This is a genomic window from Tahibacter aquaticus (assembly GCF_004363655.1).
In the GTDB taxonomy this organism is placed as follows: Bacteria; Pseudomonadota; Gammaproteobacteria; order Xanthomonadales; family Rhodanobacteraceae; genus Tahibacter; species Tahibacter aquaticus.
Genome location: NZ_SNZH01000019.1, coordinates 57,672 through 153,117, shown reverse-complemented (window position 1 = coordinate 153,117; position 95,446 = coordinate 57,672). Strand labels below are relative to the sequence as shown.

The 95,446-nt window shown below is 66.4% G+C and carries 64 protein-coding genes and 2 pseudogenes (1 of these 66 running past the window's edge); 28 read left to right on the top strand and 38 right to left on the bottom strand.

Going from position 1 to position 95,446, the window contains the following annotated elements:
* On the top strand, nt 1-348 hold a 348-nt coding region (locus DFR29_RS29775; RefSeq protein ID WP_208113708.1), incomplete at its 5' end, for a hypothetical protein.
* A gap of 38 nt (nt 349-386) precedes the next feature.
* On the opposite strand, the gene DFR29_RS24690 is transcribed toward DFR29_RS29775, so the two are convergent.
* The 7 genes and pseudogenes from DFR29_RS24690 to DFR29_RS24660 form a co-directional block, all read right to left on the bottom strand.
* Complete coding sequence (locus DFR29_RS24690) at nt 387-809, bottom strand: hypothetical protein (RefSeq protein WP_133821313.1); 423 nt, start codon at nt 807-809, stop codon at nt 387-389.
* Nucleotides 810-927: 118 nt separating this feature from the next.
* Nucleotides 928-1,080 carry a hypothetical protein gene (locus DFR29_RS30580; RefSeq protein ID WP_425598890.1) on the bottom strand — a complete coding sequence of 51 codons (153 nt, stop codon included), beginning with the start codon at nt 1,078-1,080 and terminating at the stop codon, nt 928-930.
* Between the two features lie 85 nt (nt 1,081-1,165).
* A pseudogene (locus tag DFR29_RS24680) lies at nt 1,166-1,564 on the bottom strand (transposase); the annotation flags it as partial.
* Between the two features lie 95 nt (nt 1,565-1,659).
* The gene (locus DFR29_RS24675) at nt 1,660-2,268 is read right to left on the bottom strand and encodes a DUF7919 family protein (protein WP_166654317.1); all 609 of its coding nucleotides are present in this window, start codon (nt 2,266-2,268) and stop codon (nt 1,660-1,662) included.
* Nucleotides 2,261-12,988 (bottom strand): RHS repeat-associated core domain-containing protein, encoded by a 10,728-nt coding sequence (locus DFR29_RS24670; RefSeq protein ID WP_133821311.1) that lies wholly within the window; start codon nt 12,986-12,988, stop codon nt 2,261-2,263. The genes DFR29_RS24675 and DFR29_RS24670 overlap by 8 nt, the downstream gene beginning before the upstream one ends.
* Nucleotides 12,985-30,495, bottom strand: coding sequence for a CARDB domain-containing protein (locus DFR29_RS24665; protein WP_133821310.1), 17,511 nt, complete (start codon nt 30,493-30,495; stop codon nt 12,985-12,987). The genes DFR29_RS24670 and DFR29_RS24665 overlap by 4 nt, the downstream gene beginning before the upstream one ends.
* A gap of 31 nt (nt 30,496-30,526) precedes the next feature.
* On the bottom strand, nt 30,527-31,075 hold the full coding sequence (locus DFR29_RS24660; protein WP_133821309.1) for a hypothetical protein: 549 nt from the start codon (nt 31,073-31,075) through the stop codon (nt 30,527-30,529).
* A gap of 544 nt (nt 31,076-31,619) precedes the next feature.
* Here DFR29_RS24660 and DFR29_RS24655 point away from each other — a divergent pair.
* Entirely contained in the window at nt 31,620-31,985 is a 366-nt protein-coding gene (locus tag DFR29_RS24655; protein WP_133821308.1) for a DUF6164 family protein, read from the top strand.
* 397 nt (nt 31,986-32,382) lie between these two features.
* Here the strand turns inward: DFR29_RS24655 and DFR29_RS24650 are convergent, their stop codons facing one another.
* The 4 genes from DFR29_RS24650 to DFR29_RS24635 all read right to left on the bottom strand — a co-directional run bounded on the left by DFR29_RS24650 (nt 32,383) and on the right by DFR29_RS24635 (nt 35,050).
* Nucleotides 32,383-32,781 (bottom strand): HU family DNA-binding protein, encoded by a 399-nt coding sequence (locus tag DFR29_RS24650; RefSeq protein ID WP_133821307.1) that lies wholly within the window; start codon nt 32,779-32,781, stop codon nt 32,383-32,385.
* Between the two features lie 149 nt (nt 32,782-32,930).
* The gene (locus DFR29_RS24645; protein ID WP_133821306.1) at nt 32,931-33,341 is read right to left on the bottom strand and encodes a hypothetical protein; all 411 of its coding nucleotides are present in this window, start codon (nt 33,339-33,341) and stop codon (nt 32,931-32,933) included.
* The gene (locus DFR29_RS24640) at nt 33,329-33,541 is read right to left on the bottom strand and encodes a hypothetical protein (RefSeq protein WP_133821305.1); all 213 of its coding nucleotides are present in this window, start codon (nt 33,539-33,541) and stop codon (nt 33,329-33,331) included. Before DFR29_RS24640 ends, DFR29_RS24645 begins: the two co-directional genes overlap by 13 nt.
* Before the next feature lie 159 nt (nt 33,542-33,700).
* A complete protein-coding gene (locus DFR29_RS24635; protein WP_133821304.1) occupies nt 33,701-35,050 on the bottom strand; it encodes an amidohydrolase family protein in 1,350 nt (449 codons plus the stop codon).
* A 120-nt stretch (nt 35,051-35,170) separates the two neighbouring features.
* Between DFR29_RS24635 and DFR29_RS24630 the strand changes: the two genes are divergently transcribed.
* The gene (locus DFR29_RS24630; protein WP_133821303.1) at nt 35,171-36,196 is read left to right on the top strand and encodes a lysozyme inhibitor LprI family protein; all 1,026 of its coding nucleotides are present in this window, start codon (nt 35,171-35,173) and stop codon (nt 36,194-36,196) included.
* A 345-nt stretch (nt 36,197-36,541) separates the two neighbouring features.
* Here the strand turns inward: DFR29_RS24630 and DFR29_RS24625 are convergent, their stop codons facing one another.
* From DFR29_RS24625 to DFR29_RS24600, 6 genes are all read right to left on the bottom strand, one after another.
* A complete protein-coding gene (locus DFR29_RS24625) occupies nt 36,542-37,786 on the bottom strand; it encodes a dicarboxylate/amino acid:cation symporter (RefSeq protein WP_133821302.1) in 1,245 nt (414 codons plus the stop codon).
* A gap of 162 nt (nt 37,787-37,948) precedes the next feature.
* Nucleotides 37,949-38,755, bottom strand: a complete 807-nt coding sequence (locus DFR29_RS24620; protein ID WP_243746170.1) for a L,D-transpeptidase family protein — start codon at nt 38,753-38,755, stop codon at nt 37,949-37,951.
* A gap of 13 nt (nt 38,756-38,768) precedes the next feature.
* Nucleotides 38,769-39,617 (bottom strand): MurR/RpiR family transcriptional regulator, encoded by an 849-nt coding sequence (locus DFR29_RS24615; protein WP_133821319.1) that lies wholly within the window; start codon nt 39,615-39,617, stop codon nt 38,769-38,771.
* A gap of 5 nt (nt 39,618-39,622) precedes the next feature.
* The gene (locus tag DFR29_RS24610) at nt 39,623-40,720 is read right to left on the bottom strand and encodes a dipeptide epimerase (RefSeq protein WP_133821301.1); all 1,098 of its coding nucleotides are present in this window, start codon (nt 40,718-40,720) and stop codon (nt 39,623-39,625) included.
* Nucleotides 40,721-41,031: 311 nt separating this feature from the next.
* Nucleotides 41,032-42,423, bottom strand: coding sequence for a C40 family peptidase (locus DFR29_RS24605; protein WP_133821300.1), 1,392 nt, complete (start codon nt 42,421-42,423; stop codon nt 41,032-41,034).
* A gap of 3 nt (nt 42,424-42,426) precedes the next feature.
* Complete coding sequence (locus tag DFR29_RS24600) at nt 42,427-43,584, bottom strand: DUF819 family protein (protein ID WP_133821299.1); 1,158 nt, start codon at nt 43,582-43,584, stop codon at nt 42,427-42,429.
* 156 nt (nt 43,585-43,740) lie between these two features.
* On the opposite strand from DFR29_RS24600, the gene DFR29_RS24595 reads away from it, so the two are divergent.
* From DFR29_RS24595 to DFR29_RS24585, 3 genes are all read left to right on the top strand, one after another.
* Entirely contained in the window at nt 43,741-45,273 is a 1,533-nt protein-coding gene (locus tag DFR29_RS24595) for a transglutaminase-like domain-containing protein (RefSeq protein WP_133821298.1), read from the top strand.
* 39 nt (nt 45,274-45,312) lie between these two features.
* Nucleotides 45,313-48,306, top strand: a complete 2,994-nt coding sequence (locus DFR29_RS24590; protein ID WP_133821297.1) for a TonB-dependent receptor — start codon at nt 45,313-45,315, stop codon at nt 48,304-48,306.
* Between the two features lie 209 nt (nt 48,307-48,515).
* Nucleotides 48,516-50,126 (top strand): serine hydrolase, encoded by a 1,611-nt coding sequence (locus tag DFR29_RS24585; protein ID WP_341829866.1) that lies wholly within the window; start codon nt 48,516-48,518, stop codon nt 50,124-50,126.
* Between the two features lie 196 nt (nt 50,127-50,322).
* On the opposite strand, the gene DFR29_RS24580 is transcribed toward DFR29_RS24585, so the two are convergent.
* From DFR29_RS24580 to DFR29_RS24565, 4 genes are all read right to left on the bottom strand, one after another.
* A complete protein-coding gene (locus DFR29_RS24580; RefSeq protein WP_133821296.1) occupies nt 50,323-51,759 on the bottom strand; it encodes an FAD/NAD(P)-binding protein in 1,437 nt (478 codons plus the stop codon).
* Nucleotides 51,760-52,377: 618 nt separating this feature from the next.
* A complete protein-coding gene (locus DFR29_RS24575; RefSeq protein WP_133821295.1) occupies nt 52,378-52,824 on the bottom strand; it encodes a hypothetical protein in 447 nt (148 codons plus the stop codon).
* 82 nt (nt 52,825-52,906) lie between these two features.
* Nucleotides 52,907-53,209, bottom strand: coding sequence for an EF-hand domain-containing protein (locus DFR29_RS24570; RefSeq protein WP_133821294.1), 303 nt, complete (start codon nt 53,207-53,209; stop codon nt 52,907-52,909).
* 195 nt (nt 53,210-53,404) lie between these two features.
* On the bottom strand, nt 53,405-55,555 hold the full coding sequence (locus DFR29_RS24565) for a DEAD/DEAH box helicase (RefSeq protein WP_133821293.1): 2,151 nt from the start codon (nt 55,553-55,555) through the stop codon (nt 53,405-53,407).
* Nucleotides 55,556-55,769: 214 nt separating this feature from the next.
* Between DFR29_RS24565 and DFR29_RS24560 the strand changes: the two genes are divergently transcribed.
* Entirely contained in the window at nt 55,770-56,693 is a 924-nt protein-coding gene (locus DFR29_RS24560) for a lipase family protein (RefSeq protein WP_166654316.1), read from the top strand.
* 264 nt (nt 56,694-56,957) lie between these two features.
* Here the strand turns inward: DFR29_RS24560 and DFR29_RS24555 are convergent, their stop codons facing one another.
* Both DFR29_RS24555 and DFR29_RS24550 read right to left on the bottom strand, forming a co-directional pair.
* Nucleotides 56,958-57,329: a DUF4345 domain-containing protein gene (locus tag DFR29_RS24555; RefSeq protein WP_133821291.1), complete on the bottom strand. Its 372-nt coding sequence runs from the start codon at nt 57,327-57,329 to the stop codon at nt 56,958-56,960.
* Nucleotides 57,330-57,559: 230 nt separating this feature from the next.
* Complete coding sequence (locus DFR29_RS24550) at nt 57,560-58,279, bottom strand: acid phosphatase (protein WP_166654315.1); 720 nt, start codon at nt 58,277-58,279, stop codon at nt 57,560-57,562.
* A 130-nt stretch (nt 58,280-58,409) separates the two neighbouring features.
* On the opposite strand from DFR29_RS24550, the gene DFR29_RS24545 reads away from it, so the two are divergent.
* Complete coding sequence (locus DFR29_RS24545) at nt 58,410-59,663, top strand: winged helix-turn-helix domain-containing protein (RefSeq protein ID WP_133821289.1); 1,254 nt, start codon at nt 58,410-58,412, stop codon at nt 59,661-59,663.
* 57 nt (nt 59,664-59,720) lie between these two features.
* On the opposite strand, the gene DFR29_RS24540 is transcribed toward DFR29_RS24545, so the two are convergent.
* Nucleotides 59,721-60,173 (bottom strand): hypothetical protein, encoded by a 453-nt coding sequence (locus tag DFR29_RS24540; RefSeq protein WP_133821288.1) that lies wholly within the window; start codon nt 60,171-60,173, stop codon nt 59,721-59,723.
* 187 nt (nt 60,174-60,360) lie between these two features.
* Between DFR29_RS24540 and DFR29_RS24535 the strand changes: the two genes are divergently transcribed.
* Complete coding sequence (locus DFR29_RS24535) at nt 60,361-60,927, top strand: hypothetical protein (RefSeq protein WP_133821287.1); 567 nt, start codon at nt 60,361-60,363, stop codon at nt 60,925-60,927.
* 5 nt (nt 60,928-60,932) lie between these two features.
* Here DFR29_RS24535 and DFR29_RS24530 read toward each other — a convergent pair whose 3' ends face one another.
* Entirely contained in the window at nt 60,933-61,373 is a 441-nt protein-coding gene (locus DFR29_RS24530) for a DUF6265 family protein (RefSeq protein WP_133821286.1), read from the bottom strand.
* Between the two features lie 114 nt (nt 61,374-61,487).
* On the opposite strand from DFR29_RS24530, the gene DFR29_RS24525 reads away from it, so the two are divergent.
* Both DFR29_RS24525 and DFR29_RS24520 read left to right on the top strand, forming a co-directional pair.
* Nucleotides 61,488-62,048, top strand: a complete 561-nt coding sequence (locus DFR29_RS24525) for a DUF1232 domain-containing protein (protein WP_133821285.1) — start codon at nt 61,488-61,490, stop codon at nt 62,046-62,048.
* 91 nt (nt 62,049-62,139) lie between these two features.
* Entirely contained in the window at nt 62,140-62,631 is a 492-nt protein-coding gene (locus DFR29_RS24520) for an FKBP-type peptidyl-prolyl cis-trans isomerase (protein ID WP_133821284.1), read from the top strand.
* A 188-nt stretch (nt 62,632-62,819) separates the two neighbouring features.
* On the opposite strand, the gene DFR29_RS24515 is transcribed toward DFR29_RS24520, so the two are convergent.
* Both DFR29_RS24515 and DFR29_RS24510 read right to left on the bottom strand, forming a co-directional pair.
* Nucleotides 62,820-63,299 (bottom strand): C40 family peptidase, encoded by a 480-nt coding sequence (locus DFR29_RS24515; protein ID WP_133821283.1) that lies wholly within the window; start codon nt 63,297-63,299, stop codon nt 62,820-62,822.
* On the bottom strand, nt 63,296-63,868 hold the full coding sequence (locus tag DFR29_RS24510) for an N-acetylmuramoyl-L-alanine amidase (RefSeq protein WP_208113707.1): 573 nt from the start codon (nt 63,866-63,868) through the stop codon (nt 63,296-63,298). Before DFR29_RS24510 ends, DFR29_RS24515 begins: the two co-directional genes overlap by 4 nt.
* Before the next feature lie 92 nt (nt 63,869-63,960).
* On the opposite strand from DFR29_RS24510, the gene DFR29_RS24505 reads away from it, so the two are divergent.
* From DFR29_RS24505 to DFR29_RS24475, 7 genes are all read left to right on the top strand, one after another.
* Nucleotides 63,961-64,512 carry an alpha/beta family hydrolase gene (locus DFR29_RS24505; protein WP_133821282.1) on the top strand — a complete coding sequence of 184 codons (552 nt, stop codon included), beginning with the start codon at nt 63,961-63,963 and terminating at the stop codon, nt 64,510-64,512.
* Nucleotides 64,509-66,647, top strand: a complete 2,139-nt coding sequence (rlmKL, locus tag DFR29_RS24500) for a bifunctional 23S rRNA (guanine(2069)-N(7))-methyltransferase RlmK/23S rRNA (guanine(2445)-N(2))-methyltransferase RlmL (RefSeq protein WP_133821281.1) — start codon at nt 64,509-64,511, stop codon at nt 66,645-66,647. Before DFR29_RS24505 ends, rlmKL begins: the two co-directional genes overlap by 4 nt.
* A gap of 276 nt (nt 66,648-66,923) precedes the next feature.
* On the top strand, nt 66,924-67,370 hold the full coding sequence (locus DFR29_RS24495; RefSeq protein ID WP_133821280.1) for a hypothetical protein: 447 nt from the start codon (nt 66,924-66,926) through the stop codon (nt 67,368-67,370).
* Between the two features lie 200 nt (nt 67,371-67,570).
* Nucleotides 67,571-68,242: a class I SAM-dependent methyltransferase gene (locus DFR29_RS24490; RefSeq protein WP_133821279.1), complete on the top strand. Its 672-nt coding sequence runs from the start codon at nt 67,571-67,573 to the stop codon at nt 68,240-68,242.
* Nucleotides 68,243-68,332: 90 nt separating this feature from the next.
* Nucleotides 68,333-69,736 (top strand): glutamate--tRNA ligase, encoded by a 1,404-nt coding sequence (gltX, locus tag DFR29_RS24485; RefSeq protein ID WP_133821278.1) that lies wholly within the window; start codon nt 68,333-68,335, stop codon nt 69,734-69,736.
* Between the two features lie 51 nt (nt 69,737-69,787).
* Nucleotides 69,788-70,114, top strand: coding sequence for a zinc-ribbon domain-containing protein (locus tag DFR29_RS24480; protein WP_133821277.1), 327 nt, complete (start codon nt 69,788-69,790; stop codon nt 70,112-70,114).
* A gap of 95 nt (nt 70,115-70,209) precedes the next feature.
* Nucleotides 70,210-70,689 carry a DUF4870 domain-containing protein gene (locus tag DFR29_RS24475; RefSeq protein ID WP_425598888.1) on the top strand — a complete coding sequence of 160 codons (480 nt, stop codon included), beginning with the start codon at nt 70,210-70,212 and terminating at the stop codon, nt 70,687-70,689.
* 94 nt (nt 70,690-70,783) lie between these two features.
* On the opposite strand, the gene DFR29_RS24470 is transcribed toward DFR29_RS24475, so the two are convergent.
* On the bottom strand, nt 70,784-71,659 hold the full coding sequence (locus DFR29_RS24470) for a LytTR family DNA-binding domain-containing protein (RefSeq protein WP_133821276.1): 876 nt from the start codon (nt 71,657-71,659) through the stop codon (nt 70,784-70,786).
* 148 nt (nt 71,660-71,807) lie between these two features.
* On the opposite strand from DFR29_RS24470, the gene DFR29_RS24465 reads away from it, so the two are divergent.
* Complete coding sequence (locus DFR29_RS24465) at nt 71,808-73,037, top strand: acyltransferase family protein (protein ID WP_133821275.1); 1,230 nt, start codon at nt 71,808-71,810, stop codon at nt 73,035-73,037.
* Nucleotides 73,038-73,102: 65 nt separating this feature from the next.
* Here the strand turns inward: DFR29_RS24465 and DFR29_RS24460 are convergent, their stop codons facing one another.
* Complete coding sequence (locus DFR29_RS24460) at nt 73,103-73,477, bottom strand: YajD family HNH nuclease (protein ID WP_133821274.1); 375 nt, start codon at nt 73,475-73,477, stop codon at nt 73,103-73,105.
* Between the two features lie 130 nt (nt 73,478-73,607).
* On the opposite strand from DFR29_RS24460, the gene DFR29_RS24455 reads away from it, so the two are divergent.
* On the top strand, nt 73,608-74,132 hold the full coding sequence (locus DFR29_RS24455; protein WP_133821273.1) for a hypothetical protein: 525 nt from the start codon (nt 73,608-73,610) through the stop codon (nt 74,130-74,132).
* A 168-nt stretch (nt 74,133-74,300) separates the two neighbouring features.
* Here the strand turns inward: DFR29_RS24455 and DFR29_RS24450 are convergent, their stop codons facing one another.
* The gene (locus DFR29_RS24450; protein WP_133821272.1) at nt 74,301-75,143 is read right to left on the bottom strand and encodes a hypothetical protein; all 843 of its coding nucleotides are present in this window, start codon (nt 75,141-75,143) and stop codon (nt 74,301-74,303) included.
* Nucleotides 75,144-75,263: 120 nt separating this feature from the next.
* Between DFR29_RS24450 and ligA the strand changes: the two genes are divergently transcribed.
* From ligA to epmA, 3 genes and pseudogenes are all read left to right on the top strand, one after another.
* Nucleotides 75,264-77,429 (top strand): NAD-dependent DNA ligase LigA, encoded by a 2,166-nt coding sequence (ligA, locus tag DFR29_RS24445; RefSeq protein WP_133821271.1) that lies wholly within the window; start codon nt 75,264-75,266, stop codon nt 77,427-77,429.
* 46 nt (nt 77,430-77,475) lie between these two features.
* A pseudogene (locus DFR29_RS29420) lies at nt 77,476-77,847 on the top strand (endonuclease domain-containing protein); the annotation flags it as partial.
* 273 nt (nt 77,848-78,120) lie between these two features.
* On the top strand, nt 78,121-79,119 hold the full coding sequence (gene epmA, locus DFR29_RS24440; RefSeq protein ID WP_425598889.1) for an EF-P lysine aminoacylase EpmA: 999 nt from the start codon (nt 78,121-78,123) through the stop codon (nt 79,117-79,119).
* Here epmA and DFR29_RS24435 read toward each other — a convergent pair.
* The 4 genes from DFR29_RS24435 to DFR29_RS24420 form a co-directional block, all read right to left on the bottom strand.
* Nucleotides 79,110-80,276, bottom strand: coding sequence for an MFS transporter (locus DFR29_RS24435; protein WP_133821269.1), 1,167 nt, complete (start codon nt 80,274-80,276; stop codon nt 79,110-79,112). The two genes, epmA and DFR29_RS24435, sit on opposite strands and share 10 nt — an antisense overlap.
* Before the next feature lie 252 nt (nt 80,277-80,528).
* Nucleotides 80,529-81,389 (bottom strand): XdhC family protein, encoded by an 861-nt coding sequence (locus tag DFR29_RS24430; RefSeq protein WP_133821268.1) that lies wholly within the window; start codon nt 81,387-81,389, stop codon nt 80,529-80,531.
* Nucleotides 81,390-81,391: 2 nt separating this feature from the next.
* Entirely contained in the window at nt 81,392-83,722 is a 2,331-nt protein-coding gene (gene xdhB, locus DFR29_RS24425; protein ID WP_133821267.1) for a xanthine dehydrogenase molybdopterin binding subunit, read from the bottom strand.
* Entirely contained in the window at nt 83,719-85,119 is a 1,401-nt protein-coding gene (locus tag DFR29_RS24420; protein WP_133821266.1) for a xanthine dehydrogenase small subunit, read from the bottom strand. The genes xdhB and DFR29_RS24420 overlap by 4 nt, the downstream gene beginning before the upstream one ends.
* Nucleotides 85,120-85,278: 159 nt before the next feature.
* Between DFR29_RS24420 and DFR29_RS24415 the strand changes: the two genes are divergently transcribed.
* The 3 genes from DFR29_RS24415 (at nt 85,279) to DFR29_RS24405 (ending at nt 87,995) form a co-directional block, all read left to right on the top strand.
* The gene (locus DFR29_RS24415; RefSeq protein WP_243746169.1) at nt 85,279-86,325 is read left to right on the top strand and encodes an adenosine deaminase; all 1,047 of its coding nucleotides are present in this window, start codon (nt 85,279-85,281) and stop codon (nt 86,323-86,325) included.
* Between the two features lie 95 nt (nt 86,326-86,420).
* Entirely contained in the window at nt 86,421-86,774 is a 354-nt protein-coding gene (gene uraH / locus DFR29_RS24410; protein ID WP_133821264.1) for a hydroxyisourate hydrolase, read from the top strand.
* Nucleotides 86,775-86,783: 9 nt separating this feature from the next.
* The gene (locus DFR29_RS24405) at nt 86,784-87,995 is read left to right on the top strand and encodes a urate hydroxylase PuuD (protein WP_133821263.1); all 1,212 of its coding nucleotides are present in this window, start codon (nt 86,784-86,786) and stop codon (nt 87,993-87,995) included.
* A gap of 671 nt (nt 87,996-88,666) precedes the next feature.
* Here the strand turns inward: DFR29_RS24405 and DFR29_RS24395 are convergent.
* From DFR29_RS24395 to puuE, 4 genes are all read right to left on the bottom strand, one after another.
* Nucleotides 88,667-89,167 carry an ureidoglycolate lyase gene (locus DFR29_RS24395; protein ID WP_133821261.1) on the bottom strand — a complete coding sequence of 167 codons (501 nt, stop codon included), beginning with the start codon at nt 89,165-89,167 and terminating at the stop codon, nt 88,667-88,669.
* Nucleotides 89,164-90,174, bottom strand: a complete 1,011-nt coding sequence (gene alc, locus DFR29_RS24390; RefSeq protein ID WP_133821260.1) for an allantoicase — start codon at nt 90,172-90,174, stop codon at nt 89,164-89,166. The genes DFR29_RS24395 and alc overlap by 4 nt, the downstream gene beginning before the upstream one ends.
* 201 nt (nt 90,175-90,375) lie before the next feature.
* Nucleotides 90,376-90,879, bottom strand: a complete 504-nt coding sequence (gene uraD, locus DFR29_RS24385) for a 2-oxo-4-hydroxy-4-carboxy-5-ureidoimidazoline decarboxylase (protein WP_133821259.1) — start codon at nt 90,877-90,879, stop codon at nt 90,376-90,378.
* Nucleotides 90,876-91,808, bottom strand: coding sequence for an allantoinase PuuE (puuE, locus tag DFR29_RS24380; protein ID WP_133821258.1), 933 nt, complete (start codon nt 91,806-91,808; stop codon nt 90,876-90,878). The genes uraD and puuE overlap by 4 nt, the downstream gene beginning before the upstream one ends.
* Before the next feature lie 123 nt (nt 91,809-91,931).
* On the opposite strand from puuE, the gene DFR29_RS24375 reads away from it, so the two are divergent.
* Nucleotides 91,932-93,767 (top strand): LTA synthase family protein, encoded by a 1,836-nt coding sequence (locus DFR29_RS24375; protein WP_166654314.1) that lies wholly within the window; start codon nt 91,932-91,934, stop codon nt 93,765-93,767.
* Nucleotides 93,768-94,038: 271 nt separating this feature from the next.
* Nucleotides 94,039-95,446, top strand: the 5' portion of a protein-coding gene (pgm, locus tag DFR29_RS24370; protein ID WP_133821256.1) for a phosphoglucomutase (alpha-D-glucose-1,6-bisphosphate-dependent). Its footprint extends 245 nt past the window's final position; 1,408 of the gene's 1,653 nt are visible here — the first part of the coding sequence; the start codon lies at nt 94,039-94,041; its stop codon lies beyond the right edge, outside the window.

Here is a 95,446-nt window from a genome sequence, read left to right as displayed (position 1 = left end):
GTCGAGGGTGTAGGTGGTGGTGCGGCCGGGTTCGGCGACGGCCTCAAGACGGTCGGCGTTGTCGTAGCTGTAGGTGGTGAGCTGGGTCGCGTTGCTGCTGGCGGCGCCGTTGGTCTCGTGCTGCTGTTTGCGGTTGCCGTTGAGGTCGTAGGTGTAGCGGTAGCTGGCGACGGTGCTGCCGGCTTTTTCGTGGACGATGGTTTCCAGGCGTCCGCTGTCGTTGTAGGTCTGGCGGGTGAGGGAACCGTCGGGCCGGGTGATCAGGCGCGGGCGGCCGGGGTGTGTTCCTGCTGGGTGGTGCCCAGGCCGGGGGTGAAGACGCGGATGTTCTGGTTCAGGTCGTTGTAGGTCCAGACGGTGGTCTGGCAGTCGGGATCGATGGGAGGCTAGTCGGATTGAAGTTCGATAGTTGGTTTCTCGCCTACGCGACCAAGATGCTGCGCTAACCAGGTCGCTTCAACGTTTGTCAGTGGCAAAATAATGTCTGGGAAGTTCTCGATTATTCGCCTCAATTTTTCCATATTTAGGTCAAATAGTTCGCGAATAATTTTCAGTGTTACAGGAGAGATTTTTTTTGATGTAAGCCGTATTTTCCATTTTCCGTATTCAACATAAAGAATTTTGCGGATATTTTCGGGCGGAAATCCGGTTCCGTCAACCTCGATCTGTGTGCCACATATCAGGCAGTTTGTACTCTCACTCCAAAATAATTTTCCCGACCTGATAGTCTGCCTAATTTTGGATGCCTTCGCCGCCCCGCAATTTGGACAAGCTAAACTGGCGGTTTCAACCTGGTCATTGGTCGGCATCAGCCCGCCCCCTTATGCGAAAGTATCTATATATGGTGCTATAGAATTTATTTTATTTGTATGAGGTGATGGGATGGTGATCAAGAATGTCTATCTTCCACCATCTATGGTGGAGCTCTTAATGGACAATGGTATTTCGAAGTGCGTTCCTTGAGGAGAACATATTTTTGCCAACCTGAGTTTCTGTGCTTCGCATTGCAACGCCCTGTGATATGAACGGACTGTATGCAGGTGTGTAGTTTAGTTTTAAATTTGGTAAATCTTCGCGAATAATTGAGTGGATGACGCGATTTCTATTTGTGGCTACTTTGCCAGTAACGTGGCTTAAGTCTGAGACGTACTCTTGTCGGCCGCCAGCGTTCCGGCCAGGCCGTGACCTCGGTCATCACCGCGTCGGTCACACTGCTGATGAACTCCGGACTGACCTCGGTGCCGTACTGCTCGGCCTGAAATCCCTGGATATCCCGCACCGTCATGCCGCGCGCGTGCATGGCTATGATCTTGTCGTCAAAACCGGTGAAACGGCGCTCGTGCTTGGATCGGGATCGGCTCGAACGAAAACCGGCACGGTCGCGCGGCACCGCGATGCGCAGCGGACCGTCCTCGGTCAGCACCGTCTTGCCGAACTTGCCGTTGCGCTGGTTGCTCGTCGCTTCAGGCTTGGCCGTACCGGGCGCATAGCCCAGGTGGTGCGACAACTCCGCCCCCAGCGCCCGCTCAATCAGCGCCTTCTCATGCCGGCCGACGCCGGCTTCTTCTTGCGTGGCATAGCTGCTCCTGGTCCTCATGCTATACCTCGCACACAAAAATCCTGACAGGCTTATTTCCGCGGCTTCGAGTGCCTGACATTTTACTTGATAGGCCAAAATCCGCGAGATTCAAGCCATCGACGGTAGCGTGTGTTCTCGGGTTTATCTTGAGCGCGTGCAAGATGCTTAGCGCGAATTTCATAGAGTTTTCTCATCGCCGCAGTAGAGAGACAAGCCTCGTCAAAAGCCACCACCGCATCGAATGGTTGGTCCAGTCTCAGAGCCATGACGGACCGAACAAATTGGTCCGGCGGACTGTATTCGTGCTCCTGAATTAGATGGTCGATCATTGCAGGGCAACCGAAATAGCTCTCGCTGTTCTCGAAATCTTGAACTAGTAGTTCAGTGTTGAATGCGGCGCGGTTTCCCTTTGGGCATAGCTGACATGATATTGGGCCGCGAACTAGATTGAAGTGAAAAATACTTGGCCATATAGACGCTTTTATCGCGCCAATTTTTTTTACCAATTCGGAGTTTTCTGTTTCTTTTTTTGCAAAAGCACCATCCCCAAGCCAACCAATGCGGAGTACGCGTGGGCAATGCTGATTGTCTCCGTACTGATACGGTGTTAGATCTGGAAAGTAGGAGGTCTGCATACCTAGTGCTTCATTCAGTTCATCGCCGAAATTCATAGCTTTGCCCTCAGTCATTGATGCGCGTACAGGCGGCCCAGATTACGCAACCTTGTCCTGGTTTGAGAATTTCGGACAAATGAGTGGGTTCCTTTACGGTGATGCTATTTTCCATGATTGTAAGTGGAGCTAGAACTTCTCTTCGACGAGTATGTTGCCCGGGGTGCATAAGTACGTAGTCCGGTACTTCTGAGCCAGGCAGAAGAGTTCTCATGCCGCTGACCTGCGCTTCGATCATTTTGTCGGCTTGAGCAAGTTCGCGCAGCCCATCCCAGTCGCCAGCCTCCATCATTTGCGCCGCATCGTCTCGGAGAGCTACGCCGGGTCGAGCTATAGTTAGCGCTGATTTTTCTGGGACGGTCCCAGGTCGGATCGGGTAGTTCAATTCGCCATGTCCTGCAACAGCTCTACCGCTCCCTCCAGGCAGTATTTCTAACGCTTCTGGATGACCGGCTTTAGGGTTTCCAAAGAAGTTCGCCAGCGGTTTTTGTCCCTCGTGGGGGAATGTTGGCTTTGGCAAACCTTTTGGCAAGTCTGCGAATCTTAGTCCCTGCACCACCCCGGAACGAACGGCTGCGACAGCACCGATGACTTGGCTTGCGTCAGCTGCCAACCCTGTTCCCGCCTGACCTTGCCCTACATAGTCGTTATTGGCGATAGCTTCACGCATTTGAGTCGCATGCTCGCCGATTGAGGTTCCAATATCGATAGCGAATTTCTTCAGAATACCAACTGGGCCACCCGTGAAGGCGGGAACCCACTCGCGATTTGCTGCTTGCAGAGCGTCCATTCGGCTAGACATGCGAGCAACCGCTTCCGGCTCATTCGAGATCAGGTCGTAGTTGATCTCGGCGAAGTTCTCGATGGTCTGATAGACCGGCTGTGCCGCACCATATATACGGCCAACGGTTGGTTCTGTGTTGAGTATTGTTCGAGTTGCGGCAGTCCGCTGCTCGGGCGTCTTCGAGTACGCGTACACGTAGTTCAGTAGGCAGATGTTGTTTGCGCAGCGTCCGGTTGGATCGACATAAGCCGTCGGATTCGCATAGGCATACAAATACCGATGCAAACTCGGCGGCTCCATATCCTTGCCCGCCTCGGGATCCTCCGTATTGAACCGCCCCGTCGCGGGGTCGTAGTACCGCGCCTTGGCGTAGTACAGCCCCGACTCCGTGTCCTTCACATAGCCCGTAAACCCGAAGCTCTGCTCATCGCCACTGACCAGCTCGGCATTGGCTTGGTCGCGCTGAGGCGTGACCAACGCGCCACCTACGCCCACCTGCGCCCGTATCTCCCCAAACGCGTCATAGCTCGTGCGCGCGCTGACGGCGCCTTGCTGGGTGAGCAGCGCAATCGGTGACCGCAGCGCGTCGAGCAGGTACTGGCGATGGACCGGTGTGGTGCCAGCTTTGGTCTCCGCAATCAACTGCTCGGCGCTGTAGTGGTACTGGCGCACGGTGTTGCCGATGGCGTTGGTTTCGGCGAGCAGGCTCTGGTCGTCGTAGTGGTAGCGGGTGGTGCCGCTGGTGCTGGTCTTTTCGCGGCGCAGGCCGTCGGGGTGGTAGGCGAAGCTCAATGCCGTGCCGGGGCCGGCGTTGAGGCCGATCATGCGGTCGCGGGCGTCGTAGGTGTAGACGCGCGGTGTACCGCCGTTGACGGTCTGGGTTTTCAGGTTGCCGTTGTCGTCCCAGGTCTGTACGAGGTTAACGTTGGCGAGCGTGTCGTTGCGACTGGTGAGCTGGTCGCGGTCGTTGTAGACCAGGGTGGAATCGCTGATGGCGATGTTGCCGGCGTTGACGACGCGCTCGTTGGTGCGGTTGCCGACGGTGTCGAGGGTGTAGGTGGTGGTGCGGCCGGGTTCGGCGACGGCCTCAAGACGGTCGGCGTTGTCGTAGCTGTAGGTGGTGAGCTGGGTCGCGTTGCTGCTGGCGGCGCCGTTGGTCTCGTGCTGCTGCTTGCGGTTGCCGTTGAGGTCGTAGGTGTAGCGGTAGCTGGCGACGGTGCTGCCGGCTTTTTCGTGGACGATGGTTTCCAGGCGCCCGCTGTCGTTGTACGTCTGGCGGGTGAGGGAACCGTCGGGCCGGGTGATCAGGCGCAGGCGGCCGGCCGGGGTGTGTTCCTGCTGGGTGGTGCCCAGGCCGGGGGTGAAGACGCGGATGTTCTGGTTCAGGTCGTTGTAGGTCCAGACGGTGGTCTGGCGGTCCGGGTCGGTGCGCTCGGTGCGGTTGCCGACGTCGTCGTAGCGGTAGGCGAGGCTGCGGCCGTTGCTGTCGGTTACGCCGTCGGCGCGGTCGAAGGCGTCGTAGCTGCGGGTTTCGCTGCGTGTGCCGCTGCTGCTGGTTTCCTCGATGCGCACGACGTTGTTGTTGCCGTCGTAGTGCAATTGGGTACTTTGTACTTCGCCGGCCGGTGCGGCAACGAAGGTGGTCAGCTCGGCGCGATTGAGTCCGTCGTAGGTGGTGGTGCTGACGCGGCCGATGGGCGATTCGCTGCGGGTGCGGTTGCTGTTGGCGTCGTAGCGCCATTGCCAGTTCGCGCCGCCGGGGTAGGTCTTGCCGCTGAGGCGGTTGCGTTCGTCGTAGTGGAACTGGGTGTAGTGGTCGTTGGCATCGGTGATGCGCGTGCGATTGTCGGCGTCGTCGTAGCCGAAGACGGTGCTGTGCTGCAGCGGGTCGGTGACGGTGGCCAGGCGGCCGGCGGCGTCGTAGTCGAAGGCCCAGGTCCAGGCTTCGCCCAGCGGGCGCTGGCGGCCGGTGAGCTTGCCGCTGTCGTCGTAGGTGTAGCTGGTGGTTTCGCCGGCGCGGGTTTCGCTGTCGAGCAGGCGGCGCAGGGTGTAGCGGTAGGTGGTCGGGTAGCCGTCGGCATCGACGTGGGTGTCGACGTCGTTGAGCGGGGTATAGGTCCAGCTTTCCTCGGCCAGGCCGGCGCGCTGCGCGGCGGTTTTGCGGTTGGCCTGGTCGTAGTCGAAGGTGGTCAGGCGGTTTTCCGCGTCCCACTGCTTGGCCAGGTTGCCCTGGTCGTCGTAGTCGAGGGTCTGCACGATCAGGCCGTCGCGGGACTGGCCCTTGAGGCGGTTTTCCCGGTCGTAGGCGCCGATGCTGACGATGCCGCGGCGGTCGGTATGCGACAGCACGTTGCCCAGGGCGTCGTAGAGCCAGTGCTGGTGGCAGTCGCTGCCGGCGGGCTGGCCGGAATGCGCTTCGGCACAGGCCTGCGGATCGGTCTGCGCGATGCGCTGGTTGAGGGCGTTGTAGAAGAACTGCGTGGATTGATTCAGTGCATCGGTCTGTTCCAGCACGTTGCCGACGTCGTCGTAGCGCGTGGTGGCGGTGGCCGTGATGTTCTCGACGGTAGGCGCGGTGCTTGAGGTCTTGCGGCCCAGGCTGTCATAGGCGTGAATCGTGGTGTGGTCGAGCGGATCGGTTTCGCTGACCACCTCGCCGTGGATGCTGTGGCCGAAGCGGCGCGGACGCGGCGACGTGCCGGGCAGTTCTTCGCGGTAGAGCCGGTGCAGGCCGTCGTGGAACTGGCGCGTGAGGCGGCCTTCGGCATCGGTGACGCTGCGCAGCAGGCCGTCGGGCCAGTAGCTGCGGGTTTCGATGACGCCTTGCTGGTCGCTGCTGACCCACAGGCGGTCGCGCGCGTCGTAGCTGCGGCTCAGCACGCGGCCGTTGGACCAGGTTTCGCCGATGCGGTTGTTGTTGGCGTCGTAGTCGTAGCTGGTCAGCTGGCCGGCTTCCGGGCCGCTTTCCTCGACCAGGTTGTTGCGGTCGTCGTAGCGGTAGCTGGTGCGATAGCCGCGGGCATCGATGCGCGCGGTGATATTGCGCGCGTTGTCGTATTCCACGCGGCGCAGCTTGCCTTCGGCATCGATGCTGTCGGTCTGGCGGCCGTCGTTGTCGTAGCGCCATTCGCGCACCTGCGTGCCGGAACCGCCCGGGTTCAGGCGCGTTTCGAAACGCTTGTTGCCGCGGTTGTCATAGTCGTAGCGGGTGACGCGGCCCAGCGGCGCGGTTTCCACTTTCAGGCGATCGAGGTTGTCGAATTCGCGCGTGGTCGTGCGCAGCAGCGCGTCGGTGGTGGAGAGCGGGTTGCCGTTGGCATCGTAGGCCGTGATTTCTTCCAGCCAGCGTGAGCCTTGTTCGGTGACGAGTTCGGCGCGCACGTGGGTGCGTGCGTAGGTGGGATGTTCGTAGCGGTATTCGCGCCGGCGCGTGTCGACGCTGGCATCGGGGCCTTCGCCGACGGTTTCGGCGGTGACGTGTCCCAGCGCGTCGTAGGCGTAGATGGTCGTGCGCTGCAGGGATTCGTCGGCCCATTCGTGCTTGCGCTCCAGGCGATTCACCGCGTCGTAGGCGAAGCTGGTCTTGTGGCCGGCGAAGTCGGTCTGGCTCAGGATATTGCCGTTGTCGTCGTAGCTGAGCTCGCGCATGCCGTCGGCCACGCTCTCGGTGAGCAGGCGGCCCATCGCGTCGAAGTTCTGTACGGTGGGGATATTGCGCGGGTTGGTGATGGTGAGACGGCGCAGCGTGTCTTCGTAGAGCCGCGTTTCCTTGTCGTCGCCGGGATAAGTCGTCAACACTACGCGGTTGCGTGCGTCGTATTCCCAGCTGGTCTTGTGGCCGTTCGGATCGGTTTCGCTGCGTTTGCGGCCCAGGGCGTCGAATTCGGTCCGGCTGATTTTGCGCAGCGGCGTGGAGGCGACCTGCGGATAGCCGTAGGCGTCGTAGCGGAATTCCCACAGGTTGCTGTCGCCGTCGGTATGCCGGATGTGGTCGCCGCCGCCGCCGAAAACGTCGATGGTCGTGATGCCGCCGCGCTCGGTGGTTGCCGGGTTGCCGTTCGGGTCGTAGGTGTAGCTGGTGACGATCCGGCGCGCGTCGGTCGCGGTCTTGACGCGGTCGGTCAGGTAGGGCGCGAAGAAGTCGCCCGGCGCATACCAGGTCCAGTTGCGCGTCAGCGTCTGGCCGTTGCGCGTGACGGTTTCGCTGGTCTTGTTGCCGTAGTCGTCGTAGCCGAATTCGCTGACGGTATTCAGGGCGTCGGTGATCGTCGCAGGCTGGCGATGCACCAGGTTCCAGACGGTGCGGGTTTCGCCGGCCTCGTCGCGTACGAGTTCGGCACCGCCCTGGGGGTTCATGGCGTAGTGGATAGATTTCTGGCGCGGGTCGGTGATGTCGGTGGTGACCGCACCCAGGCCGCGCAGGCCGCTGTAGTTGAAGGCGGTCACGCTGTTGTCGGCCTCGGTGACCTGGCGCACGCGCTGCTCGGGCAGGTACAGCACGTCCAGGGCGTTGTCGCCGACGCGCACGCCAGACCAGCCCAACTGGTACTCGTAGCGGCGTATGCCGCCGCCGACCTCGTCGCGCGCAGTCTTCAGGCGATGGCCGAAGTGGAAATAGCTCGGGCTGCCGTCGGGTGCAGCGTGGAAGATGCCGCCGAAGTCCTGGTAGGTGTAGCCGCTGACGCGGCGGCCCTTGGTGCTGGCGTCGGTACGGGTAACCCGGCTCAGGTTGGCTTTGCTGTCGTAGTCGTAGGCAATGCGCAGGCCCAGCGGTCCGCGGATTTCCTTCAGCAATGTATACACTTCCTCAATGTCGATGCCGTAGGACTGGCGCTGGTTGCGCACCACCTCGTAGACCAGGCTGACTTCGCGCCCGCTGGCATCGGTAATGCTGCTCACGCGCGGCGTGCCCTGGTTCATTTCCCAGCGGTAGCTGACCCGATTGCCGTTGCTGTCTTGCACATAGCTGATGCGCGGACCGCCGAGGTCGGCCTGGCTGTAGTGGTAGTGCAGGCCGTCGCGGCCGTGGAAATCGTAGGTATCGCCGCGCTGCAGCAGGGTGCCGTGGTAGCCGTGCAGGGCGGTGAAGGTCTGGCTGCCGTCGGGCAGCACGCCGCTGGGGCGAAAGCGCTGGCCCTGGCCGCCGATACCTACGACGATGCGCTCGTCGCAGTCGGTGCGCAGCACTTGGCCGTCCAGCGCCGTGTTCCAGCCGCGGCCGAGGAAGCCGATCTGTTCGCCGCCGTGGCTGGAATAGGTGCGTTCCAGCTTGATGCCGGGGCCGCGGCCGCCGATGGCGATGTCTTCCTCGCCAATCACCGCGCCGCCAGAGTACAGGTCTACACCTTTCACAAAAGGATGCGACAGGGTGAGCGAATCGCGCCGCTGCACGTGGTTGCTGGCGGTGCCTTCGTGCAGTTCTTCTTCGCCGGCGCTGTTGACCGCGCGCAGCTCGAACTTGTATTCGCCCAGCGCCAGTTCGCGCGGATCGATCTGCAGGTCGTGCAGGCCGGCCGGCAGGGCAACGCCGTCCAGCGGTTTCCAGGCGGCAATCGGGCTGGTATTGCCCTGGCCGTCCCGGCGGAAGAAGGCCAGCGACACGGTGGCGTCCTGGCTCAGCAGATAGCCGAAGCGGCGGCCCTGCAGGCAGGCGTAGCCGGCGGACACTTCGACGTCCTGGTTCATCGCGATGTTTTTCGGGAAGCGGCTCTGCAACAGGCCGACCAGATCGAGCGGGCTGTCTTTTGCCTGTTTCGCCGCGGTTGCCGCGGGTGCGTTCAGCGGCGCCGCCACGGCCGGCGGCAGCACGCCGTAGCCGGCGACGATGCCCTGCTCGAACGGCAGCGGACGGGTGGCTTCCAGGCGATACGGCGTGCCTTCGTTGATGACGATGGCGGCTTCGTAGCTGCGCGTGCGGTCGATCTGCAGGCCGTGGTCGAAGCTGCAGGAAGTGCCGGTGTTGAGGCGGGCGTAATAGCAGGCGGCTATGGGCTCGCCATCGACGCGGATCTGCAGTTGCGACGTGCCGGCGGTGTAGTCGTTGCGGTCGAAGCTGGCCTTGAGGTTGGTCGGTGCGGCGGTGGTCGAGAACGGCGTCAGCGGAAGCGGGTTGGGCGTGACCACAGGCGCGTGCAGCGAAATCGCCGAGCCGAAGTGGATGTATTTCGGCGTAACCGAATCGGGCGAACCCAGCCAGATCTCCACCGGGCCGGGCTCGCTGCCGGCGCGGATCTCGAAGCGGGTAATACCGACGGCACCGCTGTTGTAGCGCAGGTTTTCGACCGTGCCGAAAAGCGCGTCCTTGACTACCAGGGGATAGGTTCCGTCACGGGTCCATTGGATCGTGTTGGTCTGCACGTTGATCGCGTAGCGGTACGACTCGATGCCGAAGCTGCGCGGAAACAGCTGGTTCAGCGGCGCCGCGGCGACGATGAATTCGTAGTCTGAATCGGGCGATAGCCGGTGCCCGTCATACCAGACGAAATGCCAGAAAATGCTGCCCGGGCCGGCGTTGCAGACCGGCGCTTCATTGCTGAACACGATCTGCTTGGACAGGCCGGGCGACGTGGCGCGTACGGTGTAGCGCGCGGTGGTGTTGGCATTGCCGGGCGTCACGCCCAGGGTGATGCCGTCTGGCCGCGAATGCAGGGAACCGATCTGCTGGCGAGTGCAGGCATGTCCGGTGAGGATGCTCTGGTTGGTCGGACAGTCGCCGTGGATGAACAAGGCGCCGTCGATGCGCTGGGACGACAGCGGGCATTGCGGCGCAACGGTGTAGTCGCTCTCGATGCTGATGTTGAGCGGCACGTTGGAAACGAGGTTGCTGTTGGCATCGAACGCATCGAGATAAAGACGGCCGAACAGAACGCCGGTGGACAGCTCGGTGTTCGGCGTCGTCAGCTCCAGTCGCGTTGCTGCGCCGGCCGTGGCGTCGGCAAAAAAGGAATTGCCCGCGACGATGGGCCCCATCGCCGATTGGGCCGAGACGTGAATCCAGTGGCGTCCGACCAACTCGGGTTCCGGCTGGTTCGGCCGATGAATGTAGTCCGCTGCGCCGTCAAGGATCTTTGCACCGGTGACGAAGCCGATGCTGGCCACGCCGCGGGCGTCGGTCAGCACCAGCGCGGATTCGCCGTCGGCGACGCCGGGGAAATGGCCGTTCGGGGTCAGCGGTGCGAAGGTGACGGCGGCGCCCTTGACCGGCCGTCCTCCTGCATCCAGCACGATGGCGCGCAGGGGCCGCGGCAGGGCCTGGCCGGCGGGCGTCATCTGGTACTGGCTGTCGGCGTCGAGCGTAAGGATGGCGCCTGCCATGGGGTCTTCGTTGAGCGGTAGGGCGTAGGGATCGCCCAGCCATTGCACCAGGTCTTGCAGGTACCACAGCTCCGGCGGCATGGCGGTGGAGCCGCCGGCCAGATTGCCGGCGATGAAATAGCCGGCTTCGCCGGTGGGCAGGTTGCGCACGCGCCAGACCGCGCCGGTCCAGGCCTGCAGGGTCAGTGGATTTTTTGCAATGTCAACAACGTAGCCGCGCGCCAGCCAGGCGTTTACGGCGGCGATGACGGCGGGCGGCTGGTTCACGCCGCCGCTACCGCTGGCGGCGTTGAGGGTAAGGATGGGAATGTTCTGGGCGCGAGCCAGCGCCAGCCCCTTGTCGGCGGACAGGCTGTCGACATGCCATTGCTGCTCGAATACGCGATGTTCGAGGCTGGAGCCCTGCAGTGCCGACAGCGCAGTCCAGTCGCTTTCGGCGCCGGCGGCGTCGACATGGGCAAAGGCTTCGGCCGGCCGCAGCGCGGCATCCAGCGCGACGCCGCGCCACTGCATCGCCTGGGCCAGCCCACCGCTGCGCTCGATGCGGTATTGGTTGATGACCAGCACGGCGCTGGGGAAGGGACGCACGAGGCCGACGCCGAGCAGGCGTGCCAGTTCGTCGTCGTCGCGGTTCCAGTTGCTGAGGTAGCGCGCGCCCAGGTTGGCCAGTACGCGCGCGGCGCGCTGTTCGTTGTCGCCGGGCAGGGGCGCATCGGGTTGCGGCAGTTCCGCGTCGGCCTGGGTATCCAGCGCGATGGCGGCATAGCCGCCGGCAGTGAGCAGCTGGCTGGCGCCGGTGCTGCCGGCGGGCCCGCTCAGGGTGATGTCGAGGCGATGCGCGGCAGCGGCGTCGAGTATGCCGCTGCCTATGCGCGCCGCCAGGCCGTCGATCTGCAATACCGGGCGAACCTGGAACAGATAAGGCGGCGTCGCACTCATGCCGCCATGGGCATCGACGACGGCGCCGTCGCCGATGGAGGCCGGCTGGTAGGACAGCGTGATGCGGCGGCCGGCGAGCTGGCTCGCCGGCAGCTGCACATCGAGAATGACCGCGCCCGATTCGTCGCTGCCGCTGCGCGCGAGCAGCCGCACCTGCTGGCGCAGGTCGTCCGGCAGTGCGGCGAATTCGCCGGTGACGGCGACGCTGGCCGCCGGCAGGCTGGCCGGCAGCAGTTGCAGCGGCGCGGCGGCGACGGCATGCACCGCCAGCTGGCTTTCGTAGCTCAGCGGCGTAGCCAGTGCGGCGAGGCGGCTGTCGATCTGGCTGCGCAGGCGATCCAGCGGCGAGTCGTCGCGCAGCTGGGCCAGGTGTTCGTCGATGAAGGCCGCGGCATCGATGCCGCTGCGGGCCAGCGCACCGCCGGCCGGGGTCAGCCGGTGCGGCTTCAGCGCGGGTGCCAGGGGTATCCAGGCCTTGCCAGCCAGGTCTGCCGCGCTGCCGCGATAATTGGAAAAAGGCAAATAGGCAGAAACATAAACGTGTTCGATGGCATAGGCCGCGACGCGGCCGCCACGGATCACCGGCTTGTGGGCGACGCCGGCGGCGGCCAGGGCCAGGCCGACCTTGTCCTCGCGCACGCCCAGCGACTGCACCAGCTGCGCGGTGTCGACTTCCAGCACGCCGCGCACGTAGCGCGCCGGTGCCTGGCTGGCGCGCAGCAGGGCGATCAGCAGGCTGGCCTGGTCGACGTCGTTGCCGCTCAGGGTGCGCAGGGTGGTGTCGGCATCCTGCTGCGCGCCGGCGTACCAGCGCGTCTTCACGCTGCTGCGCACGAAGTCGACGATGCGCGTGTAGTCGTTGTCCAGGCTGCGTGCCTTGGCCAGCACGGCCGGCGACAGCGGGGCATCCGGCGTGGCGGCGTAGTCGGCCGGCTGGGGCTCGATGTCGTGTTCGGCATCGGCATAGCTGGGTATCACGGCCGGCGCGGTCGCCGGTTCCCGCGCCGGCAGCCGCGGCCGGTGTACCGGCAGCACGGCGGCGCCGTAGACCGGCGCCTGCTCGGCCTGGGCATCGGCGGCCAGCAGTTGGTCGAGTTCGGCGAAAACGGCTATGCCGGGCGCGCGCCCTTCGGGCAGGCTTTGCAGCGTCGTGCGCAGGCTGTCGCTGGCGGCGCCGATCTGGTTCAGCCAGGCGGCCAGCGCCTGGCGGCGTTCGCGCGCGAACGGGCTGGGCGTGGCGCTTTTTCCGTTAGGTAATTTGTCGCTTTTTTCCAGGCTGCCCTGCAGCAGCAGGCCCTGGGCCTGCAGGGCATCGACCTGCTGCAGCAATGCGTTGCGCCGGGCTGGGTCGAAGGCTTTGCGCGTCGGCGTAGCCGCGCTGGCCAGGCTGGCGCGCAGCTGCTGTGCCTGGCGCGAGAAGCCGGCGATGGCGCTGTTTTCCAGGCGCTGTCGCGTAGCCTGGTACTGCTGCTGCCGGGTGGCCGGCGAGTCGGCATCGCGGGCCAGTGCCTCGGCCAGTGCGGCGCGCGCATCGATGCCGCGCAGCAGGGCATCAGCGACGGCCTCGCGCGGCGACAGCGCCGCTGCCGGGCGGTCGCCGGCCTGGGCGGCGGCCAGCGCCAGCAAGGCGGTGGCGGCGAAGGTCCAGGCCGCAGTGGCCAGGCGGAAGGAGCGGGGAGAGGCATTCCGTTGCAGTGTCATGGTGCGGCTCCGCCGGCTTGCGCAGCAGGGTCTGGCTTGAGTGGGGAAGCGGATGCGGGCAGCAGTCGCGCCGCCAGTTGCGACAGCGGCGCGGGCAGCAGCGACAGCGCGTGCTGCAGCAGGGGCGCCGCGGCGGCGGATTCGAAGTCGCCGCAGAACACGCTGTCCTCGGGCGGGCCGCCTTCGCGGAAGATCTGGTCGCGGTTGGCGTTGCTGTGGCAGGGCGGCAGCAGGGTCAGCGGCGTGGAGGCGAGGCTGCTCCAGCCGGTCACGCCCTGGGCATTGCGCAGCTGCGCGGACACCGCCAGGCGGTAGCTGCCTGCGGCCAGGACCGTGCTGGCGAACTGCGCGGTCAGCGTGGACTGTCCGGCCAGCGGCAGGGACAGGCTCTGGCTGTCGAAGGCCAGCACGCTGCTGTCGTCCTGCGCGCGCAATTCCAGCCGCACAGGAACGTTGCTCAGGGCGATGCTGCTGTCGTTGCGCAGCAGCCAGCTGGCCGGTATCGGCCGGCCGGCGCGGCGATGCTGCGGACCGAGCGTGTCCTGCGCCGCCAGCAGCTGGGCCGGCGGCGGCTGGTAGCTGACCTGCACCTGCACTTCGGCACCCAGGTTGCCGGCCGTATCGGTGGCGCGCAGGCGCAGCGTGTTGCTGCCGGCCAGCAAGGTCGCCGCGGCGGTGCGGAAGCGGCCGTCGGCCGCGGCCTGTACGGTCGTGTCCAGGCCCGGTGCGACGACGTGCACCTGGGCCAGGGCTTCGGTGGTGCCGGCGATTTCCTGCAGCGGCGTGGTCACCGTCGATCCAGGTACCGGTTCGCTCACGACGATGCCGGGCGCCTCGAGATCGAGGGTGAATACCCGTTCGCGCAGGGCTTCGTTGCCGGCCTGGTCCAGCGCCTGTACGCGCAGCCGGTAGCTGCCGCTGGCGGCGATCGGCGTGGCGCTGGCATAGGGCTGCCCGTTCAGCGTGATGCTGCTGCTGGCGGGATGGGCGTCGGCAACACTGATGGCCGGCGTGACGGCGTGGTTGAGCAGGTCGCCGTCGGCCACGCCGGTGATGCTGATCGACGGCGGCGTGCTGTCCACCGTGAACGCGACGGCTGCCAGCTCGGCCAGGTTGCCGGCGCTGTCGCGGGCTCGCAGCCGGTAGCTGTGCGCACCGTCGGCCAGCGCCAGTTCGGCGCTCTGGTAGGTATCGGGCAGGCCCGCCTCGGCCGGCAGGGTGGCCCAGGCGGCGGCATCGACACTGGCCTCGACCGTGACCGGCGGGCTGAGTGCATCGCTGGCCGTCGCCCGCAGGCGCAGGGGGGCGGCGACGATGCCGGACGCCGTGGGAGCCAGCGCCGCCAGGCTGGGCGCCGTGCGGTCGACCAGGTTCACCGTCTGGCTGTCCAGCATTTCCCAAGTGCCATTGCGCAGAATTTCCAGATGTAGCGAAAGGCTGCCCAGTGCCCAGGCCGTGCTGGCGAAAGACGGCGTGTCGCTGAAGGCCTCGCCGGCGGCGAAGGCGCGGGCATAGTCCTGCCGCGCGAGCAGGCCTGCAGCCGCGTCGTAGACGCTCAGGCGCGCGCTCTGTAGCGGCAGGGCGACGGTGCCCGGGTTGCGCAGGCGGACGAGTACCTGCAGGGCCTGGCCGTGGGGCAGGTCGGCCAGGGCCGGCTGCAGGGTTCCGACCAGCGGCAGGGTCTGCGGCGCTTCGTAGTGCACCACGACGGTTTGGGCCGTGCCGGCATTGCCGGCGGCGTCGTGTGCCTGCAGCGTCAGCGTGTTGCTGCCTTCGCCCAGCGGCACGTTGGCGAACACGGCGAGGCCGTCGGCATCGGCACTGGCCTGGGCGGAGAACGCCCCGGCCTGCAGCGTGACCTGGGCCAGCGCTTCGGTCTGCGCGCGGGCTTCGATCGCGCTCTGGGCCACGCTGCTGCCGTCGGCCGGCGCCAGGATGGCCAGCGGCGGCGGCGTGGTGTCGATGCGGAAATGCACCGCAGCCAGGCGTTCGTTGCCGGCCAGGTCGACGGCGCGCACGCTGAGGGTGTGGGCACCTTCGGCGCTGATGGCGCTGCCGGGGATATAGCTTTCGCCATCGAGCAGGATGCTGGTCTGTGCCGGATCGGGATTGCTGTCGGTGATCTCGACACTGGCATGGACGACGCGGTTGGTGAGCTCGTTCTCGGCCACGCCGCCGATCAGGATCGACGGCGCCTGGCCGTCGACGCGGAAATGGCGTTCCGCGGTCGTGCTTTCGTTGCCCCAGCTGTCGCGGGCACGCACGCTCAGGCGATGTGCCCCGTCGGCGAGGCCGGCGACATAGCCCGTATGGCGGCCGCTGCCGTCGAGGTTCAGCGGCTGCCAGATGCCGTCGTCGATGCGCACCTGGGCCTGCACGATGGGCGAATGCGCATCGCCGATGACGGCATGCACGCCGACGACGGCTGCGCCCAGTGCGTCGGCGGCAGGCTGCTGCAGGTCGATCTGCGGCGGCAGTCCGTCGACGACGGCAAAGCCGCGGTGGGCGAGGGGACGCCATTGCCCGGCGGCATCGGCCGGCAGGCGCGCGTCGAGCGTGGCGGCGTAGGCGCTCAGCGACAGCGGCGGCAGGGTCAGGGCCAGGCTGCCCTGGTACTGGCCGGCGGCGGGCAGGGTCAGCGTTTCGAAGCGCTCGACCGCCATGGCCTGGTCTGGCGACTGCAGCAGGCGCAGGCGCAGTTCCACGCCCGCCAGGCTGCTGCTGCCGGCGTTGCGCAGGCGATAGTGCAGCACGGCCGGCGTGCCGGCGACGACGCTGGCGGTCGGTGCCAGTTCCAGCTCGCCGCTGAGCGGTTCTGCCGCCGCCGCGTCGAGCAGCACCAGGCTGGATTCCGCGTCGTAGGCATAGCCCTGGCCCTGCAGGCGCAGGTGCAGGCGGTACTGGCCGGCGCTTTGTGCAGAATTCCAGGTATAGCTTTTTTGCATGCGATAGCCGGGCTGCAGGGTGCCGAGGTTTTCGCTGGCGCTCCAGATCTCCACGCCGGCGGGGTTGTACAGGGTCGTGCTCAGGCTGGCCTGGGCCAGTACGCCGTTGCCGCTGGCGAAGTGCAGCAGGCTGTCGATCTCGACCGGCTGGCCTGCGGTCTGCGGCAGTGGCCGCGCCGCCACGCTGAGTTCCACCTGGCGCAGCTGCGCGATGGCAAACACGGCGTCGCGTTCGGCCAGCAGCGATCCGTCGCTGCGCAGCAGGCGTGCGTGCAGGCGGTAGTCGCCGGCCAGCGTTGCCGCCGGGCGCCATTGCACGGCCTGGCTCCACTGCTGGGCATAGCCCAGGTTGGCGATGCCGGCACTGTCCAGGTTCGCCACGCTGGTGCTGCCGGCGTCGACGATGCTGAGGCGGACGCTGCCGCTCCAGGCCGGCCCCGGGTTGGTGACGCGGACTGTGCCGCGTACCTCCTGGCCCGGCGCGAACACGGCGCCGTCGGTGCTGAGGTCGAGCAGCGGCTCGCTGGTCGCGGTGACGCTGAGCAGGCTTTCCGCGCGATTGTTGTTCTCGTCGGATTCGTTCACCCGCTGCAGCGGGTCGGCTTCGAGGCGCAGGCGATAGATGCCGCTCTGGACCAGCACGCCCAGGCCCAGGCTGAGCGAGCGGGCAGCACCGGGGCCTAGCTCGGTCAGGGGGCTGGCCAGCTGCAGTGGCCGGCTGCTGCCGTCGGGCGCGGTCAGGCTGGCCTGGATCTCGGGTGCGGCCACTGCCACCGAACCGAGGTTGCGCAGGGTGAACAAGGCGGTTGCCTGCTGGCCCGGTGCCGGCACGGACGGCACGAAGAACACGTCGCTGGCCGAGACGGCCAGATCGGGCAGGGCGACATTGCCCAGTTCGACTGTTATCGCGGCAGCGGGCAGGCTGCGGTTGCCGCTCGCATCGGTGCTGCTGCCGACCAGGCGGTTGCTGCCGGGCCGCAGGTCGATCGCAGCGGTGCAGAACCAGCCCGGCGGCTGCAGCAGGAAGGCGCTGCCGGACTGCGTGCCGAGCAGGCGTCCGCTGGCGGTCCAGCGGATGCTGGCCGCGGAGAGTTCGCCGGGTGCGGTGAGGTCGCGCAGTTCGCCGCTGCTGCGCTCGAACAGCTTTACGCCGTTGAGGAAGGCCAGGGCGATTTCGCTGCCTTGCGGCGCTGCATCCAGGCCCGCGGGCGCGAACGGCAGCGTGGCGCGGGCGGCGGTGTCGCCGGTGTCGGGCGAATAGGTCCACAAGGCGGTTATTCCACTATTGCCGTCGCTGCGCACGAAGGCGAGTTCGCCCGGGGCTGTCCACGTTGCGCCGGCGCTGGTATCGGCCGGCAGGGTCTGGCTCAGCTGGGCCTGGTCGAGGTCGATGACGAGCCAGGCATCGGCACTGGCCACGGCGGCGCGGCGGCCATCGGTGGAGAACAGCAGCGGCCGGTCGAGCAGGCTTGCGGCGTCGATGCCGGCAATGGCACGGACGGCAGAGCCGTCGCGGGCGACGCGCCACAGCGTGTCGCTGCCGTCGCCGGCATCGCGCCGGCCCAGCAGCAACAGGCGTGATTCGTCCGGGGCAATGCCGAAGGCGCGCAGGCTTGCCGCGGCCGGCGGCAGCAGATGGGCGGCACGGCCGGGCCAGCGCACCTGCAGGCGGCCGTCCTGGACGTAATACAGGCGCAGGCCCAGCGCCGACCACTGCGGCAGGCTTGCGCCGGCATCCAGCGGCTCGGCGCGGAAATCGCGCCGGTCGACCAACTGCCACACGCCGTCGCGCAGGGCGGCGAAGTGATAGCCGTCGGCGGCGAATTCCATCGGCCCGCGCCAGGCCGCCAGCGGCAGCAGTGGATTGGCCTGTGGCGGACTGGTCGCGGCGAAACTCAGTTCGACGCCGTCGCGCTCGATGCGCGTGATGCTGCCGGTTTCGGCGCGGCCGCAGACCTGGCTGCGGTCGTCTTCGGCCTGCAGGCGATAGGCCGCCGTCGTCGGATAGGTGAGCAGCGGCGCGGGCGGCGCTACGCGATCGCGCGGCACGCCGCTGAGCGCCGTGCTGGGCGCGCTGGCCAGGCCGTTGGCGTCGGTGGCGACGATGCGATACCAGTAGCGCGTGCCGTTGACCAGCCCGCTGTCGCGCCATTGCGTCGCGGTAGTTGTGGCAATGACGGCATAGCTGCCTTGTTCGCCGCTGGCGCGCTGTACCTGGTAGCCGCTCAGCGCTGTTGCGTCGCCGGCCTGCCAGCGCAGATCGAGCGCGGCGCCTTCGGCGATAGCGTCCACCGCGACCAGCGTCGGCGCAGCCAGGCCGCTGGCCACGTCGATGCTGACGCGGTTGGAAGCCGCACTGGCGTTGTCGAACGCGTCGTAGGCGATGACGTGATAGGCGTAGCGGCCGGGCGGGCGCAGGCTGTCGAGATGATGGCGCTCGGCCGCGGCAGGCCGGTTGGCGATGACCTGGTCGTCGCGTAGCAGTTCGTAGCGGACCACATCGGCGGATGCACTCGCGCTCCAGTCCAGGCTGACGTCGCGCTGGACCAGGCTGGCTGTCAGCGTGACCGCTTCCGGCGGCGTGACATCGCCGATGGCAATTTCTGCCGCCGGTGTCAGTGCGCTTTCCAGTGCGTGAATGTCGACGGCGCTGACGCGGTAGCGGTGCATGCCGTCGATGACGGTTTCGGCGAAGGCCGGTGTGCTGGCCAGGCTGCGCACGCTGACGCCGATTTCCGCCAGCGCCAGATCGGTCCAGCTGCCCTGGGCAACCGGCGAGCGCAGCACCAGCCGCAGCGCATCGCTGCGGTAGGGCTGCGGCAGGGCGATTTCGGCATGTGCCGCCGCCGCGCCGCGCTTGCGCGCCACCGGCACCCAGGCCGCGTCGGCGTTGCGTGCGTAAATGTCCACATTGCCGCTGGCCAGGGCCGGAGTGGTCCAGTCCAGGCTCAGTGCGGTGACGATCTGGGCGGAACCCAGCTCGATCAGCAGGGCCGGGTCGTCGGCCGATTCGTCGTCGACGGGCTGGAAATACGTCTGCAGCTGCCAGGCGCTGGCGCTGTTGCCGTCGGCGGCGGCTTCCGGCGTGCAGCAGGTGGCCGAACTCAGGCTCAGCGGCGTGGCCAGTGGCCCGTCCGGCAGCAGGTAGTGGCCGTTGTGCTGGATGCGGTAGCCCAGCAGATCGGTTTCGCTGTTGGCGTTCCAGCTCAGGCTGACGGCGTGGCCGCTGGCGCTGGCCGACAGGCCCGTCGGCACGGCCGGTGCGGCATCGCGCAATACCTTCACGCTGGCGGGATGGCTGCGGTTGCCGTCGGCGTCGAGCACGCGGGCGATGAATTCGGTCTGGCCGCTGGCCAAGGGCAGTCCGGCGAAGGCGAAGCGGCCCGATTCGTCGACCGGCTGGGCCGGCAGATCGACGGTGCCGCTGCTGTCGACGCGGCGCAGCTGCACGTTGCCCGGCGGGCTGCGGCCGTTCAGGCCGAGCTGGCTGGCATCGGTCGGCGTCAGCGGCTGGTCCAGCCGGATGCGGAAGACCAGGGCGTAGTCGTCGGCGGGCTCGGAACGGTTGCCACCGGCATCGACCGCGCTGACACGATAGACCCACTGGCCGTCGGCGCGGCCGTTGTCGCTGTAGTGCGTGGCGGCCAGATTGCCGGCCAGTTCTTCCCAGCTGGAGCCGTTGCCGCGCTCGATCGCGTAGCCGGTGACATCGGTACTGCTGCTGGCGGTCCAGCTCAGCTCGACGGTATCGCCGTCGGCGCTGGCCTGGAACCCGCTGACGGCGGCGGGCGCGGTCAGGTCGGCGCGGCGCACGCGCACCTGCGGCGGCGGCAGGTCGGTCTGGCCGGCCTGGTCGAAGGCGACGGCGCGGATCTCGTATTCGCCCAGCGGCAGCGCCTGGGTATTCCATTCCACACGATACGGCGGGCGGCTCAGCAGCGGACCGGTGTCGTTCCATGCGCTGCTGCCGACGGCGCGCCAGCTGAAGCGCACGGTTGCAATATCCAGATGTGGACTGGAGGCGGCCAGGCTCAGGCCCGCCTCGAAAGTCTCGCCGTCGACCGGCGTGTCGATACGCAGTTGCGGCGGGTATCGGTCGATATCCAGCGGCACCTGCGCCGACGGCGGGCTGATATTGCCGGCCTGGTCGATGGCGAACAGCACGTAGCGGTGATTGCCGTCGGCGAGCAGTGCATCGGTATACGCCGTGGCGCTGAGCGCATACGGACGCAGATCAGCCGGCGTCTGGGCCGGAGCATTGAGCAGGCGGCCATTGCGGTACAGCAGATAGCCGCGCAGGTCGGTCTCGCTGTTCGGGTTCCAGGCCAGCTGCGCGTCGTCGCCGGCGAGCGTGACGGTCAGGCCCTGCGGTGCGGCCGGCGCGGCATTGTCGATCACGATGGCGCGTTCGGCCGCGGCGCTGTTGCCGCTGCGGTCCTGCGCTTCCAGGCGCAGGGTGACGGCGGTTTCGTCGGCATAGACGCGGCTGAGCCAGCTGGCCAGTTCGCCGCCGGGCTGGGGCAGGCTGCCCTGGGCGATGGTCTGGGCCGTGTCGCTGCCGTCGCTGCGCCGCACGCTGAGCTGCCAGCTGGCGAAGTCGTCGGCGGCATAGGCGCTGCCGCGGATGCTGACCAGGCCGCCGATGCGCTCCAGCGCCAGCGGTGCGTCGATCGCGACCCGCGGCGGCGTGCGGTCGAGCAGCAGCTCGACCGTCGTGCTTGGCGCGCTTTCGTTGCCGGCGCGGTCGATGGCGGTGACGCGATAGCGCCAGGTGCCGTCGGCAAGGCCGCTGTCGAGGTAGTGCGGCGCCGCCTGCGGCAGGCTGTTAAGGCGAATGCCGTCGCGGTAGATGGCATAGCCGGCGAGGTCGCCGTCGGCCGGCGGATTCCAGTCCAGCACGGCATCGCCGCCCTGCAGGCGCGCGCGCAATTGCAGCGGTGCCGAGGGCGCTACCTGGTCGATGCGGAAATCGACCTGGGCGGTGGCGGTCAGTCCGGCAAGGTCGGTCACCAGCAGGCGCAGCAGGTAGTCGCCATCGGCAAGCTGCGGCGCCAGTTCGGCCAGTACGCCGGCTTCCACGGCGGCGGTGCCGCGGTACAGCGGAGTCCATTGTCCGGCCAGTGCGGCGGTCGGCGTGGCGACGCTGATGAGGTAGTCACGCAGGTGCGCATCGCTGGCGGTGCCGCTGACGCGCAGGCTGGCGCCGACGAGCGAACCGGCCAGCGGTGCGCTCAGCTGTGCCAGCGGCGGCGTGCCGTCGATGCTGATGTCGCGCAGGGCGCTGGCCGTATTGCCGGCGCTGTCCTGGGCGCTCAGGCGCAGGCGGTAGTCGCCGTCGGCTTGCTGCACCGTCCAGTGGCCGAGCGCGCCGTTCACCACGCTGCTGCTGCCGCTGGCGAGGGGCGACCAGTTCTCGCTGCCGCGCGTGGCGATGGCGATCTCGTAACTGGCGAGGTTGGCATCGCTGGCCGTGCCGATCAGGGCGAGCGGTGCGGCGGCACGCGCCAGCACGGCTGCGGCGGCTGGCTGCTGCCATTCGACGGTGGGCAGGTGTTTGTCGACGCTGAATTCGCGCACCAGGCTGGTCTGGTTGCCGGCGCGGTCCTGCGCGGCGATTTCCAGGCGATAGGCGCCTTCTTCCAGCTCGGCCAGGGTGGCGAGTACCTGCAGGCCGCTGGCTGCGCCGCTGCGCTGTGCCAGCGGGGTCGCTGCGCCCGCGCGGAACAGGCGCGCATCGAAACGATCCAGGCCGGCATCGTCGATGCGGAAACCGACCACGCCCTGGCCGGTGGCAATGCTGCCGGCCGGGCTGACGTCGAGCAGCTGCGGCGGCGTGGTGTCGATGCCCAGGCTGAGGACGGCGCTTTCGCTGATCGCCGCATCGGCGGCGTCGCGCGCGCTGATTTCCAGGCGGTAGCTGCCGTCCGGCAGCGGCGTGGCGCTGCTGCCATCCCAGGAAAAGCTGCTGCGGCCCGCGGCCAGCGCGGCATTGCCGACTACCGCGGCGACCGTGACGCCCTGGCTGTCGCGCACGTTCACGTCAACGACGGCGGCGCGCAGCAGGTTCAGCGAAATGTCGATGCGATCCAGGCGTCCGTCGGCGTTGGGCGAGAACACGCCGGGCGACAGGCCGGCGGCGGCGATCAGCCGCGCGGCGCTGGGGGCGGAGAAATCCAGCGCGATTTCGCTGCTGTTGCCCAGATCGTCGCTGGCCTGCAGCACGAAGCGTCCGTCGCCGCTGTATTCGCCGCGGTTCCAGCGGCCCAGCAGGGCGGCGGGCGATACGGCAAAGTCCTGTTCGGCCAGCAGCTGTTCTGGCGCATTGTCCAGTTGTACACGCAGCTGCCAGTACGCGCGTGCGGCATCGAAGCGAGAGAAATTCGCGTCGCTGACGCTGCCGCGGACTTCCACCACCGGTGCGCCCAGCACGCTGCCCGCGTCGGGTTCGGTCAGCGCGAGCTGTGGCGCGCTGGCGTCGCGCAGCACCAGATAGTCGTAGACCTGGCTGTTGCCGCAGTGATCGGTGGCGGCGACGCGCAGCAGGTACACGCCGTCGGCGGCGGCACTGCCGCCGATCTCGCCGTTCCAGCCGATGGCGATGCCGCCTTCGATATCGTCGGCCTGGCCCAGCACGGCCAGTTCCGCGGCTGGCACGTAGGCGTTGCCCTGCGGCGTGGTCGCGTGCAGGGTCGCGCGATAGCTCAGGCTTTCGGTCGCGGCGAAGGTGAGGGCGACCGTGCGCAGGCGCGGCAGCCCCTGCGGCGCCAGGCCCAGCAACGGTCGCTGCCGCAGCGGTGCCAGCGCGTCTGCGCTGGCGAGCAGGCCGAAGCCGAGCTGGCCGGGCGAGTCTGTTTCCTGCAGTTCCGCGCGGCTGTCGAGGAAAAAGCGCGTGTCGTTGCAGGCCAGCGCGCCGGAGCCGTCGTGGGCGACCAGTTTTGCATCGACCAGGCCGTTGAGGCGGGCCAGCAGTTCGCCGCCGGTCTGGGCCAGGGTGCCGTCTTCGGCATGTACCGGCTGCCAGCCGGTGCAACTGCCGGGCTGCAGCTGTTCGGCCACGCAATAGCGTTCCTGCGGCCGTTCTGCCGGGGCGAGTTCGAGCTTGAAGAAGGCATCGCTGCCGCCGGAAATGCTGCCGCCGAAACGCAGCCGCAGCGCACCGGCGTCGTTGGCGCAGATGCGGCTGCCGGCGGCGGGGAAGTCGAGCACGGCGATGGGCGGTTCGTGATCGACCAGCACGCGCTTGACCGCGGTGCGCAGATCCGACAGGGCGCGCAGGTAGGATTCACCTTGTGGATGTGTGGAAACATCCCATTCGAAGCTGCGTGCCCAGGTCGGCCTGCCGCTGGCGTTGGCGAACGGTCCTTCGTTGGCGACCGGCTGTTCGGCGAATACCGTCTGGGCTTCGTCGTCGACGAAGGTGTCGACGTGCAGGTAATTCATCGGCGCGGCCGAGCTGACGCGCACGGCCAGCCGCCCGCTGGCCGGGGCGTTGCAGGTGGTCGCAATGACCGGATTTACGTCGATGTCGAAATCCGGATCCTGCGGTTCGCCGCCGCCACTGCCGTTGCCGCCGCAGCGCAGGGTCTTGTCGGGCCCCTTGAGCCAGCGCTCGCTGGCCAGCGGCGCCGTGCCGCGGGCGTAGGCCAGCTGGCTGGCGGGAACGATGAACAGCGCGCCGTCGGCGTTCGCCGCCGTGGCGGCGAGCCGGCTGTGGTGGAACGGGAAAGGCACGACCAGGTCGAGCTGGGCCAGCGCGGCGAACTGCGCGTTGTAGGCCGGCACGATGACCTGGCTTTCGTGCGGTTCCACGTTGCGCAGCAGGCTGCGCAGCTCCGGCGGCAGGCCTTCGGTCGGCGCGCCGGCGCAGATCTGTATCGGCTCGCCGAAAGGCTGCGTGACCAGGCGGATGACGTTGCCGACGATGCGCGCACCGGTCGCTGTGACACCGCTGATGCGCAGCAGGCGGTCGGCGCCGCGGGGCAGGGTCACTACGGGAAATTCGATATCGAAGCGCTGCTGGTACGGATCGTCGAAGGGGAACAGCTCGCCGGTCGAAGGCAGGCTCAGGGCGACTTCCCAGCGTTCGGCACCGTCGGCGTGGCCGATTTCGATTTCGATGGCACTGAGCCCTGGCGTGCCGTCCTGTACCGACAGCATCAGCGGCAGCGAGGGATCTTCGACGATGACCTGCGGCGAGGCGGGCCGCCCGTCCGGCGTGGCGGCGGGTGTGAGATCCAGCCACCAGAATTTCTGCCGGGCGCAATGGCCGCCACGGCCGGTGCAGCGGCTCAGCTGCAGGCTGTCCACCGCTGCTCCCAGCGCCAGCACCGTGCGGTTGCCGGCGCGATCGGTCGCCAGCGCACGCAGCTCGTGGCCGGCCAGCAGCGCAGCGCCCTCTGCCGCGACCGGCGAGCTTTGCGCCGGTTCGGTGACGCGGCGCCAGCTGTTGCTGCCGACGGGGCTGCGTTCCAGCCAAAGTCCCTGGAAATTCGCATCCGATGCTTCGGCGCGCACGGCCATGGCGCTGCCGCTGCGGCTGCTGCCGTCGATGCCGACGAAGCTGAGGCCGGGCTGTTCGAATTCGCCGCGCAGCTGTGGCGGCGTGGTGTCGAGCACGACCGGCAGCACGGTTCCCTGCACGTCGATGCTGTAGTTGCCGTCAGGCTGCGCCAGTCCGGCCTGGTCGCGGCCGTCCCAGGCGAAGCTGTTTTCGCCCGGTTCGCGCAGTTGTACCTGCTCCAGCACGATCTGCTGGTCGGCATTGCGTACGCGCACGACGATGCTTTGCGCGGCGGCGAGGCGGAAGCTGGCTACCGCGGTGTCTTTGTTGCCGTCGCCGTTGGGCGAGAAATAACGGCTTTGTATAGAAGTATCGGTAATCGCCGTGCCGGCCAGCGCCAGTGCCGAGGCGTAGGCGCGCGTGCTGTTGCCGGCCTGGTCGACCACCGTGAGGCGGATCTGGTAATGCCCCGGCGCCGGTGCGACCCAGCTGCCGAAACTGTCGCCGAGCAGCGGGTCGGCGCTGGGCAGGGCTAGCGCATGCCACTGCTCGGGCTGGGCCTGGCTGGCCCAGTCCAGGCGGTAGTGGTCGAAGTTGTGGTCTGCGGCGATGCCGTCCAGGTCGATGGCGCCGTTGCGCGAGCTGGTGCGCAACTGCGCGACCAGGTTGCCCAGGCTGGACAGGTGGCGCTGGCTGGCGGTGCCGCTGCCCAGCCACAGGCCGCGGTCGTCGCTGCTGAATGCCGCGGCCGCGGTGGCGCTGGCGTAGTTCCAGGGCAGGGCGGCGGCAACGCCGGCCGGGTTGCGCAGGCGTCCGTCCAGGCCCAGCGCCGCGCCGTCGCGCAGCCGCAGCAGGGGTGGTGCGTCCCATTGCAGTGCCGAATACCCGCTGGCGCTGGCAACGCGTTCGAAACTGCCGTCGTCGAGATCGATGGCAAAGGCCTCGACCGCACCGTTGAAGCGGCCGATCACGTAGGGCGGGCCGCCTTCGGTGTCGTAGGCGCCGACCAGGTCGCTGGCCAGTACCAGGGTGAGCCGGTGCTGTGCCGGGTCGTACCACTGCAGGCGCGGATCGGTTTCCTGCCAATGCGTGACCGTGCAGTGCCACAGCGGATTGCGGCATTCCTCGGCGCTGCCCAGGCCGCCGATGCGGCGGAACTCGTTGCCGATGAAGCGGCCTTGCGGCGGCTCGCTGTCCAGCGTGGTATCGGCCGGCGGCAATTGCGCCGCGACCAGCAGGGCGCCGTTGCTGGCGAATACCTGCACCAGCCGGGCGGCGGTATCGATCAGCAGCAGGCGGTCCTGCGCTTCGCCCAGCCAGTTCGTATACAAATGCTGCGGGCGGTAGTGGCCGTTGGCGTGGACCGAGAAATAGTCTTCGCGGGGACGCTGGTACAGCAGTCGCTCGCTGCCGTCGCGGCTGTCGAGCAGCGCGGCCGATTCGCTGTCGGCCGTCGTGCGCACTACTGCCAGATGGCTGCCCGCGCCGTTGAGACGGCCGCTGGGCGGAAGGTCCAGCGGACTGGCGGCCGGATCGGCCGGGTAGTAGCGCGCCGGCGATTCCTGGCCGGATGCGGCGTCGGCGCTCCACAGGTAGGCGCCGTGTACGTAGGCGCTGGCGCGCGTCACCGGCGTGGCCGGCAGCGCCAGTTCGCGCTTGCTGCCGTCGGCCAGGGTGTAGATGGCAACGCCGGCGTCGCTGCCGGCAATCAGCTGGCCGGAGCCGATAAAGCGCGGGCGCACGGTCTGGCTGCCCAGGGGCAGGGTGTCGAGTACCTGCAACTGGTCGGGCACGTCGCTGCGGGCGACGACGAGTTCCTGCTGCCCGGCCGAACGGCGCAGGAAGGCGAGGTGGCGGGCGTCGGCGGAAAAACTCTGCGCATCCAGTCCTTCGATCGACTGGCCAGGCGCCAGCGCGGCGGAAGAGACGATGGGCTCAAGGGCGGGCCAGTAGATGCTGCTGCGATAGATGCCGTATTCGCTTTGTGGATTCTGCGGCGGTATCTGGCTGCGCTCGATCAGTGCGTAGACATAGCCCTGCGCCGGCGGCAGTGGCGGCGGCTGCAGCCACTGCGGCCACTGCGCGATGCGCCGGTCGTACAGCAGCGGCGTGCCGGCAGCGCTGAACAGGCTGGACCGGTTCAGGTCCAGCGTCAGGGTGAGGTCGGCCAGCAGCCTGCCGCCGCCGATCAGGCTGGCGCGGTAGTCGCCGTCGAGTTCGAGCCGGCCTGCATCGTCGCGGCCGTCCCAGGTCACCTGGCCGCGCTCGGCCACTGCATCCAGCGCATCGGCGAAGCGGCGTACGACGCGGCCGGCGCCGTTGCGGATCTCGACCTGTGCCGGCCCCGGCGCCAGGCGCGCGAAGGCAAGCGTGGCGCTGTCGCGGATACCGTCGCCGTTGGGCGACAGATAGCGTTCGCTGGTATAGAAATCGCTGTCCTGGGTCTGCAGCGGCAGTAGTGCCGTGTTGTTGGCCCGGTCGTTCTCGCGCTGCTGCTGCAGCGGGTCGGCCAGTACGCTGAGGGCGCGTGCATCGGGCTGCAGGCCAAAGGTCCAGTTCCATTCCAGCTCTGCCGTCGCGCCAGCGGCCAGCTCGGCGATGACCTGGTCGGCGCCGACGGCCACGCCGTCGCCCGGGTTGCCTTCCAGCAGGCGCACGCGCAGCTGGCTGGCCGGCTGGCCACCGAGGTTGCGCACGCTGACGCGGGCGCGCAGCGCTTCCCCCGGCACCGGCTGCATCGGCGTCAGGGCAATGCTGGCGGCCGAAACCGCGGCATCGGCATACGCCAGCACGCTCAGCGGCCGCGAGGCGGAATTGTTGCCTTCGTCGCTTTCTGCAATCTGCTGCAAGGCGTCGGCGGTGACGAACACGTCGCCGTTGCGCGAAAGCCCCAGCTCGGCCACCGGCAGCACGATGTCGCGGGCGGATTGCGCCGCCAGGCCGTCGGCGATGTCGATGCGGGCCAGCGCCGCGCCGCCCTGGCGTGGATCGGCTGCGTACAGCATGACCGCAAAGGGCGGTGCTGCCAGGTTGCCCAGGTTGCGCAGGCGCAGGCTTGCCTGCAGCGGCTGGCCCTGCAGTGCGGTGGCCGGGCTGAACACGAGCGAGTCTGCCTCGATGGCCAGGTCGACGCTGTCGGGCGCTGCCTGCACCTCGAAGGAGAGCTGGGCCTGGTTGTTTGCCTCGTTGGCCTCGGCGACGACATCGGCTCCGTCCACGCTCACGCTGATGCTGGCCGCACCGGTCGACGGCGGCCGCCAGTACAGACGGCGCTCTATGCTCGCGCCGCCGTTGATCTGCACCGGTGTGTCCAGCAGCACCTGGCTGACTGCACCTTGCTGTACCTGCACCAGCAGCTGTGCCGGCGGCGAATCGATCGTGCCGCGGTTATGCACCACCACACGAATGCCGGTGTCGCGTCCCTGCAGCGGCGTTGCGCCGTCGAGCAGGCCGAGGTCGGCATTGCGCACTTCCAGGTCGAGACTCTGGCCGAAGGGCAGCAGCAGGCTGGCCTCGTTGTTGTTTTCGCGTGCTTCGGCAATCGCGTTGTCCGGATCGGCGCGCAGGCGCAGCGGCACGGTGCCGGCGACGCTGACCTCGAAACTCAGGCTGAGTGCCGCGCTGCTGCGGCCGGCGATGTCGAGCGTGGTCTCGGCCAGCAGCTGCTGCGGCACGCCATCGCGGTAGAGCCTGATGACGACACCAGTGGCGCCGGTCTGGCCCAGGTTGGCGACGCTGCCGCTCACGGTGACGGTGGCGGGCAGGCTGGCGACGGAGGCGGGGTCCAGGCTCAGCCGGGTCGGCTCGAGGGCGATGTCCGCCTGCACGGGTGCCGTGGCGACGCTCAGTGCGACCATGCCGCGGTTGTCGTCTTCGTCGAGCTCGTCCAGCGCTGCCGTTGCATCGAGTTGCAGCCACAGTTCGCGCGCGCCGGCCCGGCCGCTGCTGTCCCATAGCGTTGCCAGGTTTGCGCTGCGGCCGGGAATCAAGGCCGGCACGGCGATGTCGCTGCCGATGGGCGTGCCGCCTTGCTGCGGATTGCCGTCGTACCAGCGCGCACTGCTGGCGGCGGCGGCAACGACGCCGTTGTTGACCGCTGTGGCCTGTACGCGCACCAGGTCGCCGTCCTGCGGTTGCGCCGGCTGGGCCACCGGCGTGCCGCTCAGGGCCAGGTTGGGTTTTGTGTCGCGCAGCTGCGCACGCGCGGCGAGCGCCGTGAGGTAGATGCTGCCCTGCCAGTCGCCCTGGCGCTGTTGCGCGGCGAATACGTAGTTGCGCGCGCCGTTGCCGATGGCTGGCGGCAGCGACAACAGGCCGTTGGCGTCGACGAGTTCGATCGAATCGGCCAGGGACACCGCGCCGTCGCCGAAACCGCCGCCGGGCTGTTGCCGGCCGAGCAGCCATTGCGTGGCATGGCTGGCAATCGTGGCGTGCTCCGGCAGGCTGGACGCACTGAACGCGCGGGCGGCACGCAGGGTGGGCAGCAGGCGTCCACGGCCTTGCTCCGGTATGCCGAAGCTGCCGTCGGCATTGCGCTGCGCAGCGAGGCCTTGCAGCGCACGCTGCAGCGCCGCGCCGGAGGGATCGCGCTGGGCCAGTGCTGCGGCAATGCCCGCCGTGTCCAGGCTGCTGTCGGCGAAACCGTCCGCCAGTCCCCAGCCGCCGGCGGCGGACTGGCTTTGTTGCAGCAGGCTGGCCGCCGCCGCCGATTCGCCCGCGACCAGTTTCCAGGCCGCCTCGTCGCTGCTGGCCGGAGCGCGGCCGGCGAGCCAGTTTTCCGCCTGCGCAATGCCGGCGAAACCCGGTTCGGCGTCGCGTAGCAGTTGCAGCACCGCGGCCGTGTCGCGCGATGCGGTAGCAGCGCGGTCTTCCCAATGGCCGTCGGGTTTCTGCCGCTGCTTGATCCAGTTCACGGCTTCCACGACGCCGGGCGGCACCGGCGCCGTGCCGCTGCCTTGCAGCACGGCCGGCAGCTGCGCCGAATCGGCGCTGCGGCGCTGGTTGAAGATGCGCAGCGTGCCGCGGCCGTCGGTGATCTGGCTGAAATGCTGCTGCACGCGTACGCGCAGGCCTTCCAGTCCGGCCAGCGTTTCCGCCGGCAACGTATCGCCGGGCCGCTTGAGCACGATCATCGCGGCACGGAATTCTTTCGGCGCGTTGGCGCTGTCGGGTATGCGCGGGCCTTCGGCGGCGACGATCTGCCCTATGGTGATGGTTTCCAGGCTGCCGCCGCTGACCGCACCCAGGCGTGGCACGGCGGCAGGGTCGCCGTCGCCGTTGCGGATCAGGTGCAGCGGCGGTACTTCGCCGGCGGCGGCAAAGCCGGCGGCGTAGAGATCCAGCGGTCCGTAGCGATAGCTGATCGCGCTGCTCTCGAACTGGCCGTCGCCGCGCTGCTGCCAGTCGGCGCCATACATGAGCGACGCATCGGTATCGAGGAAGTAGCTCCAGTGCGCGTCGGATTCGCCGAGCAGATCGCGGCTGACGGCGCCTTCGGGCGTGCGGTAGGTGAGCTTGGCCGCCCAGCGATGCATCAGCTCGTGGGCCAGGGTATTGCGCGTGATGGCGAAACCCGGCTGCTGCGGCCCCAGCGCATAGCGCGAGGTACGCGTCATGTCGATATAGCCCTGCAGCCGCGTGCTGCCGTAGCTGGCGCTGTCGTCGAGCAGCGGCCAGCCGATGCCGCTCACGTCATTGCGCACGGCGCGGTAGAACGCCAGCAGATTGCCCCATTCGAAATCGAAGGTGGTGAAGACGACGAGGAAGTCGTACTTGTCCGGGTGGTCCTGAAAAAAGCGCTGGCTGACCAGCCTGCGTGGTGCATCGAAGTCGCGGTCGTAGTCGCCGTCGAAATCCATCACCGTGAGATTGCCGATATCGCTGCTGGCCTGGATGCTGCCTGGCTGTGCGGCGGCCTTGGCGCTGGCGCCGGAGAGGATGACGCAATCGTCCGCCGGGGCAACCGCGGCCGGACTGGCGATGGCGGCCGGCAACAGCAGCAACAGGGTGGCCAGGCGGTGCAATTGACGCCGGGCGCCGGGGAACATCGAGGCGATTGACATTACGGGCTTCCTGCCAACTCGTGCGTCAGCATTATCGGGACGGTTTCGTCGTGGCTTTTTCCAGCAGCGGCACCGGCTGTGGTGCCGACTGGGCAGCGCGCGCGCTATCCATTTGTGTTTCCAGCGCGCCGAGGTCGACCACGTCGCCGGGCGCAGCCTCGACGTTCAGCGGCTGTGCGCTCTTGCCGGGCAGCTGGGCGAAGACGGCGCGGGAACCGACGACGCGGCTCAGCTGCCAGCGCGAATCGGCCGCCAGGCGTTCGCCGGCAGCCAGATGCCTGAGGCTGCCGCCGTCGTCGCGGATCACGACGGCCTGGGTATCGCTGGCGGTGGCCACGACACGCAGCACCTGTGCAGGCGCGGCGCCGGACGCGGCCAGCAGCAGCAAGACGGCTGCGCGGCAGTAGCGTTTGCCCTGACGGGCGGCGTGCAGCCACACGGCGATGCGGTCGGCGCGGCGTCGCAGGCCTACCGGCACCAGGCCATTGCCTGCAACCGCACGCACGCGCAGCGATGCCGCCTGCGCACCGGCGCAGCCGGTCGCAAAAAGCGAAAAAAGCGCCTTTGTTGCAAATTTCATGATTGCACCGACAAAGCCGTAGCAGTGGCTGCAGAGCCCGTCGCTTGCGAGTGCGACTTGCGGGCTGGCAGCGGCTGTAGCGGCCGGACGCGCCGGTAGGCCATTTCAGGGCGAGATGGCGGCACGGATTCCGGATTCCCCGCCTCAAGAATACCCGGCATAGGCAAATTGGCCAAATGATCGCGTTTTGCCGCCGCGCGCAATGTCCATGGCCGGCTGCGATGGCACGACTGGCCAGTTGGAAGCGTCGTCATCTGAATCCCCCTGGTTGCTGATATGCAAAGCGCCCATGGCGTCGGGGGCATTGCCGCGTGGCTTGCAACTGTTGCAAGCGAAGCGGAACTCCCAGCACCGCGGCAGAGCGCAATACCCTGTCGCATGGACGCTATCGGCATAAGGCGGCGGAGATGATCACGGTGCTGTCCGCCCGGTGCGGGCAGTGCAGGGGGCTGTGGGGGCTTAGCCGTTTTTCGCCGGCCCGACAGGGCCTGCGGCATCGTGTCCGCTACGGCCAGGGCGGTGAACGCAGGTATGCTCGCGCCCCATGCCGACCTTGCTCATGAACCTGCGCCAAGTACCTGACGACGAAGCGGACGAAGTCCGCGAGCTGCTCACGCAGAATGCCGTCGCCTTTTTCGAGACACCGCCCAGCCGTTTCGGTATTTCCGCCGGTGGCATCTGGCTGGGCGACGACGCCCAGCGCGAGCAGGCCGTGCAGTTGCTGGCGCAGTATCAGCAGCAGCGCCGTGAAAGCGCCCGCGCCGTGCTGGACGAAGCGCGGCGCGAGGGGCGTCCGACGACGTTCTGGGCGCTGTTACGCAGCGAACCCTTGCGCGTTGTCTCGGCGCTGATTGTGATCGCGACGCTGATCGGCCTGTGCCTGCTGCCGTACTTCCTGCTGCGCGATTGAAACGGGCCGGCAGGTTGGGGTAAGCCGCAGGCGCACCCCAACATCGAGGTATTTCCGCAACAAAAAAGCCCGTGCCGAAGGAAGATCTTCGCCGGCGAAAGTCTGGACCGAGGCAGTGCCGTCGTTCGCGCAAACCCGATCCCAAGCAACGTATCCAGGTGCGAAAGCTGCGCACTGGCCCCGCAGTTGCCGGCATTCCGCTGCAGCGAGCGTGTCGCCGGCAGGGGGGCTTCGACGGTGCAACGCCACGATGCCGGGTGCGCTTGCAGCTTGCCCCAGCCTGCGTTTCCGCACTCGATGGGGCGTGGCTTGTTTTTTCGAGTCTGAAACGACAACCGGGCGCAGAGCGCCCGGTTGTGTAGGTCTGCCAGCTCGGAGGCATTGCGCCTCCGCAGACTCAGAGTGCGGCGTCTTTCAGCTTCTTCAGGGCGCGGGCCTTGATGCGCACGGTTGCCGGCTTGGCCGGGAACCAGCGCTCCACGCCGCTGAACGGGTCTTTGCCGAAGCGCTTCTTCTTTGCTGCCACGGTCTGCGCCGTGACCTTGAGCAGACCCGGCAGGGTGAAGCTGCCGGCGCCCTTCTTGTGGATGGAGCCCAGCATGGTGGCTTCCAGGGCGCCGAGGATGGCTTTCACCGACTTCGGTTCCACGCCGGTCTGTTCGGCAAGGTACTTGGCGAGCTCGGACTTGGTGAAGGTGTCCTTGATCGGCTTCGGTGCGGCGGGCGCGGCGGACTTGGCGGCGCTCTTGGTCTTGCCAGCGGGTGCTGCTTTCGCGGTTGCTGCTTTCTTGGCCATGGGCTTTGGTTCTCGGTGACGGATTATTCGCCCGCGCGGTCATCGGCGAGCGGCCTGTTCTCGGCGGCGACACTTTACTGCATCAGGAGCCTGCGAAATAAGGGGTTTTTACGCATTCGACCGCATATGACCGCGTATTGATGCAGTGTTCACGCGGCGTGTTGCGCTGCAACCGCAGGAAAACGCCGTTTCGAGTATCTTCGGCGGTCCGTCGCCGCGGCGGCCGGCACGGGTTGTGCAATGGTCTGTCTTCCCGGAAAGCGGCAGAAATTGTAGAAAATTAACAATTGCCGCACTCGGTCCGGGCGTATCGGCTGGCGGTTTTCGTCTGCCAGGCCGACCAGCATCAGGTCGCCGCCGCGCAAGCGGTGGAATTCGCCGAAACGCGCCTTGCTCCAGTGCTGTGCCTTGCCGGGGCGGATGCGCCGGCTTTCGTTCACCAAGATATGCCGCTGGCCTCCGCGTGTCAGCGGCAGCAGGGTTTCGCCGTCAGCCAGCCATTCGGTCAGGCTGAAGTAGCGCAAGGGTTGTGCAATGTTGTCGTCGTTCAGCTGCACCACCAGAGCCCTGCTCGGTGGCAGGCCGCTAGTGCGTTGGATGCTGCCGAGAAGATCGAGCGGCAGCTGATCTGCTGCGCCGGCAAGGGCGACAGTTGCGCCTGCAGCGGCACGAACAGGGGCTGGCCGGTGCGGATCAGGTATTCGTTGTGCAGCACCATGGCATTGACCGCGAGCAGCACGGCGGCGATAGCGCCGGCCAAGAGCCAGGCGCGACAGCGGGGCAGCGCGGTCGCGCTCGCTGCGCCTTGCGTCCAACTGGCCGATGGCGCGCCGTTGCGGTGCAGCGCAAGTCAGCTCAGTGCCGCCAGCGCACAGGCAGCACGATCAGCAGCAGCGCCTTGAAAGCGAGCGTATACGGCCTATTCCAGGCGCGACGGCGCTTTTTCCACGCGGCCGTCCTTGATCACCCAGTCCACCTGCTTGAGCCGGCGCACGTCCTGCAGCGGGTCGCCTTGCACGGCGATGAGATCGGCGCGCTTGCCCGGCTCAAGACTGCCGATTTCGGCGGACAGGCCGAGCAGGTCGGCGGCGTTGACCGTCGCGGCGCGAATCGCCTGCACGGGCGTGAGGCCGTATTCCACCAGTAGCTCGAACTCGTCGGCATTGCGTCCGTGCAGGCTGACGCCGGCATCGGTGCCGAAGGCGATGGGAATGCCGGCGGGCACGGCCTGGCGCAGCGACTTGCCGGTGATGCCGATGCGCCATTCGATCTTGGCGCGTACGTCGCCGCGATAGGCATCGGGGTTGGCGGCGAGGCGTTCCTTGTAGCCGTTGACGGTGGACAGGGTCGGCACGTAGTAGGCCTTGCTGTTTTTCCAGGCAGCCAGGGTGGTGGTGTCGAGCAAGGTGCCATGTTCGATGGAGTCGGCGCCGGCGCGCAGGGCCAGCACGATGCCATCGGCGCCGTGTGCGTGCACGGCGACTTTCTTTCCGTAGAGATGCGCGGTATCGACGATGGCGCGTGCCTCGTCCTCGAACATCTGCTGGCCCAGGCCGGCACCGATGCGGCTGTTGACGCCGCCTGTGGTGGCCATCTTGATCACATCGGCGCCGCGCGCCACCTGATCGCGCACGGCGCGGCGGCAGTCGTCCGCACCGTTGCAGGTATTGCCGTCGCGGCGGATGACTTCGTGCAGTTCCTCGCGATAGCCCAGGGTGCCGTCCATGTGTCCGGCGCTGGTGGAAATGGCGCGGCCCGCATCGACGATGCGCGGGCCGGGCAGCTTGCCCGCGGCAACGGCATCGCGCAGGGCCAGGGTGACACCTTCGCGGTCGCCGAGATTGCGCACCGTGGTGAAGCCGGCGGCGAGGGTCTTGCGGGCATTCACCGCCGCCTCGTAGGCCGCGGCGGCGGTGCTGCGCGTCACCGCGTCGAGCTGGGCTTCGATGCCGGCCTTGTCCGAGGTCAGGTGGACATGGCTGTCGATCAGCCCGGGCAGCACGAAGCGGTTGCGCAGATCGATCACCCGCGTAGCCGGTGGTGCTTCGCTGAAGGCGCTGGCATCGAGCAGGCCGTCGCGCACGGCACTGATACGGCCCTGGCGAATCAGCAGCGTGGCGTTGTTGCGCGGCGCCTGGCCCGGCCGGTCGAGCAGCTGTCCGGCCTGTACGATCAGCCAGTCTGCGGCATTGTCCCGTGCCGGGGACTGGGCCAGTGCGGCGGGAGCCAGGACGAGCAGACAGGACAGCGCGACGACAGGGATACGCATGGCAGGCCACGGCAGGTGAGTAGCGCCCAGCATAGCCGAGCGCGGCGGCGGTTTTCCTGACCGTTCGACCGGGCGGTGTTCTGGCTAAACTCGGCTGCCCTGACAACGGACCTCAATCTCATGCTGCGAGCACTGCCGCTGCTGGCCCTGGCCACGGCCCTGATGGCTGTCACTGCAACTGCACCGGCGCAGGATGCGTTCGACAATCCTGCCTGCGAAGCCTTGTCCACGGCGGCGATTCCGCCGGGCGACGAACCCGATGCGGCCACGCGCACGCGCCTGTCCGCCTGCGATTCGGAAAACCTCTACTACGCCGACGGCGACAAGCCCGACTACAAAGAAGCGCGCCTGTGCGCCTATATCGAGCGCGGCAAGGGCAACGAGGTCATGTTTGGCGGCTCGGCCGTGCTGATGATGATCTACGCCAACGGCTACGGCGTGAAGCGCAATGTGGAATTGGCAAAGAAGTTCGCCTGCGAAGTGCAGGGCGCACCGGCCGAGCTGGACGGACGGCTGCAGCACCTGGACGCGATGGCCAAGGAAGCCAGTCCGCAGCCGCTGGATCTGTGCGACGACATCACCAGCGGCTACATGATGGGCTTCTGCGCCGACCGCGGCGCGCAGTCGGCCAAGGTCGACCGCGACCAGCGCGTGGCGGCCTTGAGCAAGGGCTGGAGCGATGCCGACCGCGCCGCCTTCGCCCGGCTGCGCGCCGCGGCCGACAGCTATTTCGATGCTGTGGTCGACGGCGAAGTGGACATGAGCGGCACGGCCCGCGGCGCCCTGGCCGTAGGTGCGCGGGAAGAACTGGAAAGCAAGCTGGTGGAAAGCCTGCAGGCCTTCGAGCAGGGCAAGCTGCCGCGGGGCGGCGCGCAGGAGCTGGCCTCGGCGGACAAGTCGCTGAATGCCAGCTACGCCAAGGCGATGAAGGCGGCCAAGCCGATCGAGGGCGAAAGTTTCAGCAATCTCGGCACGGTCACGCCCGACGGTATCCGCGCGGCCGAACGCGCCTGGATCAAATACCGCGATGCGTGGGTGGCGTTCGGTGCGCACAAATACCCCGCCGTGCCGGCGGATGCCTGGCGCACCAGTTTCACGCGGGAGCGGGATGAGGCGTTGAAGCTGTTGGCGGGGGAGGGCGAGTAGGGCGGATTGTCGGTCACGTTGCCGGATTGCCGGGTGGACGATCTGTTCGCGAAAACGGCGTGATATGCCAGCCTGCAAGGCCTGCTCCCTCACCCCAGCCCTCTCCCCCGACAGCTGTCGGGGGAGAGGGAGCTACCTTGCAATTTTTTAAATATTTCGCTTTTGTAATTTGTGCCAGGGAGCCGGTGACGCGAAGTCCGCTGCGCATTGGCCCTCACCCTCAAGCTTTTCATGGGGTGAGGAGGCGACGCTCAGAGCCGACAGGCTCTGTCGCCTCCGAATGCCCGACGGGCCGGGGGCTGGGTGGGGATGGTTTTTGCCGAATCCGACCAGCTGCCCCGTGGCTCACGCCGACGGTTCCGCTGCAGGATCCTCCCCGCGCGCCACCACACTCGTCGCCGCCAGGTCTGCCGTGACGTTACCGACTGTGGCGAAAATATCCGGCACCAGTTCCACCGCGAGCAGCAAACCCATGGGCTCGATCGGCAGCCCCAGCGACTGCACTACCGGCAGGTTGGTGCCCATGAAGGTGGCCTGGCCGGGCAGGCCGGCGGAACCGACGCTGATCGCCACCGCCAGCAGTACGGCGAAGCCCCATTGCAGGGTGGGGATGTCAATGCCGTAGGCCCAGGCGATGAATGCACTGACACCGATGTATTGCACCGGGCTGGCGATGCGGAACAGCGACACTGCCAGCGGCAATACCAGCGCACTGACCGGTGCGGAATAGCCCAGCCGCTGCGCGCTTTGCAGCATGGCAGGCAGCGAGGCCAGCGACGACTGCGTGCTCGCTGCCACGGCCTGCGCCGGCGCGACGGCCGTGGCGAAGCGGCCCAGCGATTCGCGCCCGAACAGCACGGCGACGGCGTACATCAGCAGCGCAATCGATGCATACAGCGTGCATTGCAGCGCGATGTACCAGCCCAGCACCTGCAGCATGCCGCTGCCGGCCTTGGCGCTGACCGGCAGGATCAGCGCGAACACGCCCAGCGGTGCAGCCCACAGCACCCAGCCGACGATGACGGTCATGGTGTCGGCGATGGCCTGGAAGCATTCGATCAGGCGCTGGCGCCGCAGGTTCTCGATGCGCGTCAGCGCGAAGGCGAACAGCAGGGTGAACACGACCAGCGGCACGATGGCGCCCTGCGCCGCGGCGGCAATCGCATTGGTCGGAACGATGCCGGCGAACCAGTCGGCCAGGCTGGCCGGGGCCGCTGCGGCGACCGGCGTGCCCGTGGCTGCGCGCAGCGTTTCGACCAGCGCGGCGTCGCGCGGCAGCAGGGCGAGGAATGCCGGCGCAAACACTGCGGCGAAAATAGCGCCGAAGAACAGCAAGGCGACGATGCACAGTACGGCGCGCCGTGCCACGCGGCCCGAGGCTGCTGCGTCGCGGGTGAGGTTCACCCCCACGATCAGCAGCGACACCACCAGCGGCACTATGGTCATCTGCAAGGCATTCAGCCAGAGCCGTCCCAGCGGCTGCAGCACGTTCGACAGCGTTGCTGCCGCTGGCGGCGCGTAGTGGGCGAGGATCAGTCCCAGTGCGGTTCCGAGCAGCAGGGCAAGCAGCACGCGCATTGCGCTAGTCATTGAAGCGTTCCTTGAGCCGCGTTTCGCAGGATGCAATGAGCGCAGCGAATTGCACCGTCGAGGTGTCATATCCTGGCGAAACCTGGCGGTGTGGCGGAAGGGCTTTGCGGTGCAATTCGCTGCGTTCATCGCACCGTACGTGAAGCATGCCGGTGCAAGCGCTCATTGCTGCCTGTCCCATGCAGGCAGCGCCCAGTCTGTTTTCAGGTGCTGGTATTCGGCCCGCGGCAACAGCACGAACAGCGGCTTGCGCGCCGGATCGAGCCAGGCCAGCACGGCCTGCATCTGCGCCTCGTCCATCGCGGTACAGCCCGAGGTCGGCTCGCCTGGACTGCGCCACAGGTGCGCGAAGATGCAACTGCCGCCGCCGGCAACGTGCTGTGCATTGTGCAGAATGACAAAGCCGGCTTTGTAGCGAACGTCGCCGTCCACATGGATGTCGCGGCGCATAGGCTCGGTGCTGCCGGCAATGGCGGCTTCGCCGACGACGCGGGTATCGACGATCTGGTTGTACAGCGGCGATGCCGCCACGTCGATGCAATAGTGGCTGGCCTGCATGGGCGTATACGGCATCGCGGTGCGCAGGCTGTCGGCATAGCCGAAGGCTTCGCCCAGATGAAACGCGCCGGCCGGACTGCGGCCATCGCCTTCCTGTTTCTGCGGCCCTGCGTGGGTGCCATGCAGGCCCAGGCCCCAGGCGGAGCCGGCGCGGCCTATGGTCACCGGCACGCTGTCGCCGGTTCTCTTCCAGGTGCTTTTGCCGTTGTCGCGGACGAAGCGGCGCAGTTCGCCCCGGTCGGCATTCCAGTCGGGCGTCACGACCAGCACCAGCTGGCGCGCATCGCGCCAGGCGTCGGCCTCGGTCGTTGTGTTCGCGCCAACGCAGGTACTCGTCAAGGCAATTGTGGCGACAACGCCGGCCAGGCGGGCAATTGCAGTGCCGCAACGGCGTGGCAGCAGGGCGGGCATGGGCAGTCCTCGGTCAGGGGTCGAGCAGCTGGCGCAGGCGTTCCACATTGGCCTGCAGGTGCACCAGGCGTTCGCCGTGGCGTTCGCACAAGGCAAGAAACAGAACATCGAGCAGGTGCTGCAGCGCCGCGCGGTACAGCAGCGGTTCGATTTCGGCGCGTTCGTCGTGGGCCGATACCAGCAGGCTCTGGTCGGCATGCGCGCGCAGCACGTTGGCGGTATGCCGTGTGATCGATACGACCTTGCCGCCGCGCGCGCGCAAATCGCGGCTGACCTGGGCCAGCGCGGGCTGCTTGCCGTGTTCGGAAAACACCAGCATCACGTCGTTATGGCAGGCGCCGGCCAGCGCCGTCGACAGCAGTACCGGATCGCCGTGATGCACGCAGTGCAGGCCCAGCAGCGACAGGCGCAGGGCGAACGACTGGGCCTGGATACCGTCTTCGCCCAGGCCGCTGACAACCAGTTTCGGCGCGGCGGCGATCATGGCGGCAATGGCTTCGAGCTGCGCCGGTGCGTTGATCAGCCGCGTTTCCTTTTCCGCATCCATCTTGCGCCGCCACAGGCTGTCGGCCAGCGCGGCATAGGGATGGGCGAGCAGGCCTTCGGCCTGGCCGGCGTTTTCGATCGCGCGGTGATGGGCGACCGATTCGCCGATCGAGAACTTCAGGTCGGGATAGCCCTTGAACCCCAGCTTCTGGCTGAATTTCACCACGCTGGACTGGCTGATCTTCAAGGCATTGGCCAGCTGCTGCGAGGAGTAGTCGCGCAGCAGGTGAGCATTGTCGAGCAGGAAGTCGGCGATGCGGCGCTCGATCGCCGACATCTGGTCGCGTTCGGCGCGGATGCGGACCAGCGGCGACAGGGCGTTCAATCGGCCAGCGGCTCCAGCCCGCGGATTTCGCGAATGCCCAGGCCGGGCGCATCGGTGACGGAGATTTCCGAGTCGTTGAAGATCACGCCGCCGTCGACCGGATTGAACAGGCACAGCGACGGGCCATCGAGATCGACCTTGGTGATGACATTCGACTTGGCCACGGCGACATGGACGGCGGCCGAGACGCTGATGCTGGTTTCTATCATGCAGCCGATCATGCACTCGACGCCGTACAGCGCGGCAATGTCGGCGATGCGGATGGCATTGGAAATGCCGCCGGTCTTCATCAGCTTGATATTGATGATGTCGGCCGCGCGCATCTTGATCAGTTCGATCACTTCGATCGGGCCGAACACGCTTTCATCGGCCATGATCGGCGTGTGTACGCGGTCGGTCACGTATTTGAGGCCTTCCAGGTCCTGCGCCTTGACCGGCTGCTCGACCAGTTCCAGGTGTACGCCGGCGTCTTCCAGCGCCTGTATCGCGTACACCGCCTGCTTGGCGCTCCAGCCCTGGTTGGCGTCCAGGCGCAGCAGGGCGCGGCCTTCGACCGCGGCGTAGATCGCCTTGGTGCGCTCGATGTCGACGCCGATGTCCTTGCCTACCTTGATTTTCAGCGATTCGAAACCGCGTTCTACCGCGGCCAGGGAATCGGCCACCATCTTGTCGATATAGTCCACGCTGATGGTGATGTCGGTGGCGATGACCGGGTCACCGCCGCCGAGCATCTTGTACAACGGGGCGTTGTACAGTTGTCCGAACAGATCGTAGACGGCGATTTCCACCGCGGCCTTGGCGCTGAAGTTCTTCTCCAGCGCGCCCTGGATCAGCTGGGTGATGCGGTTGAGGTTGGCCACTTCGGCGCCGATCAGGCGCGGGAAGATGAACTTGCGGATCGCCTCGACGATGGAACCGTGTGTATCGCCAGTGATCACCGCGGTGGCCGGTGCCTCGCCATAGCCGACATGGCCGGTGTCGGTATGGATGGCGACGACAATGTCTTCCACTGTCTCCACGGTGCGCAGCGCCGTCTTGAACGGCGTCTTCAGCGGCACGCGCAGCATGGACAGGCGGATGTCGGTAATTCTCATGGGCGTCCTTGGAAAAATCTGACCAGTGTCGAGTGTTCGGCGTGTCCGGGCATTTCTCAGGGCGTCCGACAAAATGCAGTGCGATCCGCTGACAGTAGCTTGAAGCCCTCCCCTTCAAGGGGCAGGTTTGGGTGGGGATGGTGTAGTTCGTCGCCGTCCGGTTTTTGCGCAGAATAACGACAATGCCTATTCCACCGTTTTGCCCCGATAGACAAGGCAAACGCTTCAACACGATCCCCACCCAACCCTGTCCTTGAAGGGGAGGGCTTAGTAGCTGTCAAGTCCGCCATTTTGTTGGACGCCCCTGATTCCTAATTCCTGATGCGCTGGATGCTGTAGATGCGATCGACATAACTCGCGCTGCCGCCCAGCAGCGGCGTCAGCGGCGATACCGACACCGCGTTCAGCGTGACGCGCGCGAGCTGGCCATCGGCGGCGCGGTAGCTGAAGCCTGTGGTGTCGTGTATCACGTAGGGTTCGTCGCCGATATGGCCGATGATCATCATCACGTGGCCGGGAATGAACACCAGGTCGCCGGGCTTGAGCTGGCGCAATACCGCCAGGCGCGTGGCATGATCGTCGCCTTCGCCCAGGGCGATGCGGTTCAGTGCTGGACTGGTGCCCATGTCGCCGGTATTGCGCGGAAGGATGACGCCGAAGCTGCGATACACCTCGGCAACGAAGCCGCTGCAGTCGCGGGCATTGTAGGAATGCCCCCAGCCATAGCGTTCGCCGAGGAATTTGAAGCTTTGCCGCAGCAGGTTGGCGCTGTTCAGCGGCAGATAGCGGTCGGCCGTGTCGGCGCTGCGCGGCAGCAGGGCGGGTACGAACTGCAGACGGCCCGCCGCGTTGCGCAGCGGCAGCTCGATCACCTGCGACGCATACGGATGCTGTCCGTTGACCAACTGGTGCGCCGGCCAGCCGGCCAGCAGCGGCACGCGCACGCCCATGTCCAGCTGCAGCGCGGAAACCCCCGGTTGTTCCGGTGTATACACAGTCTGCACGCTGCTGCCGGTCACGACGAGGTACGGCGTCTTGTCGGCATAGCTGAAAATTGCCGATGCATCGCCTTCGGCGACGTGGGCCTTTTCGATCCAGGCGGCGTAGAGCGCACTGAGCACGAACCACCAGCGGCCGTCGCGGCTTTCCTGCAGTATCGCCACGGGTGTGGCGGGAAACAGCGCCGATTCCTGGAAGCGGTCGATGTCGCGTTCCTGCGGCGTGGAGAACACGCGCTGCCGCGTGGGAAAGGCGCGCAGGTCGGCACGCCGCACCACCATGCCGTAGCGCAGCGGAGTGTATGCCGGCAGCGCGGCGCGATTGGTCGCGGCGACCAGGGCATCCAGTTCGTTGCTGCCGATCTCGACACCGTGTTCGTCGTACAGCGGTTTTGGCGGGCGGCGGGAAACGGCATCCATCCACTGTTCGATGCGGGCGCGCTCGATCTGCGCCGGCAATGTCTGCAGGTCGTGCACCGATTTGTCCTGGGCGAACAGCCTGGCGTTCTGCGCGGCGATCGCGTCGCTGTCGAGTGTCAGGCGTGCGGATTGCGCTTGCCGGCGTATCCAGAACGCGGCATCGAGCTGGGCGGCTTCCACGCCGATCACGCCGTGGCCGGGCGGCACCAGCGGCTCGCGCCGCGCCGTGCTGCTGGCACAGGCGGCAAGGACAAGACAGAGCAGGGCGGTGAAATAGGCGCGCATGATTCAACTCGTGACGGGGGCCAGCGCCGACAGCACGCCAGCCATGAACAGGCCTACGCCGGTGCCCAGTACCAGCCCGAGCATGGCCATGAGGACGGCGACCGGCACCAGCGTGGCCGAATACGTGGCTGCCAGCAGCGGTGCGGACGCTACGCCGCCGATCTGCGCCAGCGACGCGATGCCGCACAGCTGCATATCGAAGCGGAACAGGCGCGCCGCCGCAGCCAGCAGGGCGACGTGCACGGCAAGCACGCACAGCCCGCAGAGCACGAACAGCGGTGTCTCGGCGATGCCGGCAAAACTCGATTGCGAGCCAAGCACCGCGACCAGGCAGGCGAGCAGGGCGCCGCCCAGGGCATTCGCACCGGGCAGGCGCGACAGCGGCGTCTGCGCCAGGGCAAGGCCGGCGGCGGTTGCGACCAGCACGGCCCAGGACGTCGTCGTGAGCAGGCCGCCCGCAGGCAGCCAGGCAGCCAGTGCCTGTGCTGCGACACCGACCAGCAGGGCGATGCCCAGCCAGCTCAGAATGTCGCCGGCGTCGGCCGGCTCGTTCGCCCGCGCTGCGGCAGTGACCTGGGCCGGCCGTTCCGCGGCGCGGCTCCAGCGGTTGAAGGCTGCTGCCAGCGGGGCGGAGGAAAAAAGCACAATGACCCAAAGTGAATAACACAGCGCGTCGGCCAGCAGCACCGGCGACAGCGAGCTGTCGCTCAGGCCGGTGGCCTGTTTCACGGCGAGCAGGTTGGCCGAACCGCCGGTCCAGGTGGCCGACAGCGCCGCCAGCATCTGCCAGCCGTCGGCAGGCAGCACGCTGCGGAACAGCAGGAAGCACAGCACGATCGCGGCGAGGATGCTGGCCATGGCGCAGGCGAATACGCCGAGCAGACGCGGGCCCAGGGCCAGGATTGCGCGCAGATCGCACTGGCTCATGAGCAGGAACAGCAGGGCCGGCAGCAGTTGCGCCGTGGCCAGGCCCTGCGCCGCCTTGATCTCGGCCGTGGCCTGCCACAGGCCGGCCACGGCCAGGCTCATGACCAGCAGATAGGTCAGTACGATCGGCGGCAGCAGGCCGAACAGGCGCCAGCGAAAGCGCCGCTCCAGCGCCGGGAAAACGCCGGCGGCGAGCAGCATCATCGCCAGGTAAGGCCAGACCGTCTGGATCATGCGTCCCCACAGCCCACTGCAGGGCCCCTGTATCGTGTTGCGAATATCTGCTTCGCTGTCAAAAAGTGTCAAGAATAATTTATTGACCACCTGTTTCGCCCATGTTACACAGCCGTCTGGGGTCACGAACGCGGGGGCGGCAGCGGCGTGAAGGCAATGGCGAAACGATCGATCCTCGCGCCGCTGGGGGCTGCGCTCTGCGCCGCGGCGCTGGCCGTGCAGCTGCCTGCGGCGACGTCGGCCGGCAGCGATCTGGCGGATGTCGTTGCCCTCGTCGATGCAGGTAATTTCCGCGCTGCCGAAAGCGCCATCGCCACGGCGCTGCAGCGGCGTTCCGCGGACGCTGCCGAGCGCCAAGCCTGGCACTTCGAACGCGAACGCATGCGCCGCATCCGCCTGGATTTCCCGCTGAGCCGCAGCGAGATGGAAGCGCAGCTACGCAAGGCCGTGCCGGATCTGCGCGCCGACGAACTCGCTGCCTGGGACCAGCCGCGATTGCTGGAACAACTGCGCATCGACGGCGAGCGGCGCTATTTCAAGTCGGCGGTGAACAACCTGTTCCGCATCGATGCGGCCGCGGCGGCGCGCCGCGCCACGCCGCTGAAGCCGTCCGACGGGCCGCTGTATCGCCTGTCGCCGTATCACGCCGAAGTGCGCCGGCTGGCCCTGGCGAGCGAACGCCGCAGCGTGGCGCCGCGGCGCGTCCGCGTCAGCTATTCCCTCAGTGTCGATGCCGATGCGGTGCCGGCCGGCGAAACCGTGCGCGCCTGGCTGCCGTTTCCCCGCGTGCTCGCCGGCCAGCAGGAAAACCTGCGCCTGCTGGCCAGCGAACCGGCCCAGGCGCGCATAGCTCCGGAAGCAGCGCTGCAGCGCACGGTATACCTGGAAAAGCCGGCAGTAGCGGGCAAGCCGACGCAGTTTTCCATCGACTACGAACTGGTCACTTATGCCACCTACGTCGCCATCGACGCGCAACAGGTGCAGCCGGCGCGCATTACGCCGGAGCTGGCGCCATTCGTGGCCGAGCGTGCGCCGCATATCGTGTTCAGCCCGGCCTTGCGGCGCTATTCGCGCGAGATCGTCGGTGGCGAGAAGAACCCGTACCGCATTGCGCAAAAACTGTTCGCCGCGGTCGACCGCACGCCCTGGGCGGTGGCGCGGGAATATTCCACACTTTCCAATATCAGCGACTACGCGCTGCACGCCGGCCATGCGGATTGCGGCCAGCAGACCTTGCTGCTGATGGCCTTGTTGCGCCTGAACGGCATTCCGGCGCGCTGGCAGTCGGGCTGGGAGTTCGGCGACGGCGGCTTTGACAGCATGCACGACTGGGGCTGGCTTTACCTGCAGCCCTACGGCTGGGTGCCGATGGACGTGACCCACGGCCAGCTTGCCGCGGCCGATCCGGCGCTGCAGTGGTTCTACCTCGGCGGCCTGGATGGCGACCGCATCGCCTTCAATGACGACTACAGCCGCGAGTTCGTGCCGCCCAAGCAGCACTTCCGTTCCGAGACGGTCGACCTGCAGCGCGGCGAGGTAGAGTGGAAAGGGGGAAATCTGTACTTCGACCAGTGGGACTATCGCTTCAGCTGGCAGGCCTTGCCGCTGCAGGCCGAGGCGCCGCCTCAGGCTGCACTGCCGCCGCCGGCGCTACGCCATTTCCATGCCGGCCTGGAACCGGCCTTCTGAAACCAGCCGTAACGCAAGCAACATGACGGGGAAGGGGTTATGAACAGCAGGACATTGCGTAAAACCGCTTTGTGCATGGCCATGGGCGTCTGCCTGTCATCGATGCTGCCGCTGGCGCAGGCGGCGTCCAATGACGGCGCACTGGTCGGCCGGCTGGTCGCCGGCGGCGGCCAGTCCGTCGCCGGTGCGCAGATCACGGTGCGCAACAGCGAAACCGGCCTGACCCGCAGCGTGCGCGCCGACGCCGACGGCGGCTACCGCTTTCCGTTCCTGCCCATCGGCAACTACACGGTCGAAGTGAGCAAGGACGGCTACCAGCCGGCCAGGGCCGACGACGTGCGCGTCAGCCTGGGCAATGCCACCAGCGTGAACATCACGCTGGCAGCGACGGCGACACTGGAAGCGGTGGAAGTGGTCGGCACGACCAGTGGCATGGTCGTCGACGTGACCTCGACCGAGTCGGCCATGAACGTGACCAAGGCCGAGCTCGACCGCCTGCCGGTGGAGCGCAGCGCGCAGGCCGTCGCCCTGCTGGCGCCCGGCGTGACCACCGGCGCATTCGGCGGCATTTCCTTCGGCGGTTCGTCGGTGGCCGAGAACACGGTCTACATCAATGGCCTGAATGTCACCGATTTCTACCGGCGCATCGGGTTTTCCTCGGTGCCGTTTTCGTTCTTCAAGGAATTCCAGGTCAAGACCGGCGGTTATTCGGTCGAATTCGGCCGTACCACCGGCGGCGTTATCAACGCCGTGACCAATTCCGGCAGCAACGAATTCAAATTCGGCACCGAGCTGACCTGGGAGCCGCGCTTCCTGCAGACCGAAGGCAGCGACAAGTACAACCCCGATGGCAGCAAGGTCAGCTACCAGTACGACGAATACGACCGCACCAATCTGAATGCGTATGCCTCGGGCCCGCTGATTCCGGACAAGCTGTTCTTCTACGTCATGTACGAGGCGCGCGACTACAAGGACGTGACTGTCACCAATGACGAAGGCCAGCAGTTCCGCTCGTCCAGCCCCGACGATTTCTGGGGCGCCAAGCTGGACTGGCAGATCAGCGACGGCCATCTGCTGGAGCTGTTCGCGTTCTCGGACAAGAACAGCACTGTGCGCAACGACTATCTGTTCGACGGCCAGAGCGGCCAGCGTGGTGCGTTCACCAATCGCCGCTACACCGACAGCGGCGGCAACAACTACGCGCTGACGTATACGGGCTATCTCAGCGATTCGTTCTCGATGAAGTTCCTTGCCGGCGGCAACGAACGCGACCGCGTGCAGAAAAGCCTCAACGACATCGACTGCAGCCGCATCCGCGACCGACGTTCCGGCGGCGGCGACGTGGGCTGTACCACCAGCGGCCTGATCGAAGAGGGCAAGGACGAGCGCAAGGCCTACCGGCTGGATTTCGAATGGTCGCTGGACGACCACCTGCTGCGCTTCGGCCTTGACCGGGAAGAAAACACCTCCGATAACGTGAGTTTCTATCCCGGCCCCGAGCGGCTGCTGTACGAGATCTTCACCACCTCGCCCGGCGCGACCCTGGCCAATGGCGGCGTCGTGCCCGCCGGCGTGACCGCGTATGTGCGCGGCCGCCAGCAGGAAGTCAGCGGCACTTTCGAAACCCTCAACACGGCTTATTACCTGGAAGACAACTGGTCGATCACGCCGCGCCTGACGCTCAACCTGGGCCTGCGCCTGGAAGGTTTCGACAACAAGAACGGCGAGGGCGACACCTACATCAAGATGGACGACATGCTCGCGCCGCGCCTGGGCCTGTCCTGGGACGTAGGCGGCGACGGCCGCAGCAAGCTGTTCGCCAATGCCGGACGCTATTTCCTGCCGGTGTCGAATATTATCAATGTGAAACAGGCCGGCGCCTTCCTCGACCGGCGCACGTTCTGGGCGTTCAACGGCTTCCAGCCGTTCCAGTACAACGGCCAGACCTACCAGAACCTCGTGCTCGGACCGCAGATCGGGCCGGTCGACGATTCCCAGGGCGACGGCAGCGTCGGCGACCTGCGCGGCGAAGTGGACAAGGACATGGACGCGGTCTACCAAGACGAGTTCATCCTGGGCTTCCAGTCCATGCTCGACGACAAATGGGGCTGGGGCGTGCGCGGCATTCACCGCAAACTGCACAATGCCATCGACGACATGGAGCTGACCTCCAACGGCATACTCTGCGACGGCGAGCCGACCAGCATCGGCTACGTGATGGCCAATCCCGGCCGCGACGTGACCGTGTATACCGATACCAACTGCGACGGCGTCAACGACGGCTATGTCACCATCGATACCTCGCGTCGCGGCTGGGCGCTGTACGACGACGACGGCAACTACATCGGCGAGCGCGGCTATACCGAACCCAAGCGCACCTACAAGGCGCTGGAACTGCAGCTCGACCGCGCATGGGACGGGCTGTGGTCGTTGAACGCCTCGTATACCTTGTCGTACAGCCGCGGCAATGCGGAAGGCCCGGTGAATACCGATACGGGCTTCTCCGATACCGGCCGCACCGAGCATTTCGACGATCCGTATGTCGACCTCAATGCCGAGGGGTCGCTGCCGAACGATCACCGTCACCAGATCAAGCTGCGTGGCGCCTATGCGCTGAGCGACTCCTGGCGCCTGGGCGGTACCTTGACCGCGCTGTCGGGCGCGCCGATCAGTGGCCTGGGCGTAGGCAATCCATTCGACGGCACCAACTACCACAGCTTTTATATCTGCGTGCAGAACTGCACCGCGGACAATCCGTCCGAGCGCGTCTACCGGCTCTCGCCACGCGGTTCCTACGGCCGCATGCCCTGGCGTTACGACGTCGGCGCCAGCATCAGCTATGCGCATTCCTTCGGCGAGGTCGATCTCGGCGTGACGCTGGCGGTATACAACCTGTTCAACGGCACGCGCGTGACCGCGGTCGACCAGGATCTGCAGACCGATATCGGCGACGAACTCAACCCGACCTTCCGCTACGGCACGGACTATCAGTCGCCGCGTTATGCGCAGCTGAAGGTAAAACTGGATTTCTAGCCTGGATGGCCCGGTACGCAGTGCCGGGCCTTCGGTTTACCCTCGGTCGGGAGCCTGTGCCTCCCCCCGAATCCCTCCCGCAGGTATTCTCGACCGAATTTTTTCCATGACGAAGCGAGCCGATGCCATTCGACAAGGCCTTACGCGATCGTGCAGCGGACATTGCGGCAGATGACGGTAGGCGCGCCGCTGCCGCCGGAGCGGGACGGGTGCCTCGGTGGCTGGCCCTGGCGATGCTGGGTACTGCTGTCACGGCGGTCCAGGCACAAGCGGCACCGCCCCCCCCGATAGTGGCGCAGGCGATACCGGCGCAGTCGGCGCTGGATGCCTTGTTCGACCAAACCCTGCAGCGCTATCAGCTGCCCGGTCTTGCAGTTGGCGTGGTGGTGGACGGCAAGGTCGTGTTCCGCCGCACCGCGGGCGAAACGCGGGCCGGCAGCAGGCAGGCGATTACGCCCGATACGCTGTTCAAGATCGCCTCGAACAGCAAGGCCATGACGACGGCACTGCTGGCGCGCCTGGCCGATGCGGGCAAGCTGTCCTGGACCGATCCGGTGTTGCGCCATCTGCCGGGTTTCCGCATGTACGATCCCTGGGTCACGGGGGAAATCCAGCTGCGCGACCTGCTTATCCACAACAGCGGCCTGCGTGCCGGTGCCGGCGACCTGATGCTCTGGCCCGAGCCGAACGCGTTCAGCCGCGCCGACGTGATGGCGGCGCTGGCGCATCTGAAACCGGCCTACAGTTTCCGTTCGCGCTACGACTACGACAACCTGCTGTATATCGTCGCCGGCGAAGTCGCCGCCGCGGCGGGCGGCGCCAGCTACGAGGAACTGCTGCGGCGCGAGGTATTCCAGCCACTGGGCTTGCGCCGCTGCCAGGTCGGCGAGTGGCGGCGCGACGCGGTCGGCAATGTCGCCCAGCCGCATATGCGCAAAGACGGCCGCAACGTGGTGATCCGCGCCGACGGCAAGACCATTCCGGCCGTCGCCTCGGCCGCGGCCGGCGGCATCCGCTGCAGCCTGGACGATATGCTGACCTGGACACGGGCCTGGCTTGACGTCGATACGAAGGCGGCCGACGGTACGACGCCGTGGTTGTCGCGCACGCAGCGCGAGGCGGTGTGGACAGCGCAGATTCCGCTGGGCCTGGGCGCGCGCCAGCGCAGCTGGGACGACGCGCATTTCAGCGCCTACGGCTACGGCTGGCGCCTGTCCGACGTGGACGGCACGCTGAAGGTTTCGCATACCGGCACGCTGGCCGGTATGTATTCGGTGCTGACCTTGCTGCCGCAGAAGAAAGTCGGTTTCGTCGTGCTGATCAACGGCGATGGCGGCGAGGCGCGCACGGTTCTGAACCAAGCCCTGGTCAAGCACTACAGCGCGCCACAGCAGGCGGTCGGCATTGCTTCCCTGGCCGAACAGCTGGCGCAGGAGCGGGGCACCGACACATCCGCCGCCGCTGAAGCCAAACCGCAGCGGACGGCAGTCGGGCCGGACGAGGTGGCGCAATGGAGCGGGATCTACCGCGATGCCTGGTTCGGCGATGTCCGTCTCTGTGCAGCCAAGGGCAAGGTGTATTTCGAGGCCGCCAAGTCGCCGCGGCTGAGCGGACCCGTGCTGCGCCAGGACGGGCGCCTGCTGGTGGACTGGGACGACGATAGCGTCGATGCGGAACCGTGGCTGGATTTCCACGCAGGTGCGGCGGGCGAACCAGATCGACTCACTTTGGAACATGTGGATAAGAACGCAGATTTCAGCTACGACTATCCGGATCTGGCGTTTGTGCGGGTAGGGGATTGTGCCAAGTCGCGGCGGTAGGTTTTGCTTCCGGTCCCTCTCCCCAGGCTCGCTTGCGAGCCTGGGGAGAGGTTAGGTAAGGGGCGGGGCGAAAATCAGATCGGGACGGCTCGGCCATTTCGACGCCTGCTCCGCATATTCACTTTTCACCTTGCAGAAGTTTCCAACGTGGTGTGAGTTGAATGACGTGCGAAGCCGGCGACTGACCGAGCCAAGCCTACCAATGAATATCCGCCACCTCCGCCGTGCGTCGCGGCGGCTTTTCGCGAGCGGTATCGCTGGCCAGCTCGCGGAACAGCTGCACGGCGATGCGGCGGGCCTGCTGGCGGATTTCCGGGATGGCGGTGGATTCCCAGTCGCGGCCGCGGCACAGCGCGCCCAGGGTCCATAGACGCTGGTCTGGTGCAAGGCGCCCGTCTTTGTCGGCGTGCAGGCCCAGGCCCAGCCGGTCGGGCGTGGCCAAGCCCCGCTGCAGCAGCGAGCGCACCAGTCCATGGGTAGTGCTGCGCGCTTCGGTGTCCATGCCTACGCATTGCAGTACCAGGTCATAGCTGGCCACTTGCACGCTGTCGTGGCGCGGCGCCTGGGTCCAGGCCAGGATAGGGCGGTTCTGCTTGCCTGCACGGAAGGACTGGATGCGCCCGGCCTGGGTTTCGATACGCCGGTCGGCCTGCAGTTCGAGCATGCGCCGTGCCACTTGCGGTGGCATGCGGTGACGGCCGATTTCCCAGATGCCGCGCAGATGGCGCAGGAAACGGCGGCGATCGACCTCGCCCAGCGACTGCCACAGCTGTGGCGTGGCATGGCGCAGGCTGTCGACCACGCTGCGCCAGTCATCGGCTTCGTCGCAGGCACTGCGCACCAGCCGGGTCCAGCTGCGCAGATCCGGATGTTCGCGCAGGTCTTCCAGCAATTCGTTGAGACCTTCAGCCGGCAGTTGTGCGTCGCGCACGTGCGCGGCAGGCAGACGGCCGCGGCGTGACAGCAGGGTTACCCGCACCTGCGGCCAGCGCTCGGTCACGCTCAGAGCCAGGTCGACCGCGGACAGACCGGAGCCGACAATGAGTACTTTGCGCAATTTATCGAATGGCAAGGTGTTGGCCGACAGCCACTGCCACGGATCGAGCACGTAGCGGCCGGCTTCGATCAAGGCGTCGCAGGCTTGAGGCAGCGCGCGCGCTGGCAGGGCACCGGTGGCGACGACGACGATGTCGGCGTGATTGGGATAGCCGGTGGAGTCGGTCAGCACATAGCCGCCGCCGGCGGCGGGGGCGATGCTGTCGATCTCGGTGCGCAGGCGCGAGGCGCGGATACCGCGGAAGGAAGCTCCTTCGAAGGCGCGCGAGACGCGGGCTTCCAGATAGTCGCCGTAGAGCCGGCGCGGCAGGAAGTCGCCGCCGCGGGCATTCGGCAGGTGCTGGCGGGCGAAATCGAGGAACTCGGTCGGCTCGGCCGAGTTGAGCCCCATCGCGGTGGCACGCACGTTGAGCAGGTGCTCGTCCACCGGCGTCGCATAGGCCACCCCGCGGCTGCCGCCGCGGCGGCCCGAATACCAGTGCAGTTCGGCGGGCATGCCGACGCCGTGTTCCAGCAGTTCCGTGATGACAAACGCGGCAGCAGCGCCGCCGCCGACAATGGCAACCTTCGTACCCATGGCTGAGTTTCCTTGAAGCGATATGAGCGAATCGGCTGGCGTGCAGCGGTCCGTCGCCGTATGGGAGGTATCTCGCCATTTCGCTGGTTAAACGGTTGCTAAATGATTGTCGATTTGTGGGCGGTGGGTCATCGCGGGTGTTTGTTTCGATATGAGGTTTTGGGGAGGACGAGGCGGTCGTTGTTTGGGTGCCTGGCGGCGCGTTTCGCGCGCCGTGGGCGCGCGACCAAGGAGGAGATGCTTGTCCATCCCCTCCTTGGATTCTCCCAGGACACCCCGGATGCCGCGGTTGAAGGCCATCCATGGCGTGCCACTGCGTGAGGGCCGTTACGGCGGTCGACGCACGGGACATCCTGTCCCCTGCGAGGGCCACAGCAGAATCACAGGCAACGGCAACGGCAAAGTTATTGCGCGGCAATAACCAGAAAGAGACGTGGCTTGGCCGTGAACCGCAGGCGAACCCCAATATCGAGGTCTTTCGCCAACGAAAACCTAATGCCGAAAGGATGTCGAACGGGACATCGATAGGCCGTATCTTTGGGCCCCGCGTCTTCTGCCCAAAAGAAAGGCGCCGCACTAAGGCGGCGCCTGGGTTCTCGGTCGCGCGGCGGGCTGCCGCTATGCCTGCACGCGTGCCGGATAGATCAGGCGTTCGATGGCCATGGGCAGGTAGCGCCGTGCGAATTCGGGGCGTAGGGGTTCCAGCACGGCCATGGCGCGGCGGCAGTCCTCATCGCCGGGGGCATACACGAACAGGAAGCCGCCGCCGCGGCGGGCAAGCTTGAGATCGTCGTCGATGTAGCCGGCTTCGGTGCCTACGGCCTTGGAGATCTGGATTTTCAATTTGTCCAGAAAGCTGGCGTCGTCGAGGGATTCGAGCTGGTCGACGACGAAGCTGCCGGTGGCGGATTTGACTTCGTCTTCGGCGAACCCCTGCAACAGCAGTTCACGTTCCGCGACGAGTGCGTTTTCGATGCTGTCGAAACCCGCCACGATGTAGTGACGCGGGTAGAACATGCCGAAGGAGTGGTCGCCTTCCTTGAAGAATTCCCAGTGCGATTTCATGGTTGCCTCCTGTCGCCGGACGGTCAGGGCGCGGCGAAGTGGTTGCGGCCCGTTCATGCGCGGATTGCGCGTGGCGCGGGGCTCAGCGGTTTTCTTCCTGGTAGCGCGCGAACTCTTCGGCATCGAGTTTGCCGTCGCTGTTCTGGTCCAGACGGGCGAATTTGCCGGCCAGTTCGTTGCCGGCGGGTACTTCGGATTTGTCGATGAAGCCGTCGTGGTTGAGGTCGAGCTGGGCCAGCGAAGCCATGCCGGTATTGGGCGGATCCAGCCGCTGCGTGGCGGGGGGCGTCGCCGGAGCCGGTGTCTGCGCGACGGCGCTGCCCAGGCCGGCGGCCAGCAGCACGGCGGTAGCCAGGCGGAACGAGGGCGAGTAGGGCGTGGGCATGACAGCTACCTCTGGCGCAATGTGGGTAGGCACTGCGTCGCAGGTGTCGTGCCAGTCTGAGCGGCAGGAGTGGGTGATGGCGTGGCGCCAAGCGCCATGCGGGCTGGCGCGGCGAAACCGCTTGCGCCGCAAGCGAGGTTTACTGCGCAGAATGCAAGCCAACGCGCCCGTGTCGGGCGCGTTGCATCAACGAGCTCAGCGGCGTTTCGGCGGCGGCTTGCGCGGTCCGGAACGCTGTACATCGCCGCCGCGGAAACCCTCGGGCGCGTCGTCGGCCTTGGTGATGCGCAGTTGCTGGCCGGATACCCAGACTTTTTTCAGGTGCTTGAACACATCGCCGGGCATGCCTTCGGGCAGGTCGATCAGGCTGTGGTCGTCGCGGATGTCGATGCGGCCGATGTTGGCGCTGTCCAGTCCGGCTTCGTTGGCGATGGCGCCGACGATGTTGGCGGGCTTGACGCCATGGGAATGACCGACCTCGATGCGGAAGGTTTCCATGCCCTGTTCCTGCCGGCGCGCCTTGTCCTTGCGCGGCGAGCGTTCGCTGGCGGAGGCGGCGGAATCGCGCGGGGCAGGCTGGTCGAGGCGTTCGATGCGGTGGGCGGGTTCGCTGCCGGGTTCGCCGCGTGGCGTGTCATGCCGCGGTGCGTCGTGCCGTGCTGCGGCGTGTTCGGTAGGGGGAACCGCTGGTGGTGCGGCCTGTTCGGTGCGCGGCGCCGGCGTGGCAGTGTGTTCGCTGCGCGGGGTTTCGTGCCGGGGCGTGGCGTGTTCGTGGCGCGGTGTAGCGTGTTCGTTGCGTGGATACGCGGGCCGCGGCGTGGCATGTTCGTTGCGCACCGCCGAGCTGCGTGGTGCGGTGTCGGCGTTGGGATAGCGCGGACGAGGGCCGCTGGCGTTGGAGCCGTCGCGGTCGCGCCGGTCGGTGCGCTGGCCGTAGCGCGAATCGCTGCCGGCTTCGCGGGCGGGACGCTCGTTCCACTTCTCGCGTTCGTTGCGCTCGAATTTCTTTTCCGGTTCCAGCAGTAGCGGCGAGTCGCCCTGGGCCAGGCGTGCCAGTGCGGCGGCGATTTCCACGGCCGGCACGTCGTGCTCGGTTTCGTATTGCTCGATCAGCTGCTGGAACAGTTCCAGTCCGCCGGCGGCGCGGGTATCGGTGATGCGCTGCTTGAAGCGCGAGATGCGCTGGTCATTCACTGCCTCGACCGTGGGCAGCTGCATCTGTTCGATAGGCTGGCGCGTGGCGCGCTCGATCGCGCGCAGCATGCCGCGCTCGCGCGGGGCCACGAACAGGATCGCGTCGCCGCTGCGGCCGGCGCGGCCGGTGCGGCCGATGCGGTGCACGTAGGCTTCGGTGTCGTAGGGAATGTCGAAATTCAGCACGTGGCTGATGCGCTCTACGTCGAGGCCGCGCGCGGCTACGTCGGTGGCAACCAGGATGTCGATCTGGCCGTCCTTGAGGCGCTGGATGGTGCGTTCGCGCTGCTGCTGCTGAATGTCGCCGTTGATCGCTGCGGCGGCCAGCCCCCTTGCCGCGAGTTTCTCGGCCAGTTCTTCGGTGGCCGCCTTGGTGCGGGCGAAGATGATCATGGCGTCGAACGGCTCGGCTTCGAGGATGCGGGTCAGTGCTTCGAGCTTGTGCAGGCCGCTGACCGCCCAGTAGCGCTGGCGGATATTCGTCGCGGTGGTGGTCTTGGCCTTGATCGTGACTTCGACCGGGTCTTTCAGATGGGTTTGCGCGATGCGCCGGATCGGTGCCGGCATGGTGGCCGAGAACAGTGCGATCTGTCGCGTCGGCGGGGTTTTCAGCAGCACGGCCTCGACGTCGTCGACGAAGCCCATGCGCAGCATTTCGTCGGCTTCGTCCAGTACCAGACAGGCCAGCTTGGAAATATCCAGGGTGCCGCGATTGAGATGGTCGATCACGCGGCCCGGCGTACCGACCACGACTTGTACACCGCGGCGCAGCGCCTGCAGCTGCGGGCCGTAGCCCTGGCCGCCGTAGATCGGCAGGATCTGGAAGCCGGGCAGGTGCGCGGCGTATTTCTGGAAGGCTTCGGCGACCTGTATGGCCAGCTCGCGCGTGGGACACAGCACCAGCGCCTGGGGGTAGTGCTTGGCCGGATCGATCTTGGCCAGGATGGGCAAGGCGAAGGCAGCGGTCTTGCCAGTACCGGTCTGGGCCTGGCCCAGCACGTCACGGCCTTCCAGCAGCGGCGGAATCGTCGCCGCCTGGATAGGCGATGGCGATTCGTAGCCGACCTCGTCCAGGGCCTTGAGCACGGCCGCGGGCAGGTTCAGCTCGCGGAAGGTCAGGGAGGGCGGAGAGGTGTCGGAAGGCTCGGTCATAGGGGGGCTGGCGATAGGTGGGGCGGCCTATTGTCGCTTAAGAAGCTAGGAATTGCTCGAAACACTTGCATTTTGCCGCCGGCGCAGGCTGGGTTTCTGCGAAAAATGCGATAAAAGATAAAATGTTCAAGAGTCGCGCGGTATGGCGCGTTTGCCGCCGCGGAGGTTTGCCGGCGCGACACGTTTCCGCTGTTTTGCCCACTCAGGAGCACTCATGACCGCAGTATTCAGCACGACCGGCGGTACTGTCGTCGGCCAGATCGGCATGACCATGGCATCCATCGCCTATGCCCCGGACCAGGCCACTATCGTCAGCCTGCTGGCCGATACCGGCCTGGCGACCCAGGGCAATTGGTCGCTGGTCTGGTATGCGAGCGATACCGGCAACCAGGTGTTCGTCGCCCAGGACAAGACCAGCGGCCAATTCTGCGTGGCGATCCGTGGCTCGGTCAGCAATCCCAAGTCCAAGGCGTTCTGGATCGACTGGTTTGGCCAGGATCTGAGCGTGTTCCGGTCGGCGCTGTGGCCTTACGACGGTGCGCCGGACGGCGCGCGCGTCTCGCGGGGCTCGCTGCAGGGGTTGGGCAGTCTGCTTACGCTGAAGAATGCAGCCGGGCAGGATCTGGTCAGCTTTCTGCGCGCCAATGCCGACCGGCCGTACCTCACGGCCGTGGTCGGACACAGCCTGGGCGGTGCGTTGGCGACCATGCTGGCCGCCTATCTGCACCAGGAATTCTCGCCGGGGCAGAACGTGCTGGATTTCTGGCCGGTGACCTTTGCCGGGCCTACCGCCGGCAACGAGGTATTCGCTGGCTGGCTGGAAAGCCAGTTCGCCATGACCAACAGCCGTTACTACAACGTCGACGACGTGGTGCCGCATGCGTTTGCGGCGCTGGACTGGATTCGCCAGTCCTTTCCCGGCAACCCCAGCCTGCCGCTGGCCCTGGTGCCGCTACTCGACGGCATCAGGGGAGTGCTGGACCTGGAACACATCGACTACACCCAGCCCGGCAACGGCGTGCCGCTGCAGGGCACGATCGACCTCAACGACGACTGGTTCGTCGAAGCCGGGCTGCAGCACAGCGGCGAGACCTATCTGGCTTTGCTGGGCGCTCCGCTGGTCGACAACGGCAGCTGAGGCATGGCTGCGGACATGTGGAAATAGCTGCGTTGCGAATTTTCCGCGTGTGCCGCAGTCGTGGCGGGCCGCGCAAGGCGCGATGAGCATAGCGAATTGCGCCGGCGAATCATCGGGCAGAGCGTCAAACCTGACGCGGCGATGGTGCAATTCGCGTTCGCTCGTCGCACCCTGCGAACGCGCAGCTGGACATGCAGGCGCGGTGTACCTGGGTAGGGTGCGACAAGCACAGTGAATTGCGCCGCTAGCGACGCCACTGCGGCTTCAGGCCGTACGCAGTACCAGCACGACCGCGCCGATCAGCAGCAGTAGTTCCAGCCCGGCGACCGCCAGCACGGTGTTGCCGGGTGCGCCGTAGGCGAGCAGGCCGGCGCCGCGGTACAGCACCAGGCCGGCATACAGAAACAGCGAAAACATCAATGCCGCACGCTGCATGGGCACACCGGCGTAGACGGCCCAGGCGTAGAACGCGGCCAGGCCCAGCTCCAGCCCACCGTAGACGGTCAGGAATTCGATCCGGCCTGGCGTATCCAGGCTGAAGCCCAGCGCCGCGGCAATGCGCGCAGGCGCAATGCTGGTGGCCAGGGCAAACACCGCATACAGCGCGGCGTTGAGCAGCAGGTAGATGACGAGCATGGCGGTTTCCGCAGCGGCCGGTGATGCAACGATTCTGCCCAGTGCCGGCGTGCAGGCCGTGTGGAGCCAGTGGCCTGCAATGGATGAATCGGTTGCGAGTTCACGAAGGACCGGTTGCGCGGGACGCTGCTGCGGAGCGAGGCCAATCGCCGAAGCCGTTGGCCCAGCGAGCAGCAAGTCCTGCGCGGCCAGCATGAGTGAGCGGCTATCGATTTGCCCGGTACAGGGTATTAGTCCTTGCCGACGGTTTTCGACTGCCAGGCCGCCAGTTCCTCGCGCGCAGCGGCAAAATCGCGGCGGAAGTCGTCCTGCTGGCGCAGCTCGGCCGCAATCACGCTGGCGGCGATGCTGCCGGCCTCGATGTCGCTGGGGTAATGCACGCCGATGACGAGGCGGCCGCGGGCAAAGCGGTCGGCGCGCTCGAAGATCGGCCGGCGCTGCGCCGGCAGCAGGTCGGCCAGCACGATCGCGTACAGCCGCGCCAGGGCGCCGTGGCCGCTGGGGTAGGTCGCCCCGTCGGGACGCATCTGCGGCTGTATTGCACTGGAGGCAACGAAGGGGCGAGGGCGGTTCCAGTGGTCCTTGACCGGATTGACTACGGCACCGATGGAGCGGGTCAGCCGTTCGAACAGCTGCGCGGTGTGCGGCAGGCTGGCGGCCGTAAAGCCGTCGCCGAGAGCGTCGGCGAAACGAAATACCGAGGCTTGGGCGTCGGCCTTGGCCAGTTCCAGCTCGGCTTCGCTGCGCGAATGCTGCAGGGCCAGCAGTTGCGCCAGGTCTTCCTTGTCCGCGGCCGATCCGGCGGCTGGTGGCGGCGGCAGCAGGGTGACCAGGTCGATGCGCTGGGCGAGGGCATACGGTGCGGGCGCTTCCAGGGCGAGCGCGCTGGTGGCCAGCAGCAGAAGAATGACGAGGCTTTGCCAACGGCGATGCAGCAGCGTTGCGGTCACGGCACGGTCCTGGGCGATTGCGGGCGCGCAGTGTGCCATGGGCCAAGCCGCTCTTGCGGGCGGAATCGGCCCTCTTTGCCCAGGCTTGAACTGACTACACTGCGCCACCGCCTGCCACGTGCGTATCGCCATGCCCGCTGCCGAACTGCCTGCCGATCTGCGCCTGACCCTGCCGCAGGCGCGCCTGCTGCACCTGGCGGCCCAGGGACTGCTGGCACCGCCGCGGGCCAAGGCGACGCCGGCACGTCTGGTCGCGGCAATCGCCCGGATGCAGCTGCTGCAGATCGATACCATCCATGTGGTGGCGCGCAGTCCGTACCTGACCTTGTTCTCGCGCCTGGGCAGCTATCCGGCGGAGTGGCTGGAAAAGGCCCTGGCGCAAGGGCGCATCTTCGAAACCTGGGCACATGAAGCCTGTTTTGCGCCAATGGCCGATGTCGATCTGCATGCGGCGTTCCGCCCGGCGCGCCTGCAGCACTGGGCCATGCGCCATGCGCAGCGCGTACGCACCTCGCACCGGCGCGAGACCGACGACCTGCTCGCGCATGTGGCCGAGCGCGGCGCGGTGCGCTCGGCCGATTTCGCCCGCCAGGAAGGCCCGCCGGGTGGCGGCTGGTGGGGCTGGAAGGCGGAAAAACGCTGGCTGGAGGCCTTGTTCGGCACTGGCGAGCTAATGGTCAGCCGGCGCGATAATTTTCAACGTGTATACGATTTGCGCGAACGCGTGCTGGCGCGGGCGCAGCGCTATCGGGTCGGGCAGGTGGCGCTGGATGCAGAGCGGATCAAGCAGGAATGGGTGGCGCGCTCGATCAAGGCACTGGGCGTGACACCGGCGCGCTGGGTGGCGGACTATTTCCGCCTGGGCCGGCAGATCACGCCGGCAGAGCTGGCGCCGCTGCTGGCGCGCGGCGAAATTTTTGCCGTCAGCGTCGAAGGCTGGGACAAGCCGGGCTATGTACACGCCGAACACGCGGCGCTGGCCCAGCGTGCGGCCAGGGGCCGGCTGCGGGCGACGCACAGCACGCTGCTGTCGCCGTTCGATCCGCTGGTCTGGGATCGCGACCGTGCGTCGGCCCTGTTCGGTTTCGACTATCGCATCGAGTGCTATACGCCCGAAGCCAAACGCCGCTACGGCTATTTCGTGCTGCCGCTGCTGCAGCGCGGTCGCCTGGCTGGCCGGCTGGACGCCAAGGCACACCGCAAGGAAGGCGTGTTCGAGGTCAAGGCGATTTTCCTCGAAGACGGCGTTGTGCCAGACGAGACCTTGCTGGCCGACCTGGCCCAGGCGATACGCCAATGCGCCGACTGGCACGGCACGCCCACCGTGCGCCTGGGACGCAGCGAGCCCAAGGGCGTTGCTGCGCGGCTGAAGAAATGCCTGTAGCGCCCGCACTCCTGCCGGGCGGGCAAAAGAGAAAGGTGGCCTTGGGAAAAATGCCGCCTAGAACAGATCGAAGCGCAGCCCGTCGCGTTCGTTGTCCCAGATCGTGCTGACTACCCACCAGCGCCGGCCGTCGTGGAACAGCTGGATGGAATTGGCGCCACGCTTGAGCACGATGTCCGAATCCGGGGCCGGCCGGGCCACGTAGCGGCTCCAGACATGGGCGACTTGGCCGAAACGTTCGATGCGGCTGGCCGTCTCGACTTCGAAGAAGGCATTTGCGGCAAAGAACGGACTGACGTTGGCGATGTATTCCTCCACGCCGAAGGATTCGGCGCGGGGGCTGCCGTCGGCGTCGATGACGGTGCGCAGGCTGCGTGCCTCGGGCCGGTGCAGGGCGCGGAAGCGGTCCCAGTCGCGTGCGGCGCCGGCCGCGCCGGAAATACAGGCATAGATGGCCGGTACCAGGGTCTCGATCTGCGCAGCGTCGCGCTCTGCCTGTTCGTGTTGCATGGGAGCCTGCTTTTTCAACGGCGGTGCTGCAGCCTCGTCGGCCTGCACGCGGCTACCCAGTGCAGGAAGTCGTGGTGGCGTTGCGCCAGTGGCCGGACCATGCCGCGCCGCTCGACGACGGCACAGCGCCGCAGGAAGCGTAAGCTGCGCCAGCCAACGACGGCACGGATCGGCAAGGAGCGTAAGCATGGTTGTGTTAGCGAAGTTTGGCGGTTTCCTGGTGCTGGGGCTGGGTTCGGTAATGGTGCTTGCCGCTGCCGACGGCCCCCAGCTGCGCAAGCAGCGCCTGCCGGCGAAGGCTTCTGTCGGTGCGCAGGCCTTGCCCGGCGCGCAGTTCGAGTTTTCCTGCCATCCGGCGCGCGACGGCGCGCTGAGCATCAGTCTGATCCTGGCCCAGCCCGATAGCCTGAAGGGCTTTGCGCTGGACGTGTTCGAAGGCCCCGACGGTGCCGGCGAACAGCGCGATCTGGCGCAATGGAGCGTCGATACCCGTGGCGATGGCATCAACGTCAAGGGACCGATCAGCGGCTGGTATGGCGTGGACGGCGACGGTTTCGTGCTGTCGCGCGCAGAGCCGAACAACCGCGCCGGTGCCTTGCACCAGCTCGGCAAGGTTTTGGCCGACACTCAGGCCAGGCGGCTGCGCCTTGCGGTGTCGCCGCCGACGGCAGGAGCGCCGCTGCAGGCCGAAGTGCTGCTCGACGGCCAGCAGACTGCGCTGGCCGAGCTGCTCAAGCCTTGCCTGAAGCCTTGAGCGGCTCAACGCACGCGGAAATATTGCCAGTGCTGTACCTGCGGCTTGCCGTCGATATCGCCTTCGATGCGCGCGTCAATGCCGTCATTGCCACGACGCTCGTAGATGATGCGCTGGGGAAAATCGTGGCCCGGGTTTTCGGCGCGGAAGCTTTCTGCGTCGCTGGCGGTCAGGCTGAATTCGGTCGGCGCTGCCCCACCGGGCTGGGCGATATACAGCAGTTTTCCGCCGCGCTGTTCCAGCCGGGCGAACTCGAAGAACGGCTTCTTGCCCCCGCTGGTGCGGCTCATGCCGGTCATCAGCCCGTCGGCCGGGGCCAGCCAGACTTCCTCGGTCGTGGTCTGGCCACCGCGTGTCTGCCAATGGCCAGCCAGCCAGGCCGGCAGTTCCAGGGCCAGGGCAGGGCTGCCGAACAACAGGGCGAAGGTGGCGGCGAGACGGCGCATGGGTGGATCTCCGTGGCGGGAGCCCCATGCTAGCGCAGTAGGTGCAGTGGGACTTTTGGCTTTTGACCCCGCCGCCTGCGGCGCGTAGTCTGCCGCGCCGGGGTGCAGTCACTGATGCGTATTACATTTGTACTCGAAGCCGAGGACATTGCGCGGTTCCACGCAGCGCTGGCGCGGGCCGAACGCCTGGCCGACTGCATGGACGAGTGCGAGGTCGTCGATACGGCCAAGGAAGCACTGAACACCTTGCCGCTGGCCAGTGCGCCGCGCTATGTGCGTCAGCGCCTGGTCTGCGTGCAGCAGATGATCCTGATGCTGGAAGACGAGGCTTGGTGCCTGCCTGGCGACGAGCGCCGCGAAGTGCTGCGCACGCTGATCTATTTTGCCGATCCGGAAGACCTGATTCCCGACGAAGTGGCGGTGATCGGCCTGCTCGACGACGCCATCATGCTGGAGCTGCTGCTGCGCCGCCTGCGCCATGTGATCGATGCCTACATGGACTTCTGCAGCTATCGGCGCAGCCTGGAAGAAACCGCGGTTCCCGCCGGACGGCGCGAATTCAGTGTGTTGCTGGCGCGCCGCCGCGACGCGCTGCGCGAGCGTATGCGCCGCCGCATCGCGCGGGTGGAAGCGGTGCGCCAACTGGCCGGGCCCGAGGCCGGCACCGGCGCCTGAAGGCGGCCGGCTGGTCCGCGACCGCAGCGCAAGATGACGCGCCGCGGTTCGGCCGCTACCATTCGCGGCCTTTGACCTGCCAGGTAGCGCCATGATCGCCGAGAACAACAAAGTCGTGAGTTTCCACTACACCGTCACCGGCGAGGACGGCGAAACCGTCGACAGTTCGCGCGTGCGTGCAGAGCCGCTGTCTATCCTGCTCGGCCACGGCAATATCATTCCGGGCCTGGAAAAGGCGCTGCAGGGCAAGTCCGCCGGTGACAAGTTCGAAACCGAAGTGGCCTGCGACGAGGCCTACGGCCCGCGCAACCAGGAAGCCCAGCAGCGGGTGCCGAAGAAGTACTTCGCCGGCGCGCAGAAGCTCAAGGTCGGCGACGTCACGGTGCTGAGCCTGAAGCAGGGCGGCCAGCGCATGGTCACGGTGGTGAAGGTGGGCATGACCACGATCGATGTGGATCTGAACCACCCGCTGGCCGGCCAGAATCTCAAGTTCGACGTCGAAGTGGTCGGCGTGCGCGATGCGGAGGAAGTCGAACTGCAGCATCGTCATGCCCATGGTGCGGGCGGCCACGAGCACGCCTGAGCTGGCGCACTGCAGCGGACGAAAATCGATGCTGCCGCGGAACTGGCGGCAGCGGATTCATGTTTCCTGGCGCCACAGCGTCTGAACATTCCCGCGGTCTTTCACGGCTGATGTGCTGCTGCGCTGCCGTCGTCGACGGCTGATGTGCGCTTGCGGCGCATCGGCCATGGCGCTGCCGCAAGCTATCTCTAGCGGATCAGCCGCTTGGCGCCGGAGTAGTGCTGGCGCCAGTAATCGCCGTCGAGCGCGTCCAGGCGCACCGTGCCACCGCTGCTGGGGGCATGTACGAAGCGGCCTTCGCCGACATAGATGCCGATATGGCTGACGCTGCCGCCGTCGCGGAAGAACACCAGGTCGCCGGCGATCAGCTTGCTGCGCGCGACGGAGGGGGCGTCGAGCCGGTCGATGTCGGCCGAACTGCGCGGCAGGCGTGCCCCGGCGATGTCGCGGAAAACGTAGCCGATCAGCCCACTGCAGTCGAAACCGCCTTCGGGCGTATTGCCGCCGTAGCGATAAGGCGTGCCGACCAGGCTGATGGCGCGGAACAGGATGTCGTTGGCGCTGGCATCGACGCGCGGAGCGGCAATCGCGCTGCGCCGCGGTGCGCTGGCGCCACAGCCGGCCAGCAGCAGGCCAGCCAGCAGGATCAGGCAGAGCCGCGAGCTCACGGCGCCACCGCCGCCGGTTGCAGACGTTGCAAGCCACTGTCGCGCAAGCGTTGCCACGGAAACAGCGGTCCGGGATCGCGCTTGCGCCGCACCTTCAGGCTGGCGTTGTCGCTGGCCGGCACTTCGGTCGTGTCCAGCTCTTCGTGGCCGGCGATCCAGCGCAGGCTGGGGTAGTCGTGGCGCAGTTGCTGCAGCAGCAGCAGCAGGGCGTCGATCTGCGCCGCGGTATACGGCTCGTCCATCTGCTGCTGGCGCGAGTCGAGCCAGTCGGGCCAGCGCCCGCGGTTGCTCAGTTCGATACCGATGGAGCGGGGGTTGTAGCCACGCGTGTGATGGGCGATGCGTTCGGCAGCTACGTAGCGGTGCACGCTGCCGTCGTAGTCGATGTAGTAGTGGCCGCTGTTGCCGGTGCCGGAGGCATAGATCGCCTGCTCGCCGTAACGGCGGGCGGTGGCCAGGTCCGGCAGCTCGGTGCAGTGAATGACGACGAGATCGATGCTGCTGGCGGCACGCGACTCCAGCTGGGTCACGTAGGGCAGGGGATGATCGTTGATGGCGAGCGCAGGCATGCGTGCCAGTCTGGCATGCGCGGGCGCGGCTGCCAACGCGAAGAGTGCTAGCATCCCGCCCCTGATTTGGGCCGCAGCGGCGAGGAAAGCGCATGAAAGGCCACGTAATTTTGTCGCATGGCTCGGACAGCGGGCCAGGCGGCACCAAGGTGGCGGCGCTGGCGGTGGTGGCCAAGGCGTGCGGCTGGCGCGCCAGCTGCGCCGATTATCGCGACCTGGATGCGCGCGGCATGCTGGCCTGCATCGATCCGCGCGTGGCGCGGCTGCGGCAGATGATTCGCGCGGACGAACCGACCGTCCTGGTCGGTTCCAGCATGGGTGCTTTCGTTTCCGGCCTTGCTTCGCTCGACAGCCCCGTCGCCGGACTGTTTCTGATGGCGCTGCCGCTGGCAATTCCCGGCTATGCGCGCGCCTTCGGCGCCACGCGTGTCGCCACTGCCATCGTGCACGGCTGGGACGACGAGATCTGCCCTGCGTCGGAAGTCGTCGCCTATGCGCAGCAGCGTCGCGCCAGTCTGCTGATGCTGTCCGATGCGCACCGGCTGGCCGGGCATGTCGAACTGATCGCTGAACATTTCCGTCTTTTCCTCGCCGCGATCGAGGCCGAACCTGATCTGGCCGCTCTGGCCGAAGTGGAAGAATGAACGATCCGTTGAAACTGTTTGCGACCTGTCCCAAGGGTCTGGAATACCTGCTGCGCGACGAGTTGGCCGAGCTTGGCGCGCTGCAGCCGCGCGAAGCCCTGGCCGGCGTCTATTTCAGCGGCGACCTGGCCCTGGCCTACAAGGTCTGCCTGTGGTCGCGCCTGGCCAGCCGCGTGCTGCTGCCGCTGGCCGAGTTCGATGCAGGCGACGGCGAACAGCTGTACGACGGCATTGCCGCTGTCGACTTTGCCGCGCATCTCGCCGACGAAGGCAGCTTTGCCATCGACGCGGTCGGCGCGACGCGCGGCGTCACGCACAGTCATTACGCCGTGCAGCGCGTCAAGGACGCCATCGTCGATCAATTCCGCCAGCGCCTGGGCACGCGGCCGAACGTCGACACGGAACGGCCGGATGTGCGCTTCAATCTGTTGCTGCGGCGCGAACGCGCCACCTTGTCGCTGGATCTTTCCGGCGCTCCGCTGCACCAGCGCGGCTGGCGCCAGGGCCATGGCAAGGCCTCGCTGAAGGAAAACCTCGCCGCAGCCTTGCTGCTGCGGGCGCAATGGCCAGCGGTGTTCGCCGCAGGCGGCTGTCTGGTCGATCCGCTGTGCGGTTCCGGCACCTTGCTGGTGGAAGCGGTCTGGATGGCGGCCGACGTGGCGCCGGGCTGGAAGCGCGACTATTACGGCCTGCTGGGCTGGCGCGGCCACGATGCAGCGCTTTGGCAGGGGCTGCGCGACGACATGAACGCGCGCGCGCAAGCCGGGCTTTCCAGTCTGGGGCAGCGGTTTTTCGGCTTCGACCAGGATGCGGAGGTGCTGGAAGAAGCACGTCACAACGTCCAGCATGCCGGCGTGGCGGGTTTTGTCCATCTCGGCCGCCAGTCGCTCAGTCATCTGACGCGGCCGCGCGAATGCCCCCAGCCGGGCCTGCTGATTTCCAATCCGCCGTACGGCCAGCGCCTGGGCGAACGCGATGAACTGCAGCCGCTGTATCGCCTGATCGGTGAAAAACTGCAGCAGGAATTCAACGACTGGCGGGCCAGCATCATTACATCCGACGCCGAGCTGGGCCGCGCCATTGGCCTGCGCGCGGTCAAGCGCTATGCGTTCTACAACGGCGCGCTGGAATGCCAGCTGCTGAATTTCGACCTGGCCGCCAGCGCCGCTGCGGTGCCGCGCGAGGTCAAGCCCTTGTCCGACGGCGCACAGATGCTGAAAAACCGCCTGGACAAGAATCGCAAGCACCTGCGCAAGCGACTGGAGCGAGAAGGCCTGCAGTGCTATCGCATCTACGATGCCGACCTGCCGGAATATGCTGCGGCAATCGATGTCTATGCCGACCACCTGCATATCCAGGAATACCAGGCGCCGTCCACCATCGACGAAAACAGCGCGCGCCAGCGCTGGCGCGAGATCGTGCGCGTGGCCGGCGAAAGCTTCGGCATTCCGCGCGAGCGCATTGCGCTGAAGCAGCGCTACCGGGCCAAGGGCGGCGAGAAATACGGCCGCATGGACCAGCGCGGCGAATTTCTCACCGTGGAAGAGGGGGGGCTGAAATTCCTGGTGAACCTGTGGGACTACCTCGATACCGGCCTGTTCCTGGATCACCGGCCGCTGCGCGCCCGCGTACGCGAGCTGGCGCGCGGCAAGCGATTTCTCAACCTGTTCTGCTATACCGGCGCGGTCAGCGTGTTTGCCGCCGACGGCGGAGCCAGCAATACGGTAAGTGTGGATTTGTCGACAACGTATCTGGAGTGGGCTTCGCGCAATCTGGGTCTGAACGGATTCGTCGGCAACCGCCATCGCCTGGTCCAGGCCGATGCCTGTGCGTTCCTCGAGCAGGATCGCGAGCTATACGACCTTATCTATGTCGATCCGCCGACATTTTCCAATTCCAAGCGTGCGCAGGATTTCGACGTGCAGCGCGACCATGTGCGCCTGCTCACGCTGTGCATGGAGCGCCTGGCACCTGGCGGGCTGATCCTGTTCTCCAACAACTACCGCCGTTTCCATCTCGACAGCGAAGCGCTGGCCGCGCTGGACATGCGCGAAATCAGCGCCGCCACGATTCCGTTCGATTTCGAGCGGAATCCGCGCATTCATCGCGCCTGGGAACTGCGCCGCAAGGAATAGCCCCGCACCGGCCAGGCAGCGCGGGGGCGGTGCGGGTGCTCCCCGCGCAGCGCGGGTCCGCCAGGAAGCCTGTCGCCGCATGAGCATTGACCTTCAGCGGGCCGGCAGTTCGTGGTCATTGCCAAGTCATTGATTCTTTAACTGTGCCAAGGCTTGCGCGGCGTAAAGTGTGACGCAGGGCAGACTCGTCCGTTGACAATCGTCACCGGCTTCAATAAGCGCCGATTCAGCCGCCAAGCCCCAGCATCGGTCCCGCAATCTCGCAGGACTACAACCATGAATGCCCAAACTCCCAACTCGTTTCGCCGCATCGTTCTCGTTCTGGTAGCGCTCGCCGCTCTGGCCTTCGGTTCCGTGGCGTCCGCCCGCGATCATTTCAGTATCAGCATCGGTGGTCCGGGCTACGGAGTGAGCTATTCCAACTCCCATCGCTGGGGCAATAACTGGGGTGGCTACTACAACACCGGCTATCGTCCGCACTATGGCCATGGCTATGGTTACTACGATGGCTACCGCGGTCCGTATGACCGCGGCTATTACGCCCCGTATCCGCGTTATCGTCCTGTCGTTCATCACTACCGCCCCGTCGTACGCCGTGTCGAAGTGGTTCGTCGCGTAGACCGCTACGACCGTTACGACGATGGTTATTACAATCGTTCCAACGACCGTTACTACGACCGCGACGACGACTATTACGACCGCGACCGCTACTACGATCGCTAGCGCTTCCCGCCGGTAATTCCTGCCTGGACATCTCCGGGCGCTACCGGCATCACGGCCCCGCCATCTTTCCCCTGAGGTGGCGGGGCTTTCTTTTTGCCGCCTGGGTACAAGGCCGCGGCTGTTTTCGACCCTGCCGTCAAGCCGTCGCGCATGCGCACGGCGTCGTGGTACAAAGAGCGCTGTTCCCCACGGTAACGTCAATGCAACATCGCGCCAAACCGGCTCGCGGTGGCGGTGGCAACGGGCCATCTCCGACGCTGACTTTCTTTCGCCAATGGCTGAAGAATCCGTTGTCCGTGGCGGCGCTGTCGCCGTCGAGCAAGCAATTGGCACGGCTGATGGTGCGAGAACTGCCGCGGGAGGCCCAGCGCGTGGTCGAGCTGGGCGGCGGCACCGGCGTGTTCACCCAGGCCATGCTCGATCACGGCATCAAGCCCGAGCACCTGCTGGTGGTGGAACTCAACCAGGAACTGCACAAATTCCTGCAAGGCCGTTTTGCTGAGGTCAACGTCGTCTGCGGCGATGCCTGCACATTGCCGGCGCTGGTGCAGCAGCAGTCATTTGCGGCTGAAGGCCCGGTCGATGCGGTCATCAGCGGGCTGGGCCTGCTGTCCATGCCCAAGAGCCTGCAGCGCGACATTCTGCAGGCCGCTTTCGCGGTAATGCCCAGCGAAGGCCGCATGATCCAGTTCACCTACGGCCCGGTCAGCCCGGTGCCGCGGGAAACGCTGGACGAGCTCGGCCTCACTGTGCGCCGTGGCGGCTTTGCCTGGTGGAATATTCCGCCTGCGTCCGTATTCGTCTTCCAGCGCAGCCGTTCCAGGCCCATCACGCCGGTGCGAGCGGGCGAGCGCAACGCCGGCAAGGAGTAATACGGCCTCGCGGCGCAGCGGCGTCGCGATTCGCGGGTACACGGCGGCGGTTTGTTAAGATACGCGCCCTTTTGCTCCGCGATGCCTGCAATGACCGTTCGAACGCGTTTCGCCCCCAGTCCCACCGGCTACCTGCATATCGGTGGCGCTCGCACGGCCCTGTATTGCTGGCTGGAATCGCGGCATCGCGGTGGCGAATTCATTCTGCGTATCGAAGACACCGACCGCGAGCGCTCCACCGATGCGGCGGTGCAGGCTATCCTCGATGGCATGCAGTGGCTGCAGCTGGGCCATGACGAAGGTCCGTACTACCAGACCCTGCGCATGGAGCGCTATCGCCAGGTGGCCGAAGAACTGGTGCGCGCCGGCAAAGCCTATTACGCCTACGAGACCAAGGAAGAGCTGGAAGCCACGCGCAACGCGCAGCTGGCCGCCACGCTGAAGCCGCGCTACAACGGCGCCTATCGCGATCGCAGCGAACCGTTGCGCGACGATCCCAACCGCGTCATCCGTTTCAAGAACCCGCAGGGCGGTTCGGTCGTCTTCCACGACAAGGTCAAGGGCCGCATCGAGTGGAGCAACGACGAACTCGATGATCTGGTGATCTTCCGTTCTGACGGCTTTCCCACCTACAACTTCGCCGTCGTCGTCGACGATATCGACATGAAGATCAGCGACGTGATCCGCGGCGACGATCATGTCAACAACACGCCGCGGCAGATCAATATCTACAACGCGCTGAATGCCGAGCCGCCGAGTTTTGCCCATCTGCCGATGATTCTCGGCGCCGACGGGCAGAAGCTGTCCAAGCGCCATGGTGCGGTCAGCGTGATGCAATACCGTGACGACGGCTTCCTGCCGCATGCGTTGCTGAACTACCTGGTGCGCCTGGGCTGGTCCCACGGCGACCAGGAGATTTTCTCGCGCGAGCAGATGGTGCAGCTGTTCGATGTGGCCGACGTGAATCATTCCGCCGCGCGTTTCGATCTGGAAAAGCTGTCCTGGCTAAACCAGCAATACTTGAAGAACGACGATCCGGCCAGCCTGGTACCGCATCTGCAATGGCATCTCGATGCAGCAGGCTATGACTTGTCCGCCGGGCCGGCGCCGGCCGATGTGATCGTGGCGCTGCGCGACCGTTGCCGCACGCTGAAGGAATTGGCCGAGAAGGCGGCGATCTGGTATGGCCCCATCCAGGCCTGGGACGACGCCGCTGTGGCCAAGCACCTCGGCACACCGACTGCAGTACCGGCGCTGCAGGCCGTGCATGCCGCGCTGGCTGCTGTGGCAGAGTGGAAAGTGGAACAGATACACGGTGCCATCGAGGCGGCCGCGGCAGCCATCGGCGAGGGCATGGGCAAGGTCGCCCAGCCCCTGCGCGTGGCCATGACCGGTACCCAGGTGTCGCCTTCGATAGACCACACGGTCTATCTGACCGGCCGCGCCCGCGCCCTGCAGCGGATCGAAGACGCGCTCAAGCGCGCGGGTGCCTGAAACCGATAGCCTACCGAGGGCGTTGCCGTGGACGAATGGTTGCAACGCCTGATGGAAGGCATCGATCCGGAATCGCCGGACGCGAGCTACCAGTTGTTCCTGCGCCTGATGGGCCTGGTCGACTGGTGGCTGCTGTTCTGGCTTACCCTCGGCTGCATCGCGGTAGGCGGGCTCATAGGCTGGAAGCGCGGCACCTTCTGGCGTGATGTCGCCTTTGCGGCCGCGTTCGGACCGTTCGGCTGGATTCTTTCCTGGCTGTTGCCGCCGCCATTGCCGCCCTGCCGCCATTGCGGCAGATCCGTGACGGCTAAGCAGAATTTCTGCGCCCATTGCGGCAAGCCAATTGCCAGCGCCGTGGCGACTAACAGCAGCAGATAGGTGCTGTTGCGCCGGTTGCAAGCCCTAACCTTCGGCGCTTGACAGGTAGTGCCTGCGGGGACGATGTTGCAGTCAACATCGGCAAGGAGAGAGCAATGAGCACGAACGAAACCGGCCCCGACATGCTGCCGCCGAGCGAACCGCCGGTACCGCCGCCGCCGCCGCCGTTGTCTCCGCCGCCACCGGTATCGCCCGACGGCCTGCCCAGTGCGGAAGAACGCCAGTGGGCCATGTTTGCGCATCTGTCAGCTCTGGCCGGCGGCATCCTCACCGGCGCGCTCGGCGGACTGGGCATCTTCATCGGTCCGCTGGTCATCTGGCTGGTAAAGAAAGATACAATGCCCTTTGTGGATGACCAGGGCAAGGAAGCGCTGAATTTCAATATTACCGTCTGTATCGCCGCGCTGGCCTTGCTGCTGCTGTCCATCCTGACCTTGGGCATAGGCCTGCTGATCGCGATTCCGGTCGGGTTGGCCATCGGTGTTGCCTGGCTGGTGTTCACCATCATTGCCGCCATCAAGGCGAACGAGGGCGTGGTCTACCGCTATCCGGTCTGCCTGCGTCTGGTGAAGTAGGCCGGGTCTGAAATCGGCGGGGCGTGCCTGGCGCACACCCCGCCTTTTCACGTTAAGCAGCCCTTTCCGGCATTGCGCCGAAACGGCATGCAGCTTATATGCCGCTGCCCACGCGCTCGCGCAGTTCGTTGCGGTAGCGGCGCGAGCAGGGCAGGCTGGTTCCATCCTTCAGGTGTACGCGCGCGTCGCCGCTGTCCAGCGGTTCTATCATCGCGACCTGGTCCAGGTTGACGATGTAGCTGCGGTGTACGCGGGCGAAGCGTTGCGGATCCAGCCGCGTTTCCACGCTGGCGATGGTGCTGCGCAGCGGATAGTCGCGGCCGCGCACGCGCAGATTGGCGTAGTTTCCGGCGGCCTGTATCCACTCGATGTCGTTCGCGGCAACGAGGAATTCCTTGCCCAACTTGCGCACGAGGAAGCGTTCGGGCCGGTCGATGGCCTCTACCGGCGGGCCTACGTCGGGCTCGTCCAGCAGACGTGCCTCGCCCTGCAGGCGCAGCAGGATGAACCGGTAGACGTGAAGCAGCACCACCGCGCTGGCGAAGCCGCGCACGTCCTTCAGGTATTCGTAGAACAGCTCCTGGGGCCAACTGCCGTAGTCGTAGATCATTCCCTGCGTGGCGTAGGCAAGCTTGCGCAGGCCGACCATGCCCAGCACATGGGCCAGCGACCAGGCCATGCTGGCCGGCACATACCAGGGCAGGTTCTGGCGCCAGGTGTCCTGGTGCAGCGGGTAGCGCCGCGTGAATGCCACCACCGCCGGTACCAGCAGCAGGCTGACGACGCCGCTGCTGGTTTCCCAGACCGCTGCCTGCCAGGGCTGGTAGGGCAGGCCGGTGCGTTGAACGTCCATGATCACGGTCAGGCTGTTGAGCACGGCGTTGATCAGAAAGGCGCCGATCCAGAAGCCGTATTCGGCACTGCGGCGCCAGGGCTGGTAGCGGTCCAGCCAGTTTGCGGTATCGGTCATGCGCAGATTCTACGGAGCCGGCACCTGGGCCGGGCGCGTTTTGTCCCAGCTATCCGCGATTCGTCCCAAACCGTGTGCGATCAAGCCCTTGGTAGCGGCGTACCGGCACGGGGCGATGCAATCTGCGGCGGCCCAGTCTGGAGACGCCATGAACCGCCGCTACGATATCGATGCCTTGCGCGTGATCGCTTTTGCTTTTCTGATCCTCTATCACATCGGCATGCTCTACGTGCACGACTGGGGTTGGCACATCAAAAGCAGTTACCTGTCGGAAGACCTGCAACTGCCGATGCTGTTCATCAATCGCTGGCGCATGGACCTGATCTTCCTGATCTCGGGACTGGCCGCGGCGTTCCTGCTCAAGCCAGGCGAGAGTGGCCGCTTTCTCGCCCTGCGCAGCTGGCGACTGCTGCTGCCGCTGACCTTCGGCATCATTTTCGTCGTACCGGTGCAGCCCTATGTGCAAGGCGTGACCAACGGTGTGGTCGAGCCGGGTTTCCTTTCCTTCCTGAGCGAGTACTACAGCGCCAGGCGCTGGCCAGTGAACGCCTTCGACGGCTGGGAGCATGGCTATACCTGGAATCACCTGTGGTATCTGGCCTATCTCTGGGTCTATACCCTGTGGCTGGTGCTGCTGTTGCCGCTGTTGCGCAGTGCGCCGGGACGCTGGTTCAGCGAGGCGTTCGCAAGCCTGCGCGGGCCGGCGCTGCTGCTGTTGCCGGCATTGCCGCTGCTGTTCTACACCGTGGCCTTGCAGCCGCACTTTCCCGAGCGCGGCGACTTCATCCACGACTGGTATCGCAACGCGGTGTATTTCACCGTGTTCCTGTACGGCTTCGTCATTGCTCGGCACGACGGCTTCTGGGCCGAGGCCCTGCGCCTGCGCAAGGCATCGCTGGCAGTGGCGCTGGGCCTGTTTGCGCTATACACCTATGTGCGGCATGGGCTTCCGGACGACATTCCCTATTGGCACGAAGCGCTGATCTTCAGCCTGCGCAATTTCTATATCTGGGCCATGCTGCTGGCAATACTGGGCTGGGCGCATGCCCTGCTCAACCGGCCGTTTGCCTGGCTGCCACGGGCGAACGAGGCGGTCTATCCCTGGTACATGCTGCACCAGAGCCTGATCGTACTGATCGCCTACTGGCTGGTGCCGCTGAAACTCGGCGGCTTGCTGGAGTTCGCGCTGGTGCTGCTGGGCACCATGGCGGGCTGCGGGCTGCTGCATGAGTTCCTGATACGCCGCGTGAGCTGGCTGCGGCCGCTGTTCGGGTCAAAGCCCGCAGGCCCGGCGCGGGAAGTACCCGCCTTGCGCATGGCCGCCTACGGGCTTGTGCCTTTTATCACTTTGGTAATTTTCATTATCAGCCAGAGCTGAGCGCTACGGCGCTGCAGCGGTCCGTGGTTGCGCCTCGCGGCCACGGACCGCAACGGCAATGGCCGCTAGCCGGATTTCTTTCCCATCAGCTCACGCAAGGCTGCAAACGGATTCGACGTCGCTGCCGCGGCTTTTTCTTCTTCGATATTGCCGGTGTGGTCGATATAGCGCGAATGCTCGTTGTCGTGGCAATAGACGCAGAGCAGTTCCCAGTTGCTGCCGTCGGCCGGGTTGTCGTCGTGGTTATGGTTGCGGTGGTGGACGGTGAGTTCCTGCAGGTTGGCGCGGGTGAACTCGCGCGCGCAGCGGCCGCAGACCCAGGGATACATCTTGAGCGAACGCTCGCGATAGCCTTTTTCGCGTTCCGCGGCCGAGGCGCGGGCGTCGGCGACGATGCGGTCGAGACGGCTGCTGTCGAAATTCGGTTTGTTCGTGCTCATGGACGTTCCGGATCGTGCGTTCGATGGATGTGGTTACGACGGCGTTCGTATTTGCACAGCTTCCGCAACACCGTGCCGGGGCGGGCATGGCGACAATGGCAGCGCCTTAACCTGCCCCGTGGAGCATACGATGAAGCGCACATTCCCGGCAGCGCTGCTGATCGCCGCCTGCCTGCTGTTCGCCGCCGTGGCGACGGCGAAAGAAAAAAAAGCAGAACGGCCGCTGACGGCCGACAGCAAGGCCCTGTTCGATGACCAGGCCGAAGCTATCCGCCAGCAGATGCAGCCCGGCGGCCATTACGAATTCGTCTCCGTGCAGGAGCGCACCGAGGTGGAAAAAGGGCTGGAGACCGTATCCAGCGTGCTCGGCCGGCATGCGGATGCCAAGGATTTCAGCAGCGCAGACAAGGCAGAGCTTTTACAGGCACAGGAAAACGTCAACGCCATCCTGACCCGCAACGACGGACGCCGCCTGATCTGCGAGCGCAGCCGGCCTACCGGCTCGCACCTGGGCCAGGACAAATGCGTGACCCTGGCCGACAAGGAACGCCAGCGCCAGCTGTCCGAACGCGAAACCCGGCGCCTGCAGATGAAATCGCCGGGGCCGTCCGGATTGCCGAATGCCGAAGCCCTGCGCCGTGCCGGCGGCGGCTGAACGCACCCAGCGAAAACGCACCCTGCGAAAGCGCGGCACCGCTACGCAGGGGGCAATGAGCAACGCGAATTGCGCCGCAACCTGTTGCGACGTCGGTTGCCGTGTAGAACTCGCGGTGCAATTCGCTGTGCTCATCGCACCTTACAAAAGCGCACCCTGCAGCAAGGGTCAGGCCAGCTGATCCTTGGCCCAGGCAATATCCAGCGCTTCCATGGCATCGCGCGGTTTGAGCTTGCTGGCCTTGGCATAGGCCTCGGCGGCCGCGTCTTCCTGCTTATCGCCGTGCAGCAACAGCAAGCCGTTGCCGTATTCGATCCAGGCGATGGGCGAATCGGCGGTGAGCCTGGTGGCTTCCTTCAGATGCTTTTCCGCCGTTGCCGCACTGGCGCCGTAGGTGAGCTTGGCCAGCATGCCGCCGACCTTGCCGACGATCTCGGCGTGGTAAAGGCCCAGCGCGGTCTGTGCTTCCGCATGCTTGGGCGCCCGTTCCAAGGTGGCGTCCAGCGATTCCTTCACCTTGCCGGCCAGCCCCTGGGCCAGCGCCTTGGTGATGGAAATGCACTGGCTGTAGCGGCCGATGGCAAAGGCGCGGCGGTAATGACTGTTGGCTTCGCCCGGCAGGGCCGCGATGGCTTCCTCGGCCAGGCTGGCCAGGGCTTCGTAGCGCGCGAGCTTGTCTTTCTCGGCGTCGACCAGATAGGTCGCGTGGATGCCGGCAGCCTTGATCGCGACCGAAGCGCCGAGCGCCTTCAGCGCCTTGCCCTGTTCGAACGCGGCCTCGAACTCGCCCTTGTGGAAGGCGCGCCAGGCGTCCTGCAAGGCTTCGGCGCTGGCCGCCGCGTCCTTGCCCAGCTTGGCATTGGCCTTGAGCAGGCTGGCGACGTGCTTTTCGTCGGGGTAGGGCTCCTGGTCGCCGGCGTGCAGCGTCTTCCAGGCCTTGGCCAGCTTGTCGCCGGCGTAGTCGTATGCCTTGTCGGCATGGGGAAATGCGGCCCAACCCTTCTTCGCCATGGTCAGCTCTCCGTGAAGTCGGGCTAGCATTCCGCACTGCACGGAATCGCGCAACCGGTTGATAGACTTGCATGCCGGCACACTACCGCCGGCCATTCCCGACTCGCCGTGAGCCATCGCATGCCCGCCACCCCTGCCCAACGCGCCGCACAGTTGCGCGCCGAACTGGCCGAACACAATTACCGCTACCACGTGCTGGACGATCCCAGCATTCCCGATGCCGACTACGACGCGCTGCTGCGCGAGCTGATCGCCATCGAAACCGCGCATCCGGACCTCATTGCCGAGGATTCGCCGACCCAGCGCGTCGGCGCCGCCGTCTCGCGCGACTTTGCCGAAGTGGTCCACGACATTCCCATGCTGTCGCTGGCCAATGCCTTCGACGACGTGAACGCGCCCGACGACGCGGGCCGCTACGCCGATATCGCCGATTTCGTGCGCCGCATCGAAACTACCCTGGTCGTCAGCGCGCCGGAGTTTTCCGTCGAACCCAAGCTCGACGGCCTGGCTATCAGCCTGCGCTACGACGACGGCGTCTTCGTGCGCGGCGCGACCCGCGGCGACGGCAGCAAGGGTGAGGACGTCACGCCGAACCTGCGCACCATCAAGGCCATTCCCTTGCGCCTGCGTGGCAGCGGCTGGCCGGCGCAACTGGAAGTGCGTGGCGAGGTGTATATGCCCCGCGCGGCGTTCGAGGCGTACAACGCCAGGGCGCGCGACAGCGGCGACAAAGTGCTGGCCAATCCGCGTAACGGCGCGGCCGGCAGCCTGCGGCAGAAAGATCCGCAGGAAACCGCCAGGCGCCCGCTGGCCTTCTACGCCTATGCCGTGCACCTGCCGGCCACGCCGGAACAGAATCTCGGCGAGCGCCACAGCGCCGCGCTGGCCCAACTGCGCGAATGGGGTTTTCCCGTGTCGCCGGAGGTCTCCACCACGCGCGGCCTGGACGGACTTATCGCCTACTACCGCCGCATCGGTGCAAAACGCGACAGCCTGCCGTACGACATCGACGGTGTGGTGTACAAGCTCGACGACTACGCCGGCCAACGCGTCATGGGCTTCGTCTCGCGTGCGCCGCGCTGGGCGATAGCGCACAAATATCCGGCCCAGGAACAGTCGACCGAACTGCTCGGCATCGATATCCAGATCGGCCGCACCGGCGCAGCCACGCCGGTGGCGCGGCTCAAGCCGGTGCAGGTAGGCGGCGTCACCGTGAGCAACGTCACCTTGCACAACGCCGACCAGATCGAGCGCCTGGACATGCGTATCGGCGATTCGGTCATCGTGCGCCGTGCTGGCGATGTGATTCCGGAAATCGTCAAGGTGGTGCTGGAACGGCGTCCGGCGGGTACGCAGCCGTGGCAGTTTCCGGAGCAGTGCCCGGTCTGCCGTTCGGCCCTGGTGCGGGTGCAGAAGGTCAAGAAGCAGACCAAGGCCGGCATCGAATACGAGGAAGGCGTGGCCTGGGTCTGCAGCGGCGGCTTGTTCTGTCCGGCCCAGCGCAAGGAGGCCATTTTCCACTTTGCCGCGCGTCGCGCGATGGACATCGAAGGACTGGGCGGCGAAATCATCGACGACATGGTCGAGCTGCCGTTCCTGCGCCGCGACGGCGCGGCGCGGGCGCTGGCCAGTCCGGCCGACCTGTATAACTTGCAGCAGGACGACCTGACCGAGCTGCGCCGGCTGGCGCAGGAGCGCGACGGCAGCGTGCCGGAAACAGTAAAAAAGGGAAAAGTGGCAACCCGCTGGGCCGACAACCTGCTTGAGGCGATCGCCGCGAGCAAGTCGACCGTGCTGGAGCGTTTCCTGTTTGCGCTGGGCATACGCGACGTGGGCGAATCCACCGCCAAGGCGCTGGCGCGCTGGTTCGGCAGCCTGGAAGGCGTGATGACGGCCGATGCAGACGAATTGCGGCGGATTCCCGATGTCGGCCCTGTCGTTGCCGGGCGTATCGGCACCTTCTTTGCGCAGCCGCACAATCTCGAGGTCATCGCCGCGTTGCGCGCTGCCGGCGTGCACTGGCCCGAAGCCGAACCGCAGCGCGTGCCCCTGGGCGTACTGGCGGGCAAGACCGTAGTGCTGACCGGCAGCCTGGAACAGCTGAGTCGCGACGAGGCCAAGGACAGGCTGGAAGCGCTGGGTGCCAAGGTATCCGGCAGCGTGTCGAAGAAAACCGATTTCGTGGTGGCCGGGCCGGGGGCAGGTTCCAAACTGGAAAAAGCGACGGAGCTGGGTATCGAGGTGTGGGACGAGGAGCGGCTGCTGGCGTTTCTCGCGGAGCAGTGAGTGCTGAGCCGCGAGTGCGCTGTGTTCGAGTAAGGCGGCGAGGGTGATGCAGCGAGGCGATGAGGGTGGCCGCGATGCGGCGCGGTCAGGTCGAAGCGGTCAAGGCGAGGCGATGACGGACGAGCATGCGAAGGGAATGCGCAAGGAACCTACCGATGCGGAGCATGTGGTGTGGGAACGCTTGCGCCTGAGTCAGCTCGGCGCGAAATTCCGGCGCCAGCATCGGGTGGCGGGGTATATCGTCGATTTTGCCTGCCTGGAGCGGTGGCTCGTGGTCGAGCTGGATGGTGGACACCATGCACAGGACCAGGCTTATGACGAAAAGCGTTCGCGGACTTTGCAGGGTTTTGGTTTTCGCGTTGTGCGTTTTTGGAACAATGATGTACTGGCTCGCGTAGACGATGTGATCGCTGCGATTGCAGCGGAGCTGGCCTCACCACCGCCCTCTCACCCCAGCCCTCTCCGGCCCGTTGGGCGTTCGGAGGCGACAGAGCCGGATGGCTCTGTACGTCGCCTCCTCCCCCCTCGACTGCGTCGGGGGAGAGGGAGCCGTGAGCATATCGAGCGTCGAATGGCCGAGCAGTCGACTACTCAACCTCAGCCTGTCTTGAGCCCTCTCCCCCAAGCCCCGCATGGGGGAGAGGGTTGGGTGAGGGGGCAGCCGCTCGAATCGCCCTCACCCTCGGGTTTTCTGCAGCATCCTCAATTCTCGTCGGCACCTGTTGCCTTCCCCGATTCCAGCAAAACCCATCCCAATCTCCACCTGCGCGCCGCCCTGAACCACCTGGTCAGAAACTTTTTCCACAAAAGAAAAATACTAGAAGTAGAAACACCGCTGCTGTCCCAGGCCGGCAACACCGACCCCAATATCGAAAGCTTCAGCACCTGTTTCTCCGGCCACAGCGATGCCGGTGCGCCGCTGCGCTGGCTGCGTACCTCGCCGGAGTTCCCGCTCAAGCGCCTGCTCGCCGCCGGTGTCGGCGACTGCTACGAGCTAGGCCGCGTATTCCGCAACGGCGAAGCTGGGCGCCGCCACAATCCGGAATTCAGCATGCTGGAGTGGTACCGCGTCGGCTGGGACCATCGTCAACTGATGCAGGAAACCAGCGATCTCGTACGCGCTGCACTGGCCCTGGCCGGGCGCGAACTGCACAGCGTCACCTATACCTATCGCGAACTCTTCGTCGAGGCGCTGGGCCTGGATCCCTTCACCGCCACGCAGGACGAACTCGCCGCACCTCTGGCCGAATTTTCCATCGGTGCCGAAGGGCTGGGGCGCGACGACTGGCTGGACCTGCTGATCACCCACCGCATCCAGCCGCAGTTTCCCCACGATCGAATCACCCTGATCCACGACTATCCGGCGAGCCAATGCGCGCTCGCCCGCATCCGTGCCGACGCCGATCCCGTGGCGGAACGCTTCGAGCTGTACCTGGGCGCGTACGAACTCGCCAACGGCTATCACGAACTCAACGACGCCACCGAACAGCGCGCACGCTTCGAACGCGACAACGCGCGGCGGCGCGAACGCGGCCTGGCGGAAGTGCCGCTGGACGAGAACCTGCTCGCCGTCCTCGGCCAGATGCCGGCCTGCGCCGGTGTTGCCCTGGGCGTGGACCGTTTGCTGATGTGCCTGGCGAATACCGACGATCTGCGCGAGGTGATCGCGTTTCCGTTCGCTCAAGCCTGAGTTGCCGCGCGCGGTGGCCGCAGCCAGCGCCAGGCGATCAGCGCGCTGACCGCGGCAAAGGCCGCGCCCACTTCGAAGGCGAGCTTGCCGCCGCCGATGCGCCAGGCCTGGCCGGCGATCAGTGCACCCAGAGCGCCGCCGACGCCGGAGGAAAAGCCGTAGAACACGCCCTGGCCATGTCCCCCCAGTGGCCCCGGAAAGTACTGTGCCATCAGCTGCATGGCACCGGCGAAGAAGGCGGCGAAATTGATCGCGTGGGTGATCTGGGCCAGGATCATCAGTGGCACCGAATCGGGAAACAGCGCCGTCACCAGCCATCGCACGGCGGCACTGGCAACGGCGACCAGCACCACGGTCTGCGCCGGCCAGCGCAGGAACAGCCGCGGCGAATAGAAGAACACCAGCACTTCCACCGCCACGCCGATGGACCAGAACATGCCCAGTGCCGAGGGCTTGTAGCCGTGCTGCTCCAGGTATAGCGCGAAAAATGTATACAGCGGCCCGAACGAGATCTGCATCAGCAGGCAGACGACGAAGAACGCGACGACTTCCGGCTGGCGCAGGCGGCGGCGGAACTCGGCGCCGGCCGCCGGCAGGGCGCTGCGCTGGGCCGGGCCGTAGTCGTTGACGAAGGCCGACGTGGTCAGGCCCAGCAGCAGCGGCAGCATCAGCAGCGGCAGGTAGCCGATGGGCACGTGGTCCAGCAGCAGGCCGAACAGCGCGACCACGCCGATGAAGCCGATCGAACCCCAGACGCGGATGGCGCCATAGCGCTCGCTGATGCCGTGCAGATGCGACAGGGTAATCGCCTCGAATTGCGGCATGGTTGCGTTATGGAAAAAGCAGAAGATGCACATGGCCAGGAACAGCCCGCTGAACTGCAGCGGCAGCAGGAACAGGCAGAACGTGGCCACGCTGACGCAGCAGCCCAGCTGCAGCCAGCGTATCGGCCGCGACGAGCGCCCGGCCAGCCAGTTCCAGCTGCTGGGCGCGACGATGCGCGTGGCATACCACAGGCTCATGAGCACGCCGATGGCGGCGGCATCCTGGCCGTGGTCCTTGAGAAACAGGCTCCAGTACGGGGTGAATGCGCCGAGGATGGCGTAATACATGAAGTAGAAACTGGACAGGCGCAGCGCAGGCACGGGTTGGTTCATGCCGCAAAGGGTGCCACAAGCCGGTGTGGCCGTCCTATTCGACCAGTGTCAGTATCGGCAGTGCTTCAAGGCGGCCTGGCCGTGTCCGGGCCGGTGTCGCTGCGGCGACTGGCGCGAAATCGGAGTACGCCGTCGTGGTTCGGTGTGCGGCATGGCCAATCGTCCTGCGGTGCAATTCGCTGGCGCTCATCACACCCTACCAAAGCGACGAACTGCAGGGCGCGACGTGAGCAGCGAAGTGCACTGCAAGGTCTACGGATTGCGCAGAAAGCCAATCACCTGCGCCAGGATGCTGATGGCGATCTCGTGCGGTGTCTCCGCGTCGATGTCGATGCCGATCGGTGCCTGCAGGCGCTGCAAGGCCCGGGCGTACTGGGGCAGGGCGTCGGTGACCTGGCGGATGCGCCGGCGGCTGCCCATCATGCCGAGGAACTCCGGCGGTTCGCGGCAGAGCACGTCGAGCGTGGCGATGTCGGCGGCGAAGTCGCGGTTGAGCAGCACGGCGCAGCGCGTGCGCTGCGTGGCCATCACCGCGGCCAGCTGCGCGTAGCCGCCGCGCAGGATGCTGGCGCCGCCGAACGTGCCGTCAGCGAAACATTCGTTGCGCGAGTCGAATACGAAAATATCGAAATCCAGCCGCTGCGCATGCTCGTACAGCGCCTGGCCGCAATGGCCGGCACCGACGATCAGCAGGCGCGGATTAGGATTCAGCCGCTGCGCCGGCATTTCGTCCTGGGCCGGCAGGATTGCCGTCTGGCCGGCCTGCAATTGCAGCGCGATCGCTTCGGCCAGGGCCAGGTCGGCCTCGCCCGCCCAGCGCCGCAGCGTGATCTGCATGCGGCCGCCGCAGACACCGGCCGCGCCCTGTCCGCCATCGAGATCGATGCTCAGCGCCGCGGCACCGCTGTGCGCCGCGAGCAGGCCGCGCGCCGCCTCCATCACGCGCGCCTCGGCCAGGCCGCCGCCGATACTGAAGACGGCCTTGTCGCGCGCAATCAGCATGCGGCTGCCGCGTTTGCGCGGGGTGGCGCCGCGTGTCTCGATCACACTGGCCAGCACGACGGGCTCGCGCCGCAGCCAATCGGCCAGGCGCAGGAACAAGGGCTCGTCCATGATCAATCCGCCAGATCCAGCGCCGCCGCCGCCGGCTGTACGGCGCTCTGCCGTGCCTGTTCGATTGCCTGGAAAATCGCCTCGGGCGTGGCCGGCGATGCCAGCTGCACTGCAACGTTTGCTGCGGCGAACGCGGCGACGGCTTCGCGCAAGGCCTCGCGCACGCTCAGGGCCAGCATCAGCGGCGGCTCGCCCACGCCTTTGCTGCCGAAGATCACATCGGTGCTCGGTTCCTGCGAACGGCGGAACAGGGCGACGCGGAAATCCCGCGGTACTTCGCCCAGGGTCGGAATCTTGTAGGTGCTGGGTGCGTCGGTCAGCAGTCGGCCGGCGGCATTCCAGCGCAACTCTTCGCAGGTGAGCCAGCCCAGGCCCTGTACGAAGCCGCCTTCGACCTGGCCGCGGTCTATGTCTTCTGCCAGTGATTCGCCGACGTCGTGCAGCAGGTCGACCCGGCGCAACTGGTGTACTCCGCTAAAACCGCAGACTTCCACTTCTGCTACGGCCGCGCCGTAGGCGTAGTAGTAGAACGGGTGGCCGCGGCCCTGTTTCGGGTCCCAGCTCAGCCCCGGCGTGCGGTAGTAGCCCGTGGCTGACAGGCTGATGCGCGCGTTGTAGGCCGCATGCACCACATCGCCGAAGGCCAGCCGGCGGCCGCCGCCGTGCAGGAAAACCGCATCGTCGGTGAAACAGACTTGCTCCGCCGCGCCGCCGAGCATGCTCGCGGCCACCGGCCGGAGTCGTGCCAGCAAGGTTTCGCAGGCCGCTTTGACTGCCTGGCCGTTCAGGTCCGAACCGCTGCTCGCTGCCGTGGCCGAGGTATTCGGCACTTTGTCGGTACTGGTGGCCATGACGCGGATGCGCGCCACATCCACGCCGAGGACGCGGCTGGCTACCGCCAGCATCTTGGTGTGCAGGCCCTGGCCCATCTCGGTGCCGCCGTGATTGAGCTGGATGCTGCCGTCGGTATAGATATGCACCAGCGCGCCGGCCTGGTTGTATTCGGTCTTGTTGAAGGAAATGCCGAACTTCACCGGCGTGATGGCAATGCCGCGCTTGCTGTGCGCATGGGCGGCGTTATGGCGCGCCACGGCCTGGCGGCGCGCGTCGAACTCGCTGCTGGCCTTGAGCTGCTGCCACAGTTCGGCCAGGTGGTTGTCCACCACGGGCTGGCCGTAGGGCGTGAAATTGCAGCTGCCGTCGCCGTCCGTGCGATAAAAGTTGCGTTCGCGCACCTCGTCGGCGGGCAGGTTCAGTTCGGCGGCGATGCGCGCAAGGATTTCCTCGCCGACCAGCATGCCCTGCGGCCCGCCGAAACCGCGGAACGCGGTGTTCGAGGCGAGATGGGTCTTGCCGATCAGGCCGACAATATGCACATTTGGGCAAAAATAAGCGTTGTCGATATGTACCATGGCGCGCATCAGCACCGGCGGCGACAGGTCGGCGCTCCAGCCACCGTCGGCGTAGATCTTTACCGACAGGGCCTGCAGCAGGCCGTTGCTGTCGAAGCCGACCTCGTAGCGGGCCAGGAAAGGATGGCGCTTGCCGGTCAGCTGCATGTCGAGCTGGCGGCTCAGCTTGATGCGTACCGGCTGTTGCGTATGCCAGGCCGCCAGCGCCGCGATCGCGGCAAACGGGTTGGCCTGGGTTTCCTTGCCGCCGAAGCCGCCGCCCATGCGCAGGCAGCGGCAGACCACGCGGTTGGCGGCAATGCCTAGCACGCGCGCGACGATGATCTGGGTTTCGGTGGGGTGCTGGGTCGAGGCGACGATCTGCACCAGTCCTTCGGCGTCGATCTGCACCCAGCTGGCCTGGGTTTCCAGGTAGAAATGATCCTGTCCGCCGATGCTTACCTCGCCGCATACGCGCCGCGGCGCGAGCTCCAGCGCTGTGAGGGCATCGCCGCGGCTGACCTGGGCCGGCGGCAGGTGGAAGGACTGTGCCGCGATGGCCTGCTCCAGCGTAAGCAGGGCCGGCAATGCTTCATAGTTTACTTTTACCAAATTTGCCGCAGCGCGCGCCTGGGCTTCGTCGGCGGCGACTACCCAGGCCACCGGCTGGCCGTAGAACTGCACCCGTTCGCCTGCAATCAGCGGTTCGTCGTGCAGGATGGGGCCGGTATCGTTTTCGCCCGGTATATCGTGCGCGGTCAGCACGCGTACCACGCCAGGCATGGCCAGCGCCGCGGTCGCGTCGACGGACAGGATGCGCGCATGCGCGTGCGGCGCCTGCACCGGCCACAGGCTGAGCAGGCCGGCAGGCGGATGCTGCTCGTCGGTATACACGGCGCGACCGCTGACATGACCGCCGGCGCTTTCGTGCTTGCGGCTCATGCGGCGGCCTCCGCCGGTGCCGGCCCGTGTTCGGCGACGAACTTGGCGAACAGGTTGCCGCACAGCGCACGGCGGTAGTCGGCGCTGGCGCGATGATCGCTCAGCGGCGCAAAAGCTTCGCGCAGTAGCGCCTGGGCCTGCTCCACACAGGCCGCATCCAGGCGCCGGCCGAGCAGGAAATCTTCCACCGCCGCCGCCCGCCGCGGCACCGCGGCGACGCCGCCGTAGGCCAGTCGGGCAAGGACTACGCGGCCGTCCGCATCGAGTTCCAGCGCGAACACCGCGGCGACGATGCTGATGTCGTCGGTCTGGCGCTTGGCCACCTTGTAGGCGGCGCTGATCAATCCGCGCCGGCGCGGCAGGGTGACGCCGAGAATCAATTCCTCGGGCTTGCGCGCGGTCTTGCGGTAGTCGAGAAAATAGTCGGCGATGGCCACCTCGCGTCCGCCGTCGCAGCCGCGCAGATGCACGGTCGCATCCAATGCCAGCAGTACCGGCAGCAGATCGCCGATCGGCGATGCCGTGCCCAGGTTGCCGCCGACCGTGGCGCGGTTGCGCACCTGGCGCGCGGCAAACCACGGCAGCATCTGGTCCAGCGCCGGAAACACGCCGTCCAGGCGTGCTTCCAGTTGCGACAAGGCCAGGCCTGCGCCAATGTATACCGCGTCCGCGGCGATGTGCAGCTGCTTCAGTTCGGCGATTCGGTCCAGCGCGATAAAGCGCGGCGCAACCGGCTTGCCATGGCTGAGTTCCACGCCCAGGTCGGTAGCGCCGGCAATCCAGGCGGCGTCGGGATACTGGTGCCGCAGCTGCAGTGCCTGGTCCAGATCGGCAGGACTGAAATAGTCGCCCAGGGCGTGTGCCGCGGCGGCGGACTGCGGCTGCTCCAGCAGCTGGCGGAATGTGTCGTCGGCCGCCGGGCGGTTGCCGGCCAGCCAGTCGGTCGCCGTGCGTATCGGCCGGTAGCCGGTGCAGCGGCACAGATTGCCTTCGGTAGTGTTGTCGTCCAGCTCGCCGCCGTAGTAGCCGGCGAACAGGCTCATGACGAAACCCGGCGTGCAATAGCCACATTGCGACCCGGCGCAGTCGACCAGTGCTTTTTGTACCGGATGCAGATCGGCCTCGCTGCACGACAGCGCCTCGACGGTCAGCACGCGCCGGCCGGGCAGGGCGCCCATCGGCAGCAGGCAGGAATTGACGGCGCGGTAATGCGGCTGGCCGTTTTCGTCGTCCTCGACCAGGGCGACCGTGCAGGCGCCGCAGTCGCCGTCGGCGCAGCCTTCCTTGGTGCCGGCCAGGCGCTGGCGCTTGAGCCAGCGCAGCAGGGATTCGGTGGGATCGGTGCCGCGCAGATCGATGCAATTGCGATTGAGCTGAAATTGGGTCTTTTCGGTCATCGTCCAAGAGTAGCGCGGGCTGCGCGGCTTGGCACGCTGGGGCGCGGCATGGCCGGCGTGGCCGTGTGGCAGCGGTGCGCAGCGACCGGCTGCGGCCATCTTTGCGCCACTGCGTCTATGGTGCAGACTGCGGTGCTACGCCAGATCGCCGGAGTTGCCGTGAATCCAGCCGTGCCCGACCGGGCTGCACTGAACCGTTTCATCCAGGCCATGCCCAAGGCCGAGCTGCATATCCATATCGAAGGTTCGCTGGAACCGGAGCTGATCTTCGAACTGGCGCGGCGCAACCAGGTGAAGCTGCCCTATGCCAGCGTGGAAGACTTGCGCGCGGCCTATGCCTTCACCAACCTGCAAAGCTTTCTCGACATCTACTACGCCGGCGCCAGCGTGCTGCTGCACGAAGCCGATTTCTTCGACATGGCCTGGGCATATTTCCTGCGCGCCAAGGCCGACAACGTCGTGCACGCAGAACTGTTCTTCGACCCGCAGACCCATACCGACCGCGGCGTGCCGTTCGCTGCCGTGATCGACGGCCTACGCCGCGCCTGCGACCGGGCCAGAAACGAACTGGGCATACAGGCCGAACTGATCCTCTGCTTCCTGCGCCATCTCAGCGAAGAAGCGGCATTTACCACCTTGCAACAGGCCAGGCCGCATCGCGACAAGTTTGTCGGCGTAGGCCTGGATTCCAGCGAAGTCGGCCATCCGCCGGAAAAATTCCAGCGCGTGTTTGCCGCCGCGCGCGAGCTAGGCCTGCGCGCCGTCGCCCATGCCGGCGAAGAGGGCCCGCCGCAGTACATCTGGGACGCGCTCGATCTGCTGCAGGTGCAGCGCATCGATCATGGCGTGCAAGCCTTGCGCGATCCGGTGCTGGTACAGCGTCTGCGCGAGCAGCGCATACCGCTGACGGTCTGTCCCTTGTCGAATATCAAACTGTGCGTGTTCGGCGATCTGGCCCAGCACAACATCGGCGAGCTGCTGCGCCAGGGCCTGGTCGCCACGATCAATTCCGACGATCCGGCGTATTTCGGCGGTTACATGAACCAGAACTTCGTCGAGACTTTCGATGCACTGCAGCTGGGGGCGGCAGAGGCGATAACGCTGGCGCGGAACAGTTTCGAGGCGAGCTTTGCCACGCACGCGGACAAGGCGCGCTATGCAGCCCTGCTGGAAGAATGCTGCCGCGAACACGGTGTGGAGGCTTGAATTCGCCGCCAGCATGGGCCGGCGCCGGCGAAGGCGACCGTTGAATACCTGAACCATAACGAGGACTGGCCGCCGCGCGGCCAGCGGGGAGAACCATGGGCAAACTGACCACGCACGTACTCGACACCGCCAACGGCAAGCCCGCTGCCGGCGTCGCGATCGAACTGTATGGCATCGTCGCCGGCGCGCGTCTGATGCTGGTGCGCGCTACCACCAACAGCGACGGCCGCATCGATTCGCCGTTATTGCAGGACTACAAATTCCAGGCCGGCATCTACGAGCTGGATTTCCATGTTGGCGACTATTTCGCCGCACTGGGTGCAAACCTGCCGCAGCCGCGCTTTCTCGACGTGGTGACCTTGCGCATCGGCATTCACGATGCCTCGGCGCACTACCACGTGCCGCTGCTCGCCTCGCCGTTTGCCTACAGCACTTACCGTGGCAGCTGAGGCCGGGGCGTGAGCGACTACGTCATCGAATGCCTGACCTTCCTGCTGCGCTGGCTGCATGTCGTCGCAGCAATAGCCTGGATTGGCGAGTCGTTCTACTTCGTCGCGCTGGACCGCGGCCTCAAGCCGCCGAAGGAGGCTGAGGGCAACCTCTACGGCGAGTCCTGGTCCGTGCACGGCGGCGGTTTCTACCGCAAGCAGAAATACCTGCCCGCGCCGCTGCAATTGCCGGCAGAGGTGCATTGGTCCAAATGGAAATCGTATACGACGTGGATGTCGGGCTTCGCCCTGTTCACGGCGATCTACCTGCTGTCGCCGCAGATCTACCTGATCGACCCGGCCGTAGCGGCCTGGACGCCGACCCAGGCCGTGGCCACGGCCGTGGCGTTTCCGCTCATCGGCTGGCTGCTTTACGACGGACTGTGCCGCCTGCTCGAGGATCGCGACGATATGCTTGGCGTTGCCGTCGCCGGCCTGGTCCTGCTGCTGTGCTATGCGGCGACGCACCTGTTTGCCGGCCGTGCCGCATTCCTGCTGGCCGGTGCGGTGCTGGGCAGCATCATGTCGGCGAATGTGTTCTTCGTCATCATTCCGGGGCAGAAGAAGATCATCGCAGCGCTGGAGAAAGGCGAGGCGCCAGACCCGCTGCCGGGCAGGCGCGGCAAGCAGCGCTCGGTGCACAACACCTATTTCACCTTGCCGGTCGTGTTCGCGATGCTGAGTACGCATTACGCGACCGCGTACGCGCATGCCGATGGCTGGCTGGTGCTGGCGGCGTTCATGGCGGCGGGGGCTTTGCTACGGCAGTTCTTCGTGGTCTGGCATAGCGGCGAGCGTGCCTGGTCGCTGCTGGCCGTCGGTGCCGCGATGCTGTTCGGCGTATTTGCCTGGATACGGCCGCTGCCCCGTACGACGGTTGCTGCGCCATCAAGCGTTGCCGCTTCGTCGGCGCCGATTGCTGCGGTTGTTGCCGGGCCGCTGCCGGAGACGGCGGCGGTGATGCCTGTCGTGGCCAAGCACTGCGCGATCTGCCATTCGGCGCATCCGCAGCTGATGGGGGCGGCGCCCAAGGGAATCGTGTTCGATACCGCGTTCGAACTGGAGTCGCACAGGGCGATCGTGGGGCGGCAGGTCGGGGTTTTGCGGGTGATGCCGCCGGGGAATCTGACGGGTATGAGTGAGGAGGAGCGCGCGGTTTTGGCGCGGTGGGCGGGGGAGTAGGTTTCTCGGTTTTCTGCGGGGGATGGTTTTGTGTGTTTGATTTGGATTGGCTGTGGGTCGATCTTCGCTGGTCTTGAGTAAATGCCGGTGTTTTCTGCTTGCTGGTCCGCTTTTCGGGCACAGGAAACAGCGATTTTGCCCAGCTGCGGCGCGTGGCTGTGTTCGATTCGAAGCAAGAAGCAAAGGCGGTTTCGCCCGCCTGCGGCGCGCGACCTACGTTCTCTTTGCTTGCCCAAAGTGAGATAAGGCAAAGAGAAAGGGCACCCCAGATGCCGCGGTTTTGGGCCTTCCATGGCCCAAAACGGCGCGAGGCCGCTACGGCGGTCGGCGCAGGGGACATCCTGTCCCCTGCGCCGACTCGCGGCCATCCCTGGTCGCGACCCTGCGGGTTTTCCCTGCGTACCTCGCCGCGGCATATGGGGCCCCGGAAGAGGCGCGCTTCCTGCGCGCAGAAGCGACGGCAACAGCCAAGGCCAGGGCCTGAGTCGCAGCACAATCGCCGGCAGCGGCAGCGGCAGCGGCAGCGGCAACAGCAACAGCAACAGCAACAGCAACAGCAACAGCGGGATGTGCGGTTGGCGTTGCAGCAAGTGGGTCTGGTTCTGGTCGCTTTCTCTCCACGCGCCAAATCTGGGGTAAAGAGGCTGCTGATTCAAAATGGATAGTCGACGTTATTCCAGATTTCCTGGGATCTGGTATGTCGCTGCCAGTGTCGCTTCATCGCAATTGTTGCCTGGTCCGCCGCGGTCGATGACGAGGAAATCGCTGACCTCGCCCAGCGCCAGCAGCGGGTGGTGCCAGGTGCCGGCGCGGTAGTTCACGCCTTGTCCGTTGCGGGCCAGGAATAGGCGTGGCACGGCATCGGGTGTCTCGGCCACGACTACGAGATACGGCTTTTTCGATACGGGTACAAAAGCCTGGCTGCCGAGTGGATGGCGTTCCAGCATGGTTACGGTAAACGGCAGTTCGCGCGGCTGGGCGCGGAACAGGCTCACGATTGGACGACCGCCTTCGCGGTCGGTATCGACGGTGGCGAGGTCGTGGAAGCGGGTGGTCGTGCCCGCATTGATCGCGTACGTCCTGGCGGCCGATGCGGCTTCGATAACGTCGCCGAATGGCGCGAAGGCGTCGCGCGTCAGCGGTTCCACCGCCAGGGCGATAGATCGGTTCATGCAGGCTTGCCGCGCAGGCGCAGGCGCGAAACGCCGCCGTCGGGATGGATAGTGAAACGTACATGGGTCACCGGCGCATGCGGCTGTATTTCGCTCGTGAAAAAATGCTGATGGTCCATCTGCAATTTTTGTTCGGGCAGCAGTGCTGGCCAGAACATCGACTGCGTGACCAGAGATTGCGCCGTGCCGCCGGTCACCTGCGCGCCTTGCAGCGAGCAGCGGTCGGGATAGTTGCCTTTGAAATGCGCGGTATCGACTTCGATGGATTCGACGATGCCGGGCAGGGCCAGCGCGATCACGCACCAGTCGTTGCCGGGTTCGCGGCGGCGCCGGGTTTCCCAGCCATCGCCCATGTTGAGGCCGCGGCCGGGCAGCAGCAGGCGGCTGGCGGGGCCGAAGTGTTCGTTGTTGGCGGCGACGACGGTGCCGCCGTTGAGCGCGGCGACGAGGTCGGTCAGGCCATCGTCGCCATCGCTTTCGCCGCCGAATTTCGGTGTGGCGTAGACGCGCAGACGGGCCAGGCCGCCATCGGGGTAGAGGTTCACGCGCAGGTGGGTGCAGGGCGTGTCGTCGCTGACGGCGAAGTAGTGGTGGCTGTTGCCGGTCAGGTTGACCGAAGGCAGCAGCGGCGTCCATTCGGTCCGTTCGTCGGGATCGCTGCCAATGAGATAGCAGGCTTCGAGCGAAGCGGCCGGCGGGTAGTTGCCGGTGAAGTGGCTGGTGTCGAGGTCGACGCCGTGGATGCGGCCGGGCCGGGCCAGGCGCACCACGCACCAGTCGTGGCCGCTGATGCGCTTGCGCCGGCTTTCCCAGCCGTCCATCCACTTGCCGTTGTCGTCGTATTTGCCCGGGATGAAGACGGCCGGATCTGGATTGAGCATGCGCGATTTGTCGGCAAAGAAATCGTCGCTGGCGGCCAGTGCCGCGGCGCCCAGGCGCGCGTCGGCGAGGTTGACGTAGCGGCGGACGAAGTCGGGGGCGTTGGGATCGGCAGCGGCGACGGCCATGCGGTAAAGCCTAATGCGGGAAGGGAATGCCGATCCTGCCTCGGGGCGGCACAAACGTCGAGAGGCAGCAGCAAACCGGTCTTGCGTAGGGCGCGATGAGCACAGCGAATTGCGCCGGATGCCCGTGGGCTCGCCGCGGGTGTCGAGACCTCGCGGTGCAATTCGCTTGCGCTCATCGCAGCGTGCGATGGCGCAAGGCGGTTACGCCGTCATTGCCTGCAGCCGTATCTGCGCGATGCGCTCGATCTGGCGCAGCGCCTCGGCCAGTTCCGCCGCGCGGGTGTTGCCAAGACGTGCCGCCATCTGGGCGATGATGCTGCTACGGTCGTGGCCGCGCACGGCGATGATGAAGGGAAAACCGAATTTTGTGGAATAGTCGCTATTGAGCTGGTGCAGGCGTGCGTATTCCTCGGCGCTGCACTGGTCGAGGCCCGCGCCGTGCTGTTCGCGGCGCGAATCGTCGGTCAGTTCGCCGCGCAGCGCGGCTTTGCCGGCCAGTTCCGGATGGGCGCGGATCAGGGCGAACTGTTCTGCGCTGCTTGCCTGCGCGACGACCGCCGACATGGCGGCGTGCAAGGCGTCCAGCGAGGCGAAAGGCCGCTGCGGCCAGGCGCGTTCGGCCACCCAGGGCGAGTGTTCGAAGATGCCGCCGAGCTGTGCGGTGAACGCGGCCCGGTCCAGGGCATTGAGCTGGTCGAGGGTCATGCGGACTCCCGGTACGGATGCCGTTGCTGCCAATGCCGTGCAACGTCGATGCGGCGGCAGACCCAGACGCGGTCGTGCCGCGCGATATGGTCGAGGAAACGCTGCAGCGCGATAAAGCGCCCCGGCCGGCCGAGCAGGCGGCAGTGCATGCCGATGGAGAGCATGCGCGGCGTGTGCTCACCTTCGGCATACAGCACGTCGAAGCTGTCGCGCAGGTAGTCGAAGAACTGCGTCGCGGTGTTGAAGCCTTGCGGCGTGGCGAAGCGCATATCGTTGGTATCCAGCGTATAGGGCACGACCAGATGCGGCCTGATGCTGCCGTCGGACAGGCTGACCTCGGTCCAGAACGGCAACTCGTCGCCGTAATAGTCCGAGTCGTAGACGAAACCGCCGTGCTCGACCACGAGACGTCGCGTATTCGGGCTGTCGCGGCCGGTATACCAGCCCAGCGGCGCAGCGCCGGTGAGTTCGCGCTGTATCGCCACGGCGCGCTGCAGGTGCTCGCGTTCCGCGCTTTCGTCCATGCCCTGGTAGTGGATCCAGCGCCAGCCGTGCGAGGCGATCTCGTGGCCCTGGGCCAGGCAGGCCTGCACGAAGGCGGGATTGCGCTGCATGGCCATGGCCACGCCGAACACGGTCAGCGGCAGGCCGCGGCGTTCGAACTCGTCGAGGATGCGCCAGGCGCCGACGCGCGAGCCGTATTCGTAGATCGATTCCATGCTCAGGTGGCGTGCCGGGTAGCTGGCCGCGCCGATGATTTCGGAGAGGAACTGCTCGCTGCCCGCATCACCGTGCAGCACGCAGTTTTCGCCGCCTTCTTCGTAATTGAGCACGAATTGCACGGCGATGCGCGCCTTGCCGGGCCAGTCGGCCTGGGGCGGGGTGCGGCCGTAGCCGATCAGGTCGCGGGGATAGTCAGGCGAGGGCATGGACGCGGTCTGGCTGAACGATGGCCGAGTGTCGGCGTTGCCGCGCTCGCTGTGCAAGCCTGTGGGCCGATGCAGGAACGCGCCGATTTGCTACGGTTGCATTTTTGTGTCCGTGGGAAGCCGATGCAGGACTCTACTGTCTCGCCAGAATCGCGCCGCTGGCCGGGCTGGCTGCGCGAAGTACTGCCGCTGTCCGGCTGGCCGTCGCTGGCCTTGCTGCTGGGCACCGCGGCGGCGCTGTGGCTGGACCCGCTGTTTGGGCGCAGTGGCGACAGCTTGGCGGGATGGCTGGCAATGGCCGTGCTCAACGGCATTCCCTGTGCGTTGCTGTTGCTGCTGCTGTTTGCGCTTAGCCGGCGTCTGATCGTTTCCAGCGTCGTTGCGATAGCGCTGTATGCGGCCGTGGTCGCGGTCAGCGCGATCAAGCTGGAGCAGCTCGGCCTGCCGCTGCTGCCGGCGGATTTCGGTTTTCTGAGCAGCGGTGGCGGCTTGAGTCTGTTCTGGCATTACGTCGAATGGCGCCAGGCGCTGCTGCTGGCCGGGCTTTGTGTACTGGCAGCACTGGCCCTGTGGGCCGAGCCGGCGCAGCGTCCGCGCGGCGCGATGCGCGCAGGGCTGGGCCTGGTGGCTGTCGCGGGCCTGGCCAGCCTGCTGTCGGGTGCGTCGTTCTGGCGTTACGGCTACGACGGCTGGAACCGCGGCTTCGAGCCCTGGTCGCCGGCGGAAACGGTGGCGCGCCTGGGCGTCGCGCCGACCTTGCTGCTGTATCGCTGGGAATTGTCGCGGCCCGACCGGCAGGCGCCGGATCGCGACCGCGTGCTGGAGTTCGTCGCCGAACATGCGCAGGCCTTCGGCCGCGCCGCGGCGCTGGAACCGGCGGAGGAATTGCCCGACATCGTCGTCGTGCAAAGCGAATCGTTCTTCGATCCGGCGCGCCTGGTCGGCGTGGAAGAACGCGACAGCCTGCCGAATTTCCGCCGTCTGGCGGCACAGGGCTGGTCGGGCGACATGTCCGTGCCGACCTTTGCCGGCGGCACCATCCGCACCGAATTCGAAGTGCTCAGCGGCGTGCCGCTGGCGGCGTTTCCGGGCGTGGAATACCCGTATTTCGAACTGGTCGACGCGCCCATGCCGGGCCTGATGCGCACGCTGGCCGCGCAGGGCTACAGCACCACCGTGCTGCATCCCAACGATGCAGCGTTCTGGAACCGGCGCGACGCCCTGCAGCGCCTGGGCGCACAGCGTTTTCTTGCCTTGCCCGAATTTGCCGCGGCGCCGAAATCCGGCCTGTTCGTGGCCGATGCCGCCCTGACCGACCGCGTCGTGGCGGAACTCAAGGAGGATGGTCCGCCGCAGTTCCTGTTCGCCATCAGCATGGAAGCGCACGGGCCTTACGAAGTCAGCCCGGGCTTGGACGCGGACACGCTGGCGGCGATTCCCCTGCCGGCGGCGCTGGACGAATACGGCGCGCGCACCTTGCGCCATTTTCTCTACCACGCGGCCAATGCCGATCGCGAACTGGGCCGCCTTGCCGAGGTGCTGCGCCAGCGCGCGCGGCCTACCGTGCTGCTGTTCTACGGCGACCATCTGCCCGGACTGCATTCCAGTTTTTCGCAATTGGGATTTATGGACGGACAGCCGGCACGGCAGCAGCCGGTGCCGTATCTGATCCTGGACAGCCGCCGCGCCGCGCTACGGCTGGAGCAGACGCGCTCGTGGATGCTGCCGGCGATCCTGCTGGAAGCGGCCAAGGTACCGCCGGATGCCTATCTCGCCCTCATCGCCGCCCTGCGCCAGACGCCGGCTGCGTTGCTGCCCGGTGGCGATGCGGCCGCGCCGGAAGGGCGTTTCGTCGAACTGGCGCGGCTGCGTGTGCGCGACGAGTTCGATCTTGGGGACTATGCGGCAGTGCTGGGTGTCGAGGATTCCGCTCTGGACGACGAGGCCGCAACCAATTGAACCGGTGGTTGGGGTCGGTAGGCTGGGTAAGCCGCAGGCGCCCCCAGCATCGAGGTGCATCACCATCAAAGAACCATGCCGAAGGAATGTTCGCCATGACGAGACGCAAACTAAAGCTTTCGTTCGCCACGGCTTTTGCACGCAAAAGCGTCCTTCGCCGCGCGCTTTTTGTGGCGGAAATACCTCGATGTTAGGGGGCACCTTGCGGCTTACCCCAACCTACCTTGTCCTGAAATGGCAAACTCGCGTGTCGCTTACGTAGGAATCCGCAATGACCGCACCCAATCCCGCCCAGGCCGGGCAGCTTGCGCCGCGCGACCAGCTGGTCGACCTGGATGCCTTGCAGCAGGCTTATTATTCGCGTCGGCCCGATCCGCAGGACCCGGCGCAACGCGTCGCCTTCGGCACCTCGGGACACCGCGGTACTTCATTCGCCGGCAGCTTCAACGAAGCGCATGTGCTGGCCATCACCCAGGCCATTTGCGACTACCGCGCGCAGCAGGGCATAGACGGCCCCATCTTCGTCGGTTTCGATACCCATGCGCTGTCGCGGCCGGCTTTCCACAGCGCGCTGGAAGTGCTGGCCGGCAATGGCGTGGAAACGCGCATCGCCACCGGCGACGAATACACGCCGACGCCGGCGATTTCGCAGGCGATACTGGTGCACAACCGCGGCCGCGAGCGCGGCCTGGCCGACGGCATCGTGATCACGCCGTCGCACAACCCGCCGGAGGACGGCGGCTTCAAGTACAACCCGCCGAACGGCGGCCCGGCCGATACCGGCGTCACCGGTGCGATCGAACAGCGCGCGAATGCCTTGCTCGCGGCCGGTCTGGCCGGCGTGCGCCGCGTGGGCCTGGAGCAGGCGCGGAAAGCCTCGACCACGCGCGAACACGATTTCGTCGCGGCCTACGTCGGCGAGATCGGCGACGTGATCGACCTGGATGCGATCCGCGCCAGCGGCATCCGCATGGGCGTCGATCCGCTGGGCGGTGCCGGCCTGCGCTATTGGCAGCGCATTGCCGAGCAGCACCGCCTGCCTTTGCAGGTGGTGAACGACCGCGTGGACCCGCAGTTCGGCTTCATGACGCTGGACTGGGACGGGCGCATCCGCATGGACCCGTCGTCGCGGTATGCCATGCGCAGCCTGATCGATCTGCGCGACCGCTTCGATATCGCCTTCGCCTGCGATCCCGACCATGACCGTCACGGCATCGTGACGCGCAGCGGCGGGCTGATGCTGCCGAACAACTATCTGGCGGTGATGGCGGATTATCTTTTTACCCACAGGCCGCAATGGCCAGCCGGCGCCGCGGTGGGCAAGACCCTGGTGTCCAGCGCGCTGATCGACCGTGTCGCCGCGCGCCTCGGGCGGCCGCTGTACGAGACGCCGGTCGGTTTCAAGTGGTTTGTCGACGGCCTATGCAGCGGTGCGTTGGGGTTCGGTGCCGAGGAAAGCGCGGGCGCGTCGTTCCTGCGCCGCGACGGCAGCGTCTGGAGTACCGACAAGGACGGGATTGCGCCGGCACTGCTGTCGGCCGAGATCACCGCGCGGCTTGGCCGCGATCCGTACCAGCGTTATCGCGAACTGTGCAGCGAACTGGGCGAGCCGCATAGCGACCGCGTCGACGCACCGGCCACGCCGGAGCAGAAAAAGAAATTGTCACGGCTGGCACCTG

Bases quoted from the DNA above. Each gene is read 5' to 3' on its own strand.
- DFR29_RS24690 (WP_133821313.1), bottom strand. From the start codon at position 809: ATGCCGACCAATGACCAGGTTGAAACCGCCAGTTTAGCTTGTCCAAAT.
- DFR29_RS24675 (WP_166654317.1), bottom strand. From the start codon at position 2,268: ATGACTGAGGGCAAAGCTATGAATTTCGGCGATGAACTGAATGAAGCA.
- DFR29_RS24670 (WP_133821311.1), bottom strand. From the start codon at position 12,988: ATGACACTGCAACGGAATGCCTCTCCCCGCTCCTTCCGCCTGGCCACT.
- DFR29_RS24665 (WP_133821310.1), bottom strand. From the start codon at position 30,495: ATGTCAATCGCCTCGATGTTCCCCGGCGCCCGGCGTCAATTGCACCGC.
- DFR29_RS24660 (WP_133821309.1), bottom strand. From the start codon at position 31,075: ATGAAATTTGCAACAAAGGCGCTTTTTTCGCTTTTTGCGACCGGCTGC.
- DFR29_RS24655 (WP_133821308.1), top strand. From the start codon at position 31,620: ATGCCGACCTTGCTCATGAACCTGCGCCAAGTACCTGACGACGAAGCG.
- DFR29_RS24650 (WP_133821307.1), bottom strand. From the start codon at position 32,781: ATGGCCAAGAAAGCAGCAACCGCGAAAGCAGCACCCGCTGGCAAGACC.
- DFR29_RS24635 (WP_133821304.1), bottom strand. From the start codon at position 35,050: ATGCGTATCCCTGTCGTCGCGCTGTCCTGTCTGCTCGTCCTGGCTCCC.
- DFR29_RS24630 (WP_133821303.1), top strand. From the start codon at position 35,171: ATGCTGCGAGCACTGCCGCTGCTGGCCCTGGCCACGGCCCTGATGGCT.
- DFR29_RS24625 (WP_133821302.1), bottom strand. From the start codon at position 37,786: ATGACTAGCGCAATGCGCGTGCTGCTTGCCCTGCTGCTCGGAACCGCA.
- DFR29_RS24620 (WP_243746170.1), bottom strand. From the start codon at position 38,755: ATGCCCGCCCTGCTGCCACGCCGTTGCGGCACTGCAATTGCCCGCCTG.
- DFR29_RS24610 (WP_133821301.1), bottom strand. From the start codon at position 40,720: ATGAGAATTACCGACATCCGCCTGTCCATGCTGCGCGTGCCGCTGAAG.
- DFR29_RS24605 (WP_133821300.1), bottom strand. From the start codon at position 42,423: ATGCGCGCCTATTTCACCGCCCTGCTCTGTCTTGTCCTTGCCGCCTGT.
- DFR29_RS24600 (WP_133821299.1), bottom strand. From the start codon at position 43,584: ATGATCCAGACGGTCTGGCCTTACCTGGCGATGATGCTGCTCGCCGCC.
- DFR29_RS24595 (WP_133821298.1), top strand. From the start codon at position 43,741: ATGGCGAAACGATCGATCCTCGCGCCGCTGGGGGCTGCGCTCTGCGCC.
- DFR29_RS24590 (WP_133821297.1), top strand. From the start codon at position 45,313: ATGAACAGCAGGACATTGCGTAAAACCGCTTTGTGCATGGCCATGGGC.
- DFR29_RS24580 (WP_133821296.1), bottom strand. From the start codon at position 51,759: ATGGGTACGAAGGTTGCCATTGTCGGCGGCGGCGCTGCTGCCGCGTTT.
- DFR29_RS24575 (WP_133821295.1), bottom strand. From the start codon at position 52,824: ATGAAATCGCACTGGGAATTCTTCAAGGAAGGCGACCACTCCTTCGGC.
- DFR29_RS24570 (WP_133821294.1), bottom strand. From the start codon at position 53,209: ATGCCCACGCCCTACTCGCCCTCGTTCCGCCTGGCTACCGCCGTGCTG.
- DFR29_RS24565 (WP_133821293.1), bottom strand. From the start codon at position 55,555: ATGACCGAGCCTTCCGACACCTCTCCGCCCTCCCTGACCTTCCGCGAG.
- DFR29_RS24560 (WP_166654316.1), top strand. From the start codon at position 55,770: ATGACCGCAGTATTCAGCACGACCGGCGGTACTGTCGTCGGCCAGATC.
- DFR29_RS24555 (WP_133821291.1), bottom strand. From the start codon at position 57,329: ATGCTCGTCATCTACCTGCTGCTCAACGCCGCGCTGTATGCGGTGTTT.
- DFR29_RS24545 (WP_133821289.1), top strand. From the start codon at position 58,410: ATGCCCGCTGCCGAACTGCCTGCCGATCTGCGCCTGACCCTGCCGCAG.
- DFR29_RS24540 (WP_133821288.1), bottom strand. From the start codon at position 60,173: ATGCAACACGAACAGGCAGAGCGCGACGCTGCGCAGATCGAGACCCTG.
- DFR29_RS24535 (WP_133821287.1), top strand. From the start codon at position 60,361: ATGGTTGTGTTAGCGAAGTTTGGCGGTTTCCTGGTGCTGGGGCTGGGT.
- DFR29_RS24530 (WP_133821286.1), bottom strand. From the start codon at position 61,373: ATGCGCCGTCTCGCCGCCACCTTCGCCCTGTTGTTCGGCAGCCCTGCC.
- DFR29_RS24525 (WP_133821285.1), top strand. From the start codon at position 61,488: ATGCGTATTACATTTGTACTCGAAGCCGAGGACATTGCGCGGTTCCAC.
- DFR29_RS24520 (WP_133821284.1), top strand. From the start codon at position 62,140: ATGATCGCCGAGAACAACAAAGTCGTGAGTTTCCACTACACCGTCACC.
- DFR29_RS24510 (WP_208113707.1), bottom strand. From the start codon at position 63,868: ATGCCTGCGCTCGCCATCAACGATCATCCCCTGCCCTACGTGACCCAG.
- DFR29_RS24505 (WP_133821282.1), top strand. From the start codon at position 63,961: ATGAAAGGCCACGTAATTTTGTCGCATGGCTCGGACAGCGGGCCAGGC.
- rlmKL (WP_133821281.1), top strand. From the start codon at position 64,509: ATGAACGATCCGTTGAAACTGTTTGCGACCTGTCCCAAGGGTCTGGAA.
- DFR29_RS24495 (WP_133821280.1), top strand. From the start codon at position 66,924: ATGAATGCCCAAACTCCCAACTCGTTTCGCCGCATCGTTCTCGTTCTG.
- DFR29_RS24490 (WP_133821279.1), top strand. From the start codon at position 67,571: ATGCAACATCGCGCCAAACCGGCTCGCGGTGGCGGTGGCAACGGGCCA.
- gltX (WP_133821278.1), top strand. From the start codon at position 68,333: ATGACCGTTCGAACGCGTTTCGCCCCCAGTCCCACCGGCTACCTGCAT.
- DFR29_RS24480 (WP_133821277.1), top strand. From the start codon at position 69,788: ATGGAAGGCATCGATCCGGAATCGCCGGACGCGAGCTACCAGTTGTTC.
- DFR29_RS24475 (WP_425598888.1), top strand. From the start codon at position 70,210: ATGAGCACGAACGAAACCGGCCCCGACATGCTGCCGCCGAGCGAACCG.
- DFR29_RS24470 (WP_133821276.1), bottom strand. From the start codon at position 71,659: ATGACCGATACCGCAAACTGGCTGGACCGCTACCAGCCCTGGCGCCGC.
- DFR29_RS24465 (WP_133821275.1), top strand. From the start codon at position 71,808: ATGAACCGCCGCTACGATATCGATGCCTTGCGCGTGATCGCTTTTGCT.
- DFR29_RS24460 (WP_133821274.1), bottom strand. From the start codon at position 73,477: ATGAGCACGAACAAACCGAATTTCGACAGCAGCCGTCTCGACCGCATC.
- DFR29_RS24455 (WP_133821273.1), top strand. From the start codon at position 73,608: ATGAAGCGCACATTCCCGGCAGCGCTGCTGATCGCCGCCTGCCTGCTG.
- DFR29_RS24450 (WP_133821272.1), bottom strand. From the start codon at position 75,143: ATGGCGAAGAAGGGTTGGGCCGCATTTCCCCATGCCGACAAGGCATAC.
- ligA (WP_133821271.1), top strand. From the start codon at position 75,264: ATGCCCGCCACCCCTGCCCAACGCGCCGCACAGTTGCGCGCCGAACTG.
- DFR29_RS24435 (WP_133821269.1), bottom strand. From the start codon at position 80,276: ATGAACCAACCCGTGCCTGCGCTGCGCCTGTCCAGTTTCTACTTCATG.
- DFR29_RS24430 (WP_133821268.1), bottom strand. From the start codon at position 81,389: ATGGACGAGCCCTTGTTCCTGCGCCTGGCCGATTGGCTGCGGCGCGAG.
- xdhB (WP_133821267.1), bottom strand. From the start codon at position 83,722: ATGAGCCGCAAGCACGAAAGCGCCGGCGGTCATGTCAGCGGTCGCGCC.
- DFR29_RS24420 (WP_133821266.1), bottom strand. From the start codon at position 85,119: ATGACCGAAAAGACCCAATTTCAGCTCAATCGCAATTGCATCGATCTG.
- uraH (WP_133821264.1), top strand. From the start codon at position 86,421: ATGGGCAAACTGACCACGCACGTACTCGACACCGCCAACGGCAAGCCC.
- DFR29_RS24395 (WP_133821261.1), bottom strand. From the start codon at position 89,167: ATGAACCGATCTATCGCCCTGGCGGTGGAACCGCTGACGCGCGACGCC.
- alc (WP_133821260.1), bottom strand. From the start codon at position 90,174: ATGGCCGTCGCCGCTGCCGATCCCAACGCCCCCGACTTCGTCCGCCGC.
- uraD (WP_133821259.1), bottom strand. From the start codon at position 90,879: ATGACCCTCGACCAGCTCAATGCCCTGGACCGGGCCGCGTTCACCGCA.
- puuE (WP_133821258.1), bottom strand. From the start codon at position 91,808: ATGCCCTCGCCTGACTATCCCCGCGACCTGATCGGCTACGGCCGCACC.
- DFR29_RS24375 (WP_166654314.1), top strand. From the start codon at position 91,932: ATGCAGGACTCTACTGTCTCGCCAGAATCGCGCCGCTGGCCGGGCTGG.